The 115,343-nt window shown below is 71.9% G+C and carries 89 protein-coding genes and 1 pseudogene (1 of these 90 running past the window's edge); 35 read left to right on the top strand and 55 right to left on the bottom strand.

The window, feature by feature from the left end; translation table 11 throughout:
- Window positions 1-336: 336 nt before the first annotated feature.
- The 3 genes from ABZY20_RS18315 to thyX all read right to left on the bottom strand — a co-directional run bounded on the left by ABZY20_RS18315 (window position 337) and on the right by thyX (window position 4,030).
- The gene (locus tag ABZY20_RS18315) at window positions 337-2,022 is read right to left on the bottom strand and encodes a ribonuclease J (RefSeq protein WP_356442559.1); all 1,686 of its coding nucleotides are present in this window, start codon (window positions 2,020-2,022) and stop codon (window positions 337-339) included.
- A 156-nt stretch (window positions 2,023-2,178) separates the two neighbouring features.
- A complete protein-coding gene (dapA, locus tag ABZY20_RS18320) occupies window positions 2,179-3,078 on the bottom strand; it encodes a 4-hydroxy-tetrahydrodipicolinate synthase (RefSeq protein ID WP_356442560.1) in 900 nt (299 codons plus the stop codon).
- Window positions 3,079-3,289: 211 nt separating this feature from the next.
- Window positions 3,290-4,030 carry an FAD-dependent thymidylate synthase gene (thyX, locus tag ABZY20_RS18325; RefSeq protein ID WP_356442561.1) on the bottom strand — a complete coding sequence of 247 codons (741 nt, stop codon included), beginning with the start codon at window positions 4,028-4,030 and terminating at the stop codon, window positions 3,290-3,292.
- A 155-nt stretch (window positions 4,031-4,185) separates the two neighbouring features.
- Between thyX and ABZY20_RS18330 the strand changes: the two genes are divergently transcribed.
- Both ABZY20_RS18330 and ABZY20_RS18335 read left to right on the top strand, forming a co-directional pair.
- Complete coding sequence (locus tag ABZY20_RS18330; RefSeq protein ID WP_356442562.1) at window positions 4,186-4,425, top strand: hypothetical protein; 240 nt, start codon at window positions 4,186-4,188, stop codon at window positions 4,423-4,425.
- Window positions 4,426-4,536: 111 nt separating this feature from the next.
- The gene (locus ABZY20_RS18335; RefSeq protein ID WP_356442563.1) at window positions 4,537-5,091 is read left to right on the top strand and encodes a hypothetical protein; all 555 of its coding nucleotides are present in this window, start codon (window positions 4,537-4,539) and stop codon (window positions 5,089-5,091) included.
- Window positions 5,092-5,185: 94 nt separating this feature from the next.
- Here ABZY20_RS18335 and ABZY20_RS18340 read toward each other — a convergent pair whose 3' ends face one another.
- The 5 genes from ABZY20_RS18340 to rpsO form a co-directional block, all read right to left on the bottom strand.
- Window positions 5,186-5,641, bottom strand: coding sequence for a hypothetical protein (locus ABZY20_RS18340; protein WP_356442564.1), 456 nt, complete (start codon window positions 5,639-5,641; stop codon window positions 5,186-5,188).
- A gap of 13 nt (window positions 5,642-5,654) precedes the next feature.
- Window positions 5,655-6,407, bottom strand: a complete 753-nt coding sequence (gene dapB, locus ABZY20_RS18345; RefSeq protein ID WP_356442565.1) for a 4-hydroxy-tetrahydrodipicolinate reductase — start codon at window positions 6,405-6,407, stop codon at window positions 5,655-5,657.
- A gap of 27 nt (window positions 6,408-6,434) precedes the next feature.
- The gene (locus ABZY20_RS18350) at window positions 6,435-7,814 is read right to left on the bottom strand and encodes a pitrilysin family protein (RefSeq protein WP_356442566.1); all 1,380 of its coding nucleotides are present in this window, start codon (window positions 7,812-7,814) and stop codon (window positions 6,435-6,437) included.
- Complete coding sequence (locus ABZY20_RS18355) at window positions 7,811-10,030, bottom strand: polyribonucleotide nucleotidyltransferase (protein ID WP_356442567.1); 2,220 nt, start codon at window positions 10,028-10,030, stop codon at window positions 7,811-7,813. The genes ABZY20_RS18350 and ABZY20_RS18355 overlap by 4 nt, the downstream gene beginning before the upstream one ends.
- 351 nt (window positions 10,031-10,381) lie before the next feature.
- Window positions 10,382-10,669 carry a 30S ribosomal protein S15 gene (rpsO, locus tag ABZY20_RS18360; RefSeq protein WP_003993372.1) on the bottom strand — a complete coding sequence of 96 codons (288 nt, stop codon included), beginning with the start codon at window positions 10,667-10,669 and terminating at the stop codon, window positions 10,382-10,384.
- 268 nt (window positions 10,670-10,937) lie between these two features.
- On the opposite strand from rpsO, the gene ABZY20_RS18365 reads away from it, so the two are divergent.
- A complete protein-coding gene (locus tag ABZY20_RS18365) occupies window positions 10,938-11,213 on the top strand; it encodes a DUF397 domain-containing protein (RefSeq protein ID WP_356442568.1) in 276 nt (91 codons plus the stop codon).
- A gap of 459 nt (window positions 11,214-11,672) precedes the next feature.
- Here the strand turns inward: ABZY20_RS18365 and eccD are convergent, their stop codons facing one another.
- Window positions 11,673-13,184, bottom strand: a complete 1,512-nt coding sequence (gene eccD, locus ABZY20_RS18370) for a type VII secretion integral membrane protein EccD (RefSeq protein WP_356442777.1) — start codon at window positions 13,182-13,184, stop codon at window positions 11,673-11,675.
- Window positions 13,185-13,515: 331 nt separating this feature from the next.
- Between eccD and eccCa the strand changes: the two genes are divergently transcribed.
- The gene (eccCa, locus tag ABZY20_RS18375) at window positions 13,516-17,490 is read left to right on the top strand and encodes a type VII secretion protein EccCa (protein ID WP_356442569.1); all 3,975 of its coding nucleotides are present in this window, start codon (window positions 13,516-13,518) and stop codon (window positions 17,488-17,490) included.
- Between the two features lie 381 nt (window positions 17,491-17,871).
- On the opposite strand, the gene ABZY20_RS18380 is transcribed toward eccCa, so the two are convergent.
- The 5 genes from ABZY20_RS18380 to ABZY20_RS18400 form a co-directional block, all read right to left on the bottom strand.
- The gene (locus ABZY20_RS18380) at window positions 17,872-18,171 is read right to left on the bottom strand and encodes a WXG100 family type VII secretion target (RefSeq protein WP_356442570.1); all 300 of its coding nucleotides are present in this window, start codon (window positions 18,169-18,171) and stop codon (window positions 17,872-17,874) included.
- A gap of 97 nt (window positions 18,172-18,268) precedes the next feature.
- Window positions 18,269-18,616, bottom strand: a complete 348-nt coding sequence (locus ABZY20_RS18385) for a WXG100 family type VII secretion target (protein ID WP_356442571.1) — start codon at window positions 18,614-18,616, stop codon at window positions 18,269-18,271.
- 144 nt (window positions 18,617-18,760) lie between these two features.
- Window positions 18,761-20,053 carry a S8 family serine peptidase gene (locus tag ABZY20_RS18390; protein ID WP_356442572.1) on the bottom strand — a complete coding sequence of 431 codons (1,293 nt, stop codon included), beginning with the start codon at window positions 20,051-20,053 and terminating at the stop codon, window positions 18,761-18,763.
- A 24-nt stretch (window positions 20,054-20,077) separates the two neighbouring features.
- Window positions 20,078-21,868, bottom strand: coding sequence for a hypothetical protein (locus ABZY20_RS18395; RefSeq protein WP_356442573.1), 1,791 nt, complete (start codon window positions 21,866-21,868; stop codon window positions 20,078-20,080).
- 2 nt (window positions 21,869-21,870) lie between these two features.
- On the bottom strand, window positions 21,871-22,317 hold the full coding sequence (locus ABZY20_RS18400; RefSeq protein WP_356442574.1) for a DUF2563 family protein: 447 nt from the start codon (window positions 22,315-22,317) through the stop codon (window positions 21,871-21,873).
- Between the two features lie 653 nt (window positions 22,318-22,970).
- Between ABZY20_RS18400 and ABZY20_RS18405 the strand changes: the two genes are divergently transcribed.
- The 4 genes from ABZY20_RS18405 to ABZY20_RS18420 all read left to right on the top strand — a co-directional run bounded on the left by ABZY20_RS18405 (window position 22,971) and on the right by ABZY20_RS18420 (window position 27,540).
- Window positions 22,971-23,492, top strand: a complete 522-nt coding sequence (locus ABZY20_RS18405) for a hypothetical protein (RefSeq protein WP_356442575.1) — start codon at window positions 22,971-22,973, stop codon at window positions 23,490-23,492.
- 118 nt (window positions 23,493-23,610) lie between these two features.
- Window positions 23,611-25,938, top strand: coding sequence for a hypothetical protein (locus ABZY20_RS18410; protein ID WP_356442576.1), 2,328 nt, complete (start codon window positions 23,611-23,613; stop codon window positions 25,936-25,938).
- A gap of 93 nt (window positions 25,939-26,031) precedes the next feature.
- Complete coding sequence (locus ABZY20_RS18415; protein ID WP_356442577.1) at window positions 26,032-26,541, top strand: hypothetical protein; 510 nt, start codon at window positions 26,032-26,034, stop codon at window positions 26,539-26,541.
- Between the two features lie 309 nt (window positions 26,542-26,850).
- A complete protein-coding gene (locus ABZY20_RS18420; protein WP_356442578.1) occupies window positions 26,851-27,540 on the top strand; it encodes a hypothetical protein in 690 nt (229 codons plus the stop codon).
- Window positions 27,541-27,544: 4 nt separating this feature from the next.
- Here the strand turns inward: ABZY20_RS18420 and ABZY20_RS18425 are convergent, their stop codons facing one another.
- Genes ABZY20_RS18425 through eccB form a run of 3 tightly spaced genes read right to left on the bottom strand, consistent with a single transcriptional unit; the run spans window position 27,545 to window position 30,971 of the window.
- Entirely contained in the window at window positions 27,545-28,138 is a 594-nt protein-coding gene (locus tag ABZY20_RS18425; protein ID WP_356442579.1) for a hypothetical protein, read from the bottom strand.
- 5 nt (window positions 28,139-28,143) lie between these two features.
- Window positions 28,144-29,415: a type VII secretion-associated serine protease mycosin gene (gene mycP / locus ABZY20_RS18430; protein ID WP_356442580.1), complete on the bottom strand. Its 1,272-nt coding sequence runs from the start codon at window positions 29,413-29,415 to the stop codon at window positions 28,144-28,146.
- Window positions 29,416-29,444: 29 nt separating this feature from the next.
- Window positions 29,445-30,971, bottom strand: a complete 1,527-nt coding sequence (gene eccB / locus ABZY20_RS18435) for a type VII secretion protein EccB (protein WP_356442581.1) — start codon at window positions 30,969-30,971, stop codon at window positions 29,445-29,447.
- Between the two features lie 206 nt (window positions 30,972-31,177).
- Between eccB and eccE the strand changes: the two genes are divergently transcribed.
- From eccE to ABZY20_RS18475, 8 genes are all read left to right on the top strand, one after another.
- Window positions 31,178-32,509 carry a type VII secretion protein EccE gene (gene eccE, locus ABZY20_RS18440; RefSeq protein WP_356442582.1) on the top strand — a complete coding sequence of 444 codons (1,332 nt, stop codon included), beginning with the start codon at window positions 31,178-31,180 and terminating at the stop codon, window positions 32,507-32,509.
- Between the two features lie 8 nt (window positions 32,510-32,517).
- Complete coding sequence (locus ABZY20_RS18445) at window positions 32,518-33,315, top strand: hypothetical protein (RefSeq protein WP_356442778.1); 798 nt, start codon at window positions 32,518-32,520, stop codon at window positions 33,313-33,315.
- Window positions 33,316-33,549: 234 nt separating this feature from the next.
- Complete coding sequence (locus ABZY20_RS18450) at window positions 33,550-37,434, top strand: SCO5717 family growth-regulating ATPase (protein WP_356442583.1); 3,885 nt, start codon at window positions 33,550-33,552, stop codon at window positions 37,432-37,434.
- 297 nt (window positions 37,435-37,731) lie between these two features.
- Window positions 37,732-39,585: an ABC transporter substrate-binding protein gene (locus tag ABZY20_RS18455; protein WP_356442584.1), complete on the top strand. Its 1,854-nt coding sequence runs from the start codon at window positions 37,732-37,734 to the stop codon at window positions 39,583-39,585.
- 18 nt (window positions 39,586-39,603) lie between these two features.
- Window positions 39,604-40,653, top strand: a complete 1,050-nt coding sequence (locus ABZY20_RS18460) for an ABC transporter permease (protein ID WP_356442585.1) — start codon at window positions 39,604-39,606, stop codon at window positions 40,651-40,653.
- Window positions 40,650-41,564: an ABC transporter permease gene (locus ABZY20_RS18465; RefSeq protein ID WP_356442586.1), complete on the top strand. Its 915-nt coding sequence runs from the start codon at window positions 40,650-40,652 to the stop codon at window positions 41,562-41,564. Before ABZY20_RS18460 ends, ABZY20_RS18465 begins: the two co-directional genes overlap by 4 nt.
- Entirely contained in the window at window positions 41,561-42,652 is a 1,092-nt protein-coding gene (locus ABZY20_RS18470) for an ABC transporter ATP-binding protein (RefSeq protein WP_356442587.1), read from the top strand. Before ABZY20_RS18465 ends, ABZY20_RS18470 begins: the two co-directional genes overlap by 4 nt.
- Complete coding sequence (locus ABZY20_RS18475; protein ID WP_356442588.1) at window positions 42,649-43,755, top strand: ABC transporter ATP-binding protein; 1,107 nt, start codon at window positions 42,649-42,651, stop codon at window positions 43,753-43,755. The genes ABZY20_RS18470 and ABZY20_RS18475 overlap by 4 nt, the downstream gene beginning before the upstream one ends.
- Here the strand turns inward: ABZY20_RS18475 and ABZY20_RS18480 are convergent.
- The 9 genes from ABZY20_RS18480 to rimP form a co-directional block, all read right to left on the bottom strand.
- On the bottom strand, window positions 43,752-44,714 hold the full coding sequence (locus ABZY20_RS18480) for a bifunctional riboflavin kinase/FAD synthetase (protein ID WP_356442589.1): 963 nt from the start codon (window positions 44,712-44,714) through the stop codon (window positions 43,752-43,754). The genes ABZY20_RS18475 and ABZY20_RS18480 overlap by 4 nt on opposite strands.
- A gap of 170 nt (window positions 44,715-44,884) precedes the next feature.
- Entirely contained in the window at window positions 44,885-48,298 is a 3,414-nt protein-coding gene (locus tag ABZY20_RS18485; protein WP_356442590.1) for a trypsin-like peptidase domain-containing protein, read from the bottom strand.
- Between the two features lie 256 nt (window positions 48,299-48,554).
- Window positions 48,555-49,460, bottom strand: coding sequence for a tRNA pseudouridine(55) synthase TruB (gene truB, locus ABZY20_RS18490; RefSeq protein WP_356442591.1), 906 nt, complete (start codon window positions 49,458-49,460; stop codon window positions 48,555-48,557).
- Window positions 49,457-49,909: a 30S ribosome-binding factor RbfA gene (gene rbfA, locus ABZY20_RS18495; RefSeq protein WP_311688512.1), complete on the bottom strand. Its 453-nt coding sequence runs from the start codon at window positions 49,907-49,909 to the stop codon at window positions 49,457-49,459. The genes truB and rbfA overlap by 4 nt, the downstream gene beginning before the upstream one ends.
- Window positions 49,910-49,953: 44 nt before the next feature.
- On the bottom strand, window positions 49,954-50,250 hold the full coding sequence (locus ABZY20_RS18500) for a DUF503 domain-containing protein (protein ID WP_356442592.1): 297 nt from the start codon (window positions 50,248-50,250) through the stop codon (window positions 49,954-49,956).
- Window positions 50,251-50,446: 196 nt separating this feature from the next.
- Entirely contained in the window at window positions 50,447-53,545 is a 3,099-nt protein-coding gene (infB, locus tag ABZY20_RS18505; RefSeq protein WP_356442593.1) for a translation initiation factor IF-2, read from the bottom strand.
- A 145-nt stretch (window positions 53,546-53,690) separates the two neighbouring features.
- Window positions 53,691-53,987 (bottom strand): YlxR family protein, encoded by a 297-nt coding sequence (locus ABZY20_RS18510; protein WP_356442594.1) that lies wholly within the window; start codon window positions 53,985-53,987, stop codon window positions 53,691-53,693.
- A 102-nt stretch (window positions 53,988-54,089) separates the two neighbouring features.
- Window positions 54,090-55,091, bottom strand: coding sequence for a transcription termination factor NusA (nusA, locus tag ABZY20_RS18515; protein ID WP_356442595.1), 1,002 nt, complete (start codon window positions 55,089-55,091; stop codon window positions 54,090-54,092).
- A 2-nt stretch (window positions 55,092-55,093) separates the two neighbouring features.
- Window positions 55,094-55,594 (bottom strand): ribosome maturation factor RimP, encoded by a 501-nt coding sequence (gene rimP, locus ABZY20_RS18520; RefSeq protein ID WP_356442596.1) that lies wholly within the window; start codon window positions 55,592-55,594, stop codon window positions 55,094-55,096.
- Window positions 55,595-55,801: 207 nt separating this feature from the next.
- Here rimP and ABZY20_RS18525 point away from each other — a divergent pair, with 207 nt between their 5' ends.
- Genes ABZY20_RS18525 through ABZY20_RS18535 form a run of 3 tightly spaced genes read left to right on the top strand, consistent with a single transcriptional unit; the run spans window position 55,802 to window position 57,780 of the window.
- The gene (locus tag ABZY20_RS18525; protein WP_356442597.1) at window positions 55,802-56,341 is read left to right on the top strand and encodes a hypothetical protein; all 540 of its coding nucleotides are present in this window, start codon (window positions 55,802-55,804) and stop codon (window positions 56,339-56,341) included.
- On the top strand, window positions 56,338-56,802 hold the full coding sequence (locus ABZY20_RS18530) for a ferritin-like domain-containing protein (protein ID WP_356442598.1): 465 nt from the start codon (window positions 56,338-56,340) through the stop codon (window positions 56,800-56,802). Before ABZY20_RS18525 ends, ABZY20_RS18530 begins: the two co-directional genes overlap by 4 nt.
- A 48-nt stretch (window positions 56,803-56,850) precedes the next feature.
- Window positions 56,851-57,780: an aminoglycoside phosphotransferase family protein gene (locus tag ABZY20_RS18535; RefSeq protein WP_356442599.1), complete on the top strand. Its 930-nt coding sequence runs from the start codon at window positions 56,851-56,853 to the stop codon at window positions 57,778-57,780.
- 36 nt (window positions 57,781-57,816) lie between these two features.
- Here the strand turns inward: ABZY20_RS18535 and ABZY20_RS18540 are convergent, their stop codons facing one another.
- The 7 genes from ABZY20_RS18540 to ABZY20_RS18570 form a co-directional block, all read right to left on the bottom strand.
- Window positions 57,817-59,517, bottom strand: a complete 1,701-nt coding sequence (locus ABZY20_RS18540; protein WP_356442600.1) for a proline--tRNA ligase — start codon at window positions 59,515-59,517, stop codon at window positions 57,817-57,819.
- 69 nt (window positions 59,518-59,586) lie between these two features.
- Window positions 59,587-60,117: a GNAT family N-acetyltransferase gene (locus tag ABZY20_RS18545; protein WP_356442601.1), complete on the bottom strand. Its 531-nt coding sequence runs from the start codon at window positions 60,115-60,117 to the stop codon at window positions 59,587-59,589.
- A gap of 118 nt (window positions 60,118-60,235) precedes the next feature.
- The gene (locus tag ABZY20_RS18550) at window positions 60,236-61,084 is read right to left on the bottom strand and encodes a GNAT family N-acetyltransferase (RefSeq protein WP_356442602.1); all 849 of its coding nucleotides are present in this window, start codon (window positions 61,082-61,084) and stop codon (window positions 60,236-60,238) included.
- A gap of 189 nt (window positions 61,085-61,273) precedes the next feature.
- Complete coding sequence (gene ispG / locus ABZY20_RS18555; RefSeq protein WP_356442603.1) at window positions 61,274-62,431, bottom strand: flavodoxin-dependent (E)-4-hydroxy-3-methylbut-2-enyl-diphosphate synthase; 1,158 nt, start codon at window positions 62,429-62,431, stop codon at window positions 61,274-61,276.
- A 168-nt stretch (window positions 62,432-62,599) separates the two neighbouring features.
- A complete protein-coding gene (locus ABZY20_RS18560) occupies window positions 62,600-63,892 on the bottom strand; it encodes a site-2 protease family protein (RefSeq protein WP_356442779.1) in 1,293 nt (430 codons plus the stop codon).
- A gap of 8 nt (window positions 63,893-63,900) precedes the next feature.
- Window positions 63,901-65,157, bottom strand: coding sequence for a 1-deoxy-D-xylulose-5-phosphate reductoisomerase (gene dxr, locus ABZY20_RS18565; RefSeq protein ID WP_356442604.1), 1,257 nt, complete (start codon window positions 65,155-65,157; stop codon window positions 63,901-63,903).
- Between the two features lie 106 nt (window positions 65,158-65,263).
- The gene (locus tag ABZY20_RS18570; protein WP_356442605.1) at window positions 65,264-67,204 is read right to left on the bottom strand and encodes an acyl-CoA dehydrogenase family protein; all 1,941 of its coding nucleotides are present in this window, start codon (window positions 67,202-67,204) and stop codon (window positions 65,264-65,266) included.
- A gap of 335 nt (window positions 67,205-67,539) precedes the next feature.
- Here ABZY20_RS18570 and ABZY20_RS18575 point away from each other — a divergent pair, with 335 nt between their 5' ends.
- The 3 genes from ABZY20_RS18575 to ABZY20_RS18585 all read left to right on the top strand — a co-directional run bounded on the left by ABZY20_RS18575 (window position 67,540) and on the right by ABZY20_RS18585 (window position 72,052).
- Window positions 67,540-68,553, top strand: a complete 1,014-nt coding sequence (locus ABZY20_RS18575; protein ID WP_356442780.1) for a LacI family DNA-binding transcriptional regulator — start codon at window positions 67,540-67,542, stop codon at window positions 68,551-68,553.
- 161 nt (window positions 68,554-68,714) lie between these two features.
- A complete protein-coding gene (locus tag ABZY20_RS18580; RefSeq protein WP_356442606.1) occupies window positions 68,715-70,757 on the top strand; it encodes a glycoside hydrolase family 31 protein in 2,043 nt (680 codons plus the stop codon).
- A 107-nt stretch (window positions 70,758-70,864) separates the two neighbouring features.
- Window positions 70,865-72,052, top strand: a complete 1,188-nt coding sequence (locus ABZY20_RS18585; protein WP_356442607.1) for a sulfotransferase — start codon at window positions 70,865-70,867, stop codon at window positions 72,050-72,052.
- 32 nt (window positions 72,053-72,084) lie between these two features.
- Here ABZY20_RS18585 and ABZY20_RS18590 read toward each other — a convergent pair whose 3' ends face one another.
- The 7 genes from ABZY20_RS18590 to ABZY20_RS18620 form a co-directional block, all read right to left on the bottom strand.
- The gene (locus ABZY20_RS18590) at window positions 72,085-72,798 is read right to left on the bottom strand and encodes a hypothetical protein (protein ID WP_356442608.1); all 714 of its coding nucleotides are present in this window, start codon (window positions 72,796-72,798) and stop codon (window positions 72,085-72,087) included.
- Between the two features lie 37 nt (window positions 72,799-72,835).
- Window positions 72,836-75,031 carry a glycoside hydrolase N-terminal domain-containing protein gene (locus ABZY20_RS18595; RefSeq protein ID WP_356442609.1) on the bottom strand — a complete coding sequence of 732 codons (2,196 nt, stop codon included), beginning with the start codon at window positions 75,029-75,031 and terminating at the stop codon, window positions 72,836-72,838.
- On the bottom strand, window positions 75,028-76,992 hold the full coding sequence (locus ABZY20_RS18600; RefSeq protein WP_356442610.1) for a beta-galactosidase: 1,965 nt from the start codon (window positions 76,990-76,992) through the stop codon (window positions 75,028-75,030). The genes ABZY20_RS18595 and ABZY20_RS18600 overlap by 4 nt, the downstream gene beginning before the upstream one ends.
- On the bottom strand, window positions 76,992-79,193 hold the full coding sequence (locus ABZY20_RS18605) for a 1,4-beta-glucanase (RefSeq protein ID WP_356442611.1): 2,202 nt from the start codon (window positions 79,191-79,193) through the stop codon (window positions 76,992-76,994). Before ABZY20_RS18605 ends, ABZY20_RS18600 begins: the two co-directional genes overlap by 1 nt.
- Window positions 79,194-79,319: 126 nt before the next feature.
- Complete coding sequence (locus ABZY20_RS18610) at window positions 79,320-80,246, bottom strand: carbohydrate ABC transporter permease (RefSeq protein ID WP_356442612.1); 927 nt, start codon at window positions 80,244-80,246, stop codon at window positions 79,320-79,322.
- Window positions 80,243-81,304 (bottom strand): ABC transporter permease subunit, encoded by a 1,062-nt coding sequence (locus ABZY20_RS18615; RefSeq protein ID WP_356442613.1) that lies wholly within the window; start codon window positions 81,302-81,304, stop codon window positions 80,243-80,245. The genes ABZY20_RS18610 and ABZY20_RS18615 overlap by 4 nt, the downstream gene beginning before the upstream one ends.
- Complete coding sequence (locus ABZY20_RS18620; protein WP_356442614.1) at window positions 81,304-82,983, bottom strand: extracellular solute-binding protein; 1,680 nt, start codon at window positions 82,981-82,983, stop codon at window positions 81,304-81,306. Before ABZY20_RS18620 ends, ABZY20_RS18615 begins: the two co-directional genes overlap by 1 nt.
- Window positions 82,984-83,310: 327 nt before the next feature.
- Between ABZY20_RS18620 and ABZY20_RS18625 the strand changes: the two genes are divergently transcribed.
- Window positions 83,311-86,148 carry a glycoside hydrolase family 3 C-terminal domain-containing protein gene (locus ABZY20_RS18625; RefSeq protein WP_356442615.1) on the top strand — a complete coding sequence of 946 codons (2,838 nt, stop codon included), beginning with the start codon at window positions 83,311-83,313 and terminating at the stop codon, window positions 86,146-86,148.
- A gap of 97 nt (window positions 86,149-86,245) precedes the next feature.
- On the opposite strand, the gene ABZY20_RS18630 is transcribed toward ABZY20_RS18625, so the two are convergent.
- The 3 genes from ABZY20_RS18630 to ABZY20_RS18640 form a co-directional block, all read right to left on the bottom strand.
- Window positions 86,246-87,691, bottom strand: coding sequence for an aldehyde dehydrogenase family protein (locus ABZY20_RS18630; RefSeq protein WP_356442616.1), 1,446 nt, complete (start codon window positions 87,689-87,691; stop codon window positions 86,246-86,248).
- A 122-nt stretch (window positions 87,692-87,813) separates the two neighbouring features.
- A complete protein-coding gene (locus ABZY20_RS18635; protein ID WP_356442617.1) occupies window positions 87,814-89,478 on the bottom strand; it encodes a PucR family transcriptional regulator in 1,665 nt (554 codons plus the stop codon).
- Window positions 89,479-89,667: 189 nt separating this feature from the next.
- Window positions 89,668-91,800: an ATP-binding protein gene (locus ABZY20_RS18640; protein WP_356442618.1), complete on the bottom strand. Its 2,133-nt coding sequence runs from the start codon at window positions 91,798-91,800 to the stop codon at window positions 89,668-89,670.
- A 251-nt stretch (window positions 91,801-92,051) separates the two neighbouring features.
- On the opposite strand from ABZY20_RS18640, the gene gabT reads away from it, so the two are divergent.
- Window positions 92,052-93,386: a 4-aminobutyrate--2-oxoglutarate transaminase gene (gene gabT / locus ABZY20_RS18645; RefSeq protein WP_356442619.1), complete on the top strand. Its 1,335-nt coding sequence runs from the start codon at window positions 92,052-92,054 to the stop codon at window positions 93,384-93,386.
- 141 nt (window positions 93,387-93,527) lie between these two features.
- Window positions 93,528-93,744, top strand: a pseudogene (locus ABZY20_RS18650) (phosphoesterase); the annotation flags it as partial.
- A gap of 12 nt (window positions 93,745-93,756) precedes the next feature.
- Here ABZY20_RS18650 and ABZY20_RS18655 read toward each other — a convergent pair.
- On the bottom strand, window positions 93,757-94,374 hold the full coding sequence (locus ABZY20_RS18655; RefSeq protein WP_356442620.1) for a DinB family protein: 618 nt from the start codon (window positions 94,372-94,374) through the stop codon (window positions 93,757-93,759).
- An 80-nt stretch (window positions 94,375-94,454) separates the two neighbouring features.
- Here ABZY20_RS18655 and ABZY20_RS18660 point away from each other — a divergent pair, with 80 nt between their 5' ends.
- Entirely contained in the window at window positions 94,455-95,114 is a 660-nt protein-coding gene (locus ABZY20_RS18660) for a phosphatase PAP2 family protein (RefSeq protein WP_356442621.1), read from the top strand.
- A 1-nt stretch (window position 95,115) separates the two neighbouring features.
- Here ABZY20_RS18660 and ABZY20_RS18665 read toward each other — a convergent pair whose 3' ends face one another.
- The 7 genes from ABZY20_RS18665 to ABZY20_RS18695 all read right to left on the bottom strand — a co-directional run bounded on the left by ABZY20_RS18665 (window position 95,116) and on the right by ABZY20_RS18695 (window position 102,893).
- On the bottom strand, window positions 95,116-95,571 hold the full coding sequence (locus tag ABZY20_RS18665) for a hypothetical protein (protein ID WP_356442622.1): 456 nt from the start codon (window positions 95,569-95,571) through the stop codon (window positions 95,116-95,118).
- 165 nt (window positions 95,572-95,736) lie between these two features.
- Window positions 95,737-97,155: an FAD-dependent oxidoreductase gene (locus tag ABZY20_RS18670; RefSeq protein ID WP_356442623.1), complete on the bottom strand. Its 1,419-nt coding sequence runs from the start codon at window positions 97,153-97,155 to the stop codon at window positions 95,737-95,739.
- Between the two features lie 18 nt (window positions 97,156-97,173).
- Window positions 97,174-97,974, bottom strand: a complete 801-nt coding sequence (locus ABZY20_RS18675) for an ABC transporter permease (RefSeq protein ID WP_356442624.1) — start codon at window positions 97,972-97,974, stop codon at window positions 97,174-97,176.
- Complete coding sequence (locus tag ABZY20_RS18680; protein ID WP_356442625.1) at window positions 97,975-98,904, bottom strand: ABC transporter permease; 930 nt, start codon at window positions 98,902-98,904, stop codon at window positions 97,975-97,977. It abuts the gene before it with no gap.
- Window positions 98,904-100,049, bottom strand: a complete 1,146-nt coding sequence (locus ABZY20_RS18685) for an ABC transporter ATP-binding protein (RefSeq protein ID WP_356442781.1) — start codon at window positions 100,047-100,049, stop codon at window positions 98,904-98,906. The genes ABZY20_RS18680 and ABZY20_RS18685 overlap by 1 nt, the downstream gene beginning before the upstream one ends.
- 5 nt (window positions 100,050-100,054) lie before the next feature.
- Window positions 100,055-101,302 (bottom strand): spermidine/putrescine ABC transporter substrate-binding protein, encoded by a 1,248-nt coding sequence (locus ABZY20_RS18690; RefSeq protein WP_356442626.1) that lies wholly within the window; start codon window positions 101,300-101,302, stop codon window positions 100,055-100,057.
- Window positions 101,303-101,357: 55 nt separating this feature from the next.
- Window positions 101,358-102,893 carry a gamma-aminobutyraldehyde dehydrogenase gene (locus tag ABZY20_RS18695; RefSeq protein WP_356442627.1) on the bottom strand — a complete coding sequence of 512 codons (1,536 nt, stop codon included), beginning with the start codon at window positions 102,891-102,893 and terminating at the stop codon, window positions 101,358-101,360.
- Window positions 102,894-103,091: 198 nt separating this feature from the next.
- Here ABZY20_RS18695 and ABZY20_RS18700 point away from each other — a divergent pair, with 198 nt between their 5' ends.
- A complete protein-coding gene (locus ABZY20_RS18700) occupies window positions 103,092-103,682 on the top strand; it encodes an NADAR family protein (protein WP_356442782.1) in 591 nt (196 codons plus the stop codon).
- Between the two features lie 42 nt (window positions 103,683-103,724).
- Here the strand turns inward: ABZY20_RS18700 and ABZY20_RS18705 are convergent, their stop codons facing one another.
- Together ABZY20_RS18705 and ABZY20_RS18710 are read right to left on the bottom strand one after the other, a co-directional pair.
- The gene (locus tag ABZY20_RS18705; RefSeq protein WP_356442628.1) at window positions 103,725-104,189 is read right to left on the bottom strand and encodes a DUF4190 domain-containing protein; all 465 of its coding nucleotides are present in this window, start codon (window positions 104,187-104,189) and stop codon (window positions 103,725-103,727) included.
- A gap of 69 nt (window positions 104,190-104,258) precedes the next feature.
- The gene (locus ABZY20_RS18710) at window positions 104,259-104,894 is read right to left on the bottom strand and encodes a DUF4190 domain-containing protein (protein ID WP_356442629.1); all 636 of its coding nucleotides are present in this window, start codon (window positions 104,892-104,894) and stop codon (window positions 104,259-104,261) included.
- Window positions 104,895-105,061: 167 nt separating this feature from the next.
- Between ABZY20_RS18710 and ABZY20_RS18715 the strand changes: the two genes are divergently transcribed.
- Window positions 105,062-106,204 (top strand): adenosine deaminase, encoded by a 1,143-nt coding sequence (locus ABZY20_RS18715; RefSeq protein ID WP_356442630.1) that lies wholly within the window; start codon window positions 105,062-105,064, stop codon window positions 106,202-106,204.
- The gene (locus ABZY20_RS18720; RefSeq protein WP_356442631.1) at window positions 106,201-106,947 is read left to right on the top strand and encodes a glycerophosphodiester phosphodiesterase; all 747 of its coding nucleotides are present in this window, start codon (window positions 106,201-106,203) and stop codon (window positions 106,945-106,947) included. Before ABZY20_RS18715 ends, ABZY20_RS18720 begins: the two co-directional genes overlap by 4 nt.
- 262 nt (window positions 106,948-107,209) lie before the next feature.
- Here ABZY20_RS18720 and ABZY20_RS18725 read toward each other — a convergent pair whose 3' ends face one another.
- Together ABZY20_RS18725 and ABZY20_RS18730 are read right to left on the bottom strand one after the other, a co-directional pair.
- The gene (locus tag ABZY20_RS18725; protein WP_356442632.1) at window positions 107,210-107,737 is read right to left on the bottom strand and encodes a hypothetical protein; all 528 of its coding nucleotides are present in this window, start codon (window positions 107,735-107,737) and stop codon (window positions 107,210-107,212) included.
- Window positions 107,738-107,868: 131 nt separating this feature from the next.
- Entirely contained in the window at window positions 107,869-109,308 is a 1,440-nt protein-coding gene (locus ABZY20_RS18730) for a gamma-aminobutyraldehyde dehydrogenase (protein ID WP_356442633.1), read from the bottom strand.
- Between the two features lie 164 nt (window positions 109,309-109,472).
- Here ABZY20_RS18730 and ABZY20_RS18735 point away from each other — a divergent pair, with 164 nt between their 5' ends.
- From ABZY20_RS18735 to ABZY20_RS18760, 6 genes are all read left to right on the top strand, one after another.
- A complete protein-coding gene (locus tag ABZY20_RS18735) occupies window positions 109,473-110,012 on the top strand; it encodes an Lrp/AsnC family transcriptional regulator (RefSeq protein ID WP_356442634.1) in 540 nt (179 codons plus the stop codon).
- 19 nt (window positions 110,013-110,031) lie between these two features.
- Window positions 110,032-111,393, top strand: coding sequence for an aspartate aminotransferase family protein (locus ABZY20_RS18740; protein WP_356442635.1), 1,362 nt, complete (start codon window positions 110,032-110,034; stop codon window positions 111,391-111,393).
- 208 nt (window positions 111,394-111,601) lie between these two features.
- The gene (locus ABZY20_RS18745) at window positions 111,602-112,351 is read left to right on the top strand and encodes an ATP-binding cassette domain-containing protein (protein ID WP_356442636.1); all 750 of its coding nucleotides are present in this window, start codon (window positions 111,602-111,604) and stop codon (window positions 112,349-112,351) included.
- Window positions 112,333-113,961 carry a hypothetical protein gene (locus ABZY20_RS18750; RefSeq protein WP_356442637.1) on the top strand — a complete coding sequence of 543 codons (1,629 nt, stop codon included), beginning with the start codon at window positions 112,333-112,335 and terminating at the stop codon, window positions 113,959-113,961. The genes ABZY20_RS18745 and ABZY20_RS18750 overlap by 19 nt, the downstream gene beginning before the upstream one ends.
- A gap of 99 nt (window positions 113,962-114,060) precedes the next feature.
- Window positions 114,061-114,468, top strand: a complete 408-nt coding sequence (locus tag ABZY20_RS18755; protein ID WP_356442638.1) for a VOC family protein — start codon at window positions 114,061-114,063, stop codon at window positions 114,466-114,468.
- Window positions 114,469-114,491: 23 nt separating this feature from the next.
- Window positions 114,492-115,343 carry the 5' portion of a Rossmann fold nucleotide-binding protein gene (locus ABZY20_RS18760; protein ID WP_356442639.1) on the top strand. 270 nt of this gene lie beyond the right edge of the window, so only the first 852 of its 1,122 coding nucleotides appear in the window; the start codon lies at window positions 114,492-114,494; its stop codon lies off the right edge, out of view.

Here is a 115,343-nt window from a genome sequence, read left to right on the forward strand (position 1 = left end):
AGTTCTCAAGGAACGGTCGCTTCCTTTGTACTCACCCTCTCGGGCTTTCCTCCGGGCGCTTCCCTTCGGTCTTGCGTTTCCGACTCTATCAGATCTTTCCGATCCGATTTCCTCGGTGCTTTCCAGGTTCCCGCTTCCGCGTTTCCCTTTCCGGCGCATCCGACTTTATCAGAGGTTTCTGAGTCGGATTTCCCTCCCCGGCCGGGCATGGTCCCGGTGCCTGAGTCGGCCCGGGTGCCCCGTCGGAAGGAGTTGTAAACCTACTGGAGCGGGGCGCCTCGATGCAAATCGAGGCGCCCCGCTCCCAGTTGGGCCGAGCTCAGGACCGACGGGCCGTCAGACCTCCACCACCACAGGCAGGATCATCGGCCGGCGCCGGTAGTTGTCCGAGACCCACTTGCCGAGCGTGCGGCGCACCAGCTGCTGCAGCTGGTGGGGTTCGACCACGCCGTCCTGGGCGGAGCGCTCGAGGACCTCCGTGATCCGCGGGACCACGTCACCGAAGGCGGAGTCCTCGATGCCGGAGCCGCGGGCCTGGATGTGCGGGCCCCCGGTGATCTTCCCGGTGGACGAGTCCATGACGACGAACACCGAGATGATGCCTTCGTCGCCGAGGATCTTGCGGTCCTTCAGGGCCGGCTCGCCCACGTCACCGACGGAGAGGCCGTCGACGTAGACGTAGCCCGCCTGGACCTTGCCGGAGATCTTCGCCCTGCCCTCGACGAGGTCGACGGCGACGCCGTCCTCGGCGATGACGATGCGGTCGTGCGGGACACCCGTGAGGGCGCCCAGCTCGGCGTTGGCGCGCAGGTGGCGCCATTCGCCGTGGACCGGCATCAGGTTCTTCGGGCGGCAGATGTTGTAGAAGTACAGCAGCTCGCCGGCGGACGCGTGGCCGGAGACGTGGACCTTGGCGTTGCCCTTGTGGACCACGTTGGCGCCCCAGCGGGTGAGGCCGTTGATCACGCGGTAGACCGCGTTCTCGTTGCCGGGGATCAGGGACGACGCCAGGATCACCGTGTCGCCCTGGACGATGCGGATCTGGTGGTCGCGGTTGGCCATGCGGGACAGGGCCGCCATCGGTTCGCCCTGGGAGCCCGTGCAGACCAGGACCACCTCGTTGTCCGGGAGGTCGTCGAGCGTCTTGACGTCCACGACCAGGCCCGGCGGGACCTTCAGATAGCCCAGGTCCCGGGCGATGCCCATGTTGCGGACCATGGAGCGGCCGACGAAGGCGACCCGGCGGCCGTACTCGTACGCGGCGTCCAGGATCTGCTGGATGCGGTGCACGTGGCTGGCGAAGCTCGCGACGATGATGCGCTTGCGGGCGCCCGCGAAGACCTGGCGCAGGACGTTGGAGATGTCCCGCTCGGGCGGGACGAATCCCGGCACCTCGGCGTTCGTGGAGTCCGACAGGAGGAGGTCGATGCCCTCCTCGCTCAGGCGGGCGAAGGCGTGCAGGTCAGTGAGGCGGCTGTCCAGCGGGAGCTGGTCCATCTTGAAGTCGCCGGTGTGGACCACCATGCCGGCCGGGGTGCGGATGGCGACGGCCAGCGCGTCCGGGATGGAGTGGTTGACCGCGATGAACTCGCAGTCGAAGGGGCCGATGCGCTCGCGGTTCCCCTCGACGACCTCGAGGGTGTACGGGCGGATGCGGTGCTCCTGGAGCTTGGCCTCGATCAGGGCGAGGGTCAGCTTGGAGCCGATCAGCGGGATGTCCGGCTTCTCGCGCAGGAGGAAGGGGACGCCGCCGATGTGGTCCTCGTGGCCGTGCGTGAGGACGATGCCCTCGATGTCGTCGAGGCGGTCCCTGACGGACGAGAAGTCCGGCAGGATCAGGTCGATCCCGGGCTGCTCCTCCTCGGGGAAGAGCACGCCGCAGTCGACGATCAGCAGGCGGCCGCCGTACTCGAAGACGGTCATGTTCCGGCCGATCTCGCCGAGGCCGCCGAGCGGGGTGACCCGCAGGCCGCCTTCGGGGAGCGGCGGGGGCGAGCCGAGTTCAGGATGCGGATGACTCAAAAGACTCTCCTCACCACACGCGCCACGTACCGGTGGGCACGTGGCGCGCGTGACGTTCGTGCAGAAGCAATTGTCGTGTTCGGTGTGGTGCGGGCACCGGTGGCCCGCTTATTCAGTTGTGAAGCACATGCGCGAGGTTCCGCGCGAAGTCTGGTGTCAGAGCTGTACCCCGCCGGCGGCAAGATCGATCTTGAGTTGCTCGATCTCCTCGGGCGCGCATTCGACCATGGGGGCGCGCAGGGGTCCGGCGGGCAGTCCCTTGAGGGCGAGCGCCGCCTTGGTGGTCATCACGCCCTGGGTGCGGAACATGCCGGTGTAGACGGGGAGCAGCTTCTGGTGGATCTCCGTGGCCTTCTGGACGTCGCCCGAGATGTAGGCCTCGACCAGGGCGCGCAGCTCGGGGGTGACCACGTGGCCGACGACGGAGACGAAGCCGACGGCGCCGACGGAGAGCAGGGGCAGGTTCAGCATGTCGTCGCCGGAGTACCAGGCGAGGCCGGAGCGGGCGATGGCCCAGCTGGCGCGGCCGAGGTCGCCCTTGGCGTCCTTGTTGGCGACGATCCTCGGGTGCGCGGCGAGGCGGACGAGCGTCTCCGTGTTGATGGGGACGCCGCTGCGGCCGGGGATGTCGTAGAGCATGACCGGCAGGCCGGTGGCGTCGGCGACGGCCGTGAAGTGCCGGTAGAGGCCCTCCTGCGGGGGCTTGTTGTAGTACGGCGTCACGACGAGCAGGCCGTGTGCGCCGGCGCGCTCGGCCGCGCGGGCGAGTTCGATGCTGTGGTGGGTGTCGTTGGTGCCGACTCCGGCCACGACGTGGGCGCGGTCGCCGACGGCTTCCAGGACGGCTCGTACGAGGTCCGCTTTCTCCGCGTCGCTGGTGGTCGGGGACTCGCCGGTGGTGCCGTTGATGATCAGGCCGTCGTTGCCTGCGTCCACCAGGTGGGTGGCGAGTCGCTGAGCGCCGTCGAGGTCGAGTGCGCCGTCCGCCGCGAAGGGCGTGACCATGGCGGTGAGGACCCGCCCGAAGGGGGTCTGCGGAGTCGAGGTCGGAGCCATGGGTTACACGCTACTCGCTGCTCAGGACCGGGTCTGCCCTCGGGGGACGCGACAAGTCATGACAAAGGTGGAGCCCGGCACTGCCTGCTCGGGGGTTCAAGCAGTGCCGGGCCCGTTTGATCAGGCTAGATGAACTTCGCGAAATGCCGCAATACGGACACTTCGCACGGCTGAACCGTACATCTGTGCTCGACCGGGGAACCTGGTCGCGTCACGGCGCCACTCGTCCGTTGGCGTTGAAGGCGGCGTAGGTGAGCGGCATGAGCCGGGCCCACTCGGCCTCCATCTTCTCGCCGACCATCTCGATCTCGCGCTGCGGGAAGGACGGGACCTTCGCCAGCTCGTGCTGGGTGCGCAGGCCGAGGAAGTGCATCAGCGAGCGGGCGTTGCAGGTGGCGTACATCGACGAGTACAGCCCGACCGGGAGGACGGCCCGGGCGACCTCGCGGGCCACGCCGGCGGCGAGCATCTGCCGGTACTGCCGGTACGCCTGGCGGTAGGCGTCCTCCATGGCCGCACCGACGAGCTGGTGCTGCTCGGGAGTGCCCTCGACGAACTCGTACTTGCCCGGGCGCCCCTGCTGGATCAGCTTCCGCGAGGTGTCCGGAACGTAGAAGACCGGCTGGAGCTCCCTGTAGCGGCCGCTCTCCTCGTTGTACGACCAGCCGACGCGGTGCCGCATGAACTCGCGGAAGACGAAGATCGGCGCGCTCACGAAGAAGGTCATGGAGTTGTGCTCGAACGGGCTGCCGTGCCGGTCCCGCATGAGGAAGTTGATCAGGCCTTTCGAGCGCTCGGGGTCCTTCTGCAGTTCCTCGAGGGACTGCTCCCCCAGGGTGGACACCCGCGCTGCGAACAGCACGTCGGCGTCGGCCGCGCTGTGTTTCACCAGCTCGACGGTGACATCGCTGCGCAAGTCGATCTTGAAGTCGTCGTCGGGGGTCTCGGTCACGGTTCGCAGGGCCTTCCGTTACGTCTCTGGGCGACGCCACTCTACGTTCAGTGACGTGTCGCGATGAAGTCGGTGAAAGAGGGCACCTCTGGGGGAGCTCGTTCGTCTTACGGACGAGAGTGATCCGTTCCACCCTGAAGGGAGACGCACCCCTGATGTCCGGTCGGCGTGAACCCGTACCGTTCGCCTTCGTCGCCGAGGCCGACAGGTTCCGCAGCAATGTCACTCCCCCACCCCGAGAGAAGCCGTCCGCCGGCCAGTTGGCGAGCCGCTGGCTGCTGGGACTCACCATCGTGGCGGGGCTCGTGGGGTCCCTGGTCATCGGGACGCCCGCGCTGACGCCCGACCAGTCGGGTCAGCAGCCCCAGCAGTCGCAGGCGTCCGAGAGGCGCTGAACCGCCCCTGGAGGGCGGTGACTCCATCCGGCCCCCGACGGTGGTGACCGGGGACACAGATCGGTAGCCTCACCGGGCACAGCCCACGCATGGATCGAGTGAGGACCCGCCGTGCCCCTGCCCTTTCTGACGGCCGATCGCGTTTTCGAGGCGACGGACGACGTTCCGCTGCCCTACGACGACCGTGACCGCTGGCGGCGACCGTACCGGCCCGGGCCGTGGCGTGTGGGGGCGGCGGCGCTCGCGCTGCTGCTCGCCTCGTTCGTGCTGTTCGCGGCCGTCATCATCGCGGCGACGGCCGAACCGGCCTCGGCCGGGCTGGTCTTCGCTCTGGCGCTGCTCGTCATCGCCGCGGCGCTGCGGCTGCTGCGCGTGGGCGTGTGGGTGAGCGCGCGAGGGCTGCGCCACGTGGGCTTCCTCACGACACGTACGGCGCCCTGGGAGCAGGTCGTCGCCGTGCGCACGGTGCAGCAGCCGGTGCGCTGGCTGGGGCTGCCCCGGACCGTGCAGGGCCAGGCGCTGCTGCTCGAGCGGCGGGGCCGGGCGTCGGAGGGTGTGCCGCCGCTGATGTCCACGCACGACGCGGACTTCCTGGGCCGTGCCGAGGCCTTCGACCGGGCGGCCGACTCGGTGGAGGTTTGGGCGGAGGAGTACCGCCCGCACTGAGGTGCTGCGTGGTTCTCCGTGACAGGCCGGAGGGGCCGGACCGTACGCGGTCCGGCCCCTCCGGCCTGTGCGGGCTGTGCGGGTCCTGGTTGGTTCAGGCCGTCTCGGGCTGCTTGCCGTCGTGCAGGGCGATGGCGCGCTGCATCGCCCTGCGGGCGCGCGGGGTGTCGCGCGCGTCGTGGTAGGCGACGGCGAGGCGGAACCAGCTGCGCCAGTCGTCGGGGGCGGCCTCCGTCTCGGCCTTGCGCCGGGCGAAGACCTCGTCGGCCGAGTCCCGGTCGATGCGCCCGCTCGGGGTGCGCTTCAGCTCGTCGACGGGCAGGCCGCCCTCGGCGTCGAGTTCGGCGGCGAGGGCGTTGGCCCGGCGGACGAACTGGGTGTTCTTCCACAGGAACCACAGGCCGATGACCGGCAGGACCAGCACCGCGACCCCGAAGGTCACGGTGAGGGGCGTGCCGGTCTCGATGAGCAGCACGCCGCGGCTGCCGACCAGGACGAAGTAGACGACCAGGACGGCGGCCGTGAGGGCGTAGGTGAGCTTGGCGCGCATGACGGTCCGCGGCTCAGCTCAGGTCCAGGAATTGTTCCAGGCCGAAGGTCAGGCCCGGGGTGCTCACCACGCGGCGGGCACCGAGCAGGATGCCCGGCATGAAGCTGCTGTGGTGGAGCGAGTCGTGCCGGACCGTCAGGGTCTCGCCCTCGGCTCCCAGCAGCACCTCCTGGTGGGCGAGCAGGCCGCGCAGCCGGACCGCGTGCACCGGGACGCCGTCGACGTCGGCGCCGCGGGCGCCGTCCAGGGCGGTGGCCGTGGCGTCGGGGGCCGGGGCGGTGCCGGCGGCGCGGCGGGCCTCGGCGATGAGCTGGGCGGTGCGCGTGGCGGTGCCGGAGGGGGCGTCGACCTTGTTCGGGTGGTGCAGTTCGACGACCTCGACCGACTCGAAGTACGGGGCGGCGATCTGCGCGAACTTCATGGTCAGGACGGCCCCGATGGAGAAGTTCGGCGCGATGAGCACACCGGTCTCCGGGGACTTCTCCAGCCAGCCCCTCAGCTGCGCGAGACGCTCGTCCGTCCAGCCGGTGGTGCCGACGACCGCGTGGATGCCGTGGCTCACGAGGAAGTCGAGGTTGGCCATGACGGAGTCGGGGGTGGTCAGCTCGACCGCGACCTGGGCGCCGGAGTCGGTCAGCGTCTGAAGCGAGTCGCCCCGGCCCAGGGCGGCGACCAGTTCCATGTCCTCGGCGGCCTCGACGGCCCGTACGGCTTCCGAGCCGATCCGGCCCTTGGCGCCGAGGACCGCCACGCGCAGCTTGCTCATCTCGTGTGCTTCTTTCACCAGGGGTTGTCAGGCGACGGCGTCGTGCAGGCGGGCCGCCTGTTTGTCCTTCAGCGGGCCGATGACCGACAGGGAGGGCCGCCGTCCCAGGATCTCGCGGGCGACCGCGCGGACGTCGTCCGGGGTGACCGCCGCTATGCGGGAGAGCATGTCGTCGACGGACATCTGCTCGCCCCAGCACAGCTCGCTCTTGCCGATGCGGTTCATCAGCGCGCCGGTGTCCTCCAGGCCGAGGACCGTGGAGCCCTGCAGCTGGCCGATCGCACGCCCTATCTCGTCGTCCGAGAGGCCGTGCTCGGCGACCTGGTCGAGCTCGTCGCGGCAGATCTTCAGCACGTCGTGCACCTGGGACGGCCTGCAGCCCGCGTACACGCCGAACAGGCCGCAGTCGGCGAAGCCCGAGGTGTACGAGTACACGCTGTAGGCCAGGCCGCGCTTCTCGCGGACCTCCTGGAAGAGGCGGGAGGACATGCCGCCGCCGAGGGCGGTGTTCAGCACGCCGAGGGCCCAGCGCCGCTCGTCGGTGCGGGACAGGCCCGGCATGCCGAGCACGACGTGCGCCTGCTCGGTCTTGCGGCCGACCAGCTCGACCCGGCCCGCGGTGCGCAGGGCGCGGCTGCCGCTGCGGGGGGCGACGGGGTGGGCGGTGAGGTCCTTGAAGGCGCCGGCCTTCTCGAAGGCGGCGCGGACCTGCCGGACGACCTTGGCGTGGTCGATGTTGCCGGCGCAGGCGACGACCAGGTGGGTCGGGTCGTAGTGCTTCTTGTAGAAGCGGCGGATGCGGTCGGCGGTGAGGGCGTTGACCGTGTCGACCGTGCCGAGGACCGGGCGGCCGAGGGGGTTGTCGCCGAACATGGTGTGCGCGAACAGGTCGTGCACGCAGTCGCCCGGGTCGTCCTCGGTCATGGCGATCTCTTCGAGGATGGCGCCGCGCTCGACGTCGACGTCCTCCTCGCGGATGAGCGAGCCGGTCAGCATGTCGCAGACGACGTCGATGGCGAGCGGCAGGTCGGTGTCGAGCACGCGCGCGTAGTAGCACGTGTACTCCTTCGCCGTGAACGCGTTCATCTCGCCGCCGACCGCGTCGATCGCGGCGGAGATGTCCAGGGCGGACCTGCGGTTCGTGCCCTTGAAGAGCAGGTGCTCGAGGTAGTGCGTGGCGCCGTTCAGCGCGGGGGTCTCGTCGCGGGAGCCGACGTGCGCCCAGATGCCGAAGGTCGCGGAGCGGACCGAGGGCAGGGTCTCGGTGACGATGCGCAGGCCGCCGGGGAGGGTGGTCTTGCGGACCGTGCCGATGCCGTTCTCGCCGTTGATGAGGGTTTGGGTACGGGCGACGGCCCGCGCCTCCGAAGAGGTGCGGGCCGTCGCCTCGGAGCCACGGGACGTCACTGGTCGGCGTCGTCCTTCTTCTCGTCCGAGCTGTCCTCGCCCTCGATCACGGGGATCAGGGAGAGCTTGCCGCGGGAGTCGATCTCGGCGATCTCGACCTGGACCTTGGCGCCCACGCCGAGCACGTCCTCGACGTTCTCCACGCGCTTGCCGCCGGCCAGCTTGCGGATCTGCGAGATGTGCAGCAGGCCGTCCTTGCCGGGCAGCAGGGAGACGAAGGCACCGAAGGTGGTGGTCTTCACGACCGTACCGAGGTAACGCTCGCCGACCTCGGGCATCGTCGGGTTGGCGATGCCGTTGATCGTGGCGCGGGCGGCCTCGGCGGCCGGGCCGTCGGCGGCACCGATGTAGATCGTGCCGTCGTCCTCGATCGTGATCTCGGCGCCGGTGTCCTCCTGGATCTGGTTGATCATCTTGCCCTTGGGGCCGATGACCTCGCCGATCTTGTCCACGGGGATCTTGACGGTGATGATCCGCGGGGCGTTCGGGGACATCTCGTCCGGCGTGTCGATCGCTTCCATCATCACGTCGAGGATGTGGAGGCGGGCGTCGCGGGCCTGCTTGAGGGCGGCGGCCAGGACGGAGGCGGGGATGCCGTCCAGCTTGGTGTCGAGCTGGAGGGCGGTGACGAACTCCTTGGTGCCGGCGACCTTGAAGTCCATGTCGCCGAAGGCGTCCTCCGCACCGAGGATGTCGGTGAGGGTGACGTAGTGCGTCTCGCCCTCGATCTCCTGGGAGATCAGGCCCATGGCGATACCGGCGACGGGGGCCTTCAGCGGCACACCGGCGTTCAGCAGCGACATGGTGGAGGCGCAGACCGAGCCCATGGACGTCGAGCCGTTGGAGCTCAGCGCCTCGGAGACCTGGCGGATCGCGTAGGGGAACTCCTCGCGCGTCGGCAGGACCGGCACGAGGGCGCGCTCGGCGAGGGCGCCGTGGCCGATCTCGCGGCGCTTCGGGGAGCCGACGCGGCCGGTCTCACCGGTGGAGTACGGCGGGAAGTTGTAGTTGTGCATGTAGCGCTTGCGGGTCACCGGGGAGAGGGTGTCCAGCTGCTGCTCCATGCGGAGCATGTTGAGGGTGGTGACGCCCAGGATCTGGGTCTCGCCACGCTCGAACACGGCGGAGCCGTGGACCCGCGGGATGGCCTCGACCTCGGCGGCGAGGGTGCGGATGTCCGTCACCCCGCGGCCGTCGATGCGCTTCTTCTCCTTGATCACGCGCTCGCGGACCAGCTGCTTGGTCAGCGAGCGGTACGCGGCGGAGATCTCCTTCTCGCGGCCCTCGAACTCCGGCAGGAGCTTCTCGGCGGCGAGCGCCTTGACGCGGTCCAGCTCCGCCTCGCGCTCCTGCTTGCCCGCGATCGTCAGCGCCTGGGCGAGCTCCGGGCGGACGGCGGCGGACAGCGCCTCCAGGACGTCGTCCTGGTAGTCGAGGAAGATCGGGAACTCGGCGGTCGGCTTGGCGGCCTTCGCGGCGAGGTCGGCCTGGGCCTTGCACAGCACCTTGATGAAGGGCTTCGCGGCTTCCAGACCGGCGGCGACGACCTCCTCGGTCGGGGCCTCGGCGCCGCCCTTGACCAGCTGGATGGTCTTCTCGGTGGCCTCGGCCTCGACCATCATGATCGCGACGTCGCCGTCCTCCAGGGTGCGGCCCGCGACGACCATGTCGAAGACGGCGTCCTCGAGCTCGGTGTGCGTCGGGAACGCCACCCACTGGCCGCGGATCAGCGCGACGCGGACGCCGCCGATCGGACCGGAGAAGGGCAGGCCGGCCAGCTGCGTGGACGCGGAGGCGGCGTTGATCGCCACGACGTCGTACAGGTGGTCGGGGTTGAGCGCCATGATCGTGGCGACGACCTGGATCTCGTTGCGCAGGCCCTTCTTGAAGGAGGGGCGCAGCGGGCGGTCGATCAGGCGGCAGGTGAGGATGGCGTCCTCGGAGGGACGGCCCTCACGGCGGAAGAAGCTGCCGGGGATCTTGCCGGCGGCGTACATCCGCTCCTCGACGTCCACCGTGAGGGGGAAGAAGTCGAGCTGGTCCTTGGGGTTCTTGGAGGCGGTGGTGGCCGACAGCACCATGGTGTCGTCGTCCAGGTACGCCACGGCGGAGCCTGCGGCCTGCTTGGCCAGGCGGCCCGTCTCGAAGCGGATGGTGCGGGTGCCGAAGGTGCCGTTGTCGATGACGGCCTCGGCGTAGTGGGTCTCGTTCTCCACTAGCAATTTCTCCGTTACTTGTCGTCTTTCGCCCCTCGTGCCCGTGTGGCCGGGGGGCGGTGGCGGAGAAGCGCTCCGTCTGGTGCGGGCCGGTCTTCGATCGAAGCACCCGGGGCTCACTTCCCCCCGGGGGCCACTACCGAGGACCGGCGGCGGCGAGGTGCGCTTCTCCTCGTGCGTGGTGCGTGACCCGCCCCTGTCCGTGTGTCGGGGCGCCGTCACGCTGTGTCGTCCGTATGGCGTTGTGCTACCACACTACAAAGGGGTGGTGACACTCCGCACGTACAGTTCCGTGCGTACAGCAAAGGGAGCGGTCCCGTTTCTCCCGGGAACCGCTCCCTTCACGGCGTCTTACTTGGCGCCCGCCGCACCGCGGCGGATGCCGAGGCGGTCGACCAGCGCACGGAAGCGCTGGATGTCCTTCTTCGCCAGGTACTGGAGAAGGCGGCGGCGCTGACCGACCAGGATCAGCAGACCACGACGGGAGTGGTGGTCGTGCTTGTGGGTCTTGAGGTGCTCCGTCAGGTCCGAGATGCGGCGCGAGAGCATGGCGACCTGGACCTCGGGGGAGCCGGTGTCGCCCTCCTTCTGGCCGAACTCGGTGATGATCTGCTTCTTCGTAGCGGCGTCGAGCGGCACGCGTACTCCTCGTAGTCTTTGTGTGGCCACCGAGTGCCCCCGGTCTGTGTCTCGGGGGAGCTTCCGTTACTCGGGAGGCGGGGATCCGCTGGGCGCGGCCTCCAGAGCGCGGGGCTCCGGGGGTGCGTACACAAACGGCCGTCGACCAGGGTACCAGGCGGTCGGGGCCCTCTTTGCCCTGGTCCCGCGAACCCCCCGGCGGAGCGGAGCGGGCCACTAGGGTGGGCGGGCTCGGATCGTTCGTACGTCGGGAAGGGGTCGCTGCGGCATGGCGGAGACGGCTGAGGAGATCAAGGCACGCAAGGAGCGGGAGCGCGACGAGCTCTACGCCCTCGACATCTCCGGTGTCGAGTGGCACTGCGCGCCGGGCGCCGAGGAGCACGAGGAGCGGGTCGAGATCGCGTACCTGCCCGAGGGGGCCGTGGCGATGCGGTCCTCGCTCGACCCGGACACGGTGCTGCGCTACACGGAGGCGGAGTGGCGGGCGTTCGTGCTGGGGGCGCGGGACGGGGAGTTCGATCTGGAGCCGGGGGCCGGGGAGTAGCGGGTAGGCGCGCGTGGGTCCGTCCGTAGGGCGGGTGCGCGTGGGTCCTTGGCCGTGTCCATGGCCGTGGGCTGTGCGCGCGTGGGTCCATGGCCGTGTCCATGGCCGTGGGCTATGCGCGCGGGTCCATGGCTTTGGGTCACGCGCGTGCGGGTCCTGGTCGGGGGCCACACGCGCGTGCGTGGTCGTTCGGCCGGGTACGGGCCGGGGGCCGGGGCGTCGACGGTGCTGATGCCCCGTGGGAGCCCGGCTCGCGCCCGGCGCGGGCAAGGTGGTGCGGTGGCACACGCGTGCGCGCGTCGCCGTCTTGGCGCACTTCCCGCATACCTCGACGGCCAGTGCTGCCGCTCCGCACGCGCGGGCATCGACCGATCACCCGTGTGGGCGACGCTTCCGGCCGGCACACCCAGGGCTTCGGCTGACGGCCGCGGCCGCTTCGCCGGTCTCGCGGACGGCGGCTCAGTTGCCGGCCATGGACCGCGCGGACGCGTACACGTCGAACACGGCGAGCGCCAGCGGGATCAGCGTCAGCAGGACGAAGGTCTCGGCGATCTCCGTGAAGCGCCCCCAGAAGGGGGTGACGCCGCTACGGGATGCGATCAGGCCGATTCCGGTCAGCAGGGCGGCGGTGGCGGCGATCGCTGCGGCGAGCCACACCGAGCGGACGTCGAGGCCGGTGGTGTCGCCCTGGAGCGCGTCGCGCAGGAGTTCCACGGGCGGGTTCAGGGCGAGCCCGAGGCCGAGGAAGACGAGGGCGGCGAGACCGGCGGCGAGCGTGGCGCCGACCTGCGCGGTGTAACGGAACAGGTGGGCCCGCATCAGCATGGCGATGCCCGTGGCGAGGGCGAGGAGCTGCGCCCACACGTTCTCGGAGAAGCCGAGCACGATGGACGCGCCGACCGTGACGAGCGCACAGCCGCCGACGAGACCGACGAGGAGTTCGTGGCCGCGGCGGACCTGGGCGGCGATGCGCCGGGCGTCGACGGGCTCGTGCCGGCCGGTGGGCTCCTCGGTGGTGTAGCCGCGGCCGGGGTTCGGCGGTTCGAAGCCGATGGGCAGCCGGGCGAAGCGCATGGACAGACCGGGCAGGAACGCGAGGGCGCAGACCGCGAGCGGGGCGCAGACGGCTGCCGTCTCGATGGGCTTCAGTTGCGTGAGCATCGCGACGAACGTGGTCAGCAGGCCGATAGCGGAGGCGAACACGAACGCCACGAACGGGCCGTCGCCGCTGGGCGACACCAGCGTGAGGACCAGGGCGGCGACGAGGACGGCCGCGCACGCGAGCAGGAACTGCAGGCGTCCGATGCCCTGCCCCTCCGACAGCGGGAGCAGTCCGGAGCCGGCCACGGCGATGTTCGGCAGAGCACCCAGGCCCAGGGCGACGGCCGAGCCGCGGTCGTCGTAGACGCGCGCGCGGACGCACGCGACGGTGACCAGGAGGAGACCGGTGACGGCGGCCAGGATGCCCTGGAGGCTGTTCATGTCGTGGCGGATCTCCGAACTCCAGACCACGAACGCGAGCAGTGCGGGCAGGACCCCGCCGGCGACCAGGCCGGCGGCGCGGGTGAGGGTGCCGCTCCACAGTGTGCGGTCCTCGGTCACGGCGGAGGCGACCGCTTCGGAGACGTCGTCGTGGACCGCCGGGGGCAGCGACTCGGCGAACGGACGCAGCGTCAGCAGCTCGCCGTCGAGGATGCGCTGAGCGGCGAAGGAGCGGGCTGCGTCGAGGACGGTGCCGTCCCGGCGCACGAGGTGGTAGCCGACCGGGGCGCCCTCGGCGGGGCTCTGCCGGGAGAGCCGCAGGATCTCCGGGTAGAGGTCGGCGACTGACACGTCGTCGGGCAGCGCGACGTCCACACGGCTGTCGGGCGCCACGATGGTGACTCGGCAGAATCCGAACCCGGTGCCCGCCCCGGAAGGGGCTCCGGTGCCCGCTCCGCCGGTCGCGCCGGTCGGCGCGGAGGCCGTCATGCTCACCTGCTGTTCCCCCTCGTCGATGGTGCGGCGTTCGCGGTGTCGAGCGCGCGACCGCCTGTAACGATGCCGTGTGGGTTGCGCCTTGCCGGCCGCGCCGTCGGTCCCGTACGCCCCGTCGCGCGTGAGCAGGCGGCGAACCCCCTGACGATCAGTGCGCAAGGTCTGGTTTTCCCGCGCCCGATTCGCAACTGCTCACTGGTCTCACGGGCACCCTACCGCCCACCGATGTCAGTGGTTGTCAGTAGGATCGCGCTTCGCGATCGACATTCGCCGGACACGGGGCGGCGGACGGAACGGTCGCTCCGGCAAGGGGAATTGGTGCGAAGTGAGCCACATCGTCGTCAAGCGCCCACCGCGGGCTCTGCCGCGGGAAGTGCCCACGAACGAGGTCGTCCTGCAACCTCCGCCGGAGCTGCCGCGCGGGGAGCGGGAAGGCGCCCTGATGCAGCTCCTGCCCATGCTCGGCATGGGCGGTTCGGTGGTGTTCTTCTTCAACCCCCAGGCTCAGCCCTTCATGAAGATCATGGGCATGGTCATGGTGGCCTCCACGATCGCGATGGGCATCGCGATGCTGATCCGCTACCGGCGGGGCAGCCAGGGGCAGATCGCCGACATCCGCCGCGACTACCTGCGGTACCTGTCGCAGACCCGGCGTGCGGCACAGCGAACCGCCAAGGCGCAGCGCGACGCCCAGTACTACCTGCACCCTTCGCCTGAGCAACTGTGGGCGCTGGTCGCCGAGGGCAGCCGGGTGTGGGAACGCCGCGCAGGCGACGAGGACTTCGGGCAGGTGCGCGTGGGTCTCGGAGCGCAGTCCCTGGCCACCCCGCTGCTTGCGCCGGAGACCGCCCCGGTGGACCAGTTGGAGCCACTGACGGCGGGGGCCATGCAGCGGTTCCTGGCCACGCACAGCACACTCGACGATCTGCCGATGGCGGTCTCCCTGCGGGCCTTCTACCACGTGTCGATCAGCGGTGATCCGGTCACCGTGCGCGGCGCCGCCCGCGCGGTCACCAGCGCCCTGGCCTCACTCCACTCCCCCGAGGACCTCGTCATCGCCGTCGCCACCGGGCGGGAGTCCGCGCCCGAGTGGGAGTGGGCGAAGTGGCTGCCGCACGTGCAGGCCAGAGGCGAGGCGGACGGCGCCGGCAGCCTGCGTCTGATCACCACGAACCCCATCGAGCTGGAGGACCTGCTGGGTGCCAGGCTGCAGAGCCGCCCGCGCTTCCACCCGAGTGCGCCGCCGGTGCCCGAACAGCCGCACGTGGTGGTCGTCCTGGACGGTGTCTCCCTGCCGCCGACCTCGCTGCTCGCCAGCCCCGAGGGACTGCAGGGCGTGACCGTCCTGGAGGTCGTACCCGGCGAGCTCACCACCGGGCGCGGCGACCTGTCCGTCGTCGTGCACCCGCGCGAGCTGCGGCTGGAATCGGCGCACGGCATGGTCTACGAGGGCACACCCGACGTGCTGTCCTACGAGGCGGCGGAGGCGCTGGCCCGGCAGCTGGCGCCGCTGCGGATGGCCTCCGGCGGTGACGACGACGAACCGCTGCTGGCCAACCTGGAGTTCACCGATCTGCTGAACCTCGGGGACGCCGCCGCCGTCGACCCGCGGCGCACCTGGCGGCCGCGTTCGCAGTCGGAGCGGCTGCGCGTGCCGATCGGTGTCGGCGAGGACGGCCGGCCCGTGATGCTCGACCTCAAAGAAGCCGCCCAGGAGGGCATGGGGCCGCACGGCCTGTGTGTGGGCGCGACCGGTTCCGGCAAGTCGGAGCTGCTGCGCACCCTGGTCCTCGGCCTCGCGGTCACCCACTCCTCCGAGACTCTGAACTTCGTCCTCGCCGACTTCAAGGGTGGTGCGACGTTCGCGGGCATGTCCCAGATGCCGCACGTGGCCGCGGTCATCACCAACCTCGCCGACGACCTGACCCTCGTCGACCGCATGGGTGACTCGATCCGCGGCGAACTCAACCGCCGCCAGGAGATGCTGCGCGACGCGGGCAACTACGCCAACATCCACGCCTACGAGAAGGCCCGGGCCGCCGGTGCCGCGCTGCAGCCGATCCCCTCGCTCGTCCTCGTCATCGACGAGTTCAGCGAACTGCTCACCGCCAAACCGGACTTCATCGAGATGTTCGTGCAGATCGGCCGCATCGGCCGGTCGCTCGGCGTGCACCTGCTGCTGGCCTCGCAGCGCCTGGAGGAGGGCCGCCTGCGCGGCCTGGAGACCTACCTCTCCTACCGGATCGGTCTGCGCACCTTCTCGGCGGCCGAGTCCCGCGCCGCGATCGGCGTCCCGGACGCCTACGAGCTGCCGAACGTGCCCGGTTCCGGCTTCCTGAAGTACGGCACGGACGAGATGGTCCGCTTCAAGGCGGCGTACGTCTCCGGCGTGTACCGCTCCAGCGCCCAGCAGGCGGCGACGTACGGCGGTCCGCTCCCGGTGGACCGCCGGCCCGTGCTGTTCACCGCGGCGCAGGTACCGGTGCAGTACGTGGCGGTGCCGCAGCAGCGACAGCAGGGGGAGCCCGAGCGGACCGATGACGCGCTCGCCGACACCGTGCTCGACGTGATCGTGCGGCGGCTGGAGGCACAGGGCCCGGCGGCCCACCAGGTGTGGCTGCCGCCGCTGGACAGCCCGCCGTCGCTGGACTCCCTGCTGCCCGGCCTCGCCGCCGTACCCGGCCGCGGGCTGACGCAGCCCGGTTACGAAGGCGCGGGCCGGCTGGTGATCCCCGTCGGCCTCGTCGACAAGCCGTTCGAGCAGCGCCGTGACCCGCTGTGGACGGACTTCGGCGGTGCGGCCGGCCACATGCAGATCCTCGGCGGCCCGCAGTCCGGCAAGTCGACCCTGCTGCGCTCGATCGTCGCCTCGTTCGCGCTGACGCACACCCCGCAGGAGGTCCAGTTCTACGGCCTGGACTTCGGCGGTGGCGGTCTGGCGTCCGTGGCGGGACTGCCGCACGTGGGCGGCGTCGCCTCACGCCTCGACCCGGAGAGGGTCCGGCGCACGGTCGCCGAGGTGTACGGCATCATGACCCGCCGCGAGGAGTACTTCCGCACCTCGGGCATCTCCTCGATCGCCGAGTTCCGCACCCGGCGCGCACGCGGTGAGATCTCCACGACCGACCAGCCGTGGGGTGACGTCTTCCTGGTCATCGACGGCTGGGGCAACTTCCGCCAGGACTACGACGGTCTGGAGCCGGCCGTCGTCGACATCGCGGCGCGCGGCCTCGGTTACGGCATGCACGTGATCCTCACCGCCTCGCGGTCGATGGAGGTCCGCTCCAACCTCAAGGACCACCTGATGAACCGCCTGGAACTGCGGCTCGGCGACCCGATGGACTCCGAGTTCGACCGCAAGGTCGCGGCCAACGTGCCGACCGGTGTCCCAGGCCGCGGCCAGACCCCGCAGCGCCAGCACTTCATGGCGGCGGTCCCCCGCATAGACGGTCTGTCCTCCGACACCGACCTGGCCGAGGCGACGCAGGCGCTCGCCGCGGAGGTCTCCCGGCACTGGCAGCAGCCCGGTGCCCCCGAGGTGCGGCTGCTGCCCCGGGAGTTCCCGGCGCAGCAACTCCCGCCCGGCAACCGCTTCCCGAACCGCGGCGTCGCCTTCGCTCTTGACGAGGACAACCTCGAGCCGGTGTTCGTCGACTTCGAGCAGGACCCGTTCTTCCTCGTCTTCGGCGAGAGCGAGTCGGGCAAGTCGAACCTGCTCAAGCTGCTCATCCAGCAGATCACCGCGCGTCACGACGGCAACGAGGCGAAGCTCTTCGTGGTCGACAACCGGCGCTCGCTGCTCGGCGTGACCCCGGAATCGCATCTGGCGGAGTACATCCCCATGTCCAACCAGATGCAGCACCACATGGACGCGCTGGCCAACCTGATGCAGCGCCGCACGCCGACCGCCGACGTCACCCCCGAGCAGCTGCGCGACCGCAGCTGGTGGCAGGGCCCCACCGTGTACATCGTCATCGACGACTACGACCTGGTGTCCACGTCCAGCGGCAACCCGCTGGCCGGCCTCACGGACATGCTCCCGTTCGCCCGGGACGTCGGCGTCCGCTTCATCATCGCCCGCTCCACCGCGGGCGCGGGCCGCGCGGGCTACGAGCCGTTCATGCAGCGCATGAAGGAGCTCGGCGCCCAGGGCGTGGTCCTCGCCGGTGACTCCGCCGAGGGCGACCTGCTGGGCGGCGTACGGCCGCGTCCGATGCCCGCGGGGCGGGGCGTGTTCGTGTCGCGGAAGCGGGGAAAGCCGTTGGTCCAGGTGGCGTTGGTGGCGGACGGGCTTCGGTGACGGGCACCGCCCGTGCGCGGCGGGCGGCTTCGGGGTCGTTTCGCTTCGTTTCGCTTCGGCGGGGCGGCCCCGTTGCCGTTGATCGCGGCGGTCGGGAGAGGGATCGGCCGGAGAGATGCCGTTAAGTCATAGCGCCCGGGGTTCGGGTGCCCACTGCTGTGGCTGGGCATCGGACGCGGCTGTGCTCGGTACGGGACTCGGGGTACGGGGCTCGGGGGCCATGGCAGGAACCGCGCCACCAGCTCATGCGGCGGCAGCGCGCACACGACGCCGGCTCCCCTCCTGCCCCCTTGCGTCGCTCGTCCCGTCCCCCACACGCAGCAGGGTGGACGCCTCCCGCGCGCGCCCACCCTGTGTTCGTCCTGCGAACCAGCCGTCCTCTTACAGGAAGTAGCTGGCGGCCTTCTTGTCGCCTTCCATGTACGTACCACCGGACTGGCCGACGACGTGGCCGATGCCCGTCAGCGCCTGGTGGATGTCGTTGGCTTCCTTGTCCCAGCGGGCCAGCTTGTCGCCGAAGGAGCCCTGGGCCTGACCCGCCCAGTACTGCTTGCTGCTCTCGACCATCTTGCGGAGCTCCGCCAGGTCTTGCTCGAGCTGCTTCGCCTCGTTGCCGATGTTGGTGGCCGCGAAGTCCAGCGCGTCGTACGTTACGGAAAGACCGTCATCGTTACGGCTCATGCCTGCCTACCTCGTCTCACTCGTATGCGGTGGGTGATATGGGGGATGTCGTGCTCCAAGCCCTCAGCCCGGACCGAAGTCCTCGGGTCAGGGCCGCTCACATCGAGTTGAAAGCCGACGGCTGAACCGTGGGGGCACCGTCCTGGAGGTTGATCCGGTTGACCGCCGCGCGGACCTCGTCTTCCTTGCTGTCCTTGATGTTGCGCGTGGTGGTCATGGCCTCCATGACCTCACCGAGGATGTTGCCGATCCTGGCCAGAGACTCGTTGATCTCGTACTGCTTCCGGTCGAACTCGGCGCGACCGATGCCCTGCCACTGGCCTTCGAGGCTGTCGATGACGCCCTGAAGTTTGTGCACCCGCTTCCGGATGCCCTCGTACTTCTCGAACATCTGCTTCTGCAGCTTGACTACTGCTGCGTCTTCGAGCTTCTGGTCCATCGCCATGGCCAGCCATCCCTTCCGCTGTGTGTTGTCTGGTCGATCGGTCCCACGTCACCTCCTGTTGGAGAAGGTGAACGCGGTGTTGAGACCGAGCCGTAGGCCCTGTGGCTCACGGCCGGGTACGCCCGGCTCGGGTGGCTGGTCCAGTCACCTCGCGCGCCGCGCCCGCAGCACGGCGGTGCCGACACCGCTGATCACGATCACTGCGGCTGCGGCGCCCAAGGGGATCCACAGGGTGCTGCTGCTGTTGTCGTCAGCGGCCGCTTCCGCGTCCGATCCTGCCGCCGAAGTCCCGTCGGCTGAGCCCTTTTCGGGGGACTGTGACGCGGCTGCCGCAGAAGCGGAGGAGGAGTTGTCAGTGTCGTCCCTGTCGCTCGCGTCCCGTGCCCCTGCCTTGGCCAGCACGTCGCCCCCGTTGATCTCCGCCAGCGGGTCGACGTCCGGGGCGCCGGCGTCGTAGTCGGGGTCCGCCAGGACGACTCGCGGACGGATCATTCCATAGCCCGCGTACTTGCTGGGTTCGTCCTTGGGCCAGCCACGGCCGGCGGTGTCGAGCAGGGCTCGGGTGACCTGATTGACGGTCCAGTCGGGATGGGCGGACCAGATGAGTGCGGCGGAGGCGGAGACGAGGGCGGTGGCGTGGCTCGTCCCGCGCTGCTCGCAGTACGAGCGGAAAGTCTCGTCGCACCACCCGGGCACCTTTTCACCGGGCGCGACCAGGTCGGCGAAGCCGTGCGATGACTTCTTGGCGAAGTCTGAGACGTTGTAGGAGGAGCCGACTGCCGCAACCCCCAGCACGTAAGGGTAGATGGCCGGCGCGTCGGGGAATCCGTCGTTCCCTACTGACGCGACAAGCAGCTTGCCCTTGGAGGCAGCGTATTTCACGGCCTCCTCGCCCTCATCGGAGTGCATGCCTCCGATGGACAAGTTGATGATTCTGGCATCACTGTCGGCCGCAGCTCTCAGAGCCTCTGCTGAATCAGGCGACTTGGCGTACTCCGTCGGATCCGTCTCGAGCCCTTCGAGCGCGACCCGGTACGGAACAATTTTTGCGCCGGGCGCCAGTCCCTGAATGCCCCCGCCTGCTCCTGTGCCGACGATCAGCTCCGCCATGGTGGTTCCATGGCCGCTGAAATCCTTGGTGACGTGGTAGTCGAGAGCTCTGGGGACCTCGTCGGTCAGGACCTGGCCCTTCAGCGATGACGTGTTCGGGTTGACACCGGTGTCGATGACGGCAATCTTGACGCCTTCACCCGTGCTGACGTTCCACATCTGGTCGGTCTTCATCGGCCCCAGGTACCACTGCATCGACTGTGCGTCAGCCGCAGAGGCATTCGGGGTCAGCCCTATGCTCAGAGCAGCCAGAGCGCCGGAGAGCGCACCCAACGAACGCGCCCACCTGCCGCACCGTGTCCCGAGGCGCGTCGTCACTGACTTCATGGTGTTGTCAATCCTCGCTAGCACTCAGTTGACGACCGGCGGCACATCGCGCCGCGGCTTGCTGGGCAGGTGCGTCTCCTCGTCCTCGACGACATAGTCGGGACGCTGTGATCCCTGCGGCTCTCTGTCGTCGCCGGGCTTGCCCTTGCGGCCAGGCCGACGGGCGAGACCCGCGCCGCCTTGCGTCATGCCGTTGCGCTCGGCCTGAACAGCGGAGCTACGTCCCGTCGGGGTGCCTGTCACAGGTTTGGCCCCGCCCCCGGCACCGCCGCGAGAAGCACCGCCTGAGCCGGCACCGAGCTTCACGCCGGACTGAGGCGCGCCGAAGACGCCACGTTGTCCGGGACCACCGCTCGACGACCGGGGACCGCTCGTCGGACCAGCGCCGACCACTGTGCCCCGGGGAATTCGCGGCCCGTTCTTCGCTCCGGCACCCCCGGTGGCTGCGGGCCGACCTCCGACCACCCCGTTCGCGCGGCCCATGCCCGCGGCCGGGCCGGCATTGGCTCGGGCTCCCGTCATACCGCCGGGCCGGGGGGTGCCCCCGGACACGCCCGAGTGCCCCATCGGGAACGGTTTCGAACCAGCACCGACTCCCTTGGCGAGCGGCTGGCCGGACGCCGTGGGACGCCCCATCGGGTTGGTGGCACCAGGGCCCGAGGTCCGTCCGGTGGCGGGATTGGTCGGACCGGGCTGAGTGCGCCCCTGAGCGGACGCGGGAGTGCGCGGTCCACGAATCCCACCCGTGGTCCTTCCCTGGGACTGACCGGTGATTGAGGGCCCGTAGCTGTCGAACGATCCCGATTGGCCACTCACTGCGGGTGGGGTACCGGTGACCGGCGAAACGGGCCCGGTAACCGGCTGGGTGGTCGGCGGCAAGGTACCGACGCTGTCAATGTTCGTACCGACGAAGTCGTCCGGATAGGTGACCGTTCCAGTGGCGGGAACGCCCGGCACTGTTGTATCGCTTGCCCTCTGCACTCCTGGACGCCCGGCTGCTTCAGCCGGCGCGTCGTGACGTGAGGCTGCCGCGGCGCTGCCACTCGCTGCGGCAGACCCGGCGGATTCAGCGGGCCCAGCGGATCCTTCCCCGCGGGGAGCCGCCGGCACCGGGACGTTGGGCACCGTCCCGAATGTCGGAGGCTTCTCCTGCAGCGCCGCGAGCTGCTGACTCGACACCGCGTAGTACGACGCCAACCGATTCATCTGGTTGATCGCCTCTTGGCGGTCCTTTTCCACCTTCACAGCGGCGTCGTAATCATCCTTCTTCGCGGTCTTCTCTGCCTCAGTGAAGTTCTCCGGACGCTTGAGGTTCTTGGGGTCACGACCAGGCATGGCCTTGCGTACCGATGAGAGGCCCATCGAGGCGGCGACGAGTTGGTCGCCCGCCTTCCCGGCGAATTCGCTCAGGTCGGTCGAGCCCGTGACGAGCGACTCGCTCCACGCACGGAAGGCCGTGCCACCTTCACCGACCCACGTGACACCCTTGACGTCGTCACGCAGTGTGTCTGCCGCATCCTTGATGGCGGTCCGCGCGTCCAGCAGCGCGTTGCCCGATGACTCCAGATCCTCGGGGTCCGTCTGCTCGACCAGGTCGATCATCTCGTTGAGGTCGAGGTCCTTCGCCGCGAAGTCGGTGCTGGCGAAGACCGCCTTGCCAGGAGCGGTGGATCCGACCACCGCTCGGAGGGGATCGGTCACCAGCCGGGAAAAGAACCCGCTGCCGGCCGGGTGCTCGGCAGACCGAGCGATGTCGGCGAAGGAGTTCTGGTTGCGGGCGCGCTCGAGGTCTTCCCTGTGCTGCTCGTCTGTCATCGTCAGGCCCCCATCCCGGACTCGTTCTCGGCGGAGTGCTGGCGACTTGCCCTCTGCTCGATTTGCTTGATCTCCGAGCGGATCTCCCAGAACCGACGACGCTGCTCGTCGTCGAGATTCTCGTAGCCATGGGCCGCGCCCTTGACCGCGATGCCGATCGCCTCGATGTGAAGGTGCAGCGTCTTGGACAAGGTGGTGAGCTGCTCATGGACGCTGTTGTACTGGGTGTACAGACTGCGCGCTTCAGGAAAGGCGTCGGCGCGCCCGCTACTCAGTGAGGAGGCTTTGATTGTCTGCGCTCCTACCCTCTTCGGGTTGCCTGCCGACTCCTCAAGTGTCCGGAGCACCCCGTCCACTTGGGAGACGAACTTCCTGAGCGCCTCGTTACTCGCCTCCAGGTCCGCCTTTCTGGCCGCCGACGCGCCCCCCACCATGTCCGCTGGCAGCACGATGCCCTCTCCCCCGTTTCCCCGTGACATCCCATCGAGGCCGATCAAGTCCGGGCCGGCCCGCTTGCGCGCTCGCTCGCTCGCTCGCCATACGATCGCAAAGCGAGCCGCGCCGAACAATGCGTTTACCACTGTAGTCAACCCGCACTTCGGGTCCAACTGTGTTGCGTGTTGCTTCAGTTACGAGCCCGTGGGCACGCCACCGCAAACCCCGTGTGCCGCGTTGCTGAGGTGCCGGTCACCGCCAGCGCGAAGCCTCCACTGCGATCTTCGCCACACCTCCACGGGCGGGTCCCAGCGGCGCGCCACGAGGAGGAACCGGCCACCGACAGGCAACTCTGCGTCAAACTTGCACACGCACACAGCACTGCTCCGCCTGCTGACGCTACCGTCTCTCCCGCCACAGAAGGAAAGCAATCTGATGAGTGAGGCGCGCAGCGTCCGCAGGGCTCAACGCTCAGGCAGCTCAACCGAGTCTCACCCCTGCGGTAGTGCCTCGCCGTGTTCGGCCGCTGAGGCAACACGACCGAAGGCACGGGATTCCCCACGAACCTTCACGCCGGACAATCCACACACATGGAGAGCTGCGAGCTTCCGGCCCTACCAGGTTGCTAAGCTCCGGCAGCCGGGCAGCACGGGGGAAGGGTCCATCCATGGCATGGGACGAGTGGGAGCAGCTCAAGACCGAGGCCGGCGAACGGCAGTCCGCTCAGATGCAGTTGAACCAGCTCGACCCTGGTGACGGGTCGCCGGGTACGGCGGGCGGACGGTCGTCGTACGGCGATCTGAAGGTCGCCAACGCTTCGCTGACGAAGATCAGCAAATCCGCGCACAGCTTGTACAACGCCCTGTGGGACAAGGCCCGCGTCTCCGTCCCCAGCAGTGACTCCGCGGCCAGTGACCTGTCGAAGCAGGGCTTCGCCCTGGGGGCGGGGCTGCAGCACGTGTCGAACCGGTGGGAGGAACAGCTCAGGTCCCTCATGGACGCGTGCGCGCAGATCACGAACCATCTGCAGGTCACGAAGAAGATCCACGCCGGTGACGACAACTTCATCGTGCGCCAGATGAGCAGCATCGACACCTTGGATGCCGGCTTCGACGAGCGCGTCGGGCAGCCCGGCGAGAAGAACCGCATCTACGGGGAGAAAAAGGACGAGAAGAAGAAGGACGAGTAGCGGGCGGCTCAGGGGTACGCCGGTGTGTTTCCCCGGCAGCCGGCCGGTGACCAGCACGCGGCTCACGGACCCGCTCAGCCACTGCTCGACACTTCTGGACTTCTGGGGATAGAGACGGATGGACCTCGAAACTCTGCGCGACGCCAACTTCAAGCTCCTCGACGACGCCGTCACGGACTGGTCGACCCTGGTCAAGCACTTGGAGACGCTGAAGAAGGACGCTGAGGAAGAACTGCACCAGGCCGCCAACAAGGCGGACTGGGCCGGTGTGAACGCTCAGGTGTCGAAGGAGTTCATCGGCAAGACGGCCGGTGAGTTCAGCGACGCCCACACGCAGGCGACGACCATCCACAAGATCCTCGCGGACACGCGGACGGAGCTGAAGGGCTATCACCAGGAGCTCGTCAACGCGATCGACGGTGGCCGGAAGAACAACCTGACGGTCATCGGCTACGAGGGCGGGTTCACCGTCACGACGAACGTGCCGCCGGAAGGCCGGGCGGCGCAGGACAAGGACAACCAGTCCGAGATCACCGCGCTCCGCGACCAGCTCCAGAAGATCCTCGACAAGGCGACCGAGAGCGACAACTCGGCCAAGACGGTCCTGACGGCCATCGCCGACCAGAGCAGGCTCGGCTTCTCGGACGCCTCGTACAAGGACCGGGACAGTGCCGCGGAGGCCGTCAAGCAGGCCGACGAACTGGCGAAGCTGGCGCGGAAGGATCCCAGGGACCTCAGCACCGAGGAGTTCGACCGGCTCCTCAACGGGCTCGACAAGTACGGCAACGACGATCTGTTCGCCGAACGGTTCGCCACGACGCTCGGCCCGCAGAAGACGCTGGAGTTCTGGACCGGCGTCAACGACCCTCACCGGGGCAACTATGAACTCGGACAGGAGCGCCTGGACAAGTTCGACGATCTGCAGCGCAGCCTGGGCACCACGCTCGCCAATGCCACGCAGAGCGATTCCGTCGCGATGACCGACTGGAAGCGCACCATGGTCGACGTCGGCGACAAGCCGATCTACGGCAACAACGGCGGCCCCATGGGCTTCCAGGTCATGAGCAACCTGATGCGGACCGGGGACTACGACGACCAGTTCCTGAAGGACTACGGCAACAAGCTCATGGCCACCGAGCGCAAGCTCACCGGCAATGGGGAGCATGCCAACCCCGCGTGGGTGCGAGGGATGTCCGCTGGCCCTCTGCTGAACCGGATCGGCGACGACAGCGGCAACGATCCGCTTACTGGCTACCTGAAGGGCCTCTCCAACAGTCCCGACGCGGCCACGGACTTCTTCAACCAGGAGTTCGTCAACAAGGACGACAAAGACAACCCCTTCGAGCGGGACACCGACGGCAACGGCAAGAACGGCAAGGTCTCGCTGTCCAACTTCCAGTACCTGTTCGAGGAACGGGAATGGCCGGAGGAAACCGACAGCAAGGGCGAGGATCTTCACACGGGGAAGAACAACCTGGCGCTCGCCCTCGAAGCCGCGACCACGGGGCATCCCGCTGGTGAGATTCCCACCCCGGATACACCTGCCCACAACGAGGAGCAGACCAAGCTGTTCGAGAGCATCGTGGCCTCCATCTCCGACGACAGCACACGACTGACTGAACACGGCTACATGTCGGACAGCATGGGGCAAATCACCCGTGAATACCTGCCGGACATCAACCGTGCAATGACAGACGTGGAAATGAACGAGACGTCAGAGGCTACGCGTGACCAACGCGAACGGATACAGAATCTGTTTCCGATCTCTGGTTCAGACGCTCAGATGAACCACCGGGACGTGAGCCGTTTTCTCATGGCTGTGGGCCAGAACCCGGAGGGATTCGCCGCGATCGAGACCGGACAGAAGACCTACATGGCCAACCTCATGGACCATCACCTCAATCCGAGCCTGCCCGAGAGTAAACGGTACTCCAGCGACTTGGGGCTCACTGTCCGCGAAATCGCTCACGGATCCGGAGAAGTCTCAGGCTCTCTTGCAGTAGGCCGCATGGAGGCAGTTGCAGGCCCGGCGGAAGAGGACGACAAAGCCTACGAACACCGTATGGCCCAGTGGAAGAACGGTATTTCCGGATTCGTCGGCACTGGCATCGGCGTAGGCACTTCATTCATCGCCACTCCAGTTGGAGGGGCCGTAGTCGGTGGATTGGCGGGTACTGCGAGCAGCTTGGTGATGGAGCAACTTTTCAAGGACGCCGAAGGACGGGCCAAGGAAGAAGCTGGTCCCAAGATGGGTGAACGTTGGGAGAACGGGCAGGACCTTAATATTCGCTATACGATTCTCGCTGCCGAGCAGGCAGCCAAGGCGCACCACCTGCCTGACACAGGCACCATAGGTGAGTATGCACGCACAGGTGCACGCGATGGCTACCTCCATGCAGGCACATACTTGGATCAAGTTGCGCCCGAATTGCGGACCGATATCTGACCTGCCCGGAAGCGCAAAGCTGCATCTTCACACCCATGACGAAAGGAAAAAAGAGTGAGGCATCGCCGACGCGCGTCTGAAGGGCAACTTCGCATGGTCACAGCTTCAGCGCTGGCGATCATCGCACTCGCCGCAACAGCAGGCTGCTCATCGTCCGGCGAGAAACGGGATTACACCGTCCCATCATCCCTGTGCGGAATGGCTGTGCCGAGTGGCGAGTTGAGGACCTTCTTGCCCGCCGGCTCAAAGATCTCTGTTCAGGACACCACACCTGTCGACCGTACGAAGAGATGCATCGTCACCGTAGACGGTGACAGGGCTCTGGTTGCTAGCAGGGAGTGGTGGGAAAAAAAGGACGACATCGCGACCGTAGCGTTTGCTCATTCCCAAGTTAAGACTGGAGAACTCGGCGATCGAGGCCGAATTCTTTACTCAGAGCTGGGCGCCGTCGGTAAAACGCGGTGCGTCGATGCAGCCCACCCAGAGGATGTCTTGTACGTCGCGGTGGAAGCATACAACGAGGGTTCGAAGAACGCACCCGGCATGAAGAAACTCATCGCCTCTTACACAAACGCTGTCGAAAGCTCAAGTGACTGCCGGTGATTGGGCTCTTGACGTGAGCGTCTCGGAAAGACGGACGCCCATTCCTGAGCCGCGAGTGGTGGAAAAAGGGCGACAGCATCTCCGAGGTGCCCGATCGGTCCCCCCAGTTGGAGTCGGAGGAAGTGCCGGCGGACGACTTCATCCAGCCCAGCACCGGAGCCCGATGAAGGCGGAGTCCTGCGCGAGCGCTGACCACGCGAATCGAACGCTCTTCACAGCCCTTGAGGCCCACGCGCGCGGCGTGGACGACGCCGACGCCACGAAGAAGCTGATCACCGCTTACACCCAGTCTGTGGAGGGCTCGGACACATGCCGCTGACCCCGGAAGGACGGAAGCCCCGCCGTCTCCCGCGACACGCTCTCGCATCCTGCGCCGCCCTCGCGCTGCTGGCCGGCTGCGGCAGTGCCGACGGCAGCGGCACCCGCTCCGCCGGTGCGCCCGCGCCACTCAGTGCCGGGCAAGCCGCAGCCACGCTGCCCGACGCACAGACCGCCCCGGGATGGAAGGTCACCGCGCCACCGGTCGCGTATCCGCAGAGGAAGGCCCGGGAACTGGGAGTGGCCCGGTGCTACGAAGGAGCCGAGGAGTGCGCGAAGCCGCGGGTCACCGGCACCTCGGGGATGGCGGGCGGCCATGGCAAGCCGCGATTTGACTTCGTTCTGATGGCATACGAGGACGAGGACGCCGCGCGGGCTTCCTACGCGCCCGTGTGGAAGGCCTGGAGCGGGCGGAGCGTCGAGCCGCGCGAGCTGGACCTCGGGGAGATCGGGGACGAGAACGATGCCGTGAGCGGTCTGCATTTCTCGCTCGCGGACGGGGCCAAGGCGGCCATCGCACAGGTGCGGGTCGGCAGCGTGATCATGGTGACCGTCGGTGAAGCCGGCCCTGGCATCGAGTTGCCGGGCAGGCTCGAGGAGTTCACCGCCGTCTTCGCGGAGCGAGCCGAGCAGGCTCAGGACGGAAAGACGCCTTCCGCCGCCCTGGACGACGTGGGCTGACCGGTCAGCACGCCCCTTCCCGTGAGGTCACCGTGAGCCGGTAGCCCAACTCGGTGTACGTCCCCTCGCCGCCCGTGATGCCCGGCGGCGTGTAGTCGTCCTCCTTCGAGCGCACGCGCTCGATGTGGAAGCAGAACTCGGCGTCGGCGCCGTTGGCGGAGACGGTGAGGTACGCGTCGGCATCCGTGTTGCCGTCGGCCGCTGCGGCGGCGACGCCGGACTGCGGGGCGTCGCCCCCGCCGTTCTCGACGACCTCGCTCTCGATGAGCGTGTCGTACTCGTAGATGTGGGTGGCGGGTTCGCCCCATTCGTCGACCCGGTACAGGGACCCGTCGAGCTCGTACGTGGCCTGTTCCACCGCGCTCTTCAACTCGTCGTCGCTCCACTTCAGGTCGTCTTCCACAGCGAGGCCTTGGAAGCCCCTCACCGTGCCGATCACCGCCATGCCTATGAAGAGGATGCGGGCGGCGACGAACGCCGCGTCCGGGATATCCGGCGCGGACGGGTTGAGGGACTCGCGCCACGCACGCACCCGATCCGCCTTGATGCAGGCCATGGCGATCAGCACGGCCGCCAGGGCGAAGGTGATGATCGACATTTTCGTCAGCATGCCGGGCCTCCCAGGTCTCTGCGTCGGCGTCGCGCGTCCCGTACCGCGACCGCCGTCCCACCGAGTCCCGCCGCCAGGACGAGGCCGCCGACCACGACGTAGGTGCCGAGGCGGGTGTTGCGTTCCTCCGGAGTCTCGCCGAAGTGGACGGGGGCCACCGAGGGGGCCTCGGCACCGACCGGGTTCTGCTCGGGGCGGGGGGACTCGACGGGGCTGGCCGGGTCGACGTCGGTGAGGGCCCTGACCGGGTCGACCACGCCCCAGCCGACGAGGATGTCGTGGCCGGGGATGGTGCGTTCCGCGGTCTGTTCGATCTGGGCGACGATCTGCCGGGCCGTCCACCGGGGGTGTTCGGCCTTCAGCAGGGCGGCCACGCCGGCGACGTACGGGGCCGAGAAGCTGGTGCCGTTGTCGGAGCAGTGTCCGTCGCCGGGGACGGTGGAGATCATGTCGACGCCGGGTGCGGCCACCCCCACGAAGCTGCCGGACTGGGAGAAGGGGGCGCGCTCGTTGTTGCGGTCCGAGGAGGCCACGGCGAGGACGCCCTCGTACGAAGCGGGGTAGGTGACCTTGACGTTGCCGCCGAGCCCGTCGTTCCCGGCCGAGGCGACGATCACCACCTGTTTGCCCAGGGCGTAGTTCACCGCCTGTTCCAGCTCATCGGCCGGTTTCACGGCGTTGGCCGTGTCCTGGGAGATGTTGATGACGTCCGCGCCCACGTCCACGGCGTGGCGGATGGACTGTGCCAGGGTCAGCGCCGTGCCGTTGCCCTCGGCGTCGTTCTGCTTGATCGGGATGATCGTGGCCTCGGGGGCCAGGCCCACGAAACCGGTCCCCTTCACGGGGCGTGCGGCGATGATGCCGGCCACGCGGGTGCCGTGGCCGACCGTGTCCGTCGTGCCGCTCGCGTTGCCGCGCTCGATCTTCTCGCCCTTCTTGTTCTTCCGAGGGAGGAAGTTCCTGCCCTTCGACGCGTCCACGGCCTCGGTGAGCTGAGGGTTCTCGACGTCGACGCCCGTGTCGACGACGGCGACCCGGACCCCCTCGCCCTTCGTCTGCGCCCACAGCTCGTCGAGGTTGACGCGTTGCAGCGACCAGGGGCGGCCCTCGTACTTCTTCGAGGGGAAGGTGCACTGGCCGCTGTCGTCCGCCCGGGCCTCGGGAACCGGGAGGACGAGTTGGGTCGTCGCCGTGAGGGCCGTCGTGGCGAGCAGTATCGCCACCAGCGCGCGGCTCCCGGGCCTGATGTGGCCTGCTTTCAGCATCAGTTCGCTCTCCTACCGGACGCCCGCGGCTACGAGCCCTGCGGCTGACGCGCCGCCGCCTCGGACAGGCGGGGGCCCGTGGGCAGGAACCTCGACCAGGCCAGGGGGACGGGGGCCGGGTCGACCTTCTCGTAGCCGAGCCTGGTCTGGGCGATCCTGGCCTCGGTCAGTGCCTGCTCGCGCTGCTCCGCGGAGGTGCCGATGCCCTTGTCCTTCGTGGCGCTGTCGCTGTTGGACTGCAGGGCGTGGCGCAGGCCGGTGTCGGTGACCAGGAAGACGCTGCCCGCCTCGGTCTCGGTGCCCTGGAACTGGCGGTAGAGCTGTCCGGAGCCGGCGGTGACGTACGCGCTGGAGGAGCCGGTGGGCAGCGTCGCGGGGAAGTCGGTGCCGGCCCAGGTGGACAGGGTCGTCGTGCCGTCCTTCGGGTCGACCGAGCGCAGGACGTTGCAGACGGTGTTGCGGCCGGTGGTGGCGCTGGTGCCGTTGTTGACGGTCCTCGGCTTGTACGTCGGCCACTTCTTCTCGCCGCGGAAGGTGGTGCTGTCGGCCACCGCGCCGGGGCTGACCTGTCGGGCCTCGCCGGTCTGCCCGACGGCGACGAGCTTGCCGCTGTTCAGCAGGAGGGTGGCGGTGAACTCGCTGATCCGGGCGACCTCGCCGGGGAGGACCACGTAGTACTGCATGCGCGTGCCGTCGTAGGCCTTGATGACCATGCCGACCCTGTCGAACTCGCCCAGGCTGTCGGACGCGCCCGCCTCGGCGCCGGGGGTTCCGTCGATCGGGGGAATGGTCAGGGGGTCGCCCTTGTGCAAGGTGTCCAGCCAGTCCTGCGAGACGCGCTGCGGGGCGCGGCCCCGGGTGTCGAGGGCCTTGAGGAGTTCCCTGTCGGTGGAGTCGGCGAGCGGATAGGCCCAGCCGCGGGAGTCGACGACGTACTGCGTCCTGCCGTCCGGACCGACGACGTACATCAGGTCGCCCCCGGAGAGCTTGTTGCGGCCCTCCGTCCTGGCCCACTCCTTCTCGGCGAGGACGAACGCCGCCTTCTGGATGGCCCGGCCGCCGTCGCCGGGACTCTCGCAGACCGCCCAGCGCTTGGCGGCCTCCGCCTCACCGGTGGACGGCAGCCGGTCGGGGGCGTACGGGATGCCGAGGGTGGCGCCGTGCGGGGGCTTGCCGCTGTCGAGGACCTTCTCGTCGACCGTGATGATGCTGTTCTTGTCGGGCTTCAGCAGCAGTTTCGCCGAGGCCATGTTGAGCACCGGGTGCAGCTGCTTCTTGCCCTTCGTCTCCAGGACGACGTAACGCGTGGTCGAGTCGCTGGCGACGATGACGTGTTCGTTCGCGGTGTCCCAGCCCTTCGGGGCGGTGGGACTGAAGAGCCCGATGGCGCCGAACACCGCGAGGATCACCACGCCGACGACCACACCCGGCCATACTGCGCTCAGCGGCTTCGGCGCGCTCTCCTCGGAACCCGACGGCGACGGCCGCAGGAACGAAGCGAGTGTGCGTCGCTTCGCGAAGGTGTAGGCGTTGAGTTCATCGCGGCGTGATGCCATCTGTGTCCGCTTTCTCCCCGTTGCGGAGCCCTGGGGACGGTGATGGTCACCGTCGCCCGCCCGTGGTTGCCTCTGGTGCCTCGGTTGTCAGACCCGGCCCCTACTATGCCTGTTGCGTGGCCGTGCGTGTGCCGTGGGTAGGGCGCTCAGGACACGCAGGAGCGTGGGACAAGGGCATTCGGTAGACATTCGGGGGGTTTGGAGTGATGGCTTCCGCACGGCGGACGCGGTCGCGATCGCAATCGAGGTCACGATCGGGCAGCCCCGGTCCGGCGGCGTCGGTCCGCGGCGCCGCCACGGCATCAGGCACTGTCACGCCGCACCTGAGGGCTCGTTCCGGGCGCGGCGGCTCGTTCGCCGTGCAGCGGCTGGTGCTGCTCGAACTGGCGGCGGCACTCCTCGTGTGCGGCTGGGTGATCGGGCCGTACGCACTGGCACCGGCCGCCGTCGTGGCCGTGATCCTCGTGGTGCTCGCGCTGGTACGGCGCCGAGGGCGCTCCCTGCCCGAGTGGCTGGCCGGCGTGCAGGCCCTGCGCTCCCGCCGCCGCAGAGCCGCCGGCACCCCGGTGCCGCCGGGCACGGACTCGGGGCTGGCCCCCGCCGTCGAGTGCGACCCGAGCCTGCGCACCTACAGCTACAGCCGCGGCAACGACCGTGACCAGCGGCCCGTCGGCATGGTCGGCGACGGCGGCTTCCTCACCGCGGTCCTTCAGGTGGAGGCCGACTTCGGGGCGCTGCGCGCGGAGCGCAGCCGCCGCCCGCTGCCCCTCGCCCTGGTGCGGGACGCACTGGAGGTCGACGGAATCCGCCTGGAGTCCGCGCAGATCGTGGTGCACACCCAGCCCGCGCCCGCGCCGCACCTGCCCCAGCAGTCGGTCGTGGTGACCAACTACACACAGCTTCAGGCGCAGTCGGCCTCTCCGGCCGTCCGCATCACGTGGATCGCGCTGAAACTGGACCCGGAGTTGTGCCCGGAGGCGGTGGCCGCCCGCGGCGGCGGACTCGTCGGGGCGCAGAAGAGCCTGGTGCGGTCGGCGGAGCACCTGGCGAGCCGGCTGACGGGCGCCGGGTTCCGGGTGAGCGTGCTCACCGAGGAGGAGGTGACCGCCGCCATCGCCACCTCCGCCTGCGCCAACCCGATGGTGACCGCCCAGGCCGGGCAGAGCGAGGCGCCCCGGCGGCGTACCGAGGAGACCAGTCGCACCTGGCGGTGCGACAACCGCAGACACACCACGTACTGGGTGCGCCGCTGGCCCGCCCTCGGCGGCTCCGGCACCGGTCTGCCGCAGCTGGTCGCGCAGTTGACCGCGGTGCCCGCCTTGGCGACGACGCTCAGCCTGACGCTGGCCGGGGGCGGACAGCAGGAGGTGTCCCTCACCGGGCATGTGCGGGTCACCGGGCGCAGCAGCACCGAGCTGGCCGCGTCACGGCGCGAGTTGGAACGTGTGGCACGGCAGGCGCGGACCGGACTCGCCCGGCTCGACCGGGAGCAACTGCCCGGAGTTCTGGCCACCCTGCCGCTCGGAGGTGCCCGCTGATGGCCGCCATGACGACACCGGCCTCGTCCGGCAACTCCCCGGCGGCGGCACCGTATCCGGCCGCGCCGTCCCGGTCCCGCTCCGAGGGCGGTGGCCTCGCCGAGCGGCTGCGCACGGGTTTCGGGCTGCTCGGCCCCCGCCATCCGCGGCACATGCTGCCGGTCGACCAGTTCGACGCGCTGTCGCTGCCCATCGGTGACGACGGCGTGGTCGTCGGTGTCACCGCCGAGGGCCAGCTCGCCGTGCTCGGGGTGAACCGTCCGACGCCGTACGACGTGCTGCTGATCGGCGGTCTGTGGACGGCCCAGGTGCTCGCGCTGCGCGCCGCGGCGACGGGCGCACGGGTCGCCGTCGAGACCGGCCGTGCCCAGCACTGGTCGCAGGTCGTGCAGGCGGTGGGCGGCGGCCAGTCCGGGATGACGGTGCACGACGTGGGCCGGGTCCCTCCGCTCGGTGCCTCGGCGGGCAGCCCGGTCCTGGTGATCCGGGACTGCGGTATGCGGCCGCCGCGCGGACGCGTGGTGTCGGCGCCCTGGCAGTCGGTGATCACCTTGCTGCCTTATCTCAGCCCGGTGGCGCCCCGGTTGATGCGTCAGGCGCGGCTCATCGGAGTGCAGCGGGTGTCGCCCGACGAGGCCGCCGAGATCGGCCGGGTGATCGGCCTGCCGCGCGCCGAGTTCGAACCGCTGCCGACTCTCGCCGACGGGGTGACCCTGTGGTGCACGGACGGCGACCGCCAGTACGTGACGACGCAGCCCACGGACGCCGAGATCGGTCTGCTGGGCGTTGCCCGGCGGATGGACTGACCGCGAACCGCCGGAGGTGCCGCCGGACTTTGCGTCGGACGCCCATCGGAGGGCCGGACGCGCCTGCCGTGTCCACCCCTTTCTTGATTAGGCTGGGGTGGGGCACGACGCGAGGACCTGACAGGGTGACGCGGTATCCGGGGGTGACCCAGGGGGACAGCCCACAGATTCGTACGACAGCAATGGTCGCCCCAGCACGCTATGAGGGTGCTCGACCACACCAGGAGGAACACTGTGAGCAGCGATCGGGACGGGAACCGCGGGGGCTGGGCGACACCCGGCGATGACCAGCCCGACGCGGAGTCCGCAGCAGAGGTGACGGGCGAGTTCACCATCGACTACGCCCCGCCGGCCTGGTACACGCAGAACGCCTCGGCGAGTTCGGGCTCGGGCTCGGGCTCGTCCGGTCAGGGGGCAGGGGCGTCCGAGAAGTCGAGTCCGCAGGCTTCGGGGGCTTCGGGGACGGCTGAGGGCTCCGGTGCGCCCCGGGGGCCGGTTCCGCCGCTGCCGGGACTGACGCCGCCGCCGCACGCGAATCCTGGTGGTGCGCAGGCGCACCCGCCTGTTCCCGGGCCCGCCGCGGGTCCGGCTCCGGTACCGGCACCGGCACCGGCACCGGCACCGGGGGCGCCGTTCACGCCTCCTGCGCCGCCGCCCGCTCCGGGCGCTCCCTTCACGCCTCCGGCGCCCGCGCCCTCGTCGTCGCCGGGTGCGCCGTTCACGCCTCCGGCGCCGGGGGCCGGGGGGCCGGGTGCCGTGCCGAGGCTTCCCGTGGGATTCGAGCCGCAGGGGGCGCAGCCTCAGGGTGTGCAGCCTCCGAGCGAGCAGCCGCCGCAGCCGCAGGGGACTGCCTCGGATCCGTCGTCTCCCGCGGCTGTGCCGAGCATGCCCGTCGGCGGGTATCAGGCGCAGTGGACACCGCCGGTTCCGCCGGAGGCTCCCGCCGCTTCCGAGCCCTCGGCTCCCCCGCCCGCCGACGATGCCGCGGAGTCCGGGAACGGCGACCTGGAGAGCGGCGCCACCATGCGCTTCTCCGCCGTCGCGCTGAAGCGGGACATCGCAGAGCGGGCCGCCGCGGCCGAGGATCGCGCCGCCGAGCAGGACGAGCAGGAGCCTCAGCCCGAGCACGAGCCTGACGACGAGATCAAGGACGCGGACGCCGAGGTCGCTCCCGGTGAAGCGGACGGCGACCGTGACAGCGCCTCCGAGGCGGAGGACGTGGCCGAGGCGGCGGAAGCGGATGACGTCATCGAACGTCCGGCTTCCGACGACACGGAGTCCGAGCACGAGGAAGCGGAAGTGACCGCTTCGGTTGACGCGGCTCCTGAAGCGGAGAGCGACGAGGGCGCACCGCAGGATGCCGACCTTCAGGACTCCGTGCCGGCGGCCGAGGTGCCCGAGGAGGCGACGTCCGAGAAGGAGACATCTGAGGACGAGGTGCCGTCGGCAGAGGCCGAGGTGTCGTCGGCTGACGCTGACGCCGAGCCGGCCGCCGATGCCCCGTCGGCAGACGCCCCCTCCTCGGAGGTCGAGCCGTCCGTCGCCGAGCCGTCGGACGCTGTACCCGCGGACGCGGTGTCGCCCGACGCCGTACCCTCCGACGCCGCTCCCGAGGACAGCACCCCGCAGGACGCTGCCGCGCCGGACCCGGTCGATGCCCAGCAGCCCTGGTCTCCCCCGGCACCGCAGGGTGTCCCGCCGCTGCCGCCGTCCTACCAGCCGGCCGCGCCGGCACCCGCGAACCAGTGGCCCGCCCAGCAGCCGCAGCCCCAGCCGCAGCCGCATGCCCAGGGCGCGGACACGGACGCGCCCGCGCCCGGACAGCCGTCGGTGCCCGCCCAGCAGCCGCCGTTCCAGCCGCAGGCTCCGCAGCCCGCGCCCGCCGCGTGGGCTCAGCCGCCTGCCCAGCCCGCCCCGCAGCCCGGCGGCTACGGCTTCCCGCAGCCGGGTGCTCCTGCTCCCGCCGCGCACCCGTTCCCGGCCCAGCAGCCCGGCACCCCGCCCGCCCCCACCCCCGACGCACAGGGCGGCTACGGCTTCCCCCACCCCGGCGCACCCGCACCGGCGCACCCCAACCCCCAGGGCGGCTACGGCTTCCCGCACCCAGGTGCTCCGGCCCAGGCCCCGAACGCCACCCCGGCGGCACAGCAGCAACCTGCCGCCGTGCCCAGCCCGCAGGGCGGCTACGGGTTCCCGCAGCCGGGCGCTCCGGCCCCGCACGCGCAGCAGCAACCCTCGGCCCAGCAGCCGGAGACCCCGCCCGCCCCGGCCCCGCAGCCCGGCGGCTACGGCTTCCCGCAGCCGGGCGCTCCCGCTCCCGCCGCGCAGCAGCCCGGCACCCCGCCCGCTCCCGCGCCGACCCCCGACGCCCACGGCGGCTACGGCTTCCCCCACCCCGGCGCACCCGCACCCGTGCCCGCACCGGCGCACCCCGACGCCCAGGGCGGCTACGGCTTCCCCCAGCCGCCCCACCAGCAGCCTCACCCGCAGGCGCAGCCCCAGCCCGGCATCCCGCCGCAGGCCCAGCCGCAGGCGCAGCCCCAGCCGGAGAGCCAAGCTCCGCAGCCCGGTCAGCCCGGTCACCCCGGCCCGGCCGGGCAGCCGCACCCCGGTCTGCCGCCGCAGCAGCCCGTCGACCCCAGGACCGGGGCCGCCTGGCCGCAGCCCATGCAGCACGACCAGCGGCAGCCGACCAACCCCGGTGCCGCGCCGCTCGGTTACACCGCCGCCGTGGAGCTGTCGTCCGACCGGCTGCTCAACAGCAAGAAGCAGAAGGCGAAGAGCAGCCGTCCCGCGCCCGGCGGCGGGCGTTTCAAGATCGGCGGCAAGAAGGAGGAGGCCGAGCGGCAGCGCAAGCTCGACCTGATCCGCACGCCGGTGCTGTCCTGCTACCGGATCGCCGTGATCAGCCTCAAGGGCGGTGTGGGCAAGACGACCACCACCACCGCCCTCGGCTCCACGCTCGCCACCGAGCGCCAGGACAAGATCCTCGCGATCGACGCCAACCCGGACGCGGGCACCCTCGGGCGCCGGGTGCGGCGGGAGACCGGGGCGACCATCCGTGACCTCGTCCAGGCGATCCCGTACCTCAACTCGTACATGGACATCCGGCGGTTCACGTCCCAGGCCTCGTCCGGGCTGGAGATCATCGCCAACGACGTCGACCCGGCCGTGTCCACGACGTTCAACGACGAGGACTACCGGCGCGCGATCGACGTGCTCGGCAAGCAGTACCCGATCATCCTGACCGACTCCGGCACCGGTCTGCTCTACAGCGCCATGCGGGGTGTGCTGGACCTCGCCGACCAGCTCATCATCATCTCGACGCCGTCCGTGGACGGGGCGAGCAGTGCGAGCACGACGCTGGACTGGCTGTCGGCGCACGGGTACTCCGACCTCGTCTCACGGTCCATCACCGTCATCTCCGGGGTGCGCGAGACCGGCAAGATGATCAAGGTCGAGGACATCGTGTCGCACTTCGAGACGCGCTGCCGCGGTGTCGTGGTCGTGCCGTTCGACGAGCATCTCGCCGCCGGTGCGGAGGTCGACCTCGACATGATGCGCCCGAAGGTGCGGGAGGCGTACTTCAACCTCGCGGCGATGGTCGCGGAGGACTTCACCCGCCACCAGCAGGCGCACGGCCTGTGGACCTCCGACGGCAACCCGCCGCCGGTGGCCGCCCCGCCGCTGCCCGGCCAGGGCATGCCGGCCCAGGCCCCGTACCCCGCCGGACCGCAGCAGCCCGCCCCGGGGCAGTACCCGGCGCCCGGCCAGCAGGTCCCGGGCGTGCCCGGCCCGTACCCCCAGCAGCCGCAGCCCGGACAGCCGTACGTCCAGCCCCAACCGGGGCAGCCGTACGCCCAGCCGCAGCCCGGGCAGCCCCCGGCCCAGCCGGGACAGCCGTACCCGCAGGCCGCCGGCCAGCCGCCCCACCCGCAGCCGGGGCAGCCGTACGCGCAGCCTCACCCCGGCCAGCTGCAGCCCCAGCCCCAGCCGGGCTACGGCTACCCACACCCCGGCCAGCCGGGACACCCCGGACACCCTGGCCACCCCGATCAGCCCGGCCACCCCGACGCCCAAACGCCCCCGGCCTCTCCCCCCGCTCCCCCGACGCAGTAACCGCCTCACCCGATCGGCCCCTTTCGAGGGGCCGATCCCCGTTCCGGCCCGCGCCGTCCCGACTCGGCGCGGGCCGTGGCGCGTTCCGGGGTGAAATCCGTTGCCAGGCCCTGGCCAGGGGCGCTTCAGTGGTCTCGACCAATGGGTGCGAAAAGCTCGCCAATTCGTTATTTCCGCAGGCCACATGGGGTGAACGTGCCGTTGACGCGCGGAGACGGCCGCTGATACACACACATCAACCCCCTGACAGCTGATCAACCCGTCCTTCCCGTCCGAGCGATGACGCGAGGTCCGACCATGGGCACGAACGATCAGACACGCAGCCTCCCGCGCGGCCTCCGGCTCGTCGCCGTGGGCGGGGCGGCGGCGCTCACCCTCACCGCCGGTCTCGCGACCCCGCTCGACCCGGCGCCCCGGCAGGCCGGTGCGGCCGACGACGGCAAGAAGGTGCTGACCGTCGCGGTGGCGCAGAGCGTCGACTCGCTCAGCCCGTTCCTGGCGGTCCGGCTGCTCAGCACGAGCATCCACCGGCTCACGTACGAGTACCTGACGAACTACGACCCCAAGGACAACCACGCCATCCCGGGCCTGGCCACCGAGTGGGAGGCGTCGCCGGACAAGCTGACCTGGACGTACACGATCCGCTCGGACTCGAAGTGGTCGGACGGCCGGCGGGCCACCGCCGAGGACGCGGCGTGGACGTTCAACACGATGATGACCGACGACGGCGCCGCGACCGCGAACGGCAGCTACGTCGGGAACTTCCGGAAGGTGACGGCCCCGAGCCCCACCAAGCTGGTCATCGAACTGAAGAAACCGCAGGCCACGATGACCGCGCTCGACGTGCCGATCGTGCCGAAACACGTGTGGGAGAAGGTCCCGGACTTCTCCGAGTTCAACAACGACAAGACCTTCCCGGTCGTGGGGAACGGGCCGTTCGTGCTCACCGGCTACAAGGCCGACAGCTACGTCCGTCTCAAGGCGAACAAGAGCTTCTGGCGCGGGTCGCCCAAGTTCGACGAGCTGGTCTTCCGCTACTACAAGGACCAGGACGCGGCGGTGTCGGCGCTGCGCAAGGGCGAGGTGTCCTTCGTCGCCGGGTCGCCGTCCCTGACGCCCGCTCAGGCGGAGTCCCTGAAGGGCGCGGAGAACATCAAGGTCAACGACGCCCCCGGCCGCCGCTTCTACGCCCTGGCCACCAACCCGGGCGCGAAGGCGAAGAACGGGCGGAAGTTCGGCGACGGCCACCCCTCCCTGCTGGACCAGCGGGTGCGCAACGCGCTGTTCATGGCGGTCGACCGCGAGGCCATCATCGACAAGGTGTTCCGGGGCCACGCCGTCGAGGGCGAGGGCTACATCCCGCCGCGCTTCCAGAACTACTTCTGGAAGCCGTCCGCGAGCCAGAAACTGGCGTACGACCCGGCGAGGGCGGCGCAGCTGCTCGATGAGGCGGGCTACAAGAAGAACGGCGACGGCAAGCGCGTCGGCAAGGACGGCAAGCCGATCACGTACCGCGTCCTGTGCCACGCCACCGACCCGAACGACAAGGCGGTCGGCAAGTACCTCCAGGAGTGGTGGGGCGACCTCGGCATCGGCGTCCGGCTGAACTGCCTGGACAACGTGACCGACCCCTGGCTGGCCGGCAACTACGACCTGGCGTTCGACGGCTGGTCGGTCAACCCCGACCCGGACTTCGTGCTGTCCATCCACACCTGCGGGGCGCTCCCGGCGACCCCGAAGGACACGGGCGCGACCGACAACTTCATCTGCGACCGGGAGTACGACCGGCTCTACGCCCGGCAGCTCGCCGAGTACGACCCCGCCAAACGGGCGGACATCGTCAAGCAGATGGAGTCGCGGCTGTACGACCTCGGGTACATGAACGTCATGGCGTATCCCAACGCGGTCGAGGCCTACCGGACGGACCAGATCAAGTCGATCACGACCATGCCGGCGAAGGCGGGGAACATCTACGGCCAGGACGGCTACTGGAGCTGGTGGTCGGCGGTCCCGGCGGACGCGAGCGGCTCCTCGGACGAGGCGTCCTCGACGGGGGTCGTGGTCGGGATCGTCGCGGGTGTCGTGATCCTCGGCGGGCTCGGTGCCTTCGCGGCGATGCGGCGGCGGGCGACCGCCGAGGACCGCGAGTAGACGGGCGGCCGGGCAGTCATGACCGCTGAGGCGACTCCCGCGCTGGTCGAGGACAAGCAGCAGCCGGCGGACGGTCCGCGGGTACGTGGGCGCTCCGCGTACCCGCGCTACCTGGCCGGCAAGGTGGCCGGTGCGGTGGTGTCGCTGCTGGCCGTGCTCGTCACCAGCTTCTTCCTGTTCCGGCTGATCCCCGGCGACCCGGTGAAGACCATGACCGGCGGCCGCCAGGTGTCGGCCGAGCAGCTGGCCGCCTACCGCGAGGAGTTCGGCCTGGACCTGCCGTTGTGGCGGCAGTTCACCGACTACTGCGGCAAGGCGCTCACGGGTGACTTCGGGACGTCGTACCAGTTCCGCGCGCCCGTCATCGACAAGATCACCGAGGCGCTGCCGAACACCCTGCTGCTGACCGGGACCGCGTTCGTGCTCTACACCGCCCTCGGCATCGTGCTGGGCACCCGCTCGGCGTGGCGGCGCGGCGGGGCCGGCGACCGGGTCAACACCGGCCTGGCGCTCACGCTGTACTCCATCCCGTCCTTCTGGCTGGGGCTGCTGCTGATCATCGTGCTGTCGGTGGGCATCGGCCCGCTGCCCGGGCTGTTCCCGACCGGCGGCATGGAGTCGGGCGGCGAGGAGGGCTTCGCGTACGTCCTGGACGTGGCGCACCACCTGGTGCTGCCGGTGGTGACGCTGGTGGCCGTGGAGTACGGGCAGACGCTGCTGGTCACCCGCTCGGCGCTGCTCGACGAGATGGGCAGCGACTATCTGACGACCGCGCGGGCCAAGGGGCTGCGCGACGACCTGGTGCGTCGCCGGCACGCCGTTCCGAACGCGCTGCTGCCGACGGTGACGCTGATCTTCATCAACCTCGGCCGGACGGTGGCGGGCGTGATCCTGGTGGAGACGGTGTTCTCCTGGCCGGGCCTGGGCGGGCTGTTCTACCAGGCGCTGAGCGTGCCGGACCTGCCGCTGGTGCAGGGTCTGTTCTTCGTGTTCGCCGCCGCGGTGATCGTGATGAACACCCTCGCCGACCTGGTCTATCCCCTGCTCGACCCCCGGGTGGCGCGATGACGACGACGACCGGCACGGCCCCGAGCCCGCGCGCCCTCGCCCGGCAGCGCCGCCGGGCGTCCGCCGCGCGCTTCTGGCGGCGGTACCGCGCCGAGCGGGCGGGGCTGTACGGCCTGGCCGTGCTGGCGCTGTGCGCGCTGCTGGCGCTGTGCGCGCCGCTGTTCGTGGGTTCCGACGTGAGCAGCGTGACCGACGCGCCGGGGCGTCCGATGCAGAGCCCGAGCGCGGAGTTCCCGCTGGGCACCGACCAGTTCGGGCGGGACCTGCTGGGCCTGGTGGTCTGGGGATCGCGGGTGTCGCTGCTGGTGGGGCTGCTCGCGGCCGTGCTGTCGGTGGCGATCGGCACGCTGATCGGTGTGACGGCCGGGCACTTCAGGGGCTGGTACGCGACGGTGATGATGCGCGTCACCGACTGGTTCCTGGTCATGCCGACGCTGGTGCTGGCCATCGCGCTGGCGACGGTGATGTCCCGCTCGCTGACCACGACCGTCGTGGCGATCGGCGTCACCACCTGGCCGACCACGGCCCGGCTGGTGCGCGCGCAGACCCTCGCGGTGGAGACCCGGCCGTACATCGAACGGGCGAAGGCGCTGGGCGGCGGCCACTGGCACATCATGTCCCGGCACGTGCTGCCCAACGTGATGCCGCTGGTGCTGGCGCAGACCACGCTGATCATCTCCGCGGCCATCCTCGCCGAGGCGACCCTGGCCTTCCTCGGCCTCGGGGACCCGACGATCGTGTCGTGGGGCGGGCTGCTCCAGGACGCCCGGGAGGCCGGCGCGGTCAGTGCCGGGGACTGGTGGTACCTGGTGCCGCCGGGCGTCGCCATCGCCGTGGTGGCGCTGGCGTTCACGCTGTGCGGCCGGGCCGTGGAGGCCGTCCTCAACCCCAGGCTGGGGGTGTCGCGGTGAGTCTGCTCGACGTCAGGAACCTGACGGTGACGTACCCCCGCGGGGCGGCGGCCGTGCGCGGGGTGGACCTGCGTCTGGACGCGGGCCGCAAGCTGGGCCTGGCCGGGGAGTCCGGCTGCGGCAAGTCCACGCTGGCGCTGGCCCTGCTGCGGCTGCTGCCGTCCGGCACCCGCGTCACCGGCGAGGTCCTGCTCGACGGCGAGGACGTGCTGACGATGAAGTGGGGCCGGGTGCGGGCGGTGCGCTGGGCCGGGGCGTCCGTGGTCTTCCAGGGCGCGATGCACTCCCTGAACCCGGTGCACCGCATCGGCGACCAGATCGCCGAGCCGATCCTGCTGCACCGCAAGGCGACCCCGGCCGGGGCGAAGAGGAGGACCGGCGAGCTGCTGGAGCAGGTCGGCCTGCCCGCGGCCCGCGCGGACGCCTATCCGCACGAGCTGTCCGGCGGCCAGCGCCAGCGCGTCATGATCGCCATGGCCCTCGCCTGCGACCCGCGGCTGATCATCGCCGACGAGCCGACCACCGCGCTCGACGTGATGATCCAGGCCCAGATCCTGCGTCTGATCGAGCAGCTCGTGACCGGCCGGGACCTCGGCCTGATCATGATCAGTCACGATCTGGCGGTCCTCGCCGACACCTGTGACCGGCTCGCGGTGATGTACGCGGGCCGGGTCGTCGAGGAGGGCCCGGCGGCGCGGGTGTACGAGGACGCCCGGCACCCGTACGCCAGGGCGCTGTCGGCCGCGTTCCCGCGCATCGGCGATCCGGGGTCCCGGTTCGCTCCGCAGGGGCTCGCGGGCGACCCTCCCGACCCGGCGGCGCTGCCGTCCGGGTGCGCGTTCCACCCCCGGTGCCCGGTGGCCCTGGCGTCGTGCTCCACCGAGGACCCCGCGCTGCGGGACGCGGGGCCGGGGCGGCGGGCGGCGTGCGTGCTGGCCGGGCCGCCGGCGGACGGGTCCGCCGCGCAACGGACCGCGCGCGGACCGGACGCCCGTGCACCGCGCACGCTCAGCGGGACGGACACCGGTGAGGAACGACAGGACCAGGACCCGGATGCCCTGGAGGAAGCGAGGCCCGGCACGCCATGACCACCTCCCCCACGGCTCCCGAGGTCACCACGGCACCTCTGCTGAGCGCCCAGGACCTGTACGTCACCTTCCCCGGCCGGCACGGCGGTCCCCCGGCCCGGGCGGTGGACGGCGTCGACCTCGACATCCGGCCCGGTGAGATCGTCGCCCTGGTCGGCGAGTCCGGCTGCGGCAAGACGACCCTGGCCCGCGGCCTGCTGGGGCTGGTCGCGCCGACGTCGGGCCGGGTCCGCTTCGACGGGCGTCCGCTGGACTACTCGGGCCGCTCCCTCAAGGCGTACCGCAGACGGGTCCAGCTGGTGCTGCAGGACCCGAGCGGCTCGCTGAACCCCCGGCACACGGTGTACGACGCGGTCGCCGAGGGCCTGCGCATCCACGGTCACGGCGGTGACGAACGCGCCGCGGTCTCCGGGGCCCTGTCCCGTGCCGGGCTGCGCCCCCCGGAGCGCTTCTTCCTGCGTTACCCGCACGAGTTGTCCGGCGGGCAGCGCCAGCGGGTCGTCATCGCGGGCGCGCTGGTCCTGGAACCCGAACTGCTGGTGGCCGACGAGCCGGTGGCGTCCCTCGACGCCTCGGTGCGCGGCGAGATCCTCGCCCTGCTGCTGCGGCTGCGCACCGAACTCGGCCTGTCCGCCCTGGTCGTGACGCACGACCTGGGCCTGGCGTGGAACATCGCGGACCGGGTGGCGGTGATGTATCTGGGCCGGATCGTGGAGACGGGCCCGGTGGAGCAGGTCCTGACGGCCCCTCGGCATCCCTACACACAGGCCCTGCTGTCGGTGCTCCCGGAGGCCCCGGGCAGTCCGGTGATCCTCACCGGCGAGCCGCCGGACCCGTCACGGGTCCCGCCGGGCTGCCGCTTCCACGCACGCTGCCAGGTCCTGGCGAGCGGCGAGGCGGAGCGGGCGGGCGTGGCGGACGCGTGCAGGAACCAGGACCCGGACGTGCTCAGCGGGAGCGGGGAGTCACAGGTCGCCTGCCACTGGGCGGCGTCCCCCAGGGGCGCGAAGAACGGGGCGAGCGGCCTCCACGGCCCGCGAGCGGACCAGGCGGACTTGACGGACCAGGCGTCCTTGGCGGACCAGGCTGACTTGGCGGACTAGGTGGTCTTGGCGGCCTCTTCGGCCGCCACCAGCTCCCGGCACTTCTGCACGTCCTGCCCCATCTGCTCCAGCAGCGCGTCCAGCGTGTCGAACTTCGCCTGCCCCCGCACGAACGCCAGGAAGTCGACCGCCACGTGCAGCCCGTACAGATCGAGGCCCACCCGGTCGATGGCGTACGCCTCCACCGTCCGCTCGGTGCCCTCGAACTGCGGGTTGGTGCCGACGGAGATCGCGGCGGGCATCGCCTCGCCCTGCGCGTGGAGCCAGCCGGCGTAGACACCGTCGGCCGGGATCGCCGTGTGCGGCAGCGTCTCGACGTTGGCCGTCGGGAAGCCCATCTCGCGCCCGCGCTGGGCGCCGCGGACGACGACGCCCTCCACCCGGTGCGGACGCCCGAGGATCTCCGCCGCGCCCCGGACGTCGCCCTCGGCGACCAGCCGCCGGGTCAGCGTCGAGGAGAACGGCTCGCCGCCGCCCGCCTCACCGGTCACGTACAGGTCGACGACCTCGACCTCGAAGTCGTAGGTCTTGCCCTGCGCGGCCAGGAACTCCACGGTGCCGGCGGCCTTGTGCCCGAAGCGGAAGTTGGGGCCCTCGACGACCGCCTTGGCGTGCAGCTTGTCCACGAGGACCTTGACGACGAAGTCGGCCGGGGACAGCTTCGAGAACTCGGTGGTGAAGGGCAGGATGAGTACCGCGTCCACGCCCAGGTCCGCCATGAGTTCGGCGCGGCGGTGGTGCGGGGCGAGCAGCGGCGGGTGGCTGCCGGGCCGGACGACCTCGCTGGGGTGCGGGTCGAAGGTGACGACGACGGCGGGCACGCCCAGCTCCCGGGCGCGGTCCACGGCATGCCGGATGATCAGCTGGTGTCCGCGGTGGACTCCGTCGTAGGAGCCGATGGTGACGACGCTGCGCCCCCAGTCCTCGGGGATGTCCTCCAAGCCACGCCAGCGCTGCACTGTGCCTGCTCCTTGTCGAAAGCTCGTCGAACCCGTGTCCGGTCGGTTGTCCCTGGTTGCCTCGTGCGCAGGTCTAAGGGTGCCATGCCGGGTCCCGCCCGCCCGCATCGGCATGGAGGCTGTGACCGGGCGCACGGCACCCTACCCGGACCGGTGCCCGGGGACGCCGGTCAGACGGGCACGCGGGCGCCCGCCAGGCTCTCGATGGCGCGCTGGGAGCTGGGACCGACCAGGGCCGCCCACTCGCCCGGCGCGTCGGCCAGCCACCCGGCCACGCGGGCGGCGAAACCGGGCACGTGCCGGCCGAGGTCGACCAGGGCGCGGTCGAAGCGGCCGGCGCCCTCGGGGGTGCGGCCGAGGAGCAGCCCGATGCGGCGCACCAGGTCGCGCAGGTCGCGCAGGTCGTCGCGGCCATTGCGGGCCGCGGCGTGCAGCAGCGCGTCCAGCACGTCGGTGTCCTGCTCGCGGGCCAGGAGCGTCTCGCGCAGCTCCCGGCGCAGCGGCCGGGAGGCGGGGACGCCGGGCGGGCTCAGGACGGTGGCGAGGGCGCAGCGCAGCCGCACCGGGCCGTCCTCCAGCAGGCCGGTGACCAGCGGCAGGAGCACGGCACGGGCGGCGGGGCCGCGGTCGAGCCGCTGGTCGACGTACGCGGCCGTCTGCCCGGCGAGTTCGGGGCGCCGTTCGGCCGCCTGCCCCAGCAGCGCGGCGATCCGCCGGGCCAGGCCGGGTGTGCCGGCGTCGGCCAGCGCCCGCAGGGCCTCCTCCCCGTCCGGCCGCTCCAGCCGCTCCGCGAAGGCGGCGAGCACCGGCTCGGGGTCGGTGAGGAGGGCTCCGGCCAGGGCGTCGGGCGGCAGCCGCGGGTCGCCGGCCGCGAAGTGCTCCAGTGCCCGCGGCAGATGGCGGGCCCGGGTGTGCGGGTCCTGGACGAGGAGGGCGAGCGCACCGCCGTGCAGGTGGCGGTCGGCGGGGCGGGCGAGCAGGGTGAGGGCCGCGTGGCGCAGCAGGGCGCGGTCCCCCGCGGCGCTGACCCGGGGTGCGGCGCGCAGCCCGTGGGCCACGGCGGCGGCCCGGCGCGCCGGGCGTTCGTCGCGCGCCCAGCGGTCGGCGGCCCGGCACACGGCCGACGGCTCCTCCTCCGCCAGCACGGCGAGCAGTTCGTCGGCCCGCGGGTGCGCGCGGTCGGCGAGCACGTCCGTCAGCTCGTCCGGGGCGCGGTGGCGGTGGGTGTGCAGCAGCGCCTGCGCGGCCAGGGCGACCGTCGCGTGCGGGGTGGCGGGCAGCGGCTGCTCGTCGTCGAACCAGCGGGCGAGCCGCGGCTGCACGGCGACGGGGTCGGCGGCGAGCAGCCGGGCGACGGCGTCCAGGAAGCGCGGTCCGGCCTCGCACGGCGGCCCGTCGGCGTGCACCAGCCGTTCCAGCAGGGCGAAGCGCGTGTCCTCGGTCAGCCGCAGTCCCGTCCAGAAGGCGGGCCCGGCCTCCTCGGGCACGGGCCGCCGCTGCCGCCGCCAGGCCACGATCCGGTCGGCGAGCAGCCGCAGCACCTCGGCGTACGGCATCGCGTCGGGCACGGCCGACAGGGTCCCGGTCAGCAGCCGGGCCGCCCACCAGCAGCCCGGGTCGGCGTCCAGGGCGTGCACCAGGTCGGCCAGCCGGGAGGCCAGGTGGCCGCAGCCGCGCTGGCGGCCGAGCCACAGCAGGGCCTGGACGACCGGTCCGACGCGGTGGTGCGGCACCGGGTCGGCGTCGGCGTCCCGGCGGTGGACGAGGGCGTGCAGCGCCTCGTCGAGGTCGAGGTGCAGGCCCTGGAGCCAGTCGGCCAGTTCCTCGTGGGCGAAGCGGTAGCCGGGTCCGGCCGGCACGAGCAGCCCCTCGGCGAGCACGGCCGACGCCCAGCCGGTGCCGCCGCCGAGCCGCTCCGGGGCGCTCCCCCACGGGAACAGCTCCGCGAACGCCTCCCGGTCCAGGCCCGTCGGCCCCGGGCCGAGACTGCGCCGGGCGGCCTCGTGCACCTGCCCGGCGACCTTCGCGGCGAGCCGGCGTACGGCGGTGCCGCGCAGGCCGTCGCCGGCGGCCAGGCGCCGGGCGACCCGCAGGCACATCAGGTCGAGGTGGGCCGCGAGGACGTCGTCCCGGCCGACCGGGGCGGTCTCGGGAGGGTCGGTGAGGGCCTCGCGGATCTCGGCGAGGAGCCCCAGGGTGAGGGGATGCCGGGCGTCGGCCGGCAGCAGGGCGCGCTCCGGGATGCCGAGGCTCCGGCGCGCCTCGCGGGCCTCCTCCTCGGTGAGGTCGCCGAGACGCACGCAGGGCTCCGCCGGGAACGGCGCGCTCTCCCAGTACTCCGCCCGGCACGCCACCACCAGCCGCGCCCCGGTCTCCCGGAGCCAGCGCAGCGTCCCGTCCGCCCAGTCGGCCCTGCGACGGGCCAGGGCCGGCGGCATCTCCTCGGGGCCGTCGAGGAGGAGCAGCAGGGGGCGGGCCAGGGCGCCGGAGAGGCGGGCGAGGCGCTCGGGCGTGGTGTCGCCGGGGTCGGACGGGGCGGAGCCGGCCGCCACCGCGTGGACGGCCCGGTCCAGGGCACGGCGGGCCGCGTCCGCCACCGAGGCGTCGTCGTCGAGCAGGTCGCAGCCGCGCAGCCACAGCGTGGGATGCCCGGCGCGGCGGCGGCGCTCCGCCAGTGCCGCCAGTTCCGTCGTGCGCCCGCTGCCGGGCGGCCCCACCAGACCGAGCACGGCCGCCGGTCCCGTCGCGAACGCCTCGAACTCGGCCGCCACGGCGGCCCGTTGCACCGGCCGCCGGACACCGGTGCCGTCGGGCGGGCCCTCCAGCACCACCGAGGCGCCGGTCAGCTCCAGCACCGCGGCCAGGTTCAGATCGTCGCCGTAGGCGGGGACCGTCGCCGCGTTCTCGGCGAGCAGCCCGGCGAGCGGCTCCGGGGCGCCGGGGAGCCGGGGGTGCAGCGGCACGGCGAACCCGACGTCGCTGTGGCCGGTGCGCAGCGCCGTGCCGAGGACGCCGACGACCGCGCCGGTCACGGCGTCGAGCACGGGGCCGCCGGCGGCTCCCCCGCCCAGCCGCAGCGCGTCCCGCCCCGCGGTGCCGACCGCCAGCTCCAAGGCGCCGCAGAACCGGTGGCAGCGGTCCGTGGCCGTGTACGTCACGTCGGTCGTGCCCAGCACCCGCGCCTCGCGCCATCCGCCGGCGGCGATCCGCACGTAGGAGCCGGTGCGGGCTTGGTCCCGCGCGGTGACGGGCAGCGGCGGCACGCCGAGCCCGTCGGTGCGGACCAGGGCGAGGTCGAGCGCGGGCAGCGGGGTGACGGCGTCGGCGGTCACGACCCGGCGGCGGTCCCCGGCGCCGTACAGGACGAGCCGGGGCAGGCCGTCGACGGCCTCGTGGCTGGTGATCAGGGTGCCGTGGTGGTCGGCCAGGAAGCCGGAGCCGCGGGGGCGGCCGGCCAGGTCGTGGATCCGCACGAGGGCGTCGCCGGGTGCCGCCCCGCCCGTGGGTGCCGTCCCCGCGGGGTGGTCGCCGTGGCAGTCCGGTGCGCTGCCGTCCGTCTTCCGGGACCGGTTCCGCGACGTCATCGTCGAGCCTCCCCGCCGTACACCCGTGCCCTCGTGTTCGACGGTAGGGGCGGGATGATCAGCCGGACAGATCGCTTCGCGAAAGCGCCCCCTTCCGCTCCCCCGGTTCACTCCGAGCGCCCGCACGGACGGGTGAAGGAAGCGGGGCGGCTGGATACACCCTAGGGGTGGGGGAACCGAGGGGGGTCCGTGGAGCGGCGACAGTGGAGGTACCCCGTGGTCGCCGCTCCGCGGGCGGAAGGGTCCCGGCCGGGTCTCAGCGGAAGACGGCCAGGCTCTTGGCCTTGCCCCGCTGCTCCTCGACGAGGACGAGGAAGCGGCCCTCGGGGTCGAAGACGGCGACAGGGCCGGAGCCGGCGTACTCCTCGGGCATGTCCACCCGTACGCCGTTGGTGAGCAGCCGGGCGCGCCGGGCGTCCACGTCCCAGCGGGGGAACGCCGCGGCGGCGGCCTCGGCGACCGGCATCACGGTCAGCTCCTGCTGCAGCTGGTCCAGGGTGCGGGCCGACTCCAGCTTGTAGGGGCCGACCCGGGTCCGGCGCAGCGCCGTGAGGTGGCCGCCGACGCCGAGGTCGGCCCCGAGGTCGCGGGCCAGGGCGCGGATGTAGGTGCCGGAGGAGCAGACGACCGACACGACCAGGTCGAGCACGGGCGTGCCGTCCTCGGCGACGGCCTCGCGGACGTCGTGGACGCCGAAGGAGGAGACCGTGACCGGCCGGGCCGGGATGTCGAACTCCTCGCCCTCCCGGGCCCGCTTGTAGGACCGCACGCCGTTGATCTTGATGGCGCTGACCTTGGACGGCACCTGCATGATGTCGCCGGTCAGCTTGGCGATGCCGGCGTCGACGGCCTCGCGGGTCACCCGGGAGGCGTCGGTGGAGGAGGTGATCTCCCCCTCGGCGTCGTCCGTGACGGTGTTCTGCCCGAGCCGGACGGTGCCCAGGTACTCCTTCTCGGTCAGCGCGAGGTGACCGAGGAGCTTGGTGGCCTTCTCGACGCCGAGGACGAGGACGCCCGTCGCCATCGGGTCGAGGGTGCCGGCGTGGCCGACGCGTCGCGTCCTGGCGATGCCGCGCATCTTGGCGACCACGTCGTGCGAAGTGAAGCCCGACGGCTTGTCGACGATGACGAGGCCGTCGGGCGTGGTGTGCTTCTGGGTCATTCGGCGGTGTCGTCCGTCTCGTCGTCCTCGTCGGGCTTGCGGTACGGGTCGGCCTCGCCGGCGTACTTCGCGCCCGCGGACGCCTCGCGCACCTTGGCGTCGGACTGGCGCGCCTTGTCGAGGAGGTCCTCGATGGTGCGGGCGTTGTCCGGAAGGGCGTCCATGACGAAGGTCAGGGTCGGCGTGAACTTCACACCGGCGGCGCGGCCGACCTCGGAGCGCAGGATGCCCTTGGCGCTCTCCAGGCCCGCGGCGGCCGCCGCGCGCTCCTCGTCGTCCCCGTACACGGTGTAGAAGACGGTCGCCTCCCTGAGGTCACCCGTGACCCGGGTGTCCGTGATGGTGACGTGCGAGCCGAGCCGCGGGTCCTTGATCCCGCGCTGCAGCTTCTGGGCCACCACTTCCCGGATGAGGTCCGCCAGCCTCTTGGCCCGCGCGTTGTCGGCCACTGGTCCGTCTCCCGTTCTTTCCTGTCTGGGTCGTGTCTGGGTCGTCAGTAGTCGTCTTCGCCGTGGAAGCGCCGCCTGACGGACAGCAACTCCACCTCCGGGCGGCCGGCCACGAGCCGTTCGCACCGGTCGAGTACCTCGCTCAGGTGCCCCGCGTCGCCGGACACCATCGCCAGACCGACGACGGCTCTGCGATGGAGGTCCATGTGGTCCACCTCGGCCGCGCTCACCGCGTACCTGCGCTGGAGCTCGGCGACGATGGGGCGGACGACGGAGCGCTTCTCCTTCAGCGACCGCACGTCGCCGAGGAGCAGGTCGAAGGACAGAGTCCCCACGTACATGTGTGTATCCGGATGACCCGCCGGTACGGGATCGATGGCCCTGCGGTGTGGTGGCAGGGACATCAGGAACGTTACCTCGTCCGCGCCCGGTGCTCGATCGGGTTTTCCCGAGCCGGGCACGGGCCGCGTGACGCTGCGAACGGCCGACCGGCCGACGCGGCGGGTGCCGCGTCGGCCGGTCGGTGTGCACCGTGGGTCACACCCGCGGCTTCTCCCGCATCTCGTACGTCGCGATGACGTCGTCGACCTTGATGTCGTTGAAGTTGCCGAGGTTGATACCGCCCTCGAACCCTTCGCGGATCTCGGTGACGTCGTCCTTGAAGCGACGCAGTCCCTCGATGTTGAGGTTCTCCGCGACCACCTTGCCGTCGCGGATGAGGCGCGCCTTGGTGTTGCGCTTGACCTCGCCGGAGCGGATGAGGACACCCGCGATGTTGCCCAGCTTGGACGACTTGAAGACCTCGCGGATCTCCGCCGTACCGAGCTCGACCTCTTCGTACTCCGGCTTGAGCATGCCCTTGAGGGCCGCCTCGATCTCCTCGATCGCCTGGTAGATGACCGAGTAGTAGCGGACGTCCACGCCCTCGCGCTCCGCCATCTGCTGGGCACGTCCGGCAGCGCGGACGTTGAAGCCGATGACGATCGCGTCCGAGCCCATCGCCAGGTCGATGTCGGACTCCGTGACCGCACCGACGCCGCGGTGCAGGACCCGGATGTCGACCTCTTCGCCGACGTCGAGCTGGAGCAGGGAGGACTCCAGGGCCTCGACGGAACCGGAAGCGTCACCCTTGATGATGAGGTTCAGCTGCTGGACCTCGCCGGCCTTGAGCACCTTGTCCAGGTCCTCGAGCGAGACGCGGCGCGTGCGCTTGGCGAAGGCCGCGTTGCGCTCGCGGGCGGCGCGCTTCTCGGCGATCTGACGGGCCGTACGGTCCTCGTCCACCACCAGGAAGTTGTCGCCCGCACCCGGGACGTTGGTCAGGCCCAGGACCTGGACCGGCGTCGAGGGACCGGCCTCGGCCACGCTGTTGCCGTTGTCGTCGTGCATCGCCCGGACCCGGCCGTACGCGTCGCCGACCACCATGGTGTCGCCGACCCGCAGCGTGCCGCGCTGGACGAGGACCGTCGACACGGCACCGCGGCCGCGGTCGAGACGGGACTCGATCGCGATGCCCTGCGCGTCCTGGTTCGGGTTGGCCCGCAGGTCGAGCGAGGCGTCGGCCGTGAGGATCACGGCCTCCAGCAGGGAGTCGATGTGCAGACCCTGCTTGGCGGAGATGTCGACGAACATGGTGTCGCCGCCGTACTCCTCGGCCACCAGCCCGTACTCGGTGAGCTGACCGCGCACCTTGGTCGGGTCGGCACCCTCGACGTCGATCTTGTTGACCGCGACGACGATCGGGACCTCGGCCGCCTTGGCGTGGTTGAGCGCCTCGACCGTCTGCGGCATGACGCCATCGTTGGCCGCGACGACCAGGATCGCGATGTCCGTCGACCGGGCACCACGGGCACGCATGGCGGTGAACGCCTCGTGACCCGGGGTGTCGATGAAGGTGATCTTGCGCTCTTCGTCGTTGACCTCGGTCGCGACCTGGTAGGCACCGATGTGCTGGGTGATGCCGCCGGCCTCGCCCGCGATGACGTTCGTCTTGCGGATGGCGTCGAGCAGGCGGGTCTTGCCGTGGTCGACGTGACCCATGACGGTGACGACCGGCGGGCGGACCATCAGGTCCTCCTCGTCGCCCTCGTCCTCGCCGAACTCGATGTCGAAGGACTCCAGGAGCTCGCGGTCCTCCTCCTCGGGGCTGACGATCTGAACCGTGTAGTTCATCTCGTCGGCGAGGAGCTGCAGCGTCTCGTCGGAGACGGACTGCGTGGCCGTGACCATCTCGCCGAGGTTCATCATGACCGCGACGAGCGACGCCGGGTTGGCGTTGATCTTCTCCGCGAAGTCGGTGAGCGAGGCACCGCGCGACAGGCGAACGGTCTCGCCGTTGCCGCGAGGCAGCATCACGCCGCCGACCGACGGGGCCTGCATGGCCTCGTACTCCTGGCGCCTCTGCCGCTTCGACTTGCGGCCGCGACGCGCGGGACCGCCGGGACGGCCGAAGGCGCCCTGCGTGCCACCACGGCCACCGGGACCGCCGGGACGGCCGCCGAAGCCGGGACGGCCACCGCCGCCACCGGGACGGCCGGCGAAGCCGCCGCCACCGCCACCGGGACCGCCGGGACGGCCGGCGAAGCCGCCGCCACCGCCGCCGCCGGGACGACCGGCGAAGCCGCCGCCACCCGGGCGACCGCCGCCGCCACCGGGACGACCGCCGCCACCGGGACCGCGGCCGCCGGGGCCACCGCCACCGGGACGCGGGCCGGCAGCCGGACGCTGCGGCATCATGCCGGGGTTGGGACGCGGGCCGCCGGGACCGCCGCCGGGACGGGGACCGCCGCCCTGCGGACGGGGCATGCCGCCCGGCGTGGGACGGGCGCCGCCCGGAGCCTGCGGACGGGGACCGCCCGCCGCGCCCTGGGGACGGGGACCGCCCTGGCCCTGGCCCTGCGGACGCGGGGCGCCGCCGGGCGCACCGGGACCGCCCGGACGCGGGGCACCGCCCGGACGGGGCGCCTGCGGGCGCGCCATGCCGGTGGAGCCACCAGAGGTGAAGGGGTTGTTACCCGGACGGGGACCCGCCGGACGGGCACCGGGACGGGGGGCGCCGCCACCCGAACGCGGAGCACCGGGACGGTCGCCGCGGTCACCACGGCCCTGGCCGCCCTGGCCGGGACCACCCGGACGCGGGGCACCCGGACGCGGCGCCTGGCCGGCCGGACGCGGGGCGCCCGGACGCGGGCCGGAACCCTGGGAGGGCGCCGGCGCGGCGGGAGCCGACGGGGGCGCCGTGAACTCGGGCGTGGTCGGAGCCGGGGACGCCGGGGCGGGCCGCGGCGCGGGCTTCGGGCCCGGGGTGGGACGGGGGCCGGGAGTGGCCGGCGCGGCGGGAGCCGCGGGCTTCTCGGCGGCTGCCGGCTTGGGGGCCGGCGGGCGCGGGGCGGCCGGACGGGCAGCCTGCGCCGGAGAGGGGGCGCCCGGCTTCGCCGGGGCAGCCTTGCGTGCGGGGGCGGACTTGCCGCCTCCGTTGCCCTGCTGGAGGGCGTCCGTCAGTTTGCGTACGACGGGCGCTTCGATCGTCGAAGACGCCGAACGGACGAATTCACCGAGTTCCTGGAGCTTGGCCATGACGACCTTGCTCTCGACACCGAACTCCTTGGCGAGTTCGTAGACCCGGACCTTAGCCACTTCGCTCCTTTGAGGTCCGGGTTGCGTCCGGACCGTCGCTAGTTCATGGGCGTACTCATCGCGTACTCATCGAGTGCTCATCGCAATCTCGACCTGCTTTCGACTCGCGAGGTACCTAGCCGCACGGGGTTCCGTACGGCACGTCTTACCGTGTTGCCTGCTCGGCAACTGTCGTCTGCTCGACGTATCGGCGCAACGCCTTTGTGTCGAGCGCTCCTGGGGCGCGCAGTGCCCTGGTGAACGCCCGGCGGCGTACCGCCTGGTCGAGACAGACCTGGGCGGGGTGTACGTACGCACCCCGGCCGGGCAGCGTACCGCGTGGATCGGGGACACATGCGTCCTCGATCGCCACGATGCGCAGCAGCTCGGCCTTGGCCGCTCGCTCCCGACACCCGACACAGGTGCGTTCAGGGCATGAGCGGGCGCGCGTCCGGCCAGACACTGCTAAGTCTACCTCCCCGTACGCTCCTCACCCCTTTGGGGCAGGAATCGAACAGATGCCGCGCGCCAAGCTGTCGTGATCTGAACGGCGCGCGGCTTGGATCTATTCCCCTCGGCCGTCGTCGCCGGCCGGTTCCGTGTCCGGGCGGATGTCGATCCGCCAGCCGGTGAGCCGGGCCGCCAGCCGGGCGTTCTGCCCTTCCTTGCCGATGGCCAGGGACAGCTGGTAGTCCGGCACGGTCACGCGGGCCGACCGGGTCGACATGTCCACGATCTCGACCTTGGAGACGCGGGCCGGGGAGAGCGCGTTCGCCACCATCTCGGCCGGGTCCTCCGACCAGTCGACGATGTCGATCTTCTCACCGTTCAGCTCGCCCATCACGTTGCGCACCCGGCCGCCCATGGGGCCGATGCAGGCACCCTTGGCGTTCAGGCCCGACCGGGTGGACCGTACGGCGATCTTGGTGCGGTGACCGGCCTCACGGGCGATCGCGGCGATCTCCACGGAACCGTCGGCGATCTCCGGCACCTCCAGGGCGAAGAGCTTCTTCACCAGGTTGGGGTGCGTGCGCGACAGCGTCACGGACGGGCCGCGGACGCCCTTGGCGACCCGGACCACGTACGAGCGCAGCCGCATGCCGTGCGCGTAGCTCTCCCCCGGCACCTGCTCCTGCACCGGCAGGATCGCCTCGAGCTTGCCGATGTCGACCAGCACGTTCTTCGGGTCGCGGCCCTGCTGGACCACGCCGGTGACGATGTCGCCCTCGCGGCCCGCGTACTCGCCGAGCGTCGCGTCGTCCTCCGCGTCGCGCAGCCGCTGCAGGATGACCTGCTTCGCCGTGGTGGCGGCGATACGGCCGAAGCCGGACGGGGTGTCGTCGAACTCGCGGGGCTCCTGGCCCTCCTCGAGGTCGTCGGGGTCCTCCTTCGCCCACACGGTCACATGGCCGGTCTCCCGGTTGAGCTCCACGCGCGCGTGGCGGCGGCTTCCCTCGGTGCGGTGGTAGGCGATGAGGAGGGCCGACTCGATCGCCTCGACCAGCAGGTCGAAGGAGATCTCCTTCTCCCGAACCAAGCCCCGCAGGGCGCTCATGTCGATGTCCACGGCTACGCCTCCTCTTCCTTCTTGTTGTCCTTGCGGCTGAACTCGACCTGGACGCGCGCCCGGACGATGTCGTCGAAGGCGAGTCTGCGCGCGGTGGCCTTGCGGCCCTTGACCCCGGGCACCTCGGTGTCGACGCCCTCGTCGTCGACCTTCAGGATCCTGGCGACCAGTTCGTCGCCCCCGTCCAGCTGGAACCTCACCAGCCGGTCCGTGGCGCGCACGTAGTGCCGGTGTTCCGTGAGGAGGCGCTCGGCACCCGGGGTGCCGACCTCGAGGGTGTACTCCGCCTCGCCCATCGCGTCCGTCTCGTCGAGCTTCGCCGAGAGCGCGCGGCTCACATCGGCGATCCGGTCCAGATCGGCGCCCGTGTCCGAGTCGACGACGACGCGCAGCACACGCTTGCGGCCGACGGAGTCCACGGCGATCTCCTCGAGATCCAGCCCCTGGGATGCGACGAGCGGTTCCAGCAGTTCTCGCAGCCTCTCGCTCTGGGTGGTGCTCATCCGGGTGACTCCTCGGCCGCGTGTGCTGTTGTGGGATGGGTCGCGTGTCTGGTCAAAGGGTATCCGGTCGCAGGGTGTGTTGCCGTCCACCCCGTGACGAACGGTGCCGCTGAGTGGTCCCGGGCGGGGGCCCGGGTACCGTGATCACGGGCGTGCAGCCCTTCCCGCCGCTTCTTTCTCGAAAACGAGCCCCCGAGGACGTCTGACGTGCCGTTCCCGCCATCGCCGCGTGCCCGCTCGGGTCCGCGCAGAAGGAGTCTGCTCGCCGCCGGCCCGGCGGCCCTCGCCCTCGCGGGCTGCACCTCCGGCTCCGGGGACGCCCCGGAGCCGGGCGACGGCCCGTCGGCCGCCGAGCGCCGGGCACGCGCGCGTGCGGCGCGGGACAGCGAGGGGCTGCTGGAGCGGTACGACGCCGTGATCGCCGCGCGGCCCGCGCTGGCGCGGCGGCTGGCTCCGCTGCGGGCGGAGGTCGTCCGGCACGCGGAGGCCTTCGGGGGCGGCCGGAAGGCGGCGCCCTCGGCGACCGGCTCACCGTCGCCCTCCCCCACGGCCACCGCGCCGGGCAACGGCGCCGTGCCGGGCAGCGACCGGGAGGCCCTGGCCGGGCTCGCCGCCGCGGAGCGGGAGCTCGCCGACCGGCGGGCCAAGGAGCTGCTGGCCGCGCCGGGCGAGCTGGCGCGGCTGCTGGCCTCGGTGGCGGCGGCCGGGGCGGCGCACGTGTTTCTGCTGACGGAGGGTGACGCGTGAGCGAGGACGAGGACCGGGAGCTGCGGGCTCTCCAGGCGGCCCTGGCGGCCGAGCACGCGGCGGTGTACGGGTACGGCGTCGTCGGCGGCAGGATCGGCGAGAAGCAGCGCGGCGAGGCGCGCACCGCCTACGACGCGCACCGGGCGCGCCGGGACGCGCTGGTGCGCGAGGTGAGGGACCTGGGCGGCCGGCCGGTCGCGGCGGCCGCCGGGTACGCGCTGCCCTTCCCGGTGCCGGACGCGGCGGCCGCGGTGCGGTTCGCGGCCGAGCTGGAGGACCGGGTGGCCGCGGTGTACTCGGACCTGGTGCGCGCCGCGGGCGGTGGGCGGCGGGCCCTGGCCGCCGAGGCGCTGCGGGAGGCAGCGGTGCGCGCGGTGCGCTGGCGCGGGGAGAGCGTAGCCTTCCCTGGGCTCGCCGAGCGGGCGGGCACGGCCCCGCCCTCGGCGGCGCCGACGGCGTGACCCCTCGGGGCACGCACCGCGGACAGCAGGAAGGGAACGGGCTCGCGCATGGTTTTCGAACCGCCGAAGCGCCTGGTCAGGGCACTCGGTGAGACGGCGCCGGACGGTGACGACTGGCTGGAGCGGCTGCCCGGGGCGGCACGCCGGGCCGTCGCGCTACGCGAGTTGATCGTGGAGCGGGTGCAGGTGCCCGGCGGGCGCAGCAGCCTGGTCGTGCTGGTGCGCACGGCGGACGGCACACCGGCCGTGCTCAAGCTGGCCCCGGACCGGGCGCGCCCCCGGGCGGAGCGCGCCGCGCTGGCGCAGTGGGCGGGGCGGGGTGCCGTGCAACTGCTGGAGCAGCCCTCGGACGCGCGGGTGCTCCCGGACGCGGAGGAATCCGAGGGGGTGCTGCTGCTGGAGCGGCTGCACCCGGACGTGTCGGTGCGGTCGCTGCCCGAGGCGAAGGCGCTGCTGGAGGCGGCCGGGACGCTGCGGCGGCTGTGGGTCGAGCCGCCCGCCGGCTTTCCCTTCGAGACCGTGGCCGAGCGCACCGGACGGCAGGCCGAGGCGATGCGGGCGCGGGCCCAGGCCGATCCCGAGGTGGCCCCGCTGGTGGACCTGGCGCTCGCGGCGCGCGCGGAACTGCTGGCCGCACCCCCCGAACACCGGCTGCTGCACGGCACGTTCCGGCAGAGCAAGGTGCTCGCCGGGGAGCGGATGCCGTGGCTGGCCGTGGGGCCCGACCCGGTGGTCGGCGAGTGCGCGTTCGATCTGGCCCGGCTGGTCCGCGACCGGGTGGAGGACCTGATCGCGCAGCCGTCCGGCGCGGCGACCACCCGCCGCCGGGTGAAGCGGCTCGCCGAGTCCCTCGACGTGGACCAGGAGCGGCTGCGCGGCTGGACGCTGTTCCGGGCCGTGGAGTCGGGTGTGCGGGCGGGGCGGGTGGGCCGGCCCCGGGACGCGGAGCTGCTGCTGGAGTTCGCGGGCTGGCTGTGAGTGCTCCGGTCGCCCGGAGCACTCACAGGAGGGCGCCTACGCGGTGAGGCGGGCGACGGCCTCCTCGACCGTCAGCTCCTCGCGCTCGCCGGTGCGGCGGTCCTTCAGCTCCACCACGCCGTCGGCCGCGCGCCGCCCCGCCACCAGGATCTGCGGGACGCCGATCAGCTCGGAGTCCGTGAACTTGACGCCCGGCGAGACGCCGGCGCGGTCGTCGACCAGGACGCGGACACCGGCCGCGGCCAGCTTCCCCGAGATGTCGAGGGCCAGTTCGGTCTGCAGGGCCTTGCCGGCGGCGACCACGTGGACGTCGGCCGGGGCGACCTCCCGGGGCCAGCACAGGCCCTTGTCGTCGGCGGTCTGCTCGGCCAGGGCAGCCACCGCGCGGGAGACGCCGACGCCGTAGGAGCCCATGGTGACGCGGACCGGCTTGCCGTTCTGGCCGAGGACGTCGAGCTTGAGGGCGTCGGTGTACTTGCGGCCCAGCTGGAAGATGTGGCCGATCTCGATGGCGCGGTCGAGGACGAGGCCCGTGCCGCACTTCGGGCAGGGGTCTCCCTCCTGCACGACCACGACGTCGACGTACTCCCCGACTTCGAAGTCACGGCCCGCGACGACGTTCCTGGTGTGCGTGCCGGGCTTGTTGGCGCCGGTGATCCAGGCGGTGCCCGGGGCGACGCGGGGGTCGGCGATGTAGGTGACCTTGCCCAGGCCCTGCGGTCCGACGTAGCCGCGGACCAGGTCGGGGCGGGCCGTGAAGTCCGCCTCGGTGACCAGCTCGACGACGGCCGGGGCGAAGTGCGCCTCGACCTTGTCCATGTCGACCTCGCGGTCGCCGGGGACGCCGACGGCGACGATCTCGCCGTCGACCTTCACCAGCAGGTTCTTCAGCGTGGCGGAGGCCGGGACGCCGAGGTGGGCGGCGAGGGTCTCGATGGTCGGGGTGTCGGGCGTCGGGATGTCCTCGGCCGCGGGCACCTGCGAGGCGTCCACCGGCTTCAGCTCGTACGTGATCGCCTCGGTGTTGGCGGCGAAGTCGCACCGGGGGCAGTCGGCGAAGGTGTCCTCGCCGGCCTCGGCGGGGGCGAGGAACTCCTCGGACTTGGAGCCGCCCATCGCGCCGGCGGTGGCGGCGCAGATGCGGTAGTCGAGGCCCAGGCGCGCGAAGATCTTCTGGTAGGCCTCGCGGTGCAGGGCGTAGGACCGCGCGAGGCCGTCGTCCTCGGTGTCGAAGGAGTAGGAGTCCTTCATCAGGAACTCGCGGCCGCGCAGGATGCCCGCGCGGGGCCGCGCCTCGTCGCGGAACTTGGTCTGGATCTGGTAGAGGATCACCGGCAGGTCCTTGTAGGAGGACGCCTGGTCCTTCACCAGCAGGGTGAAGATCTCCTCGTGGGTGGGGCCGAGGAGGTAGTCACCGCCCTTGCGGTCCTGCAGGCGGAACAGCTCGGGGCCGTACTCCTCCCAGCGGCCGGTCGCCTCGTAGGGCTCGCGGGGCAGGATGGCCGGGAGCAGCACCTCCTGGGCGCCGATGGCGTCCATCTCCTCGCGGACGATGCGCTCCACGTTGGCGAGGACCTTCTTGCCGAGCGGCAGCCAGCTCCAGATGCCGGCGGCGGTGCGGCGGACGTAGCCGGCGCGGACGAGGAGCTTGTGGCTGAGGACCTCGGCGTCGGCCGGGTCGTCGCGCAACGTCTTCGCCATCAACTGGGACATGCGCTGGACCGGTACGTTCACCATGGATCTGCTCCTGCTGCGTGTGAATGATGCCAGGAGGTTATCCGGGCGGTACGGGACGGTGGAAATCGGTTATCGGCGCAGCAGCGGGAGCGGGGCGCCCATCACGGCGTACGGCTTGGGCGCGCTCGGGAAGAGGACCTGGCGGGCCAGGTCGTGGTAGCCGAGGGAGCGGTACAGGGCGCGGGCGGGGCTCTCGGTGTCGATCGCGGAGAGGATCGAGCGGGGTTCGGCGGCGCCGTCGGTGAGAGTGGTGATCAGGGAGCGTCCGATGCCGCGGTTCTGGTGGGCGGGGTGGACGTGCAACTCGGTGATCACGAAGGAGTCGTCGAGCCAGTGGTCGTGGTGCTGGGCGCGGAGGTAGGGCTCGACCACGGTGGACCACCAGTGGGTGCGGTCGTTGGGCATGCCGTAGACGAAGCCGACCAGGCGTCCGGCGACGGTGGCGCCGAGGGCGCGGGCGCCGGGATAGGTCATGTGGCGCAGGACGATCTGGCGTCGGACGGCGACTTCGTCGGGGCCGAGACCGAAGGCCACGGCTTGGACGGCCAGGGCCTCGTCGACGTGCGCGGAGAGGTCGAGTGGGCCGATCACGAGGTCCATGCGGGGAGCCTACAGGGGGCCGCCGGCCGCCGGCCGGGGCTCATCGTCTCCGGCCGGGCGCTCCCGCGGCCGGGCCGCGCGCGTGTGCGGTCCTGCGGTCCCCGGCCCGCGGGACGTCTCAGAACAGGACGCTCATGAAGGCGCCCACCTCGCGGAAGCCGACCCGCTGGTAGGCCCGGCGGGCGGGGGTGTTGAAGTCGTTGACGTAGAGGCTGACGACCGGGGCGACGTCGGCCAGGGCGTAGCGCAGGACCGCCGCCATGCCGGGGGCGGCGAGGCCGGTGCCGCGGTACTCGGGGGCCACCCACACCCCCTGGATCTGGCAGGCCCGGTCCGTCGCGGCGCCGATCTCGGCCTTGAAGACGACCTTGCCGTCCGGGCCGAAGCGGGCGAAGGCGCGGCCGGAGCCGACGAGTTCGGCGACGCGCGCCTGGTAGAGCAGACCGCCGTCGCCGGCCAGCGGGGAGACGCCGACCTCCTCGGTGAACATCGCCACGCACGCCGGCATGATCGTCTCCATCTCGTCCTTGCGGACGCGGCGGACGTAGGGGTCCGGGGCGATGTCGTCCGGGAGACGGTCGGCGACCATGAGCGGCTGGTGGCGGCGGACCTCGCGGGCTGGGCCCCAGTGGGGTTCCAGCAGCCGCCACAGGTCGGCGGTGGGTCCGGCGGGGCCGACGATGGAGGAGCAGCGGCGGCCGGAGCGGCGGGCGCGGTCGGCGAAGGCGCGGACGGCGCGCCGGCCGGCGCAGATCGGGACGAGGTTGGCGCCCGCGTAGCAGAGGGACGTGAGTATGCCGTCCTCGTACCAGCCCCACATCTCGCCGCCGAGCCGCCACGGGTCGAGACCGGCGATCCGCACGCGTGAGGTCACGAAGGCGTTCGCGACCGGCTCGCGGTCCAGGACGGCGAGCGCGGCGTCCAGGTCGCTCGGTTCGAGGACCCGGGAGGTGGTCTGCGTCAACACGTGCGGGGCCTCACACACTGGGGTCTGCTGGTCCCCGCACTATAGCTGCGCTGCTGGTGCGGGGCGCCTTGGAGCTCGGGGGCTGCGGTGCACCGGCGGGTGCGGGTGCGTTGTGGCTTGTGCCCACGCGGTGGAGCCTCATGCCGACGCCGGCCCCGCGCCCCCGAGGGCCCGGCAGTCCCGGCCGGTTCAGCCCGCGACCGCCACCGACGGCTCGCCGGAGGTCACGCCGTCCTTCTCCATCTGCTCGGCCAGCTTCATGGCCTCCTCGATGAGGGTCTCGACGATCTTCGACTCGGGGACGGTCTTGATGACCTCGCCCTTGACGAAGATCTGGCCCTTGCCGTTGCCGGAGGCGACGCCGAGGTCGGCCTCGCGGGCCTCGCCGGGGCCGTTGACGACGCAGCCCATGACGGCGACGCGCAGCGGGACCTCCATGCCCTCCAGCCCGGCGGTGACCTCTTCGGCCAGCTTGTAGACGTCGACCTGGGCGCGGCCGCAGGACGGGCAGGAGACGATCTCCAGGCCGCGCTGCTTGAGGTTGAGCGACTCCAGGATCTGGATGCCGACCTTGACCTCCTCGGCGGGCGGCGCGGAGAGGGAGACGCGGATCGTGTCGCCGATGCCCTGGGACAGCAGCGCGCCGAAGGCGACCGCCGACTTGATCGTGCCCTGGAAGGCGGGGCCGGCCTCCGTCACGCCGAGGTGCAGCGGGTAGTCGCACTGCGCGGCGAGCTGCTTGTAGGCCTCGATCATGACGACCGGGTCGTTGTGCTTGACGGAGATCTTGATGTCGCGGAAGTCGTGCTCCTCGAAGAGGGACGCCTCCCACAGCGCGGACTCCACCAGGGCCTCGGGGGTGGCCTTGCCGTACTTCTGCAGCAGGCGCCGGTCGAGGGAGCCGGCGTTGACGCCGATGCGGATCGGGGTGCCGTGGTCGCGGGCCGCCTTGGCGATCTCCTTGACCTTGTCGTCGAACTGCTTGATGTTCCCGGGATTGACGCGGACGGCCGCGCAGCCCGCCTCGATGGCCGCGAAGACGTACTTGGGCTGGAAGTGGATGTCGGCGATGACCGGGATCTGCGACTTGCGGGCGATGGTGGCCAGCGCGTCGGCGTCGTCCTGGGTCGGGCAGGCGACGCGGACGATCTGGCAGCCGGACGCGGTCAGTTCGGCGATCTGCTGCAGCGTCGCGCCGATGTCGGAGGTGCGCGTCGTGGTCATCGACTGCACCGACACGGGGGCGTCTCCGCCGACGGCCACGGACCCGACCTGGATCTGGCGGCTCTTCCGGCGCTCGGCGAGCTTGGTCGGAACGGACGGCATGCCGAGAGAAATCGCAGTCATCTGCTGTGCAACCCCAAGTCGTGGATCAAGGTCCGGTCCCGTGAGCAGCGGGCTCCGAGCTTCGAGATTACGGCACGGGCACGGGCTCGGGCACATCCCACCCGGGGTGCCACTCGAGCGGAGGCGGCCCGGCACGGAGCGTGCCCGGCCGCCTCCGGCTCCGGGTGACTAGGAGATCCTCACCGGGTTCACCACGTCCGCGATCAGGACCAGGATCGTGAAGCAGATGAAGATCCCGGCGACCACGTACGCGACCGGCATGAGCTTCGCCACGTCGAAGGGGCCCGGGTCGGGCCGGCGCAGCAGCCGTGCGAGGTTGCGGCGCAGAGACTCCCACAGGGCGCCCGCGATGTGGCCGCCGTCGAGCGGCAGCAGCGGGAGCATGTTGAACAGGAACAGGGAGAGGTTGAAGCCGGCGACCAGCATGACGGCCATGGCCAGCTGCTGGGTGGGCGGGATGTCGAGCGTGAAGATCTCGCCGCCGACGCGGGCCGCGCCGACCACGCCCATCGGGGAGTCCGCCTCGCGCTCGGCGCCGTCGAAGGCCGCGTTCCACAGGGCCGGGATCTTGCTGGGCAGGGCGGCCAGGGAGTCGACGGCGTCGCCGATCCGGTCCCCCATCCAGGTCACGGACTCGCCGAAGTCCTGCTTCACGACGCCCGTGGCGGCGCTGAAGCCGAGGAAGCCGGCCTGGACGTACTCGCCCTCGACGATCTGCCCGCTGCCGTCCTTCTTGGCGACCTGGTTGGTGGCGATCTCGGCGCGCAGGGTGACGTCCTTGCCGTCCCGCTCGACGACGATCGGCACCTCCTGGCCGGGGCTGGAGCGGATCAGGTCGGACAGCTCGTTCCAGTCGTCGGTCCGCACGCCGTCGAAGGAGACGATCCTGTCGCCCGCCTTGAGGCCGGCCGCCGCGGCCGGGGAGGCAGGGTCGCCCTTCTCGCACTTGTCGCGGTTCTCGCTCTGCGCGATGACGCACTGGGAGACCGAGCTGACCGAGGTGGTCTGCTGGGTGATGCCGAAGCCCATCAGGACGATGAGGAACAGCACCACCGCCAGGATCAGGTTCATGAAGGGGCCGGCGAACATCACGATCACGCGCTTCCAGGGGGCGCGCGTGTAGAACATCCGCTTCTCGTCGCCGGGCCGCAGCTCCTCGTAGGCGGCGCTGCGGGCGTCCTCGATCATGCCGCGCCACGGGGAGGTGGAGCGGGCCTCGGTGCGGCCGTCGGGGCCGGGCGGGAACATGCCGATCATGCGGATGTAGCCGCCGAAGGGGATGGCCTTGACGCCGTACTCGGTCTCACCCCTGCGGCGCGAGAAGAGGGTGGGCCCGAAGCCGACCATGTACTGCGGCACGCGGATGCCGAAGAGCTTGGCGGTGGACAGGTGCCCCAGCTCGTGCCACGCGATCGAGAACAGCAGGCCGACCGCGAAGAGGACTATGCCGAGGATGAACATCAGGGTCGTCATGCACGGGCCTCCGCCGTCTGTGCCGCCAGTTCCCGGGCCCGGGTCCGCGCCCAGGTCTCCGCTTCGAGGACGTCCGACACGGTGAGCGAGGTTCCCGTGCGCGGGGTGCCGTGCTCCTCGACGACCCGCGTGACGGTGTCCATGATCCCGTTGAAGGGCAGTGCGCCCCGGCGGAACGCCTCCACGCACTCCTCGTTGGCCGCATTGAACACCGCCGGGGCGGTGCCCGCGAGTTCGCCGACGTGCCGGGCAAGGTTCACGGAGGGGAAGGCCTCGTTGTCGAGCGGGAAGAACTCCCAGGTCGAGGCCTTGCTCCAGTCGAAGGTGGGGGCGGCGTCGGGGACGCGCTCGGGCCAGCCGAGGCCGATGGCGATGGGCCCGCGCATGTCGGGCGGGGTCGCCTGGGCCAGTGTCGATCCATCCGTGAACTCAACCATCGAGTGGACATACGACTGGGGATGCACGACCACCTCAATGCGGTCGAAGGGAATGTCGTAGAGCAGGTGCGCCTCGATGACCTCCAGGCCCTTGTTGACGAGGGTCGCGGAGTTGATCGTGATGACCGGGCCCATGGCCCAGGTGGGGTGCGCGAGGGCGTCCTCGACGGTGACGTGGGACAGCTCCTGCTTGCTCCGGCCGCGGAAGGGGCCGCCGGAGGCGGTGACGACCAGCTTGCGGACGTCGGCGCGGGTGCCGGCGGCCAGGGCCTGGAAGAGGGCGGCGTGCTCGGAGTCGACCGGGATGATCTGCCCGGGCTTGGCGAGGGCCTTGACCAGCGGGCCGCCCACGATGAGCGACTCCTTGTTGGCGAGCGCGAGGGTGCGGCCCGCCTCCAGGGCGGCGAGGGTCGGGGCGAGGCCGATGGAGCCGGTGATGCCGTTCAGCACGGTGTGGCAGTCGGAGGCGGCGAGCTGTGTGGCCGCGTCCGGGCCGGCGAGGACCTCGGGGAGCGGCTCGTCCGTCCCGTACTGCGCGGTGAGCGCCTCGCGCAGGGCCGGGACGACGTCCTCGCGGGCCACCGCGACCGTGCGCACGCGCAGCCGGCGGGCCTGCTCGGCGAGGAGCGCGACCCGGCCGCCGTTGGCGGACAGGCCGGTGACCCGGAACCGGCCGGGGTTGCGCAGGACGAGGTCGATGGCCTGGGTCCCGATGGACCCGGTGGACCCGAGGATCACCACGTCCTTCGGGCCGTCGCCCGCGACCGGGTCGTAGACGAGGTGCGGGTCGGCGAGGGGGGCTGGACTGTCGCTCATCCCTCCATTGTCGCCGTAAGCGCAGCGGCTGAGGACAGCGCGTCCCCTCCGTGGGGGCGCGCGCCGCATCGGCTCGCGCCCCCACGGAGGCCGGGTGACGGCCGGGTCACCGGATGGGCCGGTGGACGTTCTCCCTCCGGGACGGTCCGGGTGTCGCGTCGGCGATCCACGGCCCGTCCGTCGACGGGTCGACGATGCCCTGCTCCAGCCACGCGTACGTGCCGGACAGGACGCCCTTGACGACCTTGCGGTCGAGGTCGTCGGTGTTGGTCCACAGGCGGGTGAAGAGCTCCTCGATCCGGATGCGGGCCTGGCGGCAGAAGACGTCGGCGAGCTGGTAGGCCTCGCGGCCGTGGTCGCCCTGCGCGCGCAGGTGCTCGGCGCGCACGCACGCGGCGCTCATGGCGAACAGCTCGGCTCCGATGTCGACGATCCGGCCGAGGAAGCCCTGCTTGGACTCCATGCGGCCCTGCCAGCGGGACATGGCGTAGAACGTGGAGCGGGCGAGCTTGCGGGCGGTGCGCTCCACGTAGCGCAGGTGGCCGGAGAGGTCGACGCCGTGCCGGAACTCGCCGTAGGAGGTGGGCAGCTGGCCCGGGCCCGCGACCAGCCTGGGGAGCCACTTGGCGTAGAAGGCGCCCGCGTTGGCGCCCGCCTTCGCCTTGTCGCCCAGGGACTTCTCGGGGTCGATGAGGTCGCCGGCGACCGAGAGGTGGGCGTCGACGGCCTCCCGGGCGATCAGCAGGTGCATGATCTCCGTGGAGCCCTCGAAGATGCGGTTGATGCGCAGGTCGCGCAGCAGCTGCTCGGCGGGGACGCCGCGCTCGCCGCGGGCGCGGAGGGACTCGGCCGTCTCGAAGCCGCGCCCGCCGCGGATCTGGACCAGCTCGTCGGCCATCGTCCAGGCCATCTCGGAGGCGTAGAGCTTGGCGAGGGCGCCTTCGATGCGGATGTCGTTGCGGTCCTCGTCGGCCATCTGCGAGGCCAGGTCCGTCACGGCCTCCAGGGCGAACGTGGTGGCCGCGATGAAGGAGATCTTGGAGCCGACCGCCTCGTGGTGCGCGACGGGCTTGCCCCACTGCTCGCGGGCCGCCGACCACTCGCGGGCGATCTTCAGGCACCACTTGCCCGCCGCGACGCAGGAGGCCGGCAGGGAGAGCCGCCCGGTGTTCAGGGTGGTCAGGGCGATCTTCAGGCCCTGGCCCTCCGCGCCGACGCGGTTGGCGGCGGGGACGCGGACCTGGTGGAAGCGGGTGACGCCGTTCTCGATGCCGCGCAGGCCCATGAAGGCGTTGCGGTTCTCCACCGTGACGCCGGGGGCGTTGGTCTCCACGACGAAGGCGGTGATGCCGCCCTTGTGCCCCTCGCTCTTCGGCACCCGGGCCATCACGACGAGCAGGTCGGCGACGACGCCGTTGGTGGTCCACAGCTTCACGCCGTCGAGGACGTAGTCGTCGCCGTCGGGCACGGCCGTGGTGGCCAGGCGGGCCGGGTCGGAGCCGACGTCGGGCTCGGTGAGCAGGAAGGCGCTGATGTCCGTGCGGGCGCAGCGCGGCAGGAAGCGCTCGCGCTGCTCCTCGGTGCCGAACAGCTTCAGGGGCTGGGGCACGCCGATCGACTGGTGCGCGGAGAGCAGCACGCCGATCGCGGGGCTGGCGGAGCCCACCAGGGCCAGGGCCTTGTTGTAGTACACCTGCGTCAGGCCGAGTCCGCCGTACTTGGTGGCGATCTTCATGCCGAAGGCGCCGAGCTCCTTGAGGCCGTCGATCACCTCGTCGGGGATGCGGGCCTCGCGCTCGATGAGGGCGCCGTCGACCTTGGTCTCGACGAAGTCGCGGAGCTTGGCGAGGAACTGCTCGCCGCGCTGGGCCGCCTCGTCGGCGGGGACGGGGTGGGGGTGGATGAGGTCGAGCCGGAAGCGGCCGAGGAACAGCTCCTTGGCGAAGCTGGGCTTGCGCCAGTGCTGTTCCCGGGCGGCCTCCGCCACCTCACGGGCCTCCCGCTCGGTGACGGCGGGACGTGATGAGGGGGTGGTGGAAGCGGACATGAGGGGCACCTCGCCGCAACTAGGAAGATTGAGGACTGTACGTTACCGACCAGTGCTACTGGATCGTTGGTACCCGAATACGGACGCCCCCACCAGTCCTCGCGCGTCCGTTCAGCCGAAGGGGGCGGAGCGCGCCGGCCCTTGTGGCGCGCCCGGCGGCGGTGTTGCATCGAGGTGTCGCCCCGAGGTACGGACTCCGCCGCGGAAATTGCTGTCGAAGCGCTTCGACAGCCTATGGACACGTACTCCCGCTGGAGCTACTGTCGAACCACCCTCACCCGTTCATAACAGCAATGCGCACTGTCGAAGCGCTTCACAAGAGCTTGGAGAGCTGGATGGTCACCCTCGCCGAGGTCGCCCAGCACGCCGGAGTCTCGGCGAGCACGGTGAGCTATGTCCTCAGCGGCAAGCGGTCCATCTCCGCGAACACCCGGCAGCGGGTCGAGCGGAGCATCCGCGAGCTCGGGTACCACCCGAACGCCGGGGCCCGCGCCCTGGCCAGCAGCAGGTCCAACATCATCGCGCTGATGGTGCCGCTGCGCACGGACATGTACGTGCCCGTGATGATGGAGATCGCCATCGCCGTCGCGACCTGCGCGCGCACGCACGGGTACGACGTGCTGCTGCTCACCGGTGAGGAGGGCCCCGACGCGGTGCGCCGCGTCGCCGGCAGCGGGCTCGCCGACGGCATGATCCTGATGGACGTCGAACTCGACGACGAGCGGCTGCCGTTGCTGCGCGCGACCGACCAGCCGTCCGTGCTGATCGGGTTGCCCGCCGACACCGCCGGGCTGACCTGCGTCGACCTGGACTTCAGGGCGACGGGCGCGCTGTGCGTGGAGCACCTGGCCAAGCAGGGGCACCAGGACATCGCCGTCATCGGGGAGGCCCCGGCCGTCTACGAGCGGCACACGGGCTTCGCCGAGCGCACCCTGGACGGACTGCGGTCCCGCTCCCGGGAACTGGGCGTGCGGCTGCTGCACCGCCCGTGCGGCGGCGGGTACGACGCGCTGGCGGTCACGCTCTCCCGGATCCTCGACGAGCGCCCGGCCACCTCCGGGCTGATCGTGCAGAACGAGTCGGCGCTGGAGCCGCTGCTCGCGCTGCTGCGCCAGCAGGGCCGGGCCGTGCCCGAGGACGTGTCGGTGGTGGCGATCTGCCCCGACCAGGTGGCGCTGCAGTCCTCGGTGCGGCTGACGTCGGTCGCCATCCCCGCGCAGGAGATGGGCCGGATCGCGGTGGAGCACCTGGTCGCCAAGCTGGAGGGGCGCGGCAGCGACGAGGTCGTGCTGATCGCGCCCGAGCTGACGGTCCGGGGGAGCACGGGGCCGGCGCCGAGCCGGCCGTAGGCACCGCGCGCCCTCTGACCGCGCCCCTTTCCTCCCCTGCCGCCGTTCCCGGCGGCGGGCACCACCCCTTTCCCCGGGGCGCCTCTCCCCGGCCCCGCGCCCAGGGCACCCCCCTGTCCGCACACCTCTGTCCGCACTCCTCCAGGAGCACAGGAGCACGCGTGAACCAGCCTGCTGAAATCCAGCCCCAGGTGAGCCTGGCGCAGTCCTCCCCCACCGTCGGCACGTTCCGCGAGCGGGACGGCGCGCTGGAGTGGAGCGGCCGCCAGGAGACCGTCCGGATCGAACCGTGGGGCCCGGACGCGGTCCGGGTGCGTGCCCGGCTCGGCGGCCCGGTCCTCGAAGGACTGCCCGGCGCCCTGCTCGACGAGGCCCCCGCGACACCGTCCACGGTGAAGACGGAGGACGGCGGCGCCCGGCTGACCGTCGGCGCGCTCACCGTCGAGGTGAGCGCCGAGGGCCTGATCCGCTTCCTGCGCACGGACGACTCCGCCGAACTGCTCGCCGAGGAGCGCGCCCACTTCTGGTGGCCCGGCTCGCGCCTCTACACCGCCGTCGGCAACGGCCACCACCGCCTGGAGCAGCGCTTCGCCGCCTACGACGACGAGAAGCTGTACGGCCTCGGCCAGCACCAGCACGGGCGCCTGGACCAGAAGGGCCTGGTGCTGGACCTGATCCAGCGCAACGCCGAGGTCGGCATCCCGGTGCTCACCTCCAGCCGCGGCTACACCCTGCTGTGGAACAACCCGGCGATCGGCCGCGTGGAGCTGGCGCACAACGGCACCCGGTGGGTCGCCGACTCCGCCCGGCAGATCGACTACTGGATCACGGCCGGCGACCCGGCCGCCGCCCAGCGCCGCTACAGCGCGGTGACCGGCCGCACGCCGATGCTGCCGGAGTGGGCGGCGGGCTTCTGGCAGTGCAAACTGCGCTACCGCACCCAGGACGAACTGCTGGAGGTGGCCCGGGAGTACAGGCGCCGGGGCCTGCCGATCTCGGCGATCGTCTGCGACTTCTTCCACTGGACGCACCTCGGCGACTGGAAGTTCGACCCGAAGGAGTGGCCGGACCCGGCGGCGATGGTGCGCGAGCTGGAGGAGCTCGGCATCAAGCTGGTGGTGAGCGTGTGGCCGTCGGTGTCGCCGCTGAGCGAGAACCACCCGGTCCTGGAGCAGCGCGGCTGGTTCATCGGCACCCAGTACGGCCCGACGGCCCACGCCGACTGGCCCGACAAGGAGGTCGCCTCCACGGTCCAGGTCGCCTTCTACGACGCCACCAACCCCGAGGCCCGGGAGTTCGTGTGGTCGCGGGTGAAGGAGAACTACCTGGACCCGTACGGCATCACGGCGTTCTGGCTGGACGCCTGCGAGCCGGAGCTGAAGCCGGGCTTCCAGGAGAACCTGCGCTACTGGGCGGGCCCGGGCCTGGAGGTCGGCAACATGTACCCGGCCGAGAACGCCCGCACCTTCTACGAGGGCCTCGTCGCCGCGGGCGAGGAGGAGGTCGTCAGCCTCAACCGCTCGGCGTGGGCGGGCAGCCAGCGCTACGGAGCCGCCCTGTGGTCCGGTGACATCGGCACGGACTTCCCGACCCTGCGCCGCCAGATCGCGGCCGGGCTCAACACGGCGCTGTCGGGCATCCCGTGGTGGAACACCGACATCGGCGGCTTCCACGGCGGCGACCCGGACGACCCGGCGTACCGGGAGGTGATGGTGCGCTGGTTCCAGTTCGGCGCGCTGTCCCCGCTGATGCGCCTGCACGGCTTCCGCGACCCGGGCATGCCGCTGGGCCCGGAGATGACCGGCGGCCCGAACGAGGTGTGGTCCTACGGCGAGGAGGCCGGGGCCGTCCTGGAGAAGTACCTGCGGCTGCGCGAGCGGCTCAAGCCGTACGTGCTGGACGTGATGCGCGCGGCCCACGAGGAGGGGCTGCCGGTGATGCGGCCGCTGTTCCTGGAGTTCCCCGGCGACCAGGCGGCCTGGTCGGTGGACGACTCCTACCTGTTCGGCCCGGACCTGCTGGTCGCGCCGGTGCTGACGGCCGGTGCCACGGCCCGGACGGCGTACCTGCCGGCCGGGGCCTCGTGGACGGACGCGTGGACGGGGGAGACGTACGAGGGCGGTCAGACCGTGACGGTCGACGCCCCGCTGGACCGGATCCCGCTGTTCCTGCGGGACGGGGCGCGGCTGCCCGTGGCGGAGTAGCCGGGCGGCGGGGGCGGCCGGATCGACGGAGGCCTTCCGGCCACCCCTGCGCGCGTTCGGCCGACTTCCGTACGGCGCAGGGGGGTTGGAGCGGATAGGTTCCCCGGGTGGCCTCGTCTCCGCTCGCCCTCACCCTCGCGAACGCACTGCTGCGGCCCGCGTTCGGCTCCCGGCGCGATCCCGGCCGGATCTTCGACCGCATCGTCGTGGAGACCGGGGAGGCGCCCGGCAACCGGGAGTTCGTCGACGGCTTCCGCGCCCTGCTCGGCTGGTGGGCGAAGGCCGAGAACCTCACGCCGGTCGGCTGGCAGTCCGCGCAGGGGCACGTCCGGCGGCATCTCGCCAACCGGGCCCGGGTGCGGCGGCTGATCGCCGAGCACCCCGGGATCGAGCGGGAGCCCGTCGACCGGCCGGTGTTCGTCGTGGGGCTGCCGCGCACCGCGACCACGGTCACCCACGCGGTGCTGTCGCTGCCGGACGCGCACCGCAGTCCCCGCCTGTGGGAACTGCTCTCCCCCGGCCTCGAGTTGCCGCCCCGGCAGCGGCGCAGGGCGATCGCGGCCGGGCGCCGGATGGTCCGCGGCACCGACCTGTTCGCACCCCGCTTCCGGGACATCCACGCGATGGCAGCCGAGGGCCCCGAGGAGTGCACCTTCGCGCTGCCGCACGCCCTGATGCCGCTGTCGCAGGCCGACATCCCCGAGTACCGGGCGTGGCACGGCGCGCGGGACTTCACCGCCGACTACCGGTACCTCAAGCAGGTCTACCAGGTGCTGCAGTACGGCCGTCCGCGGCGGCGCTGGGTGCTGAAGTCGCCCATGCACCTGGAGAACCTGGACGCGCTGCTGAGGGTCTTCCCCGACGCCACGCTCGTGTGGTGCCACCGCGACCCGGTGACGGTCGTGGCGTCCTTCTGCAGTCTGATCGAGCACGGCATGGCCGTCAGCACCCGCCCGGTGGACCCGGTCCGGATCGGCCGGGTCTGGCTGGACCTGCTGAGCCGTGCGATGGACCGCGGGCTGGCGGCCCGGGCGTCGATCCCGGCGGAGCAGCTGGTGGACGCCCCGTACTCGTGGCTGGGCTCCGACCCCGCGAGCGGCGCGCCGAAGCTGTACGCCGCCGTCGGCGCCCCCTGGACCGAGGCGGACGCCGCCCGGCTGCCCGCGGCCGTCGCCCGCCCCGAGGGCACCCGCCGGCACAGCTACGACCTGTTCCGCTACGGACTGACCCGGGACGAGGTCGAGTCGGCCTTCGCGGAGTACGAGGTGCTGCGGGCCGGGGTCGACCGCGCCTGAGAGGGCGCGGCCGGCCCAGGCCCCGGGGAGGGTCAGCCGCCGCTGACCGTCAGGTTGTCGGTGGTGAAGTTCAGGCCGCCGGACGACGAGGTGATCTCGTAGCCGAACTGCACGTCGCCGATGGTCTCGTTGCCCATCCAGCCCTTGGTGTCCTTGATCCACTTCAGGATCGGCAGGATGCTGACGCTGCCGGAGGTGGAGTCGGACGTCCGCAGGAACGAGAAGACCTGGTTGGCGCCGTTGTCGCCCTTGTACACGTTCCAGGTGTGACCGCCGAGGGTGACGCTGCCCTGGGAGGTGCCGAGCGGGCCGACGGCGCCGTTGTGGTTGACCCAGAGCATGATCTCGTAGTCGTAGTCGGTGTCCCAGATGTCGTACGACGTGTTGTACGCGCCGGAGGACGGGACGGTGACGTTGTAGGTGCTGGTGAGCGAGGAGAGAGAGGTGATCGTCTTGTTGATCACCTTCTTGGAGTTCGGGTAGGACTTGATGCCGCCGGTGTTGGGGTGGTCGGCCCAGACGCCCCAGTTGGTGCCGGAGTTGGCCCAGACGCACTGGCTGCCGGCGCCGGAGCCCCAGATGTTGTTGTAGAGCGTGTAGCCGTTCAGGCTGGTGTTGCCCCACTGGTCGCAGGAGTTCCAGACGGCGGCGGAGGCGGGGGCGGAGGCGAGGCCGACGGTGGCGCCGAGCGCGAGGGCCGGGGCCAGCAGGGCCTTGCTGATCCTGCTCAGGGTGCGTGTTGCCATGGTGTCCCTTCCATGGGTGGGGGGAATTGCGGGGGGGTTACCGCTCCTTCACGGTGAGGACGCGGTCTTCTCCGGCGACGAGGTCGAGGGGCTCGGCACCGGCGGAAGTCCTGAGTTCGACGCGGGTGGTGCGGCCGGGCCGGAGCACGGCGGTGGCGCCGCCGTCCGGACTCCAGGTGAGGTCGATCTCGGCCCCGAACCGGGTGCGCACCCCGCGCAGGGCGCCGACGGGGTACCCCGGCGGCAGCGCGGGCAGCAGGACCAGCCGGTCGGGGGTCGACTGGACCAGCGCCTCGATCAGCACGGCCGGCAGGGTGTGCGCGGCGTCGGCGTTGTACACGTCGCGGCCGGGATAGTGGGCGCTCATCAGGGAGACGTGGAAGAAGTCGCCTTCCAGGACCCGGCCGAGGGCGTGCGCGACCCGGCCGGCGTCCCGGAGCCGGGCCGCGACCAGGGCGTGGTGCAGGTGGCCGTGCGCGGAGTCGTTCTCGGCGCCGCGCAGTTCCAGGGCGCGGTGGGCGGCGGCGGCGTGGGCGGGGGTGTCGTAGGGGGTGATCTCGTCGAGGGGCCAGACGCCGTAGAGGTGGCTGAGGTGGCGGTGGTCGTAGCTGTCCTGCAGGCCCGGCCAGGCCCATTCGGCCAGGGCGCCGTCGGCGTTGACGCGGTGCGGCGGGAGGCGGTCGGCGAGGGCCTGCCAGCGGCCCGCCTCCGCGGTGCCCGGGTGGTAGGCGGCGGCGGTGCGCAGGGCGTGGCGGGCCGCGGAGAGGTCCATGGCGGCGTTGACCGTGCCCCAGCTCGCGTTGGCGGGGCGGTTCTCGGGCGAGTAGGAGGGGACGACGACGAGGTGCCCGTGCTCGTCCGTCCGGGTGAGGAAGTCCTCGTAGAACAGGGCGACTTCGGCGAGGGCGGCGGCGGTGCGCGGGTCGCGGGTGCCGTGGGTCTCGTCGTGGTCGACCAGCGGCTTCAGCAGCCAGTCGGCGCCGGCGGTCCACAGGTGCAGCGGGTACTCGCGGCTGTAGTGGTAGGAGTGGCCGGACTCGCCGTCGGTGTGGGCGGGGGCGACGACGCCCCGGGTGCCGAAGATCGCGCGGGCGTTGTCGCGCCAGGCGGGCAGCTGGCGCTGGACGAGGCGGGCGTGGGCCTCGGTGACCTCGGGGAGGGCGGCAGCGGCGGCGGACGCGGTCTGCAGGTTGAGGTTGGCGTCCTGGGTGAACGCGCCGGACCAGGCGGTGTCCCAGTCGCCGGTCCACAGCCCGGTCAGGCGGGGCGGGAGGAGGCCGCAGGCGGACAGCAGGTGGTAGCGGCCGGCGGCGAAGAGGCGCTCCAGCAGGGCGGCGCTGCGGGGCCGCTTCAGCAGCTCCGAGCCGGGCAGGGCCCGTTCGGCGGGGTCGGCGGCCAGGTCGAGGGTGACGCGCCGGTAGGCGGTGCGGTGCAGGGCGACGTGGCGGTCGAGGAGCTCGTCCGGGTCGGCGGGCAGGTCGCGCAGGGCACGGCCCCGGGCGACGACGTCGAGTTCGCCGGTGTGCCGGTGCACCCGGGTCAGCAGCAGCACGGACCGGGCGCCCTCGACGCGCACGCCCGGGGGCACGAGGGTGGTCGTGCCCCCGGTGACGGTGACCCGGGTGACGCCGGTGACGGCCAGGTCGCTGTCCGGGTAGCGGGCGCGCAGGCTGAGCAGGGCGCCGTCGGGGGTGAGGACGGCTCCGTGGCCGATGCCCAGCCCGGCGGGGGCGCCGGGCAGCCGGTGGTCCAGGTCGACGCGCAGGCTCAGGGCGGGTCCGGTGAGGTGCTGGACGACGACGTCGTCGGCGCGGGAGACGAAGACCCGGCTCGTCCAGCCGTCGCAGGACGCGCGGACGACGCCGGTGGTGAAGTCGACGTCCCGGCGGTAGTCCCGCACCTCGCCGGGCGGCCGGTCCGCCCGGATCCGGAACGCGGGGTGGAAGGGCTGGACCCACTGGAGCGGGCGGCCGTCCGTGAAGCTCTCGGCGGCGGTCGTGTCGCCCGCCAGGAGGCGGTCCTGGAGGGCGGGGAGGTCCGCGGCGAGCTGCGGGGGCCGGGTGTCGGCGCGTGACGGCCGCACCAGGGTGTGATGCGTGACGACGACCCGCTCGGCGTTCGGGTCGCCGGACACGAGGGCGCCGTGGTGGCCGTTGCCGCTGAGGAAGGCGTCCTCCCAGCGGGCGGCCGGGTGCGGTTCCCAGGTGCCGTGGACGGGGGCGGAGTCGGTCATGGCCGGAGCACCGCCGCCCCGTACCGGCCGAGGGTGACCCGGTCGGTGACGTCCGTGCCCGTCAGCAGGTCGTGGTGGGTGCCGGGCACCTCGACGGTCACCGGCTCCCGGCCGTGGTGGAGCAGGAACAGCAGCTCGCCCCGGCGTACGGCCTCGACCTGCCCGGGCAGGCCGTCGAGCACCGGCCCGACCCCCGCGCCGGCCGCGATCCCGGCCAGCAGGTCGCGCAGCGCCCCGGGTTCCGGGAGCGTGGAGACGTACCAGGCCCGGCCCCTGCGCAGGATCGCGGGCAGTCCGTCGAGTTCGCCGCCCCGGTAGGGGATGACCTCGTCGGCCTCGCTCGCCTCGATCTCCTCGGACCACAGGGTCGCGCCGAACCCCTCGCAGGCGACGCTCTCCCCCGCGTCCAGCGGCCACCACTCGTGCAGGGTGCGGATGCCGAACAGCTCCCGCAGCCGGGCGTCCATGCCGCCGGGGCGGACGCGGTCGTCCTGGTCGGCGACACCGGTCTGGAATCCGCAGACCAGGGTGCCGCCCTGCCGTACGTAGGCCAGGAGGTTGCCGATCGCGGCGTCGGTGAGCGCGTACAGCTGGGGCGCGACCACCACCGGGTACGGCGTGAGGTCGTGCTCGGGGTGGGCGAAGTCGCTGGTGAGGTGGGCCTGCCACAGGGCCCGGTGCCAGGCGCGCAGGACGTCCGGGTAGTCCACCTCCCCGGACAGCCGGCCGTCCTGGGTGCCGGCCCACCAGGAGTGCCAGTCGTGCAGGACGGCGACACCGGCGGTGACGTGCCGTCCGGCCGTCTCCGGGGCGATCCGCTCCAGGTCCGCTCCGAGCTGCTTGGCCTCCTGGAACGTCCGGCCCTCCTCCCCGGCGTGGCTGACCATGCCGGAGTGGAACTTCTCGGCGCCCTGCCGGGACTGCCGCCACTGGAAGAAGCAGACGGCGTCGGCGCCCCGGGCCACGGCCTGCAGGGACCACAGCCGGTTCAGGCCCCGGGGCTTGGGGTGGTTCACGCCCCGCCAGTTGACCGGTCCGGCGGCCTGCTCCATGAGCATCCAGGGCCCGCGCGCCTGGGAGCGGGTCATGTCCTGGACGAGGGCGCCGTGCTGCGCGCCGAGCGGGTCGCGCGGGTCGGGGTAGAGGTCGACCGAGACGACGTCCTCCTCCTCGGCCCAGCGCCAGGCGTCCTGCCCGAAGAACAGCGGCATGAAGTTGCTGGTGACCGGCAGGTGCGGGGTGTGCCGCCGGACGATGTCCCGCTCGGCGGCGTAGCACTCCAGGAGCATGTCGGAGGTGAAGCGCCGGAAGTCCAGGACCTGGGTGGGGTTGCGCATGTAGTGCGGCAGGCGGGGCGGCAGGATGCCGTCCCAGGTGTCGTAGCCCTGGCTCCAGAAGGCCGTGCCCCAGGCGGTGTTGAGGGCGTCGAGCGTTCCGTACCGTGCGCGCAGCCAGCGGCGGAAGGCGGCCGCGGCCTCGTCGCCGTGGTCGGCGGTGCAGTACTCGTTGTTGATGTGCCACATCGTCAGGGCCGGGTGCCCGGCGTAGCGGGCGGCCAGGTCCTCGGTGATGGCGGCGGCGTAGCGCCGGTAGGTGGCGCTGGAGTGCGAGAAGTGCTGCCGTCCGCCCCACCACTCGGTGCGGCCGTCCTCGGTGACGGGCAGGGTGTCGGGGTGCAGCCGGCCCATCCAGGGCGGGGGCGAGGAGGTCGGGGTGGCCAGGACGACGCCGATGCCGTGCTCGTGCAGCAGGTCCATCAGCGTGTCGAGCCAGCCGAACTCCCGTGCCCCCGGCTCCGGTTCGAGCTTCGACCAGGAGAAGACGCCGAGGGTGACCGAGTTGACGCGGGCCGCCTTCATCAGCCGGACGTCCTCGTGCCAGGTCTCCTCGGGCCACTGCTCCGGGTTGTAGTCGCCGCCGAAGAGGAGCCGGCCCCGGGTCGCGTCGTCGAGCCCGGGCATCAGACGGGCTCCCCGTACTGCACGCCGCGGCCGTTGGTGGCGACGTAGACCCGGCCGTACACGCGCGGGTCGCCGGTGATCGCCGCGCCGGTCCAGCCCCACTGGTGCCGGTCGTCGTTGATCCGCGTCCAGGTCCTCGCCTCGTCGTCGGAGCGGTACACGGCGGTGATCGTGCCGACGGAGCCGACCAGGTAGACCGCCGGGTAGGAGGCGCCCGCGGCGGCCTTGCCGAAGCCGAGGGTGTAGGCGGCCTGGCAGCTGCCCACCTTCGCGAAGCTCGCGCCGCCGTCCGTCGAGCGGTGCAGCCCGTCGCCCTTGAGGCTGAGCCACAGGTCGCCGGAGCGGCCCGGGGCCGCCGTGAGCTGGAACTCGCCGTCACCCGAACTCAGGCCCGAGGCGCCGGCGGTGAAGGTGCGGCCGCCGTCGGTGCTGGCGAAGAGCGTGCCGGTGGTGGTGTCGAAGGCGTGGAAGCGGTCCGGGTCGACGGGGTCCGCGACGGGCACGGCCCCCTTCGGGAAGGTGGGGATCTCCGTCCAGGTGGCGCCGTTGTCGGCCGAGCGGTACCCCGGGTGGGCCGGGCCGAAGGACCACAGCAGCACGCTGCCGTCGGCTCCTGCGGCGATCGGGCCCGGCGCGGACCGGGCCATGTCCGGCTGGGACCCGAAGGGCGCCCAGGTCCGGCCGCCGTCGTCCGACCAGGCGCCGTTGCCGTTCTCGCCCCAGCCGGCCCGCACGACGTAACCCGGTCTGGCCGCGGCGAGCGCGAGCCCCGTGGCCGTGCCGAACACCGGGTCGGACGCCATGCCGCGCGACGGCGACGCCGTGAGCCGCTCGTGGTACATCACGCCGATGTCCCCGCAGCCGCTGATCAGGTGCGCCCGGCCGGCCGGGGGCGAGAGCAGCTGGCGTACGGACGCCTCCTCCAGGCCGCTCACCCGCGGGGCCCAGTGCCTGAGGTCGCGGGTGCCGTAGAGGGTCGCGCCGGTGCCGTACACGAGGTTCCGGGAGTCGAACGGGTCGAGCGCGACGGCCTGGATCCACCAGCCGAACTTGGGCTCGTCGCCGCCCCACTTGAGGTAGGGGGTCTCGGAGACGTCCAGGACGGCCCCCTCCTTCAGGGACGTCCAGGTGCGGCCTCCGTCGGTGGTCCGGTAGAGGGTGTCGACCAGCGACCAGCGGTTGTTGGTGGAGACCACGACGGTGCCGGGGCGGCGGGCGTCGACCGCGCAGCCGCCGTAGCCGAAGGAGTCGGTCCCCCCGTCGGGCGTCGCGCCGCCCGGCCTCACCGGCGTGACCTCGGTCCACTTCCCGTCCGTGGTGCGCAGCTTGTGGACGCTGCCGTCCGACTGCCCGTTGGGGCCGGGGGCGTCGGCGTACGTCACGTACAGCTCCCGTGCGTGCCGGTCGTACGCGGCGCGGACGGGCACCCGGGCGGCGGCGCCGGAGGGCTGTCCGGGGACGGCCTCCCAGGTGGTGCCGTCCGTCGTGCGGTACAGGTTGGCACGCCCGGCGGTGCCGTCGGAGTCGCCCCAGCCGGCGTAGACGGCCCGGCCGGCGGCGACCAGGAGCGTCACGCCCTGGCCGGTGGCGCCCGGGGTGGCCGGGAACGCCGCGGGCTGCCAGTGGGCGCCCCGGTCGGTCGACTTGAGCAGTCCGTCGTGCCGGGTGCCCAGCCACAGGGTGTCGCTGTCCCGCGGGTCGACGAGCAGCCGCTCACCGCAGCCGCGGCCGTCCTCGTTGGCGCCGAGCTTGACGGTGAGGTCGGTGCGCTTCCAGGTCGCGCCCCGGTCCTGCGAGCGCAGCACGGCGCCGTTGCCGGCCCAGGGCTGCGCGTAGGTGCCGAGGGCGAGGTACAGCCGGTCCGGGTGGGCCGGGTCGACGGCCATGGCCTCCACGCCGAGGAGGTTCCAGTCGTCCCAGCCGATGTGGTCGGTCAGCGGGATCCAGCGGCCGGTCCGGTCGTCCCAGCGGTAGGCGCCGCCGATGTCGGTGCGGGCGTAGGCCAGGCCGCGGACGGAGGGGTGGAACAGCACGCCGGTGATGAAGCCGGTGCCGCCCTGGACGGCGTTGCGCCAGCGGTAGCGGTCCGCCGCGGGGGCGGCGGCCTCGGCACGCCCCGGGGAGACCGGCAGGGTGGCGAGCGCGGCGGCGGCAGCGGTCCCGGCGAGAACGGCACGTCGGCCCGGGCTGGACGCATGCATGGCACATACCTCGTCGTTCGGAGGGGAGGGGGGAAGCGCCCCGGATGGGGCGCGGGGAGCCGCGCGGTCGGCCACCGGCTGCCGGCAGGCGCCGGACGACGGGGCATCCCACCAAAGGGGCGGCGGTCAGCCCTTGACGGCTCCGGTGAGCATGCCCTTCTTGAAGTGCCGCTGGACGAAGGGCGAGGCGACCGCCACGGGGATCAGGGCCAGGACCATGACCGCCATCTGCAGCCCCAGTGCGGAGAGTTCGCCGGTGCGGACCGCCTGCTGCAGTCCGGTCGGCGCCTCGCTGTTCTTCTGGACGAGCTGGATGAGCACGTTCTGCAGCGGCATCATCGACTGGTCCGTGAGGTAGATGGAGGCGTTGAACCAGGCGCTCCAGTACCCCACCGCGTAGAACAGCGAGATGACGGCCAGCACCGCCCGTGACAGCGGCATGATGATGGTCAGCAGGATGCGCAGGTCACCGGCGCCGTCGATGCGGGCCGACTCGGTGAGTTCGGGCGAGATGCCCATGAAGAAGGCCCGCAGCACCAGGATGTTGAAGACACTCACCGCGCTCGGCAGGATCAGCGACAGATAGGTGTCGGTGAGGCCCAGCGTCTGCACCAGGAGGTACGTCGGGATGAGGCCGGCCCCGAAGAACATGGTCGCCATCATCGTCATCAGGAAGAACCGGTGGCCCAGGCTGCCCGGCCGGGACAGTCCGTAGGCCGCGAGCACCGACACCGTCATCGAGAACAGCGTGCCGAACAGCGTGACCCCGACCGACACCATGATCGCCCTGCTGACCTGGCCGCCGCTGAGCAGTTCCGTGTAGTTGACGAAGGTGATGCCCTGGGGGATCACGACGAGACCGCCGACCCGGTCGATCACCGGCTTCGGGGAGAGGCTGGTGACGACCACGATCCACAGCGGGCCGAGGACCGCCAGGCAGCACAGGACCAGCAGTCCGCCCTTCGCGGCGAGCCCGGCCCTGCCCGGCGGCTCCTCCCACACGGGGCGGGCGGGAGCCCTGAGGCTGCGGACGAGCTGCGTGTTGAGGCTCACTTCTTGTACACCCCCTGCTCGCCGAGCAGATGCGCGAACCTGTTCGCGCCCAGGACGAGACAGACTCCGATGACTCCCTTGACGAGGCCGACCGCGGCCGCGTAGCTGAAGTCGCCGTTCTGGATACCCATGTTCCACACGTACGTGTCGAGGACCTCGCTGGCGCCCACGCCGACCGCGTCCCGCTGGAGCAGGAACTGCTCGAACCCGACGCTCAGCGCGTCGCCCACCCTGAGGACCAGCAGCAGCGCGACCACCGGCCGCAGCGCGGGCAGCGTGACGTGCCACATGCGCCGCCAGCGGCCCGCGCCGTCCATGGCGGCGGCCTCGTACAGATCGGTGCTGACGGCGGCCAGCGCCGCGAGGAAGACGATGATCCCCCAGCCGGCGTCCTTCCACACGGCCTGCGCGGTGACGAGGAACTTGAACAGGTCCGCGTCGGTCATCAGGTCGAAGCCGCTCCACCCGTGGTCCTCCAGGGTCTGCGCGATGATGCCCGCGCCGCCGAAGACCTGCTGGAAGACCGTGACCACCAGCACCCACGAGAAGAAGTGCGGCAGATACATGATCGCCTGCGCCACCGCCCGGACCCGGGGCCGGATCACGCTGTTGATGAGCAGCGCGAGAGCGATGGGGATCGGGAAGAACAGCACCAGCTGGAGCCCGAAGAGCACGAGGGTGTTCTTCACCGCGCTCCAGAACAGCGGGTCGTCGGCCATCCGCGAGAACTGCTCGACGCCGACCCAGGGGCTGTGGAAGATCGCCGTGACGCCGTTGCTGGAGACGTACGGGTCGTAGTCCTGGAAGGCGACGACGTTGCCCAGCAGCGGGACGTAGTTGAAGATCAGCAGCAGCACGATCACGGGCAGCGTCATCAGGATCAGCGTGCGGTCGCGGCGCAGCCGGATCCGCCAGGGCACCTTGCCCGCCCTGCCCGCCTCGCCCGCCTTGCGCGCCTTCCGGCCCCGGGCCGCCGCGGCGGTGACCGCGGCCGCCGGTTCCTCGACGGCCGCGGGGGGACGGGTCCCGTCGGGCCTGCTCCCGGCCGTGAGGGACATCAGTTGCCGCTGCCGTTCTTGTCGATGAGCTCCTTGTACCAGTCGCGCAGCTTGTCGCCGCCGGAGGACTTCCAGGTGGAGATGGCCTGCTGCACGTCGGACAGCTTCTTGTTGCCGCGCACGTAGTCGATCTCCAACTGCTCGAACTGGCTGGAGAGGCTGGCGTAGCGGGACGGCTCGACGACGTTCATGCCGTACGTGGAGGACTTCGTCATGAAGGCCCCCATCCGCTGCTGCCACTCGACCTGCTTGCGGGCGATGTCGGGGAGGTCGGGGTGCGCGTAGTAGGCGGCGGGGGCGGCCAGCATCACCCAGGCGTTGAGCACCTCGGAGTTGCCCAGGTCGTTCTTGACCGGGACGCCGTCCTTGACCGAGTAGTGGGTGCCCTCGACGCCGTAGTCGACGAGCATGCGCTCCTTGGTGCCGTAGGGGGCGGCGGAGAAGTTGGCGGCGGCCAGTGCGTTCTCCACGACCTCCTTCGGGGCTCCCTTGCGGATCAGCGACCAGATGGTGGCGGGCTGGGACGCCCACAGCTTCGGGTCGCCGCCGTCGGCACCGAAGAGGTCCATGGCCTCGATCCGGAGGTCCGGGTTGGACCCGGCCTGTTCGGCGGCCCTGCCGTACCAGTCCGCGATGTTGGTGTTCCAGACCAGGATCTCCCCGGCGGTGAACCGCTGGCCCGCGTCGCCCGAGCGCGCCTTGTCGTCGGGGTGGACCACGCCCGCGTCGAACAGCTTGCGGACCCACTCCAGGGCCTCCAGGTACGCGGGCTGCTCGATGCGGTACGTCGGCTTGCCGTCGTCGCCGATGTGCCAGCCGATCGTCCCGGAGCCGCGGACGCCGAAGATGTTCCACGCGGACCAGGTCATGTCACCGCAGGCCCACACCTTGGCCTTGGAGCTGGTGGCCTCCTTCGCCCAGCTCATGAACTCGTCGGGCGAGGTGGGTACCGAGTAGCCCTTCTTGTCGAAGACGTCCGCGCGGTACAGGGGCGCGATCCAGTTCGCGCTGGCGGTCGGCATCGGGATGCCGCGCAGCGCACCGCCGAAGATGCTCATGCGCCAGGCGTCGGAGGGGATGGCGGCGAGGTTCGGGTACTTCTTGACCTTGTCGCCGGCCAGGTAGGGCCCCAGGTCCATGAACTTGGCGGTGACCGCGTTCGAGATCTTGCCGACCAGCTCCCAGCCGGGCACGACGACCATGTCGGGTATGGAGCTGGAGGCGAGGACGGCGCCGAGCTTCTGGCCGTAGGTGTTGCCGTCCTGGTTCTGCCAGGTGACCTTGGTGCCCGCCGCGGCGTCCAGCGCCTTGTAGTAGGCGCAGCCGGCCTTCGGCGGGGAGCCCCAGAACGGCGACATGATCTTGAACGGGGCGCCGGTGCCGAGCTTGTCCGGGACCGATGTGGCGAGCGCCGCGAGGTCGACCTTGCCGGTGTAGCCGGCCGCCGAGCCGTTCTTCGACGGCAGGTCCGGCTTGGCGACCGCGCTGGCCACGAACGCCGGGAGCAGCTTGTCCGCGGCCTTGCCCGAGGTGGTGCCGTCCTTGGAACCGCTGTCCGAACCGCCGCAGGCGGCCAGCAGCGGCACCCCGCCTGCCACCGCTGCGGTGGCGACCGCCGTGGAGGCGAGGAAACTTCTCCGGCTCGGTCCGGAGGAGGCGGAGGCGGCGTTCGGCGTCATTGCGTCAACCCTTCATGGCACACCAGGACACCCGGCGGTGGGCCGTCGGCTGCGGTGTCTCGAGTGGAACTGGCTGAGCCGAAGCGGGCTTACGACCCACACGGGGCATTCCGTTAGTCGAAGCGCTTCGATGTTGCTGTGAGGTTAAGTGAACACCCCAGGGCGCACAAGGGTCGTTCCGAAACTTCTCCCGCCGCCACAGGAAGGGACCTTTCCTGTGCACTGCTTGAAGTGATGGCGCCGCTCCCTTGACACTCGACCCGGCGTCGACCCAGCATCGAAGCGCTTCGAAAGCGCCTCGCCGCTCCATCGCAAAGGGAATCCCACGTGACCGCACCCACGCCGCCCGTGCCGCCGTTCCGCGATCCGCGCCTGCCGTTCGCGGACCGTGTCGAGGACCTCCTGTCGCGGCTCACGCCGGAGGAGAAGACCGCGTTCCTGCACCAGTTCGCCCCCGCCGTCCCGCGGCTCGGCATCGGCGCGTTCCGCACCGGGCAGGAGGCCCTGCACGGGGTGGCGTGGATGGGCCCGGCGACGGTGTTCCCGCAGGCGGTCGGCCTCGGCGCCACCTGGAACCCGGAGCTGGTGCGGCGCGTCGGCGACGCGGTGTCCCGGGAGGTGCGCGCGATGCGCGCCAAGGACGACCGGGTCGGCCTCAACGTCTGGGCCCCGACGGTCAACCTGCTGCGCCACCCCCTGTGGGGCCGCAACGAGGAGGGCTACTCGGAGGACCCGAAACTGACCTCGGCGATCGCCACCGCCTACACGCACGGCCTGCGCGGCGACCACCCGGCCTACTGGCGCACGGCGCCCGTGCTGAAGCACTGGCTGGCCCACAACAACGAGACGGACCGCTCCACGACGTCGAGTTCGGTGCGCCCGCGCGTGCTGCACGAGTACGACCTGCGGGCCTTCCGCGAGACCGTCGAGGCGGGCGCGGTGGCCGGGGTGATGCCCGCGTACAACCTGGTCAACGGCCGCCCCAACCACGTCTCCCCGTACCTCGCCGAGCACCTGCGCACCTGGACCGACGAGGAGCTGCTGGTCTGCTCGGACGCGGGCGCGCCGAGCAACCTGGTGGACTCCGAGCACTACTTCGACACCCACGAGGAGGCCACCGCCGCCTCCCTGCTCGCGGGCGTCGACAGCTTCACCGACCACGGCACGGACTCCTCGCGGATCACCGGGCGGCTGCGCGGCGCCCTGGAGCGGGGCCTGCTGACCGAGGCCGACCTCGACAGGGCCGTCCGCCGCCAGCTCTCGGTGCGCTTCCGGCTCGGCGAGTTCGACCCGGAGGACGACCCGCACGCCGCGACCGGCGCGTTCGACACCCCGGCGCACCGCGCCCTCGCGCAGGAGGCCGCCGAGCAGGCGATCGTGCTGCTGCGGAACGACGGGCTGCTGCCGCTCGCCGCCGGCACCCGGATCGCCGTGGTCGGGCTGCTCGCCGACGAGTGCAAGCTCGACTGGTACAGCGGCACCCTGCTGCACCGCTCGACCCCGCTGGAGGGACTGGCCGGGCGGTTCGGCGCGCGGCAGGTGGAGTTCGCGGAGGGCGTGGACCGGGTCCGGCTGCGCACGGCGGCGGGCACGTTCCTGCACGTGCCCCCGGCCGAGGACGCCCCCGACGCGGTGCGCGGCGCCGAGGGCGCGCTCGACCCGGCGCTGCTGTCGGGCCGCACCGACCTGCCTCCGCTCACCACGGACGCGGCCGGCACCGAACTGGCGCTGGCCGACTGGGGCGAGGGGGTGCTGACGCTGCGCGACCCCGGCGGCCGCTATGTGTCGGTCGCGGAGGACGGCTTCCTGCGCGCCTCCGCCGACCAGCCGGGCGGCTGGGTCGTCCAGGAGACGTTCCGCCTGGAACCGCACGGGAGCGGGCACCTCCTGAGGCATCTGGGGACGGGCCGGCACGTGTGTGTCTCCGCCGACGGCGTGAAGGTTGCCGAGCAGGAGCCCGAGGTGTTCGAGCTGGTCGTCGCCGAGCGCGGCGAGGACGCGGTGGCGCGGGCCGCCGCGGCGGCCGACGTGGTCGTGGTGGTCGCGGGCAACGACCCGCACATCAACGGCCGCGAGACCGAGGACCGGACGACGCTGCGCCTGCCCGGGCACCAGGAGCGGCTGCTGCGGGCCGCCCGCGCGGCCAACCCGGCGACGGTGCTGGCGCTGGTCTCCTCCTACCCGTACGCGGTCGACGCGGCGGACCTCCCGGCCGTGCTGTGGACCGCGCACGGCGGCCAGGCGGCCGGCACCGCCCTGGCCCGCGTCCTGGCCGGCGACGTCGTTCCCGCCGGCCGCCTCCCGCAGACCTGGTACGCCGACGACGCCGACCTGCCGGGCCTGCTCGACTACGACGTGATCGGCAGCCGCCAGACGTACCTCTACTTCGAGGGCACCCCGCTGTTCCCGTTCGGCCACGGCCTGTCGTACACGTCGTTCGCCTACGGCGGCCTGACCGCGCGGGCCGAGGGCGAGGCGGTGCGCGTCCGCTTCACCGTCACCAACACCGGCGACCGGGCCGGCGCCGAGGTCGCCCAGCTCTACGGCCGGGCCGTGGCGGCGTCCGTGCCGCGTCCGCGCCGCGAACTGCTGGGCCACCGCCGCGTGGTCCTCGGCCCGGGCGAGACGGCCGAGGTGAGCATCGACGTCCCGCTGTCCGCCTTCGCGTTCTGGGACGTGGCGCAGGACCGCCCGCGGGTGGAGCCGGGCCCGTACGAGCTGCTGGCCGGGGCGTCCAGCGAGGACGTCCGGCTGCGGACGGTCCTGACGCCGGCGGGCGAGCCGGCCCTGCCGCGCCCGGTCGCCGCGGACGGTCTGGCCCCGGCCGGCTTCGACGAGCAGAGCGGCATCGAGATCGTCGACCGGACGAAGGCGGCGGGCGACGCGGTGACGCCGGTGGACGGCGGGACGGGTGAACTGGTCTACCGCGCCTGCGACTTCGGGACCGGCGTGGCGCAGATGACGGTGGAGGTGTCCGGCGGGGGCACGGTCGAGGTGTCCCTCGACGACGGCCCGCTGCTCGCGGCGCTGTCGACGGCCACGCCCACCCCGGGCCCGTACGACTACGTCGTGCTGGGCGCGCCCGTCGCCGCCGCGGGCGTGCACGACGTGCGGCTGAGACTGCGCGGCCCGCTGCGGCTCGCGCACGTCGGCTTCTCCGGTTGAGGGTCCGGAACAGGCCGGCGTACAGAAGGGGCCCGGCACCGGAAGGCATCGGTGCCGGGCCCTTTCGCGGAGCCTATATGGAAATGGTTCCCATGTACTAGAGGGTGATGCCGGTGAGGACCATCACGCGCTCGTAGGTGTAGTCCTCCATGGCGAAGCGCACGCCCTCGCGGCCCACGCCGGACTGCTTGACGCCGCCGTACGGCATCTGGTCGGCGCGGTAGGAGGGCACGTCGCCGATCACCACGCCGCCGACCTCCAGGGCCCGGTGGGCGCGGAAGGCGGTCTGCAGGTCGTGGGTGAACACGCCCGCCTGCAGGCCGTACTTGGAGTCGTTGACGGCGGCGAAGGCCTCGGCCTCGCCGTCCACCTTCTGCACGGTGAGGACCGGCCCGAAGACCTCCTCGCAGGAGAGCGTCACACCGGCCGGCACCTCGGCCAGGACGGTCGGGGCGTACGAGGCGCCGTCGCGCTTGCCGCCGGTGAGCAGCCGGGCACCGGCGTCGACGGCCTCCTGGACCCACGTCTCGACGCGCCGGGCGGCGTCCTCGCTGACCAGCGGGCCGACGTCCGTCTTGTCGTCGCTCGGGTCGCCCGTGACCTGCGCCTCGACGGCGGCGACGATGCGCGGCAGCAGCCGGTCGTACACGGAGGCGTCGGCGATCACCCGCTGGACGGAGATGCAGGACTGGCCGCCCTGGTAGTTGGAGAAGGTGGCGATGCGGTTCGCCGCGTGGTCCAGGTCCGCGTCGCTCGCCCAGTCGGCGAGGACGACGGCCGCGCCGTTGCCACCCAGCTCCAGGGTGCAGTGCTTGCGCGGCACCGAGTCCATGATCGCGTAGCCGACCTTCTCGGAGCCCGTGAAGGAGATGACGGGCAGGCGCTCGTCCTGCACCAGGGCGGGCATCTTGTCGTTGGCGACCGGCAGGATGCTCCAGGCGCCCGCGGGCAGCTCGGTCTCGGCCAGCAGCTCGCCGAGGATCAGGCCGGACAGCGGGGTGGCCGGGGCGGGCTTGAGGATGATCGGGGCGCCGGCGGCGACGGCCGGGGCGACCTTGTGGGCGCACAGGTTCAGCGGGAAGTTGAACGGCGCGATGCCGAGGACGACGCCCTTCGGGAAGCGGCGGGTCAGGGCGAGCCGGCCCTGGCCGCCGAGGTCGGTGTCGAGCCGCTGGGCCTCGCCGCCGTTGAACCGCCGGGCCTCCTCGGCCGCGAACCGGAACACGGACACGGCCCGGCCGACCTCGCCCCGCGCCCACTTCATGGGCTTGCCGTTCTCGGCGGAGATCAGCCGCGCGATCTCCTCGGTGCGCTCGGCCAGGCGCTTGCTGACGTGGTCGAGGGCGGCGGCCCGCACGTGCGCGGGGGTGGCGGCGAACTCGTCCCGCACCGCGTACGCGGCGGCCACGGCCTCCTCGACCTGCGCGTCCGTCGGCACGCTCACCGTACCGACGAGCCGCCCGTCCCAGGGCGAGACGACGTCGAAGGTGTCCTCGCCGGTGGCCTGGCGGCCGGCGAGCCAGAAGGCGTGGGTGGAGGTCATGTTCGTTCCGGCCCTTCGGCGTTGGGGGTGGTCCAGTACTGCGGGATCCACGGTAGGCGCGGGGTGGCCGGAGGGCGTTTGTCCGAGCCGTAGCAGTGGCGGCCGGGCACACTACGGTTTGGCTAGTCCGTGGAGGTCGCCTTGAGGGCCAGCCACAGCTCCATGCGGACGTCCGGGTCGTCCAGGGAGCGGCCGAGGATCTCCTCTACCCGGCGCATCCGGTAGCGCAGGGTGTGCCGGTGGACGCCGAGGTCGGCCGCCGCCGCGTCCCACTGGCCGTGCCGGGACAGCCAGGCGCGCAGCGAGGCGACCAGGTCGCCGCGGCCGGTGGCGTCGTGCTCGTACAGCGGGCGCAGCATGCCGTCGGCGAACGCCCGTACGGCGTCGTCGGCCAGCAGCGGCAGCACGGACCCGGCCGCCATCTGCTCGTGCTCCACGAGCACGCGCCCACGCCGCCGCGCCACCGACAGCGCCTGCTCGGCCTGCTTGTACGCGGCGGACGCGGCGATCGGCCCGGCCGGTGCCGACAGGCCCACGACGAGCCCGTCCTCCTCGCCGCCGGGCGCCTTCTCGCGCCCGCCGGCCCGGGCCGTCTCCAGGGCGGCCGCGTACGCGCCGCAGGCCGCCGCCGCGGCGCCGCCGTCCACGGCCAGCACCACCAGCCGCTCCCCCTCCGGCACGGCCAGCACGGCCTCGCCGGCCCGGGCCGCAGCGGACTCGACGACGTCGGCCAGCACCGCCAGGGGGTCGCCGTCGGTGCCGGTGGCGGCCGGGGTCCGCTCGCCGGCCGGGGTGCCGCCCGCCCGGGCCCCCGCGCGGGCCAGTGCCACGGACGCCGGCACCGGCACCCGCTCGGCGACCATCATCCGGAACGGCGCGTCCAGCAGCCCGCCGAACAGGTCGCCGGCGACCGCGCGGGCGTGGTCCGGCTCCCCCGCCAGCAGCATGCGCAGCACCGCGGCGCCGATCCGCTGCTCGGCCTCCTGCAGGGACCGGGAGCGTTCCGTGGTGAGGGTCAGCAGCGCGACGGCCGAGTGGACGGCGTACCGCTCGGCGGTGCCGAGGGCGGCTGCCGTCCCGACGGCGAGGGCCGCGCGGGGCCGCCGGCCGGTGCCGACGGAGTGCAGTTCGACCCGGTCCTCGTTCTCGGGCCCGCCGACCACCGACGAGGCGGGCGCGGGGCGGTCCCGCAGCCGCTGCACGTCGCCCGTGAGCCGCGCGGCCCGGCGCCCCGCCCATTCCGGGGCCGTGGCGACGACCGCGCCCGAGGCGTCGTACAGCGCCGCCCAGCCGTCGACCTGCTGGGCCAGCGCGGTCAGCAGCCCCTCCGGGCCGCCGGTCTGCGCCTGCCGGGTCAGCTCGCGCTGCGCGGCGAACCCGGCGGTGACGGCCCGGTACTGGTCGGCGGCGATGGCGGCGGACACGGCCTTGCTGATGGCGAGGAACGGCGTGCGGCGCGGGACCTCCAGCAGCGGCAGGCCCTCCTCCTCGGCGGCGTCGACGAGCGCCTTGGGGATCTCCTCGTAGTTGACGCCGACGGCGAAGCCGAGCCCGACCACTCCGGCGCCGGCCAGCCGCCGCACGTAGCGGCGCATGGCCTCCGGGTCCTCGGCGTCCAGCTTGAGCGCGGTGATCAGCAGCAGCTCCCCGCCCTCCATGTAGGGCACGGGGTCGGCGAGCTCGCTGACGTGCGCCCAGCGGACCGGCACGTCGAGGCGGTCCTCCCCCGCCCGCACGGTGAGTTTCAGCGCGGAGTGGTGGACGAGCGAGGCGAGCGTCGGGGGCATGAGGCCTTCAGGTCTGCGTCAGGGCTGTGTGATCTCTGTGCTCGTTTGGCCGCCGCGTATGAACGACCTGTGATGATTCTGCCTCACCGTACGGTCCCCGTGTACCGGGAGAGGCCGGTCCCCGCGTACCGGGAGAGGCCGGTCCCCGCGTCCCGGCTCCCCTGCTCCCGCGCGGCCGGCCGGCGCCCGTCACCCCCGGAGGTTCACCAGCAGCGGCGGCGCGTGCTCGCCGTCCACATCCGTCAGCGACAGCACCGCGTGCCCGGCGGGAACGCCGTGGGCGAGCTCGGAGGCGGACCAGCGCTCACGCTCGACCTGGCGGACGGTCACGGCCCGGGCGGTCGGGGCCTTGCCGGTGATGACCCGCCGCACGGCGTGCAGCGCCTTGCCCGCCGGGGTCTCGGCGATGATCTGCCGGTCGGTGACGTCCCGCGCCTCGGTCCACTCCTTGCCCCACACCTCGGCGAAGTCCTGCCCGTCCCAGGGCGTGAGCCCCGACAGCGCCATCCGGCAGCCGGTCGCCCCGAGCAGCGGCCCGCGCAACGGCCGGGGCACGTCGTCCAGCGTCCGCAGGGTCAGCACGACACCGGCGTTGCCGGAACGCAGCCGCTGGATGCCGCGCACGGCCTCGGGGGTGACGACGCCGGTCGCGTCGTCCAGCACCAGACAGGCGAACAGCGACCGGTCCTCCCGTACGGCGACACTGGCCGTGAACTGCGCCAGCACCAGCCGGGCCAGCATCCGGGAGGCGTCGGCGTGCCCGCGCTGGGGCAGGTCGATCCGGACGCGCACGGGATGGTCGAGGGCCTTCAGCGTGAAGGGCCGCGACTGCCCGGAGGTGTCGAAGAACCCGGCGAAGGCGGGCCGGTCGAGCAGCGCGACACGATCGGCCAGCACCCCGCCGACGTCCCCCGGCTGTCCCATCTGCCGCTCCCGGGCGTCGAGTTCCCGCAGCAGCGACTCCTGCCCCGCGTCCTGCAGCCCCTGCCGCAGCGCGGCGAACGGCCCGGGCGCCCCGTCGAGCAGCTGCCGCAGCTCCGGTACGGAGGGAAAGCGCCCGTGGACGGCGCGGAACGGCCCGAGCAGCTGGGCGAGCACGGTCGTGGAGCGCCGGCTGTCGCTGCCCGGATGCGGATCGGCCAGGTCCCCGACGAGCCCCTCGGCGAGCACGGCCGCGGCCTCGTCGGGGTCGTTGCCGCCCCCATACAGATCGAGGTCGTACTCGGACTCCTGGTTGCCGATCCGCACGACGACGTCGTAGGCGTCGGCGGGCCCGAGCCCCGCCCCGGCGGCCCCGACGACGACCACGGCGGCCCGCCCGGCCAGGGCGTGCAGGCACAGCGACTCGGCGACGGGGCGGACCACCGCCCCGGTCTTGCCGGAGCCCGCGGGGCCGACGGCGAGAAGGGAGGTGCCGAGGAGGTCGGGGCCGAGGGCCAGGCCCGCTCCGCGGTAGGCGTAGGGGTTGCGGGCGTCGTCGACCGTGGTGCCGAGCCGGACCTGGCCGGTGACCAGGTCGTGCAGCGCCACCCGGGCGGGCAGGTCCCGCTCTCCGGAGGGGTGGAGGCAGGCGGCCGCGCCGTCCCTGAGCACGGCGCCGCTGAAGGTGGCGAGGCTGTGCCGCCCGGTGCGCACGCCCTGCCAGGCACGGAGGATCCGGGCGTGGTCGACGTCCTTCATGAACCCCGAGCGGGCGTCGGCGGCGAGCCGCTCGGCGGCGTCCGCGGCTCCCGCGGCGCGCAGCTCGTTCCACTGGGCCGGGTCGTCCTGGGACGCCGGATCGGCCGCCTGGACCTCGGGCCGGCGGAAGCGGGGGGCGACGAAGCGGCGCCACACCTCGCCCCAGCGGCCGAGCCGGGCCACCCCGACCATGATCGCCAGAGCGACGAGCAGCTCGTAGCCCCGGTAGACCAGGAACGTGCCGGTCTCGCCGAGATCGCTGTCGCCGCCGCGCCAGGCGTCGGGGACGATCAGGTCGAACGGCACCCACCACCAGGAGCCGAGGTACCCGTTCTGCAGCAGCGACCAGATGAGCCATCCCACCAGGAAGGCGATCAGCGCCCCGCTCAGCAGCTGCCGGGTGGGGATCTCCTCGGGCGCCTCGGCGGGCCGCGGCCGGTGCCCGAAACGCCACACGCCGGGCCCGGCGTCGGGCCGGGGCGTGCGCAGCCAGGCGAGGAACGCCGAGCCGTCGGGCGGCGGCGGGGCCGCCGGTGCCCGCGGCGGCCGGGGAGGCATCGCGGGCACCTCCGGCGGTCCCGCCGGACGCGGCACGGGATGCGCGTGCGTACCCCGGGCCTCCTGTGTCCCGTCGCTGTCCATCGCCCCTGCCCCCTGACCAGCCGCTCCGTCCACCATCAGCGAGCCAATCTAACGCCCCCGCCTGGGGAGTTCACCGCTTACGCGGCCGCGTCGTGGGCAGCAGCCCACCAGAGCGCCATGTCCACCCCGGACAAGCCGCTGTGCCGACAACGCCCACATGGAGCATGCCCACCCCCCTCCCCCCGTCCTAGCCTGCGAGAAAAGAAGTCTCCGGTCTGTACAAGTCCCTCCGCACCACCCAGGAGCCCCCCATGAGCGCACTGCCGCAGGAGCGTCGCGTCGTCACCGCCATTCCCGGCCCGAAGTCGCAGGAGCTGCAGGCCCGCCGCACCGCCGTGGTCGCGCAGGGTGTGGGGTCGGTGCTGCCCGTGTTCACGGCCCGCGCGGGCGGCGGGATCATCGAGGACGTCGACGGGAACCGGCTGATCGACTTCGGGTCGGGCATCGCCGTGACCTCCGTCGGCGCCTCCGCCGAGGCCGTCGTGCGGCGGGCGACGGCGCAGCTCGCCGACTTCACGCACACCTGCTTCATGGTCACGCCCTACGAGGGATACGTCGAGGTCGCCGAGGCGCTCGCCCAGCTCACCCCGGGTGACCACGCCAAGAAGAGCGCGCTGTTCAACTCCGGCGCCGAGGCCGTCGAGAACGCCGTGAAGATCGCGCGTGCCTACACCAAGCGGCAGGCCGTCGTCGTGTTCGACCACGGCTACCACGGGCGCACCAACCTGACGATGGCGCTGACCGCGAAGAACATGCCGTACAAGCACGGCTTCGGCCCGTTCGCGCCCGAGGTGTACCGGGTGCCGGTGGCGTACGGCTACCGCTGGCCGACCGGTCCGGAGAACGCCGGCCCCGAGGCCGCCGCGCAGGCGATCGACCAGATCAGCAAGCAGGTCGGCGCCGAGAACGTCGCCGCGATCATCATCGAGCCGGTGCTCGGCGAGGGCGGCTTCATCGAGCCGGCCAAGGGCTTCCTGCCCGCGATCCGGAAGTTCGCCTCCGACCACGGCATCGTCTTCGTCGCCGACGAGATCCAGTCCGGCTTCTGCCGCACCGGCCAGTGGTTCGCGTGCGAGGACGAGGGGATCGTCCCGGACCTCATCACCACCGCCAAGGGCATCGCCGGCGGTCTGCCGCTCGCCGCGGTGACCGGGCGCGCCGAGATCATGGACGCCGCGCACGCGGGCGGCCTGGGCGGCACCTACGGCGGCAACCCCGTCGCCTGCGCGGGCGCGCTCGGCGCGATCGAGACCATGAAGGAGCTCGACCTCAACGCCAGGGCCAAGAACATCGAGGCCGTGATGAAGGCGCGCCTGTCGGCCATGCAGGAGAAGTTCGACGTCATCGGCGACGTCCGCGGCCGCGGCGCGATGATCGCCATCGAGCTGGTCAAGGACCGCGCCACCAAGGAGCCGAACCCGGAGGCGACCGCCGCGCTCGCCAAGGCCTGCCACGCCGAAGGCCTGCTGGTCCTGACCTGTGGCACCTACGGCAACGTGCTCCGCTTCCTGCCGCCGCTGGTGATCGGCGAGGACCTGCTGAACGAGGGCCTCGACGTCATCGAGCAGGCTTTCGCGCGCATCTGAGCCCTCGTCGATGCAGGTGAGCCGCTCCGGTCGCGTGCCGGGGCGGCGAGCGGCAGACGGTGTGAAGAAGGTGTGCGAGGTGGATGGCAGGGCGTCTCGCGGCCTGTCCTGGGCCCCGCCCCTGTCGTAGGTTCTACCCAGATGAGAGATACACCCCGCCCACAGGGGACTGTGGGTGACATCAGGCCGGGGCCTCCCCAGCTTCGACCTGGTCGTGCCCTCGCGCACACAACCGGAGCCTGAGGCTCTGGATCTCCTCACGATCGGACGGTCGCCCGCCCCAAACCCCCCGGGGCGCGCGACGTTCCGGTCCTGCGGCCGCCTCGGAACCACCCCCCCTGTTCCGGGGCGGCCGGCCTCCTCCTCCTTCTCAGGCACCCGCGCGGGACCGGCCGTCGCCGGCTTCCCGCGCGGCCCGCTCCAGCCGGTGCCGGTGGCGCTCCCACTCCGCCCGGTCGCCTTCCGGCACGCTGCTCGTGCCCGGTGTCAGGCCGACGCTCCCGTCGATGAGTTCGCGCACGATGTCGGCGTGCCCGGCGTGCCGCTGGGTGTCGGAGATCACCCGCGCCAGGACGTGGTGCAGCGTCACCTCACGCCGCTCCTCGGGCCACCACGGCACCTGGCCGACGTCGTCCAGCGCGAGTGCCTCGACCGTGCCGGCGGCGTGCCGCCACGCCGCGCGGTAGAGCCCGACGATCTCCTCGCGGGTCTCGTCGGGTGTGGCCCACATGTCCGCGTGGGGTTCGGCGTCGCGCGTGTACCACCAGGACGGCGGTTCCCCGTCGAAGTAGGGCCGCCCGAAGGTGTCCCCGAAGTACCCCAGTTCCACCCCGGCGACGTGCTTGACCAGTCCCAGCAGATTGGTGCCGGTCGGCGTGAGCGGACGGCGGACGTCGTACTCGGAGAGCCCTTCGAGCTTCCACAGCAGCGCGTCGCGCGCGTCCTGGAGGTAGCGCAGCAGGTCCGCTTTCGGGTTCGGTCCGTTCATGCCGGGCAGTGTCGCACCCGGCACCGACATCCCGATCCCGCGCGGCGGCGGGCGTCCGCGGCCGTGCCAAGCTGGGCCCCATGCCGATCTCCGCGAACCGGGACCGTCCCGCGCGCCCGGGCCCGGTCGCCGCGCTGCTCGCCGTCCCGGCGCTGCTGTTCGCCCTGATCACCTGGCAGGTCGTCGCCGACGGACCGCTCGTCCGGCTCGACGAGCGCGCCAGCCGTGTCCTGGTGAACCCGGACCGCTGCTCCGAACTCCTCGCCGACCTGGGCAACATCGAGGTCGCGGTCCCGGTGCTCGCCGTCGCGCTCGGATACGCCGCGCTGCGGGCCCGCCGGGCCGGTGCGGACCGCTGGTGGCTGCCGGCCGTCGCGGCGGCCGTGCTGATGGTCCTGGTCCCGGCGCTGGTCGTCCCGCTCAAGGAGCTGACGGACCGTCCCGGCCCCCCGGCCGTCCCGCCCGCCACCGGCTACTACCCCTCCGGTCACACCGCCACCGCCGCCGTCGCCTACGGCTCGGCGGCGCTGCTCCTGCTGCCCCGGCTCCGTGCTCCCCTCGCCCGCGCCGTCCTGCTCGCCGTCTGCGCCGCCCTCGTCCTCGGCGCGAGCTACGGGCTGGTCCGGCGCGGCTACCACTGGCCGCTGGACGTCGTGGCCAGCTGGTGCCTGGGGGCGCTGCTGCTGACGGCGCTGTGGCTGTTCCTCCGCCGGCCGGAACCGCCGGGGCCGTCGCCCTAGGTCACCGGTCGCGCCGCCCGGTCGCCAGCGCCGCCGCCTCGTGCATCGCCAGTTCCAGCAGGGCCGGGTCGGTCAGCAGGCCCGAGCCGTCCGGGGGGACCAGCCAGCGGACGCCGCCGGGTGAGGAGCGGCCCGGGTACGGCACGACGATCCAGGTGCCGGGGCCCGCCGTGCGGATGCCGGTGCCGAGCCAGCGGGCGGCGGTGCCCGGCGGGACGAAGAACCCCATGCGCGCGTCCCCGAAGTCGACCAGCACGGGGCCCTGCCGGTCGAGGACGCGGCTGAGCACGTCCAGCGTGGCGTACCCGAGTTCGGCGGGCAGGATGAGCACGTCCCAGGCGCTGCCCGCCGGCAGCAGCGCCACCCCGAGCGGGTGGCGCTCCCACTCCCGGCGGCAGGCCCCGGGATCGGGTGCGACGGAGGAGAGCCACTCGACCGCCGTCTTCGCCCCTGTCATCAGAACGACCCCCTGTCTGCCTCGTGCGGCTCGTGATCCCGCGGACGCGCTGCGCGTCCGCGGGGACGTCACGAGGGAGAGGGGGCCGGTGCGGGGTCATTACGCGGGTTCCGGCACCCCGATGGAGTGAACCGGCTCACACCACCGGGCCGTTCCGCCGCCGGTTCAGCTGTCGAAGCCCAGCCCCAGCCGGTCCATCGTCCGCAGCCAGAGGTTGCGGCGCCCGCCCCGGGCGTCGGCGCGGGCCAGGGACCACTTGGTGAGGGCGATGCCCGTCCAGGCGAAGGGCTCGGGCGGGAAGGGCAGCGGCTTCCTGCGGACCATCTCCAGCTCGGTCCGCTCGGTGCGCTCACCGGACAGCAGGTCCAGCATCACGTCGGCACCGAACCGGGTGGCGCCGACCCCGAGCCCGGTGTACCCGGCCGCGTACGCCACCCTGCCCTGGTGGGCCGTGCCGAAGAACGCCGAGAAGCGGGAGCAGGTGTCGATCGCGCCGCCCCAGGCGTGGGTGAAGCGGACGCCCTCCAGCTGCGGGAAGCAGGTGAAGAAGTGCCCGGCGAGCTTGGCGTAGGTCTCGGGCCGGTCGTCGTACTCGGCGCGGACGCGGCCGCCGTAGGGGTAGATCGCGTCGTAGCCGCCCCACAGGATCCGGTGGTCGGCGGACAGGCGGAAGTAGTGGAACTGGTTGGCGCTGTCGCCGAGGCCCTGGCGGTTCTTCCAGCCGATCGACGCGAGCTGGTCCTCGGTGAGCGGCTCGGTCATCAGGGCGTAGTCGTAGACCGGGACGGTGTAGGAGCGCACGCGCCGGACCAGGTTGGGGAAGATGTTGGTGCCCAGGGCGACCCGGCGGGCGCGGACGCGGCCGTAGGGGGTGCGCACGGCCATGCCCGGGCCGTAGGGCTTCAGGTCGAGCGCGGGGGTGTGCTCGTAGACGCGGACGCCCAGCCTCACGCACGCCTGCTTCAATCCCCAGGCGAGCTTGGCGGGGTTCAGCATGGCGACGCCCCTGCGGTCCCACAGGCCCGCCTGGAAGGTGGGTGAGTTCACCTGCTCCCGTACGGCGTCGGCGTCCAGGTACTCGACGCCGTCGGCGAGACCGCGCCGGGAGGTCTCCTCGTGCCAGTCGCGCAGTTCCCGCGCCTGGTAGGGCTCGGTGGCCACGTCGATCTCGCCGGTGCGCTCGAAGTCGCAGTCGATGGAGTGCCGGGCGACCGCCGCCTCGATGGCGTCGAGGTTGCGGGCGCCCAGCTCCTGGAGCGTGTGGATCTCGCCGGGCCAGCGGGCGAGACCGTTGGGCAGGCCGTGGGTGAGGGAGGCGGCGCAGAACCCGCCGTTGCGGCCGGAGGCGGCCCAGCCCACCTCGCGGCCCTCCACCAGCACCACGTCCCGTCCGGGGTCGCGCTCCTTGGCGTTCAGCGCCGTCCACAGTCCGCTGTAGCCGCCGCCGACGACCAGCAGGTCGCAGGTCTCGGAGGTGGTGAGGGCGGGTTCGGCACGGGGCCGGCCGGGGTCGTCCAGCCAGTACGGGACGGGCTGGGCGTCGGAGAGCGAACGAGTCCACCGGTTCATGGCGCTCGGGGCCATGATTTCAACTCCCTACGGTCATGCCTTTTGTCTGTTGCGGCGGTTTCCGACCGCCATGGAAACCAGCACGAGCAGCACGGCGATGACGAACATGGCCGTTCCGATCACATTGATCTGGACGGGCGTTCCGCGCTGCGCCGAACCCCAGACGAACATGGGGAAGGTGACGGTCGAGCCGGCGTTGAAATTGGTGATGATGAAATCGTCGAAGGAGAGCGCGAAGGCGAGCAGCGCGCCCGCGGCGATTCCGGGTGCCGCGATCGGCAGGGTGACCCGGACGAAGGTCTGGAACGGGCCCGCGTAGAGGTCCCGCGCGGCCTCCTCCAGTTTCGGGTCCATCGACATCACGCGTGCCTTGACGGCCGTGACGACGAAACTCAGGCAGAACATGATGTGCGCGATGAGGATCGTCCAGAAGCCCAGCTGGGCGCCCATGTTGAGGAACAGGGTGAGCAGCGAGGCGGCCATGACGACCTCGGGCATCGCCATCGGCAGGAAGATCAGCGAGTTCACCGCGCCGCGGGCGCGGAACCGGTAGCGGACCAGCGCGAAGGCGATGAGTGTGCCGAGGAGGGTGGCGCCGAGGGTCGCCCAGACGGCGATCTGGAGGCTGACCGACAGCGAGCCGCACAGGTCGGAGACCCCGCAGGGGTCCTTCCAGGCGTCCAGCGAGAACTGCTGCCACTCGTAGTTGAAGCGCCCCTTCGGCCGGTTGAAGGAGAACACCGTGACGATGACGTTCGGCAGGAGCAGATAGCCGAGGGTCAGCAGTCCCGCGATGACCACGAGATTTCTCTTGAGCCAGTTGACGAAGGGCATTTAGACCAGATCCTCCGTCCCGGACCTGCGGATGTAGAGGGTGACCATGAGGAGGATGGCCGCCATGAGGATGAAGGAGAGCGCCGCCGCCGTCGGGTAGTCGAGCACTCTGAGGAACTGCGTCTGGATCACGTTTCCGACCATGCGGGTGTCGGTCGAGCCGAGCAGGTCGGCGTTGACGTAGTCACCGGCCGCCGGGATGAAGGTCAGCAGCGTGCCGGAGACGACGCCGGGCATCGACAGCGGGAAGGTGACCTTCCGGAAGGTCGTCCAGGGCCGCGCGTACAGGTCCCCGGCCGCCTCGTGGAGCCGGCCGTCGATGCGCTCCAGCGAGGTGTAGAGCGGCAGGATCATGAACGGCAGGAAGTTGTACGTCAGACCGCAGATGACCGCCAGCGGGGTGGCCAGCACGCGGTCCCCGGCGGTCAGGCCCAGCCAGCTGGTCACGTCCAGGACGTGCAGCGTGTTGAGGGCGCCGACGACCGGGCCGCCGTCCGCGAGGATCGTCTTCCAGGCCAGGGTGCGGATCAGGAAGCTGGTGAAGAACGGCGCGATCACCAGGATCATGATCAGGTTCCGCCAGCGGCCCGCCCGGAAGGCGATCAGATACGCCAGCGGGTAGCCCAGCAGCAGGCACAGGATCGTCGCGGTGCCGGCGTAGAGCACCGAGCGGACGAACTGCGGCCAGTACTCCGACAGCGCCTCCCAGTACGTGGCGAAGTGCCAGGTGACCTTGTAGCCCTCCTCCAGGGAGCCCGTCTGCACGGACGTGGAGGCCTGGTAGATCATCGGCAGCGCGAAGAACACCAGCAGCCAGAGGATGCCGGGCAGCAGCAGCCAGTACGGGGTCAGGCGGCCCCGGCGCCTCGGCGGCTTCGCTTCGGGCGCCTGTGGGGTGAGCGGCGGTGGCGCCTCGGTGAGTGTCGACATCAGGCCGCCTCTTCCACTCCGGCGTCGGCGTCCTGGGCGGCGTCCAGGCCGAAGGTGTGGTCCGGGTTCCAGTGCAGGACGACCTCGGCGCCGGGCGCGAGCCGGGGGTCGCGGTCGATGTTCTGGACGTAGACCTCGAAGTCCGTGCAGACCGGGCTGTCGACCACGTACTGCGTGGAGACGCCGATGAAGCTGGAGTCGGCGATCCGGCCGGTGATGCGGTTGCGGCCCTCCGGGATCTCCCCGGCGTCGTCCGCGTGCGTGAGGGAGATCTTCTCCGGGCGGACGCCGACCAGCACCTTGCCGCCGGTGGCCGCCGGGGCGGAACAGCGCGCCTCGGGCAGGACCAGCTTGCCGCCGCCCGCCTTCAGGACGATCTCCCCGCCGCTCGTGGAGTCGACCTCGGCCTCGATGAAGTTCGAGGTGCCGAGGAAGTTCGCGACGAACGTGGTGCGCGGGTTCTCGTAGAGGTCGGCCGGGGAGCCGAGCTGCTCGACGCGGCCCGCGTTCATCACGGCGACCGTGTCGGCCATGGTCATGGCCTCCTCCTGGTCGTGCGTGACGTGGATGAAGGTGATGCCGACCTCGGTCTGGATGCGCTTGAGCTCCAGCTGCATCTGGCGGCGCAGCTTGAGGTCGAGGGCGCCGAGCGGCTCGTCGAGCAGCAGCACCTTGGGGTGGTTGATCAGCGCGCGGGCCACGGCGACGCGCTGCTGCTGGCCGCCGGAGAGCTGGTGCGGCTTCTTGCGCGCCTGCTCGCCGAGCTGGACCAGTTCCAGCATCTCCTCGACCTGCTTCTTGACCGACTTCAGGCCGCGCCGGCGCAGGCCGAAGGCGACGTTCTCGAAGATGTCGAGGTGCGGGAAGAGCGCGTAGGACTGGAAGACCGTGTTCACCGGGCGCTTGTACGGCGGGAGTCCGGTGACGTCCTGGTCGCCGAGCGAGATGGTGCCGGCGGTGGGCTCCTCCAGGCCGGCGATCATGCGCAGGGTGGTGGTCTTGCCGCAGCCGGAGGCGCCGAGCAGGGCGAAGAAGGAGCCCTGCGGCACGGTCAGGTCGAGCGGGTGGACGGCGGTGAAGGAGCCGTAGGTCTTGGCTATGCCCGTGAGGCGGACGTCGCCGCCGGGGCCGGTGGTGTTCGTCATGGTGGTCACGCCCCCGTCAGCTTCGCGAACTTCGCTTCGAACTCGGTCTCTTCCTTCGAGCTCAGCGAGCGGAAGGCATGCGACTTGGCCGCCATGGCCTTGTCGGGGATGATCAGCGGGTTGTTCGCCGCGTCCTCGTCGATCTTCGCCAGCTCGGCCTTCACGCCGTCGACGGGGCACACGTAGTTGATGTACGCGGCCAGTTCGGCGGCCGGCTTCGGCTCGTAGTAGAAGTCGATGAGCCGCTCGGCGTTCGTCTTGTGCCGGGCCTTGTTGGGGATCAGCAGGTTGTCGGTGGACGTCATGTAGCCGCTGTCCGGGATGAGGAAGTCGATGTCGGGGCTGTCCGCCTTCAGCTGGACGACGTCACCGGCCCAGGCGACACAGGCGGCGAAGTCGCCGCTGGTCAGGTCCGAGGTGTAGTCGTTGCCGGTGAAGCGGCGGATCTGGCCCTTGTCCACGGCCTTCTGCAGGCGGGCGATGGCCGCGTCGTAGTCGTCGGCGGTGAAGTCGGCCGGGTCCTTGCCCATGTCGAGCAGCGTCATGCCGACGCTGTCGCGCATCTCCGACAGGAAGCCGACGCGTCCCTTGAGCTTGGGGTTGTCGAGCAGGTCGGAGATGGACTTCACCTCGACGCCGTCGAGGGCCTTCTTGTTGTACGCGATGACGGTGGAGATGCCCTGCCAGACGTAGGAGTAGGCGCGGCCCGGGTCCCAGTCGGGGCTGCGGAACTGGGCCGAGAGGTTGGCGTAGGCGTTCGGCAGGTTGCTCGGGTCGAGCTTCTGCGCCCAGCCCAGGCGGATGAGGCGGCCGGCCAGCCAGTCGGTGAGGACGATCAGGTCGCGGCCGGTGTCCTGGCCCGCGGCGAGCTGCGGCTTGATCTTGCCGAAGAACTCGTTGTTGTCGTTGATGTCCTCGGTGTACTTGACCTTGATGCCGGTGCGCTCGCGGAACTGCTCCAGCGTCGGGTGGCGCTTTCCGCTGTCGTCGACGTCCATGTACTCGGTCCAGTTGGAGAAGGTCACCGTCTTCTCCTTGGCCGAGCGGTCCTCGGCCGGGACGCCGCCCTGCGACTGACCGGCCGCCGGGATGCCGCAGGCGCTCAGTGTCCCGAGACCGCCGGCGGCGAGCGCGCCGCCCGCGGAGGCGCGCAGCAGGGAGCGCCGGGTGAGGGCGGCCCTGCCGTTGGTGAAGCTGCGCCGCATGGCGGCCACTTGGGCCGGGGACAGGCGGTCGGGCTCGTACTGCTCCATGCGCGTGGTGCCCTTTCGGAGGGTGGGCGGCCGCGGGTCGGGCGGCCTGCTACGACTATCGGTCCCCGAAGACGGTGCGGTGCCAGTCCTTCGCGGCCACCGCGGTGTTGTCGAACATGACGTGCTTGATCTGGGTGTACTCCTCGAACGAGTACGCGGACATGTCCTTGCCGTAGCCGGAGGACTTGTAGCCGCCGTGCGGCATCTCGCTGATGATCGGGATGTGGTCGTTGACCCACACGCACCCCGCCTTGATCTCGCGGGTGGCCCGGTTGGCGCGGTACACGTCCCGGCTCCAGGCGGAGGCGGCGAGGCCGTAGGGGGTGTCGTTGGCGAGCGCGATGCCCTCGTCGTCGGTGTCGAAGGGCAGCACGACCAGGACCGGTCCGAAGATCTCCGACTGGACGACCTCGCTGTCCTGGGCGGCGCCGGCGATCAGGGTGGGGCGGTAGTAGGCGCCCTTGGCGAGTTCGCCGCCGGGTGCCTCGCCGCCGGTGACCACGCGCGCGTAGGACCGGGCCCGGTCGACGAACCCGGCGACCCGGTCGCGCTGGGCGTGCGAGACGAGCGGCCCGAGGTCGGTGCCGGCGGCGAAGGGGTCGCCGAGCCGGACGGTCTCCATGAGCGCCGCGGTCCGCGCGACGAACTCCTCGTACAGCGGCCGCTGCACGTACGCGCGCGTGGCGGCCGTGCAGTCCTGCCCGGTGTTGATGAGCGCCCCGGCCACCGCGCCGTGGGCGGCGGCCTCCACGTCGGCGTCGTCGAAGACCACGAACGGGGCCTTGCCGCCGAGCTCCAGGTGCAGGCGCTTGACGGTGGCGGTGGCGACCTCGGCGACGCGCCTGCCGACGGCGGTGGAGCCGGTGAAGGAGGTCATGGCCACGTCGGGGTGGCCGACGAGGTGCTCCCCGGCCTCCTTGCCGGTGCCGGTGACGATGTTGATCACACCGTCCGGGATCCCGGCGTCGGTGGCCGCCTGCGCGAAGAGCAGCGAGGTCAGCGGGGTGAGCTCGGCGGGCTTCAGGACGATGGTGTTGCCCGCGGCGATCGCCGGGAGGATCTTCCAGGCGGCCATCTGCAGCGGGTAGTTCCAGGGCGCGATCGACCCGACGACCCCGATGGGCTCGCGCCGGACGTACGAGGTGTGGTCGCCGGAGTACTCACCGGCGGACTGGCCCTGCAGGTGCCGGGCGGCACCGGCGAAGAAGGCGGTGTTGTCGATCGTCCCCGGGACGTCGAACTCGCGGGTCAGCTTCAGCGGCTTGCCGCACTGCAGCGACTCGGCGCGGGCGAAGTCCTCGGCCCGCTCGGCCAGGACCGCGGCGAAGCGGTGCAGCGCGTCGGACCGCTCGCCGGGGGTGGCTCCCGCCCAGCCGGGGAAGGCCGCGCGGGCGGCGGCGACGGCCCGGTCGACGTCGGCCGTGCCCGCCAGTTCGTAGGTGAGGACCTCCTCGCCCGACGCCGGGTCGACGACCGCGTGCGTCCGGCCGGAGGTGCCCCTGGCCGGGCGGCCCGCGATGAACTGCGCGCCCGCCGCGAAGCGCTCCTCGGCCGGGAATCGGTCCGGGGTGGCAGTGCCCGGATTGTGCATGTGGCTCTCCTCCGTGTCCCCACTGGGGCCGGCGTGGCTCAGGCTCGATTTGAGTGCCGATCCTGACAGAGGGACGACAGGCCAACAAGGGATTCCGTTGTTTATTTTTGGTTACGCGACGGAATCTGTCGACCAGGTGTCGAGTCCACCGCGAAAAGGCGGGACGCTGTGTCGGTGGCGCGTGCCAGACTCGCCCGCATGGTGGAGATCACGGGGGCGATCGACTCGCGGGAGGCCCTGATCAGGGCGGTCCACGCGGGTGCGAGGGTCAGGTATCTGCAGTTCTGGGGACACCGGCCGCGGCCGGACGGCCGGATCGGGGCGAGCTGCCTGAGCCAGTGGTGGCCGGCGCCGTTCTCGGTGGACGGCGTGGAGTACGCGACGGCCGAGCACTGGATGATGGCGGCCAAGGCCCGGCTCTTCCAGGACGCGGCGGCGGAGCGGTCCGTGCTCGCCGCCGGGCATCCCGCCGGGGCGAAGAAGGCGGGGCGGCTGGTGCGCGGCTTCGACGAGACGGTATGGGCGCGGGAGCGGTTCCGGATCGTCGTCGAGGGCAGCGTCCACAAGTTCGGCGCTCATCCGCGGCTGCGGGAGTTCCTGCTCGGCACCGGTGACCGGGTGCTGGTGGAGGCGAGCCCCGTGGACCGGGTCTGGGGCACCGGGCTGGCCGCGGACGACGAGGCGGCGACGGATCCCGAGCGGTGGCGCGGGCCGAACCTGCTGGGCTTCGCGCTGATGGAGGCCCGGCAGCGGCTGCGGGCGGCCGGGGCACGGGCCGCCGGGGCATGAACAAGGGGCCGGTCCGGGACCGGCCCCTGGTGGAGCGTCCGTTCAGGCCGCCGCGCCGAGTCCGCCCATGATGCTCGCGAAGAGCAGGAACCCCAGCAGCGGCAGGATCACGGTGGCGATGATGCCGCAGACCAGGCCGGCGGTCGCCGCGCCCTGGTTCGTGGCCTCACCGCGGGTGGCCTTGCCGCGGCCGATGGCGCCGAAGATGATCGCCAGGATGCCGAGGATCACGCCGAAGAACCACAGGATGAAGGTCACGCTGCAGACCACGCCGATGATGCCCAGCACCAGACCCGTGGTGCCCATGCCGTTGCTCGGCTGCGCCGGCATCCCGTAGCCGGGGGCCTGCGGGTAGCCCACGGGCGGCGCGGCCGGGTAGCCGGGACCGCTCTGCGGGTAGCCGTAGCCCGGGCCGGTCTGCTGCGGGAAGCCGTAGCCGGGGGCCGGCTGCTGCGGCGGCTGGGACGGTGGGCCGAAGCCACCGGGCGTGGGATTGGTGTTGGACATGACGATCTCCCCTCCGTTGGTCAGACCAGGGAATCGTAGTGGCCAAGTCCGCCGCGTAATACGGGTGTTTCAGCGCTGGAGGGGCGCGGTGGCCACGGGCGCCAGGGCGCCGTAGTAGGGGTCCTCGTCGTAGGGGTCGTCGCTGTTGATCGCGGCCGTGATGCCGACGGCGATCAGGACGATCACCGCGATGCCGAGGATGATCCCGATGATGCCCATGATCAGACCCGCCTGGGCCTGGCCGTGGTTGGTGGCGACACCGGCCTCGGCGCGCTTGCGGCCCTTGATGCCGAAGACGACGGCGAGGATGCCGGTGACCAGGGAGACCACGCCGTACAGGCAGAACAGGGTGCAGGAGACGATGCCGAGCACCATGGCGGCGATGCCCAGGCCGTTCTGCGGGGCCGGGGGCATACCGGGCCAGCCGTAGCCCGACTGCGGGTAGCCGGGGTAGCCGTAGCCGCCGGTCGCCGGGCCGGTGGGGGCGACGGGCGGGGGCGGGACCGCGGCGCCGGAGCCGGTGCCGTCGAAGGGGGGCGTGCCGACGGGCGGCGTGAAGCCCACGCTGGGCATGGAGGTGACGGTGGCCTGGTCGTGCACGGACGGCGGGCCCGGTGCCGGGTTCTTGTCGAGCGACGGCTTGTGCTCCGGAGGCGCCCACGGGTCGTGGCCGCCGCCACCGTCCGGCTGCGTCGGGTCCGTCATGGCGCATCCCCCCTGGGTCGATCGTGCCGCCATGCTACGGGGCGGTACGGCGCGGGCCACAGGGCGGGGGCGCGGGGCCCGGCCGCGCCCCCGCGGCGAGGCGCACGGCGAGCCGCGCTCCGCGGCCGTCCCGCACCCCTGAGGGCGGGCCGCGGCCACCGCATACGATGAATCCGAGTCACCGATCAGCCGATCACCCGCGCCCGCCGGCCACGAGCCGGGCAGGGCGCCGTTCCGGGGAGGAACCCTTGACCGAGCATCTCGTCGACCCCCGTGCCCCGCGCGACCTGAAGGAGTTCGTCGCCGGGCTGCCCAAAGCCGAACTGCACGTGCACCACGTGGGCTCCGCCTCCCCCCGGATCGTGTCCGAGCTGGCCGCGCGGCACCCGGACTCCAGGGTGCCGACCGACCCCGAGGCGCTGGCCGAGTACTTCACCTTCACCGACTTCGCGCACTTCATCGAGGTGTACCTGTCGGTCGTCGACCTGATCCGCACCCCGGAGGACGTCCGGCTGCTGACCTACGAGGTGGCCCGGGACCTGGCCCGGCAGCAGGTGCGGTACGCCGAGCTGACCATCACGCCGTTCTCCTCCACCCGGCGCGGGATCGACGAGCGGGCCTTCATGGACGCGATCGAGGACGCCCGCAAGGCGGCCGAGGCCGAGTTCGGGACCGTGCTGCGCTGGTGCTTCGACATCCCCGGCGAGGCGGGCCTGGAGGCCGCCGAGGAGACGGCCCGGCTCGCCACCGACGACCGGCTGCGCCCGGAGGGGCTGGTCTCCTTCGGGCTCGGCGGACCGGAGGTCGGGGTGCCGCGCCCGCAGTTCAAGCCCTACTTCGACCGGGCGATCGCGGCCGGGCTGCGCTCCGTGCCGCACGCCGGTGAGACCACCGGCCCGGAGACGGTGTGGGACGCCCTGACGCATCTGGGGGCCGAGCGCATCGGGCACGGCACCAGCGCCGCGCGGGACCCGAAGCTGCTGGCGCACCTCGCCGAGCGGCGGATCCCGCTGGAGGTGTGCCCGACCTCCAACATCGCCACCCGCGCGGTGCGCACCCTCGACGAGCACCCGATCAGGGAGTTCGTGGAGGCCGGGGTCCTGGTGACCGTCAACTCCGACGACCCGCCGATGTTCGGCACCGACCTGGAGAACGAGTACGCCGTCGCCGCCCGCCTCCTCGACCTCGACGAGCGCGGCCTGGCCGAGCTGGCGAAGAACGCCGTCGAGGCGTCCTTCCTGGACGCGGCCGGCCGGGCCAGGATCACGGACGAGATCGACGCGTACACCGCCGCGTGGCTCGGCCGGTGACGTCCACGGCACAGCGGCCCGGGCGGACGGTGACCGCCGTGGCGCACCGGGGCGACCCCTACCGCGTGCGCGAGAACACCGTCGCCTCCCTGCGGTCCGCCCTCGCCCGGGGCGCGGACGCGGTGGAGATCGACGTACGGCTGACCCGCGACGGCGTGCCCGTGCTGCTGCACGACGCGACGCTGAAGCGGCTCTGGGAACTGGAGCGCCCGCTGCTCGCCCTGTCCTGGGACGAGGTGCGCGGGCTGACCGGCGGCGGTGTGCCGACCCTGGCGGAGGCGCTGGCCGCGACCGGCGGGCACCGCGTGATGGTCGACCTGCCCGGCTCGCCCGGCGTGCGGGAGGTGCGCCGGGTCACGGACGCCGTCCGGGAGGCCGGGGCGGCCGACCGCGTCTACTACTGCGCGGGCGCCGACGCCATGCTCGCCGTGCGCGCCGCCGACCCGGCGGCCGAGATCGCCCTCACCTGGACGACGCTCGCCCCGCCGCGGCCCGTGCTGCTGGAGGCGATCCGCCCGCGCTGGCTCAACTACCGCTTCCCGCTGGTGGACCGTGCACTCGCCGACCGGGTCCACCGCGACGGCTACCTGCTGTCCGTCTGGACGCCGGACACACGCCGCTCCATGCGCCGACTGCTGGCCGCGGGCGTGGACTCGATCACGACCAACCGCGTGGACGTGCTGTGCGCGGCGCGCGCGAACGCCGCGGCGCCGTCGCCGGAGCGGCCCGGCCCGCGCGGGTGACCGGTCGGCCCGGGCCTCGCGGGTGACCGGTCGGCCCGGGCCTCGCGGGTGACCGGATCGGCCCGGGCCTCGCGGGTGACCGGATCGGCCCGGCCCGCGCGGGTGACCGGATCGGCCCGGGCTTCGCGGGTGAGGTGAGGTGGGGCGCCGCGGCACCGGCGCGTCGTCCGTGCCGGTGCCGCGGACGAGGCGGTGACGGAGCCTGCCCGGCCGCCTGGTCTCGCCGAAGGCGCGGACCACGGTTGCCGGTTCAGACGCCGGTTCAGACGCCGGGTACCGGGACGGCGGCCACCGGCGCGGTCAGCGCCTCCAGCCGCTTGATCCGCCGTCGCACGACGTACAGCGGGATCACCCCGAACACACCGAACGCCATGTCGATCACCGACCACCAGAAGGGGATGCCGCGGACCGGTCCGCAGATCAGGGCGAGCGGGATGACGCCGGCGCAGGCGATCATCCCGAACTCGACGACCCATATGTTGCGGACCGGATCGCGGTAGGGCCCGTAGAAGGCGACCGCGATCACCAGGTGCGCGAAGGCCAGCCAGTCCGTGCCGTACAGGAGGAAGGGGTACTCGGCGTCCGCGCGGTCGAGCCCCTCGCGCACCCGCCCGATCCACTCCGTCAGGCCGGGCAGGTACTCGCCCACGGACAGCGCCTGCAACAGGCTCTCGGCCCACCGCAGTTCGTGGACCAGGGGGAAGGCGGTGGCGCCGCTGAGCACCAGACACACCACGAAGAAGACCAGCCACGCACGGATGCCCTTCAGCAGGGCGGCTCTGTCGCTCATGAGGCGCACTCTACGCCCGAGTTGAACGCGTTCAAAAGTAGCCCCCGGCCTTCGAAGCGGCCCCCGCCCCCGGACGCACGAGCGGCCCCGGACGGCAGGGAACCGTCCGGGGCCGCTCGGCGGTGCGAGAGTTACGCGTCCAGCGACGTCATCACGTGCTTGATCCGCGTGTAGTCGTCGAAGCCGTAGGCCGACAGGTCCTTGCCGTAGCCGGACTTCTTGAAGCCGCCGTGCGGCATCTCGGCGACCAGCGGGATGTGGGTGTTGATCCACACGCAGCCGAAGTCGAGCTTCTTGGACATCCGCATGGCGCGGCCGTGGTCCTTGGTCCACACGGAGGAGGCGAGGGCGTACTCGACGCCGTTGGCCCACTCGACCGCCTGGTCCTCGTCGCGGAAGGACTGCACGGTGATGACCGGGCCGAAGACCTCCTGCTGGATGATCTCGTCGTCCTGCTTCAGGCCCGAGACGACGGTCGGCGCGTAGAAGTAGCCCTTGTCGCCGACCCGCTTGCCGCCGGCCTCCACGCGCGCGTGCGCGGGCAGCCGCTCGATGAAGCCCTCGACCTGCTTGAGCTGGTTGGGGTTGTTCAGCGGCCCGTAGAGCACGTCCTCGTCGTCCGGCTGTCCCGTCTTGGTGTCGGCGGCGGCCTTCGCCAGCGCGGAGACGAACTCGTCGTGGATGGACTCGTGGACGAGCACGCGCGTGGCGGCCGTGCAGTCCTGGCCGGCGTTGAAGTAGCCCGCGACCGAGATGTCCTCGACGGCCTTGGCGATGTCGGTGTCCTCGAAGACCACGACCGGCGCCTTGCCGCCCAGCTCCAGGTGGACGCGCTTGACGTCCTTGGAGGCGGCCTCGGCGACCTGGATGCCGGCGCGCACCGAGCCGGTGATGGAGGCCATCGCCGGGACCGGGTGCTCGACCATCATGCGGCCGGTCTCACGGTCGCCGCAGATGACGTTGAAGACGCCCTTGGGGACGATCGAGCCGATGATCTCGGCGATGAGGACCGTGGAGGCCGGGGTGGTGTCGGACGGCTTCAGCACGACCGTGTTGCCCGCCGCGAGCGCCGGGGCGAACTTCCACACGGCCATCATCATCGGGTAGTTCCACGGCGCGACCTGCGCGCAGACGCCGACCGGCTCGCGGCGCACGATGGAGGTCAGGCCCTCCATGTACTCGCCGGCCGAGCGGCCCTCCAGCATCCGCGCCGCGCCCGCGAAGAAGCGGATCTGGTCGACCATCGGCGGGATCTCCTCGGAGCGGGTCAGCCCGATGGGCTTGCCCGTGTTCTCCACCTCGGCCGCGATCAGCTCCTCGGCGCGCTCCTCGAAGGCGTCCGCGATCTTCAGCAGGGCCTTCTGGCGCTCCGCGGGCGTGGTGTCGCGCCAGCCGGGGAAGGCCTCGGCGGCCGCCGCCATCGCGGCGTCCACGTCCGCCTGCCCGGACAGCGGAGCGGTCGCGTACGCCTCGCCCGTCGCGGGATTGACCACCTCGGTGGTCCGTCCGTCGGCGGCGTCCCGGAACTCACCGCCGATGTAGTTGCGCAGACGACGCAGCTCGGTGCTCACTGCCGGCCCTCCAGTTCGGATGTCCATTACTTGAGACACCCACCCTAGTCCGCCGACCCACGTTTTCAACACCCCCGCTCCCTTCGATCGTGCGGAATCCGCAGCCCTCGGACACGTAAACAACGGATTTCATCGATTACGGCTTGCGGAAGTGTCGAGACCTCGTGCACAGTGACCCCGTGGCCAGTCGAAGCGCAGACCAGAAGGGCTCGCGGGAGCACCGCGAGTCCTCCCGTGAGTCCAGGAACGGCAGCTCGCCGCAGCTGGACGCCGTGTCCCTCGCCATCATCGAGCAGCTGCAGGAGGACGGCCGCCGGCCGTACGCCGCCATCGGCAAGGCCGTGGGCCTGTCGGAGGCGGCCGTGCGCCAGCGCGTCCAGAAGCTGCTCGACCAGGGCGTGATGCAGATCGTCGCCGTCACGGACCCGCTCACCGTGGGCTTCCGCAGACAGGCGATGGTCGGCGTGAACGTCGAGGGCGACGTGGAGTCGGTCGCGGACGCGCTGACGGCCATGTCCGAGTGCGAGTACGTGGTGATGACCGCCGGCTCCTTCGACCTGATGGTGGAGATCGTCTGCGAGGACGACGACCACCTCCTGGACGTCATCAACCGCCGCATCCGGGCGGTACCCGGAGTGCGCTCCACCGAGAGCTTCGTCTACCTCAAGCTCAAGAAGCAGACCTACATGTGGGGAACCCGATAACCGTGAGGACCCGATAGCCGTGAGCAAGGACCTCTCCCAGTCCGCGTACGACCACCTGTGGATGCACTTCACGCGCATGTCGTCGTACGAGAAGGCCCCCGTCCCCACCATCGTCCGGGGCGAGGGCACGTACATCTACGACGACAAGGGCAAGCGCTACCTCGACGGTCTCGCGGGCCTGTTCGTGGTGCAGGCCGGCCACGGCCGCACGGAGCTGGCCGAGACCGCCTTCAAGCAGGCGCAGGAGCTGGCGTTCTTCCCCGTGTGGTCGTACGCCCACCCCAAGGCCGTGGAGCTGGCCGAGCGCCTGGCCCACCACGCGCCGGGTGATCTGAACAAGGTCTTCTTCACCACGGGCGGCGGTGAGGCGGTCGAGACCGCCTGGAAGCTCGCCAAGCAGTACTTCAAGCTGGTCGGCAAGCCCACCAAGCACAAGGTCATATCCCGCGCGGTGGCCTACCACGGCACCCCGCAGGGCGCCCTGTCCATCACCGGCCTGCCGGCCCTGAAGGCCCCCTTCGAGCCGCTGGTCCCGGGCGCGCACAAGGTCCCGAACACCAACATCTACCGCGCCCCGCTCTTCGGCGACGACCCCGAGGCCTTCGGCCGCTGGGCCGCCGACCAGATCGAGCAGCAGATCCTCTTCGAGGGCCCCGACACGGTCGCCGCGGTCTTCCTGGAGCCGGTGCAGAACGCGGGCGGCTGCTTCCCGCCCCCGCCCGGCTACTTCCAGCGGGTCCGCGAGATCTGCGACCGGCACGACGTGCTGCTCGTCTCGGACGAGGTCATCTGCGCCTTCGGCCGCCTGGGCACGGTCTTCGCCTGCGACAAGTTCGACTACGTCCCGGACATGATCACCTGCGCCAAGGGCATGACCTCGGGCTACTCCCCGATCGGCGCCTGCATCATCTCCGACCGCCTGGCCGAGCCGTTCTACAAGGGCGACAACACCTTCCTGCACGGCTACACCTTCGGCGGCCACCCGGTCTCCGCGGCCGTCGGCCTGGCCAACCTCGACCTGTTCGAGCGCGAGAACCTCAACCAGCACGTCCTGGACAACGAGGGCAACTTCCGCGCCACCCTGGAGAAGCTCCACGACCTGCCGATCGTCGGCGACGTCCGCGGCAACGGCTTCTTCTACGGCATCGAGCTCGTCAAGGACAAGGCCACCAAGGAGTCCTTCAACGAGGACGAGACCGAGCGCGTCCTGTACGGCTTCCTCTCCAAGAAGCTGTACGAGAACGGCCTGTACTGCCGGGCCGACGACCGCGGCGACCCGGTCGTCCAGCTCGCCCCGCCGCTGATCTCGGACCAGTCGACGTTCGACGAGATCGAGCAGATCCTGCGGGCCACCCTCTCGGAGGCGTGGACCAAGCTCTGAGCGGCCGTCGCTCCGATCGTCTGCATGGATGATCAACGCCGGCCCCGGTGCCGCCCGTTCGAGTGAGAAACGGCGGCCCGGGGCCGCGTGCTGTCCGGAGCCGGGCCGCCTTTCTGCCTAGCGTGCCCAGTGACCGATCGGCCCCGCCTTCGTTCCCCCGCACGGGGGATGGCACGGGAACTACGGATCTGAACCGAGGTGTACGCCCATGGAGGCCCCGCCGGACAACGACGTGCTCTGGGCACGTGCCCTGCACTACCAGCACGAAGACGGATCGCCCGCGCTGTGCGGTGTCTCGCTCGGCGTCCGGGAGGGCGAGATCCTCGCCGTCGGCGGCCCGCGCGGCAGCGGCAAGACGACCCTGCTGCGGTGCCTGTCCGGTCTGGTGCCCGTCCGGCGCGGCGAGGTCTGGTTCAACAGCGTGCCCGTGCACACCATGGGCCACCTCACCCGCGAGCGGCTGCGCCGCGACCGCTTCGGCTGGATCGACCCGGCCCCCTCGCTCGTCCCGGAGCTCAACGCCTGGGAGAACACCGCGCTGCCGCTGATGCTGCGCGGCACCAGCCGGCGCCGCGCCAAGACCGCGGCCCTGGAGTGGCTGGAGCGCCTGGACATCGGCGACAGCGCCCGCAAGCGCCCGCACCAGCTGGTGCAGGCCGAGCGGCAGCGCGTCTGCATCGCCCGCGCCCTGGCCCCCGCCCCGTCGGTGCTGTTCGCCGACGAGCCCACCGCGCCCCTGCACCGCGCCGACCGCGCCCATGTGCTGCGCACCCTCACCACCGCGGCCCGCTCCCACCGCATCACCGTCGTCCTCGCCACCCACGACGCGGAGACCGCGGCCCTCGCCGACCGCACGGTGTCGCTGCTCGACGGGCGGCGCGTCCAGACGGTGCACCTGCCGCCGGTCGCCGAGACCGCCGAGGCGGAAGGCCGGGCCGCGTGCTCGCTCTCCGTCTGACGCGCGGCGCCCACCCCGCCGTCCAGCTGCGCCGCCTGCTGGTCGCGGCGGCCTCCGGGGGCACGGGCTTCCTGCTGCTCTGCGCCCTCGGCCACGCGCTCGGGCACCCCGGCGCCACCGGCGACTCCCTGATGCGCCTGGCCTGGTGCGCGGCCCCGCTGGCCGCCACGGTCTACTTCGCGGTCGCGGTGGCCCGTACCGACCCGGGCACCAGACCCCGCCAGGGCCTGTCGGCGATCGGCCTCGGACCGCTGCGCATGATGGCGGTCTCGGCGGCGACCACGGCCCTGTCCTGCACGCTGGGCTCCATGGTGGCCCTGCTGGTCTTCCTCCATCTGCGGGGCGACCTGGCGGGCCTGCCGTTCGACGGCGCCGGTGCCGAGCTGCTCGGCGCCGGCCGGCCTCTGCCGCTCGCGGGCACCCTGACGCTGCTGGGGGTTGTGCCCGCCGGCGCGTCGGTCGCGGTGGCGCTCGCCCTGCGGCCGAGGGAGCAGCGCCCGGCCGCGCCCCGGACGTCCCGGCTGTACGGCCGCTTCGGCGCCTACCGCCGCGAGAGCGCACCGGAGACGTTCGGCGACTACGGCCGGTTCGGCCGGCAGATCATCCGCCCCTCGGCCGGCGGGGAGGCCGCGCCCGCCGCGAAGAACGGCGGCCCTCCGCAGGCCCGCACGAGCGAGGCGGCCTCGGCGGCGACGGCCGCGGGCGCGGGCGGCACGGTGAGCGCGGTCGCGGATCCGGCCCGGCCGCCGGGCCCCACGGCCGCGGCCCCCGGCCGGGACGGCGAACCGCACGCCGGCACGACCTCCCCCGACGGTGACGCCGCGGACGCGACGCACCCCGCCGGCGACCCCACCGGCCCGACCACGCGCCGCCCGGCCGCGCCGGACGCCGTGGCCGCCGTGGCTGCCGTGGCTGCCGTGGCCACCGTGGGGGCCGTGGGGGCCGTGGGGGCCGACGACCCCGACGCCCTCGACGCCGCCCTGCGCGACACCAAGCGGACCGACGGCCCCACCGCCGCTCCCTCCGGCCTCCCCTGGGGCATCGCCGTCCTGGCCGCGGGCCTCGCCGTCGAGACCTACACCAGCCGCACCGCCCCGACGCCCCCCGACCTCAGCTTCTCCGGCGCCTCCCCCGGTGTCCTGGCCGGCTGGGCGCTGGCCGCGGTCGGACTGGCCCTGGCCGGTCCGGGCCTGACGCACCTGTGCGGACGGCTGCTGCAGTCGGCCCGCCCCGGTGCCCTGCGGCTCCTGGCCGGCCGGATCCTCATGGCCGAGGCCGTCCGCATCGGCCGCCCGCTGGGCGTCGTCTGCGCGGTGCTGTCGGCCGCGTGGGCCATGGCGCTGCTGCACGCCCCGGACGGGCTGTCGCTCGGCCCGCTCACCTCCCTCGGCGTGGCCCTCGTGGCCGGCTGCACCGTGGCGACCCTGTGCACGGCGGCCGTCGAGGCCCGGCAGGCCCGCGCCGAGACCACCGCGGCGCTGGTGCGCCTCGGCGCCCCCGCCTCGATGCTCCGCGCCGCCGCTGCCGTCCGCACGGGCGCGCTGCTCGGCCTGTTCGGTCCGCTCACCCTGACGGTCGCCGAGCTGGCGGCCCTGCCCCTGGCGCGCTGAGGACTCACCGAGGGAAAGTTCCCGTACGGCGATGAGTTCCGCCCGGCCCACCGGTCTATCCCCGCGTAACGAGCACGGACCCGTCGGAGGAGACCCCGCATGTACCAGCAGATGATTTTCGTGAACCTGTGCGTCGCCGACCTGGGTTCCTCGAGGAAGTTCTTCACGGAGCTGGGTTACTCGATCAACGAGCAGTTCAGCGACGACTCCACCGCGTCGGTCGTGGTCAGCGACACCATCGTCGTGATGGTGCACACGGAGGAGAAGTACCGCCAGTTCACCAAGAAGGAGATCGCGGACTCCAAGAGGACCAGCGAGGTGCTGATCGCGCTGAGCGCCGAGAGCCGCGAGAAGGTCGACGAACTGGTCGACAGGGCCGTCGCGGCCGGCGGCTCGGTCTCCGGCGAGACGCAGGACCACGGCTTCATGTACGGCCGCGCCTTCGACGACCCGGACGGCCACACCTTCGAGGTCGTGTGGATGGACCCGGCCGCCGTCCAGGGCTGAACCGCGCTGCCTAGCATGGGCGGGTGCAGACGATGCCCGCCCATGCGGCCCACCACGACGACCATGAGATCGAGACGCTCCAGGAGTTCGACGCGACCGTCTCGGCGCGCGGCACGCTCGCCGGTCACCGCGTCCAGGGCGTGGACCTGACGGACCGTACGCGCGAGCTGCTCACCACCGACACCACGGGCGCCGTCTTCCTCGGCTGCGCGATGCGCGAGGAGGCCGCCGCGAAGATACGCGCGGACGGCGCTCTGGTCTTCCCTCCGGTGCCCGGCCTGCCCTTCGATCCGTACCGCGGTCTGCTCTACTCGCCGGACGAGCTGTTCGCGTCCCTGGCCGACGGCTACGAGTCCACCCCGGACGCCCTGGCCTACTCCTGGTTCCAGCGCACCAAGGCGGACAGGGACATCTACGCGTCGATGCTGCGCGCGGTCCACGACGACTCCGTCTCGGACGCCCTGGACGAACTCCTCTCCGGCGCAAGGGTGGTGGGCGTGATGGGCGGGCACGCGATGGCCCGCGGCACCGAGGAGTACGCGGGAGCGGCACGGCTCGGCCGGGAACTGGCCCGGGCAGGCCTCACGGTCGCCACCGGCGGCGGCCCCGGCGCGATGGAGGCGGCCAACCTCGGCGCCTACGCGGCACCGTTCGACGACGAGATGCTCACCGAGTCGCTCGAACTGCTGGCCAAGGCACCGCACTTCACCCCGTCGATCACCGCTTGGGCGTCGGCCGCCTTCGAGATACGCACCCGGTGGCCCGGCGGCGGGCCTTCCGTCGGCATCCCCACCTGGTTCTACGGCCACGAGCCGCCGAACGCCTTCGCCTCGCACCTCGCCAAGTACTTCGCCAACGCCACACGCGAGGACGGC

The sequence above is a fragment of the Streptomyces sp. NPDC006624 genome, assembly GCF_040611555.1.
Classification (GTDB): domain Bacteria; phylum Actinomycetota; class Actinomycetes; order Streptomycetales; family Streptomycetaceae; genus Streptomyces.

Bases quoted from the DNA above. Each gene is read 5' to 3' on its own strand.
- dapA (WP_356442560.1), bottom strand. From the start codon at position 3,078: ATGGCTCCGACCTCGACTCCGCAGACCCCCTTCGGGCGGGTCCTCACC.
- ABZY20_RS18330 (WP_356442562.1), top strand. From the start codon at position 4,186: ATGTCCGGTCGGCGTGAACCCGTACCGTTCGCCTTCGTCGCCGAGGCC.
- ABZY20_RS18340 (WP_356442564.1), bottom strand. From the start codon at position 5,641: ATGCGCGCCAAGCTCACCTACGCCCTCACGGCCGCCGTCCTGGTCGTC.
- dapB (WP_356442565.1), bottom strand. From the start codon at position 6,407: ATGAGCAAGCTGCGCGTGGCGGTCCTCGGCGCCAAGGGCCGGATCGGC.
- ABZY20_RS18365 (WP_356442568.1), top strand. From the start codon at position 10,938: ATGGCGGAGACGGCTGAGGAGATCAAGGCACGCAAGGAGCGGGAGCGC.
- eccD (WP_356442777.1), bottom strand. From the start codon at position 13,184: ATGACGGCCTCCGCGCCGACCGGCGCGACCGGCGGAGCGGGCACCGGA.
- ABZY20_RS18380 (WP_356442570.1), bottom strand. From the start codon at position 18,171: ATGAGCCGTAACGATGACGGTCTTTCCGTAACGTACGACGCGCTGGAC.
- ABZY20_RS18385 (WP_356442571.1), bottom strand. From the start codon at position 18,616: ATGGCGATGGACCAGAAGCTCGAAGACGCAGCAGTAGTCAAGCTGCAG.
- ABZY20_RS18390 (WP_356442572.1), bottom strand. From the start codon at position 20,053: ATGAAGTCAGTGACGACGCGCCTCGGGACACGGTGCGGCAGGTGGGCG.
- ABZY20_RS18395 (WP_356442573.1), bottom strand. From the start codon at position 21,868: ATGACAGACGAGCAGCACAGGGAAGACCTCGAGCGCGCCCGCAACCAG.
- ABZY20_RS18405 (WP_356442575.1), top strand. From the start codon at position 22,971: ATGGCATGGGACGAGTGGGAGCAGCTCAAGACCGAGGCCGGCGAACGG.
- ABZY20_RS18410 (WP_356442576.1), top strand. From the start codon at position 23,611: ATGGACCTCGAAACTCTGCGCGACGCCAACTTCAAGCTCCTCGACGAC.
- ABZY20_RS18415 (WP_356442577.1), top strand. From the start codon at position 26,032: ATGGTCACAGCTTCAGCGCTGGCGATCATCGCACTCGCCGCAACAGCA.
- ABZY20_RS18420 (WP_356442578.1), top strand. From the start codon at position 26,851: ATGCCGCTGACCCCGGAAGGACGGAAGCCCCGCCGTCTCCCGCGACAC.
- ABZY20_RS18425 (WP_356442579.1), bottom strand. From the start codon at position 28,138: ATGTCGATCATCACCTTCGCCCTGGCGGCCGTGCTGATCGCCATGGCC.
- mycP (WP_356442580.1), bottom strand. From the start codon at position 29,415: ATGCTGAAAGCAGGCCACATCAGGCCCGGGAGCCGCGCGCTGGTGGCG.
- eccB (WP_356442581.1), bottom strand. From the start codon at position 30,971: ATGGCATCACGCCGCGATGAACTCAACGCCTACACCTTCGCGAAGCGA.
- eccE (WP_356442582.1), top strand. From the start codon at position 31,178: ATGGCTTCCGCACGGCGGACGCGGTCGCGATCGCAATCGAGGTCACGA.
- ABZY20_RS18445 (WP_356442778.1), top strand. From the start codon at position 32,518: ATGACGACACCGGCCTCGTCCGGCAACTCCCCGGCGGCGGCACCGTAT.
- ABZY20_RS18455 (WP_356442584.1), top strand. From the start codon at position 37,732: ATGGGCACGAACGATCAGACACGCAGCCTCCCGCGCGGCCTCCGGCTC.
- ABZY20_RS18460 (WP_356442585.1), top strand. From the start codon at position 39,604: ATGACCGCTGAGGCGACTCCCGCGCTGGTCGAGGACAAGCAGCAGCCG.
- ABZY20_RS18465 (WP_356442586.1), top strand. From the start codon at position 40,650: ATGACGACGACGACCGGCACGGCCCCGAGCCCGCGCGCCCTCGCCCGG.
- ABZY20_RS18475 (WP_356442588.1), top strand. From the start codon at position 42,649: ATGACCACCTCCCCCACGGCTCCCGAGGTCACCACGGCACCTCTGCTG.
- ABZY20_RS18485 (WP_356442590.1), bottom strand. From the start codon at position 48,298: ATGACGTCGCGGAACCGGTCCCGGAAGACGGACGGCAGCGCACCGGAC.
- truB (WP_356442591.1), bottom strand. From the start codon at position 49,460: ATGACCCAGAAGCACACCACGCCCGACGGCCTCGTCATCGTCGACAAG.
- ABZY20_RS18500 (WP_356442592.1), bottom strand. From the start codon at position 50,250: ATGTACGTGGGGACTCTGTCCTTCGACCTGCTCCTCGGCGACGTGCGG.
- rimP (WP_356442596.1), bottom strand. From the start codon at position 55,594: ATGAGCACCACCCAGAGCGAGAGGCTGCGAGAACTGCTGGAACCGCTC.
- ABZY20_RS18535 (WP_356442599.1), top strand. From the start codon at position 56,851: ATGGTTTTCGAACCGCCGAAGCGCCTGGTCAGGGCACTCGGTGAGACG.
- ABZY20_RS18540 (WP_356442600.1), bottom strand. From the start codon at position 59,517: ATGGTGAACGTACCGGTCCAGCGCATGTCCCAGTTGATGGCGAAGACG.
- ABZY20_RS18545 (WP_356442601.1), bottom strand. From the start codon at position 60,117: ATGGACCTCGTGATCGGCCCACTCGACCTCTCCGCGCACGTCGACGAG.
- ispG (WP_356442603.1), bottom strand. From the start codon at position 62,431: ATGACTGCGATTTCTCTCGGCATGCCGTCCGTTCCGACCAAGCTCGCC.
- ABZY20_RS18560 (WP_356442779.1), bottom strand. From the start codon at position 63,892: ATGTTCATCCTCGGCATAGTCCTCTTCGCGGTCGGCCTGCTGTTCTCG.
- dxr (WP_356442604.1), bottom strand. From the start codon at position 65,157: ATGAGCGACAGTCCAGCCCCCCTCGCCGACCCGCACCTCGTCTACGAC.
- ABZY20_RS18570 (WP_356442605.1), bottom strand. From the start codon at position 67,204: ATGTCCGCTTCCACCACCCCCTCATCACGTCCCGCCGTCACCGAGCGG.
- ABZY20_RS18575 (WP_356442780.1), top strand. From the start codon at position 67,540: ATGGTCACCCTCGCCGAGGTCGCCCAGCACGCCGGAGTCTCGGCGAGC.
- ABZY20_RS18590 (WP_356442608.1), bottom strand. From the start codon at position 72,798: ATGGCAACACGCACCCTGAGCAGGATCAGCAAGGCCCTGCTGGCCCCG.
- ABZY20_RS18595 (WP_356442609.1), bottom strand. From the start codon at position 75,031: ATGACCGACTCCGCCCCCGTCCACGGCACCTGGGAACCGCACCCGGCC.
- ABZY20_RS18600 (WP_356442610.1), bottom strand. From the start codon at position 76,992: ATGCCCGGGCTCGACGACGCGACCCGGGGCCGGCTCCTCTTCGGCGGC.
- ABZY20_RS18605 (WP_356442611.1), bottom strand. From the start codon at position 79,193: ATGCATGCGTCCAGCCCGGGCCGACGTGCCGTTCTCGCCGGGACCGCT.
- ABZY20_RS18615 (WP_356442613.1), bottom strand. From the start codon at position 81,304: ATGTCCCTCACGGCCGGGAGCAGGCCCGACGGGACCCGTCCCCCCGCG.
- ABZY20_RS18620 (WP_356442614.1), bottom strand. From the start codon at position 82,983: ATGACGCCGAACGCCGCCTCCGCCTCCTCCGGACCGAGCCGGAGAAGT.
- ABZY20_RS18630 (WP_356442616.1), bottom strand. From the start codon at position 87,691: ATGACCTCCACCCACGCCTTCTGGCTCGCCGGCCGCCAGGCCACCGGC.
- ABZY20_RS18635 (WP_356442617.1), bottom strand. From the start codon at position 89,478: ATGCCCCCGACGCTCGCCTCGCTCGTCCACCACTCCGCGCTGAAACTC.
- ABZY20_RS18640 (WP_356442618.1), bottom strand. From the start codon at position 91,800: ATGGACAGCGACGGGACACAGGAGGCCCGGGGTACGCACGCGCATCCC.
- gabT (WP_356442619.1), top strand. From the start codon at position 92,052: ATGAGCGCACTGCCGCAGGAGCGTCGCGTCGTCACCGCCATTCCCGGC.
- ABZY20_RS18655 (WP_356442620.1), bottom strand. From the start codon at position 94,374: ATGAACGGACCGAACCCGAAAGCGGACCTGCTGCGCTACCTCCAGGAC.
- ABZY20_RS18660 (WP_356442621.1), top strand. From the start codon at position 94,455: ATGCCGATCTCCGCGAACCGGGACCGTCCCGCGCGCCCGGGCCCGGTC.
- ABZY20_RS18665 (WP_356442622.1), bottom strand. From the start codon at position 95,571: ATGACAGGGGCGAAGACGGCGGTCGAGTGGCTCTCCTCCGTCGCACCC.
- ABZY20_RS18670 (WP_356442623.1), bottom strand. From the start codon at position 97,155: ATGGCCCCGAGCGCCATGAACCGGTGGACTCGTTCGCTCTCCGACGCC.
- ABZY20_RS18675 (WP_356442624.1), bottom strand. From the start codon at position 97,974: ATGCCCTTCGTCAACTGGCTCAAGAGAAATCTCGTGGTCATCGCGGGA.
- ABZY20_RS18680 (WP_356442625.1), bottom strand. From the start codon at position 98,904: ATGTCGACACTCACCGAGGCGCCACCGCCGCTCACCCCACAGGCGCCC.
- ABZY20_RS18685 (WP_356442781.1), bottom strand. From the start codon at position 100,049: ATGACGAACACCACCGGCCCCGGCGGCGACGTCCGCCTCACGGGCATA.
- ABZY20_RS18690 (WP_356442626.1), bottom strand. From the start codon at position 101,302: ATGGAGCAGTACGAGCCCGACCGCCTGTCCCCGGCCCAAGTGGCCGCC.
- ABZY20_RS18695 (WP_356442627.1), bottom strand. From the start codon at position 102,893: ATGCACAATCCGGGCACTGCCACCCCGGACCGATTCCCGGCCGAGGAG.
- ABZY20_RS18700 (WP_356442782.1), top strand. From the start codon at position 103,092: ATGGTGGAGATCACGGGGGCGATCGACTCGCGGGAGGCCCTGATCAGG.
- ABZY20_RS18705 (WP_356442628.1), bottom strand. From the start codon at position 104,189: ATGTCCAACACCAATCCCACGCCCGGTGGCTTCGGCCCACCGTCCCAG.
- ABZY20_RS18710 (WP_356442629.1), bottom strand. From the start codon at position 104,894: ATGACGGACCCGACGCAGCCGGACGGTGGCGGCGGCCACGACCCGTGG.
- ABZY20_RS18715 (WP_356442630.1), top strand. From the start codon at position 105,062: ATGAATCCGAGTCACCGATCAGCCGATCACCCGCGCCCGCCGGCCACG.
- ABZY20_RS18725 (WP_356442632.1), bottom strand. From the start codon at position 107,737: ATGAGCGACAGAGCCGCCCTGCTGAAGGGCATCCGTGCGTGGCTGGTC.
- ABZY20_RS18745 (WP_356442636.1), top strand. From the start codon at position 111,602: ATGGAGGCCCCGCCGGACAACGACGTGCTCTGGGCACGTGCCCTGCAC.
- ABZY20_RS18755 (WP_356442638.1), top strand. From the start codon at position 114,061: ATGTACCAGCAGATGATTTTCGTGAACCTGTGCGTCGCCGACCTGGGT.